92 protein-coding genes and 1 pseudogene are annotated in these 115,343 nt (G+C 71.4%); 60 read left to right on the top strand and 33 right to left on the bottom strand.

Translation table 11 applies throughout. From position 1 onward, the window contains the following. The 3 genes from AWQ70_RS39735 to AWQ70_RS01765 form a co-directional block, all read right to left on the bottom strand. A partial coding sequence (locus tag AWQ70_RS39735; protein WP_444543082.1) for a 2-oxoglutarate dehydrogenase E1 subunit family protein occupies window positions 1-212 on the bottom strand: 212 nt, incomplete at its 3' end. Between the two features lie 191 nt (window positions 213-403). Beyond that, window positions 404-1,045, bottom strand: coding sequence for a B3/B4 domain-containing protein (locus AWQ70_RS01760; RefSeq protein WP_067169185.1), 642 nt, complete (start codon window positions 1,043-1,045; stop codon window positions 404-406). A 53-nt stretch (window positions 1,046-1,098) separates the two neighbouring features. Next, window positions 1,099-1,710: a TetR/AcrR family transcriptional regulator gene (locus AWQ70_RS01765; protein ID WP_067169189.1), complete on the bottom strand. Its 612-nt coding sequence runs from the start codon at window positions 1,708-1,710 to the stop codon at window positions 1,099-1,101. Between the two features lie 77 nt (window positions 1,711-1,787). Between AWQ70_RS01765 and AWQ70_RS01770 the strand changes: the two genes are divergently transcribed. The 3 genes from AWQ70_RS01770 (at window position 1,788) to AWQ70_RS01780 (ending at window position 3,146) form a co-directional block, all read left to right on the top strand. Next, a complete protein-coding gene (locus AWQ70_RS01770; RefSeq protein ID WP_067169191.1) occupies window positions 1,788-2,546 on the top strand; it encodes an SDR family oxidoreductase in 759 nt (252 codons plus the stop codon). A 128-nt stretch (window positions 2,547-2,674) separates the two neighbouring features. After that, complete coding sequence (locus AWQ70_RS01775; protein WP_067169194.1) at window positions 2,675-2,926, top strand: AbrB/MazE/SpoVT family DNA-binding domain-containing protein; 252 nt, start codon at window positions 2,675-2,677, stop codon at window positions 2,924-2,926. 4 nt (window positions 2,927-2,930) lie between these two features. Then, complete coding sequence (locus tag AWQ70_RS01780; RefSeq protein WP_067169197.1) at window positions 2,931-3,146, top strand: hypothetical protein; 216 nt, start codon at window positions 2,931-2,933, stop codon at window positions 3,144-3,146. A 46-nt stretch (window positions 3,147-3,192) separates the two neighbouring features. On the opposite strand, the gene AWQ70_RS01785 is transcribed toward AWQ70_RS01780, so the two are convergent. Then, entirely contained in the window at window positions 3,193-5,724 is a 2,532-nt protein-coding gene (locus AWQ70_RS01785) for a glycoside hydrolase family 9 protein (RefSeq protein ID WP_157529843.1), read from the bottom strand. A gap of 193 nt (window positions 5,725-5,917) precedes the next feature. Here AWQ70_RS01785 and AWQ70_RS01790 point away from each other — a divergent pair, with 193 nt between their 5' ends. The 5 genes from AWQ70_RS01790 to AWQ70_RS01810 all read left to right on the top strand — a co-directional run bounded on the left by AWQ70_RS01790 (window position 5,918) and on the right by AWQ70_RS01810 (window position 10,219). Continuing rightward, window positions 5,918-6,487 carry a winged helix-turn-helix domain-containing protein gene (locus tag AWQ70_RS01790; protein WP_067169203.1) on the top strand — a complete coding sequence of 190 codons (570 nt, stop codon included), beginning with the start codon at window positions 5,918-5,920 and terminating at the stop codon, window positions 6,485-6,487. A gap of 4 nt (window positions 6,488-6,491) precedes the next feature. Further along, window positions 6,492-7,799, top strand: coding sequence for an MFS transporter (locus tag AWQ70_RS01795; protein ID WP_169808609.1), 1,308 nt, complete (start codon window positions 6,492-6,494; stop codon window positions 7,797-7,799). A 44-nt stretch (window positions 7,800-7,843) separates the two neighbouring features. After that, entirely contained in the window at window positions 7,844-8,908 is a 1,065-nt protein-coding gene (locus AWQ70_RS01800; RefSeq protein ID WP_245646644.1) for an MBL fold metallo-hydrolase, read from the top strand. A gap of 184 nt (window positions 8,909-9,092) precedes the next feature. Further along, window positions 9,093-9,608 carry an NADPH-dependent FMN reductase gene (locus AWQ70_RS01805; protein ID WP_067169209.1) on the top strand — a complete coding sequence of 172 codons (516 nt, stop codon included), beginning with the start codon at window positions 9,093-9,095 and terminating at the stop codon, window positions 9,606-9,608. Between the two features lie 161 nt (window positions 9,609-9,769). Then, entirely contained in the window at window positions 9,770-10,219 is a 450-nt protein-coding gene (locus AWQ70_RS01810; protein ID WP_067169690.1) for a flavin reductase family protein, read from the top strand. 43 nt (window positions 10,220-10,262) lie between these two features. Here the strand turns inward: AWQ70_RS01810 and AWQ70_RS01815 are convergent, their stop codons facing one another. Further along, window positions 10,263-11,321, bottom strand: a complete 1,059-nt coding sequence (locus AWQ70_RS01815) for an NAD(P)H-dependent amine dehydrogenase family protein (RefSeq protein ID WP_067169212.1) — start codon at window positions 11,319-11,321, stop codon at window positions 10,263-10,265. A gap of 187 nt (window positions 11,322-11,508) precedes the next feature. On the opposite strand from AWQ70_RS01815, the gene AWQ70_RS01820 reads away from it, so the two are divergent. Further along, window positions 11,509-12,405, top strand: coding sequence for an SDR family oxidoreductase (locus tag AWQ70_RS01820; protein WP_067169692.1), 897 nt, complete (start codon window positions 11,509-11,511; stop codon window positions 12,403-12,405). Between the two features lie 148 nt (window positions 12,406-12,553). Here the strand turns inward: AWQ70_RS01820 and AWQ70_RS01825 are convergent, their stop codons facing one another. Further along, a complete protein-coding gene (locus AWQ70_RS01825) occupies window positions 12,554-13,471 on the bottom strand; it encodes a CU044_5270 family protein (protein WP_067169215.1) in 918 nt (305 codons plus the stop codon). Next, a complete protein-coding gene (locus AWQ70_RS01830) occupies window positions 13,468-14,091 on the bottom strand; it encodes an RNA polymerase sigma factor (RefSeq protein ID WP_067169218.1) in 624 nt (207 codons plus the stop codon). Before AWQ70_RS01830 ends, AWQ70_RS01825 begins: the two co-directional genes overlap by 4 nt. A 293-nt stretch (window positions 14,092-14,384) precedes the next feature. On the opposite strand from AWQ70_RS01830, the gene AWQ70_RS01835 reads away from it, so the two are divergent. The 6 genes from AWQ70_RS01835 to AWQ70_RS01860 all read left to right on the top strand — a co-directional run bounded on the left by AWQ70_RS01835 (window position 14,385) and on the right by AWQ70_RS01860 (window position 21,649). Further along, a complete protein-coding gene (locus AWQ70_RS01835; protein ID WP_067169221.1) occupies window positions 14,385-15,557 on the top strand; it encodes an ROK family transcriptional regulator in 1,173 nt (390 codons plus the stop codon). Between the two features lie 106 nt (window positions 15,558-15,663). Continuing rightward, window positions 15,664-17,196, top strand: a complete 1,533-nt coding sequence (locus AWQ70_RS01840) for a sugar ABC transporter ATP-binding protein (RefSeq protein ID WP_067169224.1) — start codon at window positions 15,664-15,666, stop codon at window positions 17,194-17,196. 16 nt (window positions 17,197-17,212) lie between these two features. Further along, window positions 17,213-18,175 carry an ABC transporter permease gene (locus AWQ70_RS01845; protein WP_067169227.1) on the top strand — a complete coding sequence of 321 codons (963 nt, stop codon included), beginning with the start codon at window positions 17,213-17,215 and terminating at the stop codon, window positions 18,173-18,175. A 186-nt stretch (window positions 18,176-18,361) separates the two neighbouring features. Continuing rightward, entirely contained in the window at window positions 18,362-19,426 is a 1,065-nt protein-coding gene (locus AWQ70_RS01850) for a substrate-binding domain-containing protein (protein ID WP_067169230.1), read from the top strand. Beyond that, a complete protein-coding gene (locus tag AWQ70_RS01855; protein ID WP_245646646.1) occupies window positions 19,423-20,583 on the top strand; it encodes a Gfo/Idh/MocA family protein in 1,161 nt (386 codons plus the stop codon). The genes AWQ70_RS01850 and AWQ70_RS01855 overlap by 4 nt, the downstream gene beginning before the upstream one ends. A gap of 58 nt (window positions 20,584-20,641) precedes the next feature. Beyond that, complete coding sequence (locus AWQ70_RS01860; RefSeq protein WP_067169233.1) at window positions 20,642-21,649, top strand: sugar phosphate isomerase/epimerase family protein; 1,008 nt, start codon at window positions 20,642-20,644, stop codon at window positions 21,647-21,649. Window positions 21,650-21,771: 122 nt separating this feature from the next. On the opposite strand, the gene AWQ70_RS01865 is transcribed toward AWQ70_RS01860, so the two are convergent. The 3 genes from AWQ70_RS01865 to AWQ70_RS01875 are packed head-to-tail and all read right to left on the bottom strand — an operon-like array spanning window position 21,772 to window position 23,592. After that, window positions 21,772-22,857: an alcohol dehydrogenase catalytic domain-containing protein gene (locus AWQ70_RS01865; protein ID WP_067169236.1), complete on the bottom strand. Its 1,086-nt coding sequence runs from the start codon at window positions 22,855-22,857 to the stop codon at window positions 21,772-21,774. 16 nt (window positions 22,858-22,873) lie between these two features. Beyond that, a complete protein-coding gene (locus tag AWQ70_RS01870) occupies window positions 22,874-23,068 on the bottom strand; it encodes a ferredoxin (protein WP_067169239.1) in 195 nt (64 codons plus the stop codon). A 47-nt stretch (window positions 23,069-23,115) separates the two neighbouring features. Continuing rightward, on the bottom strand, window positions 23,116-23,592 hold the full coding sequence (locus AWQ70_RS01875; RefSeq protein WP_067169242.1) for a pyridoxamine 5'-phosphate oxidase family protein: 477 nt from the start codon (window positions 23,590-23,592) through the stop codon (window positions 23,116-23,118). 151 nt (window positions 23,593-23,743) lie between these two features. Between AWQ70_RS01875 and AWQ70_RS01880 the strand changes: the two genes are divergently transcribed. Next, window positions 23,744-24,373 (top strand): class I SAM-dependent methyltransferase, encoded by a 630-nt coding sequence (locus tag AWQ70_RS01880; protein WP_067169698.1) that lies wholly within the window; start codon window positions 23,744-23,746, stop codon window positions 24,371-24,373. A 3-nt stretch (window positions 24,374-24,376) separates the two neighbouring features. On the opposite strand, the gene AWQ70_RS01885 is transcribed toward AWQ70_RS01880, so the two are convergent. The 3 genes from AWQ70_RS01885 to AWQ70_RS01895 form a co-directional block, all read right to left on the bottom strand. After that, window positions 24,377-25,435: a glycoside hydrolase family 15 protein gene (locus AWQ70_RS01885; protein WP_067169245.1), complete on the bottom strand. Its 1,059-nt coding sequence runs from the start codon at window positions 25,433-25,435 to the stop codon at window positions 24,377-24,379. Next, complete coding sequence (locus AWQ70_RS01890; RefSeq protein WP_067169248.1) at window positions 25,432-26,145, bottom strand: class I SAM-dependent methyltransferase; 714 nt, start codon at window positions 26,143-26,145, stop codon at window positions 25,432-25,434. The genes AWQ70_RS01885 and AWQ70_RS01890 overlap by 4 nt, the downstream gene beginning before the upstream one ends. Before the next feature lie 89 nt (window positions 26,146-26,234). Then, on the bottom strand, window positions 26,235-27,479 hold the full coding sequence (locus AWQ70_RS01895) for a glycosyltransferase family 4 protein (protein ID WP_067169251.1): 1,245 nt from the start codon (window positions 27,477-27,479) through the stop codon (window positions 26,235-26,237). 300 nt (window positions 27,480-27,779) lie between these two features. Here AWQ70_RS01895 and AWQ70_RS01900 point away from each other — a divergent pair, with 300 nt between their 5' ends. Beyond that, window positions 27,780-28,805, top strand: a complete 1,026-nt coding sequence (locus AWQ70_RS01900; RefSeq protein ID WP_067169254.1) for a GDP-mannose 4,6-dehydratase — start codon at window positions 27,780-27,782, stop codon at window positions 28,803-28,805. A 58-nt stretch (window positions 28,806-28,863) separates the two neighbouring features. Here AWQ70_RS01900 and AWQ70_RS01905 read toward each other — a convergent pair whose 3' ends face one another. Both AWQ70_RS01905 and AWQ70_RS01910 read right to left on the bottom strand, forming a co-directional pair. Beyond that, the gene (locus tag AWQ70_RS01905; RefSeq protein ID WP_218004379.1) at window positions 28,864-30,069 is read right to left on the bottom strand and encodes a cytochrome P450; all 1,206 of its coding nucleotides are present in this window, start codon (window positions 30,067-30,069) and stop codon (window positions 28,864-28,866) included. A gap of 441 nt (window positions 30,070-30,510) precedes the next feature. After that, window positions 30,511-31,293 carry a GbsR/MarR family transcriptional regulator gene (locus AWQ70_RS01910; protein ID WP_067169702.1) on the bottom strand — a complete coding sequence of 261 codons (783 nt, stop codon included), beginning with the start codon at window positions 31,291-31,293 and terminating at the stop codon, window positions 30,511-30,513. A 272-nt stretch (window positions 31,294-31,565) separates the two neighbouring features. Between AWQ70_RS01910 and AWQ70_RS01915 the strand changes: the two genes are divergently transcribed. The 4 genes from AWQ70_RS01915 to AWQ70_RS38520 all read left to right on the top strand — a co-directional run bounded on the left by AWQ70_RS01915 (window position 31,566) and on the right by AWQ70_RS38520 (window position 35,796). Further along, window positions 31,566-32,228 (top strand): DUF4097 family beta strand repeat-containing protein, encoded by a 663-nt coding sequence (locus AWQ70_RS01915; RefSeq protein ID WP_067169260.1) that lies wholly within the window; start codon window positions 31,566-31,568, stop codon window positions 32,226-32,228. Window positions 32,229-32,239: 11 nt separating this feature from the next. Then, window positions 32,240-33,205, top strand: a complete 966-nt coding sequence (locus AWQ70_RS01920) for an ATP-binding cassette domain-containing protein (RefSeq protein WP_067169263.1) — start codon at window positions 32,240-32,242, stop codon at window positions 33,203-33,205. Beyond that, a complete protein-coding gene (locus tag AWQ70_RS01925) occupies window positions 33,202-33,984 on the top strand; it encodes an ABC transporter permease (protein ID WP_067169266.1) in 783 nt (260 codons plus the stop codon). The genes AWQ70_RS01920 and AWQ70_RS01925 overlap by 4 nt, the downstream gene beginning before the upstream one ends. Before the next feature lie 1,206 nt (window positions 33,985-35,190). Beyond that, a complete protein-coding gene (locus AWQ70_RS38520) occupies window positions 35,191-35,796 on the top strand; it encodes a C40 family peptidase (protein WP_067169269.1) in 606 nt (201 codons plus the stop codon). Between the two features lie 21 nt (window positions 35,797-35,817). Here AWQ70_RS38520 and AWQ70_RS01935 read toward each other — a convergent pair whose 3' ends face one another. The 3 genes from AWQ70_RS01935 to AWQ70_RS01945 form a co-directional block, all read right to left on the bottom strand. Then, the gene (locus AWQ70_RS01935; RefSeq protein WP_067169270.1) at window positions 35,818-36,489 is read right to left on the bottom strand and encodes a FadR/GntR family transcriptional regulator; all 672 of its coding nucleotides are present in this window, start codon (window positions 36,487-36,489) and stop codon (window positions 35,818-35,820) included. Window positions 36,490-37,061: 572 nt separating this feature from the next. Then, window positions 37,062-38,222, bottom strand: coding sequence for a steroid 3-ketoacyl-CoA thiolase (locus AWQ70_RS01940; RefSeq protein WP_067169273.1), 1,161 nt, complete (start codon window positions 38,220-38,222; stop codon window positions 37,062-37,064). Window positions 38,223-38,303: 81 nt separating this feature from the next. Next, the gene (locus AWQ70_RS01945) at window positions 38,304-38,963 is read right to left on the bottom strand and encodes a TetR family transcriptional regulator (RefSeq protein WP_174552357.1); all 660 of its coding nucleotides are present in this window, start codon (window positions 38,961-38,963) and stop codon (window positions 38,304-38,306) included. Between the two features lie 273 nt (window positions 38,964-39,236). Here AWQ70_RS01945 and AWQ70_RS01955 point away from each other — a divergent pair, with 273 nt between their 5' ends. Next, a complete protein-coding gene (locus AWQ70_RS01955; RefSeq protein ID WP_067169279.1) occupies window positions 39,237-40,307 on the top strand; it encodes an acyl-CoA dehydrogenase family protein in 1,071 nt (356 codons plus the stop codon). Continuing rightward, window positions 40,307-41,479 carry an acyl-CoA dehydrogenase family protein gene (locus AWQ70_RS01960; RefSeq protein ID WP_067169282.1) on the top strand — a complete coding sequence of 391 codons (1,173 nt, stop codon included), beginning with the start codon at window positions 40,307-40,309 and terminating at the stop codon, window positions 41,477-41,479. Before AWQ70_RS01955 ends, AWQ70_RS01960 begins: the two co-directional genes overlap by 1 nt. A 594-nt stretch (window positions 41,480-42,073) precedes the next feature. Here AWQ70_RS01960 and AWQ70_RS01965 read toward each other — a convergent pair. After that, complete coding sequence (locus AWQ70_RS01965) at window positions 42,074-44,302, bottom strand: hypothetical protein (protein ID WP_067169285.1); 2,229 nt, start codon at window positions 44,300-44,302, stop codon at window positions 42,074-42,076. A gap of 279 nt (window positions 44,303-44,581) precedes the next feature. Between AWQ70_RS01965 and AWQ70_RS01970 the strand changes: the two genes are divergently transcribed. The 7 genes from AWQ70_RS01970 to AWQ70_RS02000 all read left to right on the top strand — a co-directional run bounded on the left by AWQ70_RS01970 (window position 44,582) and on the right by AWQ70_RS02000 (window position 53,169). Next, entirely contained in the window at window positions 44,582-45,634 is a 1,053-nt protein-coding gene (locus AWQ70_RS01970; protein ID WP_067169287.1) for an ABC transporter ATP-binding protein, read from the top strand. After that, a complete protein-coding gene (locus tag AWQ70_RS40975) occupies window positions 45,627-46,289 on the top strand; it encodes an ABC transporter permease (RefSeq protein WP_067169289.1) in 663 nt (220 codons plus the stop codon). The genes AWQ70_RS01970 and AWQ70_RS40975 overlap by 8 nt, the downstream gene beginning before the upstream one ends. Beyond that, on the top strand, window positions 46,286-46,948 hold the full coding sequence (locus AWQ70_RS40980) for an ABC transporter permease (RefSeq protein ID WP_245646648.1): 663 nt from the start codon (window positions 46,286-46,288) through the stop codon (window positions 46,946-46,948). The genes AWQ70_RS40975 and AWQ70_RS40980 overlap by 4 nt, the downstream gene beginning before the upstream one ends. A 35-nt stretch (window positions 46,949-46,983) precedes the next feature. Beyond that, entirely contained in the window at window positions 46,984-47,892 is a 909-nt protein-coding gene (locus AWQ70_RS01985) for an ABC transporter substrate-binding protein (RefSeq protein WP_067169295.1), read from the top strand. Between the two features lie 100 nt (window positions 47,893-47,992). After that, window positions 47,993-48,472 carry a flavin reductase family protein gene (locus tag AWQ70_RS01990; RefSeq protein WP_245646650.1) on the top strand — a complete coding sequence of 160 codons (480 nt, stop codon included), beginning with the start codon at window positions 47,993-47,995 and terminating at the stop codon, window positions 48,470-48,472. Window positions 48,473-48,715: 243 nt separating this feature from the next. Then, the gene (locus AWQ70_RS41885; protein ID WP_281196817.1) at window positions 48,716-50,686 is read left to right on the top strand and encodes a serine/threonine-protein kinase; all 1,971 of its coding nucleotides are present in this window, start codon (window positions 48,716-48,718) and stop codon (window positions 50,684-50,686) included. 665 nt (window positions 50,687-51,351) lie between these two features. Further along, window positions 51,352-53,169: an asparagine synthase-related protein gene (locus AWQ70_RS02000; RefSeq protein ID WP_245646652.1), complete on the top strand. Its 1,818-nt coding sequence runs from the start codon at window positions 51,352-51,354 to the stop codon at window positions 53,167-53,169. 105 nt (window positions 53,170-53,274) lie between these two features. Here the strand turns inward: AWQ70_RS02000 and sppA are convergent, their stop codons facing one another. Beyond that, complete coding sequence (sppA, locus tag AWQ70_RS02005; protein ID WP_067169303.1) at window positions 53,275-54,963, bottom strand: signal peptide peptidase SppA; 1,689 nt, start codon at window positions 54,961-54,963, stop codon at window positions 53,275-53,277. 64 nt (window positions 54,964-55,027) lie between these two features. Beyond that, a complete protein-coding gene (gene glgB, locus AWQ70_RS02010) occupies window positions 55,028-57,175 on the bottom strand; it encodes a 1,4-alpha-glucan branching protein GlgB (RefSeq protein WP_067169306.1) in 2,148 nt (715 codons plus the stop codon). A gap of 397 nt (window positions 57,176-57,572) precedes the next feature. On the opposite strand from glgB, the gene AWQ70_RS02015 reads away from it, so the two are divergent. Continuing rightward, complete coding sequence (locus AWQ70_RS02015) at window positions 57,573-57,824, top strand: ribbon-helix-helix protein, CopG family (RefSeq protein ID WP_157529844.1); 252 nt, start codon at window positions 57,573-57,575, stop codon at window positions 57,822-57,824. Then, window positions 57,817-58,233, top strand: coding sequence for a PIN domain-containing protein (locus tag AWQ70_RS02020; protein WP_157529845.1), 417 nt, complete (start codon window positions 57,817-57,819; stop codon window positions 58,231-58,233). The genes AWQ70_RS02015 and AWQ70_RS02020 overlap by 8 nt, the downstream gene beginning before the upstream one ends. Here AWQ70_RS02020 and AWQ70_RS02025 read toward each other — a convergent pair. The 3 genes from AWQ70_RS02025 to AWQ70_RS02035 all read right to left on the bottom strand — a co-directional run bounded on the left by AWQ70_RS02025 (window position 58,217) and on the right by AWQ70_RS02035 (window position 63,445). Next, window positions 58,217-59,575, bottom strand: coding sequence for a maltokinase N-terminal cap-like domain-containing protein (locus AWQ70_RS02025; RefSeq protein WP_067169314.1), 1,359 nt, complete (start codon window positions 59,573-59,575; stop codon window positions 58,217-58,219). The genes AWQ70_RS02020 and AWQ70_RS02025 overlap by 17 nt on opposite strands. Then, on the bottom strand, window positions 59,572-61,305 hold the full coding sequence (treS, locus tag AWQ70_RS02030) for a maltose alpha-D-glucosyltransferase (protein WP_067169317.1): 1,734 nt from the start codon (window positions 61,303-61,305) through the stop codon (window positions 59,572-59,574). Before treS ends, AWQ70_RS02025 begins: the two co-directional genes overlap by 4 nt. Before the next feature lie 94 nt (window positions 61,306-61,399). Beyond that, entirely contained in the window at window positions 61,400-63,445 is a 2,046-nt protein-coding gene (locus tag AWQ70_RS02035; protein ID WP_067169711.1) for an alpha-1,4-glucan--maltose-1-phosphate maltosyltransferase, read from the bottom strand. A gap of 448 nt (window positions 63,446-63,893) precedes the next feature. Here AWQ70_RS02035 and glgP point away from each other — a divergent pair, with 448 nt between their 5' ends. From glgP to AWQ70_RS02105, 14 genes are all read left to right on the top strand, one after another. Next, complete coding sequence (glgP, locus tag AWQ70_RS02040; protein ID WP_067169320.1) at window positions 63,894-66,491, top strand: alpha-glucan family phosphorylase; 2,598 nt, start codon at window positions 63,894-63,896, stop codon at window positions 66,489-66,491. A gap of 106 nt (window positions 66,492-66,597) precedes the next feature. Then, window positions 66,598-68,721, top strand: coding sequence for an amylo-alpha-1,6-glucosidase (locus AWQ70_RS02045; RefSeq protein ID WP_067169323.1), 2,124 nt, complete (start codon window positions 66,598-66,600; stop codon window positions 68,719-68,721). A gap of 16 nt (window positions 68,722-68,737) precedes the next feature. Further along, window positions 68,738-69,826: a glycosyltransferase family 4 protein gene (locus AWQ70_RS02050; protein ID WP_067169326.1), complete on the top strand. Its 1,089-nt coding sequence runs from the start codon at window positions 68,738-68,740 to the stop codon at window positions 69,824-69,826. A gap of 57 nt (window positions 69,827-69,883) precedes the next feature. Next, window positions 69,884-70,657: an enoyl-CoA hydratase/isomerase family protein gene (locus AWQ70_RS02055; RefSeq protein ID WP_067169328.1), complete on the top strand. Its 774-nt coding sequence runs from the start codon at window positions 69,884-69,886 to the stop codon at window positions 70,655-70,657. A gap of 167 nt (window positions 70,658-70,824) precedes the next feature. Next, a complete protein-coding gene (locus AWQ70_RS02060) occupies window positions 70,825-71,205 on the top strand; it encodes a hypothetical protein (RefSeq protein WP_067169331.1) in 381 nt (126 codons plus the stop codon). 4 nt (window positions 71,206-71,209) lie between these two features. Continuing rightward, window positions 71,210-72,484: a DUF6395 domain-containing protein gene (locus tag AWQ70_RS02065; protein WP_067169334.1), complete on the top strand. Its 1,275-nt coding sequence runs from the start codon at window positions 71,210-71,212 to the stop codon at window positions 72,482-72,484. After that, window positions 72,481-73,323, top strand: coding sequence for a M55 family metallopeptidase (locus tag AWQ70_RS02070; protein WP_067169337.1), 843 nt, complete (start codon window positions 72,481-72,483; stop codon window positions 73,321-73,323). The genes AWQ70_RS02065 and AWQ70_RS02070 overlap by 4 nt, the downstream gene beginning before the upstream one ends. A 10-nt stretch (window positions 73,324-73,333) precedes the next feature. Beyond that, window positions 73,334-75,127, top strand: a complete 1,794-nt coding sequence (locus tag AWQ70_RS02075; protein WP_306303388.1) for a flavin monoamine oxidase family protein — start codon at window positions 73,334-73,336, stop codon at window positions 75,125-75,127. Continuing rightward, on the top strand, window positions 75,128-75,640 hold the full coding sequence (locus AWQ70_RS02080; protein WP_067169340.1) for a YbaK/EbsC family protein: 513 nt from the start codon (window positions 75,128-75,130) through the stop codon (window positions 75,638-75,640). 126 nt (window positions 75,641-75,766) lie between these two features. Then, window positions 75,767-77,860: a serine/threonine-protein kinase gene (locus tag AWQ70_RS02085; protein ID WP_067169342.1), complete on the top strand. Its 2,094-nt coding sequence runs from the start codon at window positions 75,767-75,769 to the stop codon at window positions 77,858-77,860. A 12-nt stretch (window positions 77,861-77,872) separates the two neighbouring features. Beyond that, complete coding sequence (locus AWQ70_RS02090) at window positions 77,873-79,864, top strand: serine/threonine-protein kinase (protein WP_067169344.1); 1,992 nt, start codon at window positions 77,873-77,875, stop codon at window positions 79,862-79,864. A gap of 70 nt (window positions 79,865-79,934) precedes the next feature. Beyond that, complete coding sequence (locus AWQ70_RS02095; protein ID WP_067169347.1) at window positions 79,935-81,335, top strand: serine/threonine-protein kinase; 1,401 nt, start codon at window positions 79,935-79,937, stop codon at window positions 81,333-81,335. A 462-nt stretch (window positions 81,336-81,797) separates the two neighbouring features. Continuing rightward, complete coding sequence (locus AWQ70_RS02100; RefSeq protein ID WP_067169350.1) at window positions 81,798-82,577, top strand: electron transfer flavoprotein subunit beta/FixA family protein; 780 nt, start codon at window positions 81,798-81,800, stop codon at window positions 82,575-82,577. Window positions 82,578-82,588: 11 nt separating this feature from the next. Then, a complete protein-coding gene (locus AWQ70_RS02105; RefSeq protein WP_067169352.1) occupies window positions 82,589-83,542 on the top strand; it encodes an electron transfer flavoprotein subunit alpha/FixB family protein in 954 nt (317 codons plus the stop codon). 130 nt (window positions 83,543-83,672) lie between these two features. On the opposite strand, the gene AWQ70_RS02110 is transcribed toward AWQ70_RS02105, so the two are convergent. The 3 genes from AWQ70_RS02110 to AWQ70_RS02120 all read right to left on the bottom strand — a co-directional run bounded on the left by AWQ70_RS02110 (window position 83,673) and on the right by AWQ70_RS02120 (window position 86,372). Further along, a complete protein-coding gene (locus AWQ70_RS02110) occupies window positions 83,673-84,329 on the bottom strand; it encodes a rhomboid family intramembrane serine protease (protein ID WP_084516434.1) in 657 nt (218 codons plus the stop codon). 72 nt (window positions 84,330-84,401) lie between these two features. Continuing rightward, window positions 84,402-85,715 carry an MFS transporter gene (locus AWQ70_RS02115; RefSeq protein WP_373282294.1) on the bottom strand — a complete coding sequence of 438 codons (1,314 nt, stop codon included), beginning with the start codon at window positions 85,713-85,715 and terminating at the stop codon, window positions 84,402-84,404. Window positions 85,716-85,880: 165 nt separating this feature from the next. Next, window positions 85,881-86,372 carry a TetR/AcrR family transcriptional regulator gene (locus AWQ70_RS02120; protein ID WP_067169361.1) on the bottom strand — a complete coding sequence of 164 codons (492 nt, stop codon included), beginning with the start codon at window positions 86,370-86,372 and terminating at the stop codon, window positions 85,881-85,883. 103 nt (window positions 86,373-86,475) lie between these two features. On the opposite strand from AWQ70_RS02120, the gene AWQ70_RS02125 reads away from it, so the two are divergent. Then, complete coding sequence (locus AWQ70_RS02125) at window positions 86,476-87,630, top strand: cysteine desulfurase family protein (protein ID WP_084516435.1); 1,155 nt, start codon at window positions 86,476-86,478, stop codon at window positions 87,628-87,630. Window positions 87,631-87,693: 63 nt separating this feature from the next. On the opposite strand, the pseudogene AWQ70_RS02130 reads toward AWQ70_RS02125, so the two are convergent. From AWQ70_RS02130 to AWQ70_RS02140, 3 genes and pseudogenes are all read right to left on the bottom strand, one after another. Beyond that, window positions 87,694-89,348, bottom strand: a pseudogene (locus AWQ70_RS02130) (TlrC/CarA/OleB/SrmB family ABC-F type ribosomal protection protein). 101 nt (window positions 89,349-89,449) lie between these two features. Next, on the bottom strand, window positions 89,450-90,271 hold the full coding sequence (locus tag AWQ70_RS02135; protein ID WP_067169363.1) for an SDR family NAD(P)-dependent oxidoreductase: 822 nt from the start codon (window positions 90,269-90,271) through the stop codon (window positions 89,450-89,452). A gap of 416 nt (window positions 90,272-90,687) precedes the next feature. Continuing rightward, window positions 90,688-91,725 (bottom strand): DUF695 domain-containing protein, encoded by a 1,038-nt coding sequence (locus tag AWQ70_RS02140; RefSeq protein WP_067169366.1) that lies wholly within the window; start codon window positions 91,723-91,725, stop codon window positions 90,688-90,690. Between the two features lie 138 nt (window positions 91,726-91,863). Between AWQ70_RS02140 and mnmA the strand changes: the two genes are divergently transcribed. After that, on the top strand, window positions 91,864-92,937 hold the full coding sequence (mnmA, locus tag AWQ70_RS02145) for a tRNA 2-thiouridine(34) synthase MnmA (protein ID WP_067169369.1): 1,074 nt from the start codon (window positions 91,864-91,866) through the stop codon (window positions 92,935-92,937). A gap of 134 nt (window positions 92,938-93,071) precedes the next feature. On the opposite strand, the gene AWQ70_RS02150 is transcribed toward mnmA, so the two are convergent. After that, complete coding sequence (locus AWQ70_RS02150) at window positions 93,072-93,704, bottom strand: MBL fold metallo-hydrolase (protein ID WP_067169372.1); 633 nt, start codon at window positions 93,702-93,704, stop codon at window positions 93,072-93,074. A gap of 18 nt (window positions 93,705-93,722) precedes the next feature. Here AWQ70_RS02150 and AWQ70_RS02155 point away from each other — a divergent pair, with 18 nt between their 5' ends. The 3 genes from AWQ70_RS02155 to ligA all read left to right on the top strand — a co-directional run bounded on the left by AWQ70_RS02155 (window position 93,723) and on the right by ligA (window position 97,713). Next, complete coding sequence (locus AWQ70_RS02155; RefSeq protein ID WP_067169375.1) at window positions 93,723-94,754, top strand: methionine synthase; 1,032 nt, start codon at window positions 93,723-93,725, stop codon at window positions 94,752-94,754. A 77-nt stretch (window positions 94,755-94,831) separates the two neighbouring features. Next, window positions 94,832-95,293, top strand: coding sequence for a hypothetical protein (locus AWQ70_RS02160; protein WP_157529846.1), 462 nt, complete (start codon window positions 94,832-94,834; stop codon window positions 95,291-95,293). 242 nt (window positions 95,294-95,535) lie between these two features. After that, window positions 95,536-97,713, top strand: a complete 2,178-nt coding sequence (gene ligA, locus AWQ70_RS02165; protein ID WP_067169380.1) for an NAD-dependent DNA ligase LigA — start codon at window positions 95,536-95,538, stop codon at window positions 97,711-97,713. A gap of 211 nt (window positions 97,714-97,924) precedes the next feature. Here ligA and AWQ70_RS02170 read toward each other — a convergent pair whose 3' ends face one another. Then, window positions 97,925-99,313, bottom strand: coding sequence for a glycoside hydrolase family 6 protein (locus AWQ70_RS02170; RefSeq protein ID WP_157529847.1), 1,389 nt, complete (start codon window positions 99,311-99,313; stop codon window positions 97,925-97,927). 410 nt (window positions 99,314-99,723) lie between these two features. On the opposite strand from AWQ70_RS02170, the gene AWQ70_RS02175 reads away from it, so the two are divergent. From AWQ70_RS02175 to AWQ70_RS02205, 7 genes are all read left to right on the top strand, one after another. After that, the gene (locus AWQ70_RS02175; protein ID WP_245646654.1) at window positions 99,724-101,805 is read left to right on the top strand and encodes a putative bifunctional diguanylate cyclase/phosphodiesterase; all 2,082 of its coding nucleotides are present in this window, start codon (window positions 99,724-99,726) and stop codon (window positions 101,803-101,805) included. 172 nt (window positions 101,806-101,977) lie between these two features. Continuing rightward, window positions 101,978-102,277, top strand: a complete 300-nt coding sequence (gatC, locus tag AWQ70_RS02180; RefSeq protein WP_067169389.1) for an Asp-tRNA(Asn)/Glu-tRNA(Gln) amidotransferase subunit GatC — start codon at window positions 101,978-101,980, stop codon at window positions 102,275-102,277. Further along, window positions 102,274-103,767 (top strand): Asp-tRNA(Asn)/Glu-tRNA(Gln) amidotransferase subunit GatA, encoded by a 1,494-nt coding sequence (gatA, locus tag AWQ70_RS02185; protein WP_067169392.1) that lies wholly within the window; start codon window positions 102,274-102,276, stop codon window positions 103,765-103,767. The genes gatC and gatA overlap by 4 nt, the downstream gene beginning before the upstream one ends. A 121-nt stretch (window positions 103,768-103,888) precedes the next feature. Further along, complete coding sequence (locus tag AWQ70_RS02190) at window positions 103,889-105,232, top strand: AAA family ATPase (RefSeq protein WP_067169395.1); 1,344 nt, start codon at window positions 103,889-103,891, stop codon at window positions 105,230-105,232. After that, window positions 105,229-105,882, top strand: a complete 654-nt coding sequence (locus tag AWQ70_RS02195; protein ID WP_067169398.1) for a DUF4276 family protein — start codon at window positions 105,229-105,231, stop codon at window positions 105,880-105,882. Before AWQ70_RS02190 ends, AWQ70_RS02195 begins: the two co-directional genes overlap by 4 nt. A 99-nt stretch (window positions 105,883-105,981) precedes the next feature. Further along, window positions 105,982-107,466 (top strand): Asp-tRNA(Asn)/Glu-tRNA(Gln) amidotransferase subunit GatB, encoded by a 1,485-nt coding sequence (gene gatB, locus AWQ70_RS02200; RefSeq protein ID WP_067169401.1) that lies wholly within the window; start codon window positions 105,982-105,984, stop codon window positions 107,464-107,466. Between the two features lie 486 nt (window positions 107,467-107,952). Continuing rightward, window positions 107,953-109,689 (top strand): VanW family protein, encoded by a 1,737-nt coding sequence (locus tag AWQ70_RS02205; RefSeq protein ID WP_157529848.1) that lies wholly within the window; start codon window positions 107,953-107,955, stop codon window positions 109,687-109,689. 101 nt (window positions 109,690-109,790) lie between these two features. Here the strand turns inward: AWQ70_RS02205 and AWQ70_RS02210 are convergent, their stop codons facing one another. After that, window positions 109,791-110,978 (bottom strand): PQQ-dependent sugar dehydrogenase, encoded by a 1,188-nt coding sequence (locus AWQ70_RS02210; RefSeq protein ID WP_067169719.1) that lies wholly within the window; start codon window positions 110,976-110,978, stop codon window positions 109,791-109,793. A 63-nt stretch (window positions 110,979-111,041) separates the two neighbouring features. Between AWQ70_RS02210 and AWQ70_RS02215 the strand changes: the two genes are divergently transcribed. Together AWQ70_RS02215 and AWQ70_RS02220 are read left to right on the top strand one after the other, a co-directional pair. Then, window positions 111,042-111,950, top strand: a complete 909-nt coding sequence (locus AWQ70_RS02215; protein ID WP_067169408.1) for a 2-hydroxyacid dehydrogenase — start codon at window positions 111,042-111,044, stop codon at window positions 111,948-111,950. Between the two features lie 181 nt (window positions 111,951-112,131). After that, a complete protein-coding gene (locus AWQ70_RS02220; RefSeq protein ID WP_067169411.1) occupies window positions 112,132-114,765 on the top strand; it encodes a putative bifunctional diguanylate cyclase/phosphodiesterase in 2,634 nt (877 codons plus the stop codon). The last annotated feature ends 578 nt before the right edge of the window (window positions 114,766-115,343 follow it).

Genomic DNA, 115,343 nt, shown 5'->3' on the forward strand with positions numbered 1-115,343 from the left:
GGGGCGGGGGGCGGGGAGGGGGGAGCGGCAACGGCGGTGGCGCCGGAGGCCGCGGAGGCCTTCCCGGTTCCGTTGTAGTCAGCGAAGAAATGCCACCATGCCTTGTCCACTGACTCGGGATCCTGCAGGTACTTCTGGTACAACTCGTCGACAAGCCATTCGTTTTGCCCAAAGCTTGCCAGCGGGTTTGTCCGCGACGACTCAGACGACACGGCGGAAATCGCCCTCTTCCGCAGATCGGCGTTGATGATAGAGAACTTGTCCAAGGCTACTCGCCTGGGACAGGGGGTGCGCCCGTCCGGCCGCAGGTCCCGGCCTATCCTCCCAGGACTGACCAAACAGGTCACGTCCGGGTAGCCCATCTGGGTGGTATGCCCATGCTTACCGCATGGTCATAAAGGCGTTACCGGATCAGGCGGGACTCGATCCGGACACCGGGAGTGATCATCCGCAGCAGCGTGGTCAGCTCGTCCCCGGCGGCCGACAGCTCGTCCGTCGAGAGCGGCTCCAGCCGTTCGAGCAGGAACAGGGCGTCCACCGTGCCCTCCGTGATGCGGGTGCGGACGCACTGCCGCCAGTTCCACCGCCGGCAGGTGACCCCGTCGTCGTCGCGCCAGATCACCTCGCCGATGCCGGGGTCGCCGAGGACCTCGTCGGACGGCTCGTCGCCCGCGGCCCTGACCAGGCGCGCCGCGCCCCGGTAGCGGGCCAGGTCCTCGCCGCCGATCGGCAGGCCGTGCCGTACGGAGACGGAGTTGTAGGCGTCGACCACGAGGTTGATCTCGGGGAGCGGCATCCGCCTGATCAGCGCGTCCACCGAGGGGCGGGTGCGCTGCGGCTTGGCGCCGAACGCGCGGTAGGCCGCCCGCCACGCCTCGATTTTCGCGTCGTCCAGAGAGGGGGCCGTCTCCGCCGCCTCGGCCAGCCAGCCGCGCGACCTGTCGTCGCTGGGCCCGTTGCCCAGGCCGTACGCGGTGACGGCCAGAACGGCGAAGTCCGGCCGCAGCTCGCGGACCGCCTCGTCCACCCGGATCGCCTCGATCATGCGCTACAGCCTAGGCCGTCGAGGCCGCTGCTCGTTCCGGCGGGCGCGCTCCCTCAGGCCGTCCGTCCGGGCGCGCCGTCGAGGAGTTCGGCCGGCCAGGCGCGCATGGCGAGGGCGGCGACGCGCTCCAGGTCGGTACGGCTCGCGCCGTCGCGCGCCTGGGTGGACATGCCCTGGATGACGGCGGCGTAGTAGGTGGCGAGCCCGGCGGTGTCGGTGTCCCCGGGGAGGCGGGCGGACCGGACGTCGTGCTCGATCCGCTCCCTGATCACCCGCTTGGCCCCTTCGCGATGCCCGCGCAGCTCGGCGATGACGCCGGGGTCGGTGGTGTTCACCCCGGCCGAGATGATCATGCATCCCGGGGGGTGCGTGGTGCTCGTGTAGACGTCGGCCGCCTCGCGGAGCAGCCGCTCGACGGCGTCCCTCGCCGTCGCCTCCTCGGTGAGGGCGCGGGTGCTGAACGCGCCGTGCGTCTCCTGGTAGCGCTCGACGGCTTCGGCGAACAGCCTCCGCTTGTCGCCGAAGGCGGCGTACAGGCTGGGCGGGTTGATGCCCATCGCGGCGGTCAGTCCGGCGATCGACGTGGCCTCGTAGCCGTGCCGCCAGAACTCCTCCAGGGCGCGTTCCAGGGCGGCGTCCCGGTCGAAGGACCGTGTTCTCCCCATGCCCGGAATTCTATAGCGAGCGCTAAAGATATGGTACGGTCGATTCTGTAGTGATCGCTAAAGAAAGGGGACGGGTCATGGCTTCTCTGGAGGGGAAGACGGCGCTGGTGACCGGCGCGAGCAGGGGGATCGGCCGGGCGGTGGCCGAGCGGCTGGCCGCGGACGGCGCGCTGGTCGCGGTCAACTACGCGCGGGACGAGGCGGCGGCCGCGGAGACGGTCGCGGCCATCACGAAGAAGGGGGGCCGGGCCTTCCCGGTGCGGGCCGAGCTGGGGGTGCCCGGCGACGTGGACGCGCTCTTCGCCGCGCTGGACCGGGAGCTGGGTTCCGACGCCCCGGTCGACGTCCTGGTGCACAACGCGGGCATCAACGTCTCCGCGGTCATCGAAGACGTGACTCCCGAGATGTACGACCGCGGGTTCGCGGTCAACACCCGCGCCGCCTTCTTCGTCACGCGGCGCGCGCTGGCCCGCATGCCGGACGGCGGGCGGATCGTCACGATCACCTCTGGTGTGACCAGGATCGCGTTTCCCGAGGGGATCGCCTACGCGATGACCAAGGGGGCGCTCGACTCCTTCACGCTCGCGCTGGCCAAGCACCTGGGCCCGCGCGGCATCACGGTGAACAACGTGGCGCCCGGGATCATCGACACCGACATCAACGCCGGCTGGCTGCGGGGGGACGCCGACGCGTGGCGGGCGTCGGCGGCTCGTGCGGCGCTGGGCCGGGTGGGCGAGCCGTCCGACGTCGCGGACGTGGTCGCCTTCCTCGCCTCCGACGACGCGCGCTGGGTGACCGGCGCCACGATCGACGCCACCGGAGGCAGCGACCTCTGACCCCGGAGGCCCGCCTCCGGCGCTCGGCCTGATTCCCGTCAGGCCACGCTTTCGATGCGCGGTGAAATCTCTTGTGCGCGAAGAGTGACTCCTCTTGGCCTTTACTCGTGACGGGTACGGTAAAGGTTATGGAGCACGAGAGACGGCCGCGGGCCAGGCGTCCGGGGCCGGCGCGGATCTCCAGCAAGAACCAGGTGACCCTGCCGGCCGCCGTGTTGCGCAGGCTCGGGCTCCACCCCGGAGATCCCGTCGACATCGAGGAAGACGACGGCCACATCGTCATCCGGCGGCACCGCAGCCGTTTCGACGGCGTCGTCGGCACGCTCCCCGGCTTCACCGAAGCCGTGGACGTCGAGGCCGAACGGGACGCCTGGAGCTGAAGCCGTGCCCCTCGTGATGCTCGACACGAGCGTCGTCTCCAGCCTTCTCGACCCCGGCGACGCCGCGGCGCGCCTCAGAGCGGGAGACCTCGCGCTGCGCATGCCGGACGCTCTCATCATCGCGACGGCGCGCGGGGCGGGGGCGAGGGCGCTGCTCAGCGCGGACCGGAAGTTCCCCGGGGCCGCTCCCGATCTGGTCGAGCCGATCGGCCGGTCCTGATCCGCCCGCCGCCCCGAGGTGCGGGCGGCGGGCGGGAGGAGCGAGGTCAGGCGCAGGCCGCGCCGTTCAGGGTGAACAGGTCGGGGACGGGGTTGGCGCCGGGGGCGCCCGTGCCGTTGAAGCCGAACGTCACCGACCGGCCGGGCCGGATCTTCTCGTTGTGGGACAGGGCGGCCGCGGTGACGGTCGCGCCCCGCTGGGAGACGGCGGAGTTCCACTCGTGGGCGACCTTCTGGCCGCCGAGGAACGACCACTTCAGCGACCAGCCGTCGATCGTCCGGGAGCCGGTGTTCCTGATCGTGACCTGGGCGGTGAAGCCCTGCGGCCACGACCCGTGGACCGTGTAGTCGACCGCGCACGTCGGCGGGCCCGGCGGGGCGCCGTCGCCCTGGTCGGCGACGAACGCCGAGATCCACGACAGCGGCGAGTTCCAGTTGATCGTCAGCTCGTTGGTGGACCACGACTCGATGTCGTCGATGTAGCAGAACTGCGGTTCGCAGCCCTTCAGCTTCGCCTGCGCGACCGGGTCCTGGATGGAGGAGTTGGGACCTCCGGACAGGGTTCCGGGCGGCGGGTTCGGCAGGTCGGTGTCGAGCGCGTGGGCGTACCACCGGCTGTGCTGGTTCTTCGACGCGACCTCGCCGTAGCCGGTGACGTACGACTGGTTCAGGGCGTTGCGGCCGAGGATGTAGTCGATGCCCCGCAGCACTCCGTCGCGGTACTTGACGTCGCCGGTGATGTCGTACGCCGTCGCGATGACGATCATGTTGTTGAGGACCAGCCCGTTGGACCCCCAGTCGTAGGTGGGCGGGTCGTAGGGCACACCGTACGGGTGCCCGGCCTGGGTCGCGAGGTACTTCTCCGCGCCGGCGACGACGGACCGGCGGACGTCGGCGCGGCCGGGCAGGGCGTTGGGCACGGTCGCGAGGTCGAGGCGGCCGAGCTGGGCGGTGTGGCCCCAGTCGAAGCCGCGCTCGCCCCAGATGTCGGCGGTGTGGTGGGGCGAGGCGAGGACGAAGTCGGCGAACTCCTTCTCGCCGGTGGTGATGTAGAGCTCGGCCGCGGCCCAGTAGAACTCGTCGCTGACATCGGGGTCGTCGTAGGTGCCGCCGCCGACGCCGTCGTCGGGGGAGGCGAGGACGCGGGGGTGGGCCTTGGCGGCGGCCCACGCCTTCTTCGCCGCGCTCAGGCTGCGCGCCGCGAACGCGGCGTCGTACGGCGCGAAGACCCGGGAGGCCTGCGCGGCGGTGGCGGCGAGGTTGAGCGTGGCCGCGGTGGACACCGGGTGGAGTTCCCGCTTCTGCGGGTCGAGGTGCGGCAGCAGCGGCAGACCGGTCCAGTTCTCGTCGTGGATCTTGTGGTGGACCATGCCGTCCTCGCGCTGCATCTTGAGCAGGAACTCCTGCTCCCAGCGGGCCTCGTCGAGGATGTCGGGCACGGCGTCGCCGCTCTCGGGGATGTCGAGGCCGCCGACGGGCTCGGCGGTGGCCGCGTTCTTCGTGCGCTCGAACTCGCTCATGAGCTGGGCGACCGAGATGCCGCCGTTCACGACGTACTTGCCGTGGTCGCCCGCGTCGTACCAGCCGCCGGAGACGTCGAGCGTGTAGTCGCAGACGCCCGGCCGGCACGGCACCGCGGTGTCGCCCCGGTTGGGGGCGGCGCCCGCGTGCCCGGCGGGCCTGCCGTACCCGGGGCGCAGCGCGTCGTCGATCGGGACGCCGCTGCGCTGGGTGTAGTAGAACTTCAGCGCGTCGCGCTTGAGGTCCCGGTACGCGCCGCCGCCGATGTCGAAGGGGCGGCTGGTCTCGCCGTCGGCGCTGAGCGTGTAACCCTCGCCCGCCGTGCGGTACGCGCCGAAGTCGATCGTGTGGACGTTCTGGCCGGAGCTGCCGTCGACGCCGCGCGGCGTGGTCACGCCCTCGGCGACGGTCGCGCCGTCCGCGTCCTCGAGCCGCCAGGGGAGCGCCTCGGTCGCCTCGGTGACGAGGGTGGCGTTCTTGGGGCCCTCGGGCAGGTAGGCGACCTGGTTGACCCGGACGCGCGGCCCGGTGTCGGGGGTGTAGACCTCGGGCTCGGCGCCGCCCCTGAGTGAGACGTCGTCGAGGCAGAACCGCCACGGCTCGGCGCTGCCGCCGATCTGGAACGCGACCTGCGCGTTCGGGAGGTCCACGGGCGAGGTGAACGTGTAGGCGTAGGCGTTGCCCGACACGCTGAGCTCGGGCGCGGCGGAAAGGTACTGCGTGTACGGGTCGACGGGGAGCTGGACCAGCGCCCTGACGACCTTGCCGGGGGTGGCCGAGGCGAAGAAGCCGAAGGCGTAGGTCTCGTCCTTGACCAGCGGGATGTCGTTGAGACCGATGATCGCGTCCCAGGGGTTGACGGTGCCGCCGGGGACGTCGGCGCAGAGCCGCCCGCCGTCCAGGTCGAACGTGAGGTTGCCGGTGTGCCACCAGGGGTCGGCGGTGGTGTCGAAGGTGCCGTTGGGGATCTGCTCGGGGCCGTCGGCCAGGGCCGGGACGCCGGTGAGGCAGGTCGCGGCCAGGGCCGCCGCGGCGAGGACGGAGAGTCGTCTGATCACAAGGGATCCTTGGGGGAGGTGTGGGAGCGCTCCCAAAGGGAGCGTCCCGATGGTCGCCCCTGGCCTCCCGCGCCGTCAACGATCCGGCTCCGGCGCGCTTCGCAGATCGCAGGGTGGGCGGCTCCGGGGCGTGAAAGTTTCAATCAGCAAAGAAAGATTTGCAAAGTTATCTTTGCAATGTTAGAACCGAGGCATGAGCGACGCCTTCCGTGTCACCGATCCCCGCACTCTCAAGGCCGTGGCCCACCCGTTGCGCGTCCGCCTCCTGGGCGCGCTGCGGATGGAAGGGCCGGCCACGGCCACGGAGCTGGCCGCCAGGTTCGGCGAGAGCTCCGGCTCGACCAGCTACCACCTCCGTCAGCTCGCCAGGTACGGCTTCGTCGAAGAGGACGCCGAGCGGCGCGACCGGCGGGAGCGCCGCTGGCGGGCGGCCCACGCGTTCACGTCGTGGAGCAACGCCGAGCTGGCCGGCACGCCCGAGGGGCGCGAGGCGGTCGCCTTCATGCGCCACCGGCAACTCGAGGTGCTCAGGTCCACCGTGGAGGCGTTCGAGCGGGACGGCGAGACCTGGAGCCCGGAATGGATCGACGTGGCCGGCACGTCCGACGACATCGTACGGCTCACGCCCGCGTCGGTCACCGCGCTCTACGAGCGCTTCTTCGCCCTGCTCAAGGAGTTCGAGGAGCGCGACAAGGACGCTCCCGACGTCGAGCGGGTGTCCGTGTTCGTCAGCGCCCACCCGGTGCGCGGCTATGTGGGGTGACCGGGTGAGCGCGACCGGGGCGCGGCGGCGGTACGCCCTGGTCCAGTTCCTCGTGTGGCTGCCGCCGGGGCTCATGATGGCGCCGATGGTGCTGCTGATGTCCGCCAGGGGCCTCGACCTGGGGCAGATCGGCCTGGTGTCGGCCGCGTACTCCGTCACCATCGTGGTGCTCGAGCTGCCGACCGGCGGGCTGGCCGACGTGGTGGGACGCCGTACGGTGCTCGCGATCGGCACCGCCTTCAGCGCGACGGGCCTCGTCGTCATGGCCCTGGCCGACACCGTCTGGCTGTTCTTCCTGGCGTCGCTGTTCAAGGGCGTCGCGCGGGCGCTGTCCAGCGGCCCGGCCCAGGCCTGGTACGTCGACGCGCTGCACGCCACCGAGGGGCCGGACGCCGATCTCAAGCCCGGCCTCGCCCTCGGGGCCGCCGCGAGCTCGACGGCCCTGCTCGGCGGAGTGCTCGCGGGCGGCCTCGTGCCGCTGGCGCTGCCCGGCGACGACGCGCAGCGGCTCGCCGTCCCGGTGTGGTGCGGCGCGGTCGCGGCGGTCGCCGCGCTCGTCGCGGTGGTCGTCGCGATGCCGGAGCCGCCGCGGTCCCGGGCGGTCTCGGCGGGCGCGTCCGCGCGCTCGCGGGCGGCCGGACGGCTCGGAGAGATCCTCAGGGACGTCCCGCTGACGATCCGCGGCGGCTTCCATATGGCGGTGCGCGACCGGGGGCTGGCGCGGCTGCTGCTGGTCTCGGCGGCCGGCGGGATGATGTTGTCCGCCATCGAGACCCTGACGCCGGTGCGGCTGGCGCAGCTCACCGGCCGGCTGGAGACGGGGAGCACGGTCTACGCGTTCGTGGCCGCGGTCGGCTTCGCCGCGAACGCGGTTGGGAGCTCCCTCGCCCCGTCGGTGGCCCGGCTCCTCCGCACGTCCATCCGCGCCGCGGTCGCCGCGACCGTCGTGACGGCCGCGTCCCTGGCCGGGCTGGCGGCGTCGGTGGCGCTGGACGGGGCGGCGGGGGTGGTCGCGGCGGGCGTCGCGTACTTCCTCGTCTTCGCGGCGCTCTCCGTCGTGGAACTGGTCCGCGGCGAGCTGGTCCACATGCGGGTGGAGTCCTCCCGGCGCGCCACGGTGATGTCCGTGGACTCCCTCCAGCTCCAGTTCGGCGGCATGCTGATCACGCTCGGACTCGGCCCGCTGACCGCCGGCCTCGGCATCGGCGGCACCTGGGGGGCGGTGGCCGTGCTGATCCTCGCCTCGTCCCTCCTGTTCGTACGGCTGCCCGCCCGCCGGACGGCGCCCCAACCGGCCCCGAGTAGAACTTGATTCGGTAGCCGGGGCAGAATCTTTGCGGCGAAAGGGGCGAGCGGATGAGCAAGCCGATGGTGACGGCGGCGAACGAGCGGCAGCGTGCGGCGTGGACCGGAGGGACGCTGCCCGAGGTGGAGCGGGTGCGGCCCGGCCTCTGGTCGATCCCGGTGCCGATCCCGATCAACCCGCTGCGATACGTCCTGGTGTACGCCATGGAGCTGCCGGACGGTGTGGCGGTCATCGACGCGGGGTGGAACACCGACGAGGCGTACGACGCGCTCTCCGCGGGACTCGGGGTCGCGGGATACACGATCGGCGACATCAAGGCGGTCCTGGTCACGCACATCCACCCCGACCACTACGGTCTCGCCGGACGGCTCAGGGAGGCGTCCGGCGCGTGGATCGGGCTGCACCCGGCGGACGCGCGGCTGGTGCGCGACCGCTACGACGAGCCGGGCATCCAGGAGCTCGCGGACCGGGGGCGGGAGCTGCTCCTCCGCTGCGGTGTGCCGGACCTGACCGCGCAGGAGCTGGCCGGCGCGTCGATGATGATGCGCAACTACGTCTCGATGGCCACGCCCGACCGGCTGATCGAGGACGGCGAGCGGCTCGACCTGCCCGGCTGGAACCTGAAGGCCGTGTGGACGCCGGGGCACTCGCCGGGCCACCTGTGCTTCGTCGAGGCCGACCGCAGGCTGCTGTTCTCCGGCGACCACGTGCTGCCGCGGATCACCCCGAACGTCGCGGTCCACCCGCAGTCGGCGGACAACCCGCTGGCCGACTACCTCGACTCGCTGCGCGACATCGGCAAGCTGGACGTGGACGAGGTGCTGCCCGCCCACGAGTACCGCTTCCTGGAGTTGTCGGAGCGCGTGGACTATGTGATCGGCCATCACGAGGAGCGGCTCGCCGAGGTGGAGGCGGTGCTGGCGGCGGCGGACGGCATGACGTGCTGGGATCTGGCCACCCGCCTCACCTGGTCGCGGCCGTGGGAGACGATCCCGTTGTTCATGCGCCGGTCGGCGACCAACGAGACCCTCGCCCACCTGGTCTGGCTGGAGGCCAGGGGACGGGCGAGGCGGGTCGCGGGCGAGCCCGACATGTGGCATTCCCTGCAAAGCTAGTAGGGAAAATTGACTTTAGGGTGAGTGGCGTTTAGCGTCACGGTCATGAGCCGGGGCCTTCATCTGACCAGGCGTGCCCACGTGGACTTCGGCCACGTGGCGAGCGCCATGTGTCGTCGCGCCTCCTGACGACCGACCGCCGGACGTCCCGTGAAGGGACGCGTGTAGAGGTAAGGAGTACGCGATGACGATCGTGACGCTGGTCGGCAACCCGAGAGCGGGGTCCCGGACGCTCGACGCGGCCGTCCGGGCCTCCGAGGCCGTGGCCGCGCGGATCGGGGCCGCCGAGCCGCCCGAGATCGTGGACCTCGCGGGCCTCGCGCCGCACCTGTTCGGTCCCCAGCCGTCGGCGTCGCTGGAGATCGCGCTCGAACTGGTCCTCGACGCCGACGTCCTCGTGGTGGCCGGGCCGACGTACAAGGGCGCCTACACCGGGCTGCTCAAGGCGTTCCTGGACCGGCTGCCGCATCGGGCGCTGGAGGGGACGTTCGCCCTGCCGCTGCTGGTGATGGGCGACCCGAAGCACTCGCTCGCCGTCGAGGTCCACCTGCGCCCGCTCCTGGTCGAGCTGGGCGCGATCGTCCCCACCCCCGGCCTCGCGCTGCTGGAGTCGCGGATCCCCGATCTCGACGAGGTCCTCGCCGCCTGGCTGGACCAGGTGGCGCCGCAGCTCGTACTCCCCCAGGAGGTGACCGCGTGACCGTCGCGCCCGAGATCCCCGGAGGGGGCGGACGCTCCCGGCTCAGGCTCGTCGAGGGCGGAGCCGACGGCGTAGGCGCCCGCCGAGCGGTCGTCCGGGACGCGGGAGGCAAGGGCGGGGAGGCCGCCGAGGGCGTCGGCGGCGACGAGTTCCGCCGGGCGCTGGCCGCGCACGCGGCCGGGGTCGTGGTGGTGACCGCGCTTCCCGAGGGGGAGCCGGTCGGGATGACCGCCACCTCGTTCTCCTCGGTGAGCCTCAGCCCGCCGCTGGTGTCGTTCTACGTCGCCCGGACGTCGACGACCTGGCCCCGGCTGCGGCTCGCCGCCGGCTTCGCGGTGAACGTGCTCGCGAGCCACCAGGCCGAGGTGGCCGCCCGCTTCGCGGCGAAGGGCGTGGACCGGTTCGCCCACCCGACACGCTGGACCGAGGGGCCGGACGGCGTGCCGCTGCTCGACGACGTCTCCGCGCACCTGGTCTGCCGCACCCACCACACCGCCGAGGTCGGCGACCACATCCTCGTGCTCGGCCTGGTCACCGCGACCTCCGTCGAGGGGGCCGGCCGGCCGCTGCTCTACCACCAGGGCAGGTTCGGCCGCTTCCTCGAGCACTGAGCCGCCTCCGGGGAGCGCGCCGGTCCGTCGCGGTCAGGCGCGGTCAGGCGAGCCGTACGGTGCCGCGCCCGACGGCCAGCGGCAGGTCGAGGACCGTGCGGACGCCGGACGGCGCGGCGCAGACGGAGGCGATGGAGTTGACGGCGTGCGCCGCCGCCCCGGCCAGGCCGTGCTCCACCTCGTCGATCGTGACGGCCATCGTGGGACGGCCCTCGATGTGGACGGCGAAGCCGGGCGGGCCCCAGCGCGACACCCGCGTGGCGTCCGCCTTGTAGACGCACTCGACCGTCATGAAGGGGCGCCCCCTGACCAGGCCGCTGAAGCGCCACCGGGACGCGCAGACCGTGCCCGGCCGGACCACCCCGGCGGCGATCTCGAACTCGTCGGCGGCCAGGTGGTACTCGTCGCTCTCCTCGACCTCGTCCAGCTCGACGCCCAGCGCGTGCGCGACGAGGTGGACACTCTCGGAGAACAACGCCCGCTGGAACGCGCGGAACGGCCGGACCGTCCCCGCGTAGTCCTTGGGCTCGCGGGTGAAGCCGATCAGGTCGGTGACGATCTGGCGGGACGGGTGGCCCCGGTAGTCGGACGACTCGCGCACGTAGATGTGGTCGAGGCGGCCGGACAGCCCGGTCAGCGCGAGCGGCAGCAGGTCGCTCATGAAGCCGGGGTTGATGCCCGTGCCGTGCAGCGACGTCCCGCCGCGCGCGCAGGCCGTCTCCAGCCGTTCCACCAGGCCCGGGCCGTACGTGCGGGGATAGACGAAGCCGGTGGTGGTGATGACGTTCTTGCCGGAGGACAGGAGGGCGCAGATGGCCTCCACGTCGGTCGCCGGGTCGCCGCCGAAGTAGGCGGCGGGGAGCGGCATGTGCAGCACGCAGTCGGCGTCGAGCGCGAGCACCCGGTCCACGTCGTCGGTGCACCTGACCCCGGTCGCGCCGAGGCCCACCAGCTCCCCGGCGTCGATCCCGACCTTGTCCGGGTCGTAGACGAGGACCCCGGCCAGCTCGAAGTCGGGCCTGCTGATCACATCGCGGAGCGCGTACCCCCCGACTGCGCCGGTGGCCCACTGGACCACGCGCAGCGGCGGAGATGAGGGCATCGGGAGCCTCCAGTCAGGTGTGCCGTCGCTTTCACCCATGCCCGTACGGGATCAAGGACTATAGCAGAAATTTACTCGTTCGATCACTATCTGCAATGACGGAATGTCGTCTCGTGTCCCGTACGTGAGGGGGAGTTATTGTTTGGGCGGGCACCAGAATGTTGTTCTCTTTCGAAGGGTGGACGAGATGTCCGATCTCAGGTTCGACGGCAAGGTCGCGATCGTCACCGGAGCGGGGCACGGGCTCGGCCGCTCGCACGCGCTCCTGCTGGCCGAACGGGGCGCGAAGGTCGTCGTGAACGACCTCGGCGGCGCGCTCGACGGCAGCGGCGCCTCCGCCGGCCCGGCCGCGGAGGTCGTCGAGCTGATCACGAAGAACGGCGGCGAGGCGATCGCGAACGCCGACAGCGTCGCCACGCCGGAGGGGGCCGACGCCGTCGTGCGGGCCGCCCTGGAGGCCTTCGGCCGGGTCGACGTCCTCGTCAACAACGCCGGCATCCTGCGCGACAAGTCCTTCGGGAAGATGACCGTCGAGGAGTTCGACGCGGTCATCGCCGTACACGTGCGCGGGGCGTTCCTGGTGACCCGGGCCGCGTTCCCCCACATGAAGGAGCAGGGGTACGGCCGCATCGTCAACACCTCGTCGCCGGCGGGCCTGTTCGGCAACTTCGGCCAGGCCAACTACTCCACCGCCAAGATGGGCCTGGTCGGCCTGACCAAGACGCTCGGCATCGAGGGCGCCCGCGCCGGCATCAGGGCCAACGCGATCGCGCCGATCGCCTGGACGCGGATGACCGAGACGCTGCTCCCGGCCGAGTTCGAGGCCAAGTTCACCCCGGAGCGGATCAGCGCCCTGGTCGCCTACCTCGCGCACGAGAGCTGCGAGACCAGCGGCGAGGTGTTCTCAGTCGGCGGCGGACGGGTCGCCCGCGTCTTCGTCGCCGAGGGGCCGGGCTGGCGGGACGACGCCATCACCGCCGAGTCCGTCCGCGACAACTGGGACGCCATCATGGCCGAGCAGCCGTACCTCCAGCCCACCACCCTCGGGCAGCAGGCCGGCGCCTCGATGCAGGCGATGCTCTGAGTCCGGCTCCCGCCGGATCTCCTGACCGGCTTCGGCGGCATGGTCGCTTTCGTCGCCGACGGCGGGGGCGGCGCGGACGGTGGGGCGGCCGCCGGCCGACCGTCCCGGCATCCGCGTCCCGCGCCGCTTCCCCGTCGATCATTCGTGTTCAGGGCACCTGGCCGGGCTTGTCGACGACGCCGGAAGCCAGCACGGACATGGCGAAGGTCTGGTCGTCGTTCACCACCTTCACGCCGAGGTAGTGGTAGTCGCCGGGATCGAGGATGTAGTAGCCCTTGCCGGCCGCTCCCAGATCGAGGACGACGCCGACGCCCTTGCGTCCGTCCCCGTCCGTGGCGTTCTCCTCGATCGTGACCTGCGGGATCCTCGCCAGGGCCCGGTACATCGCCGCGGTCTTCTCCGGAGAGATCATCGGCCCGAACTTCAGGTACCACCCGATCGTTTCAAAGGCCTTGATGTCCTTCTCGCTCTCGGCGGGGCAGGCGGGCGCGCAGATCGACAGCGACGTCCGCCCCTGCGGGAGGTCGCGGAAGTGCTCCAGCAGCGCGTCCGGATCGGTGGGGAGGCTCTCCACCTCCCGTTGGGTCCTGGCGGGGTTCGTCGGCCCCTTCTCGCCGTCGCCGATCTTCAGCGTGCCGCCGTCCGTGCGGACGGCGTCCCCGCGACCGTCCATCCGGACCCAGTGCTCGAACGCCGGCAGGTTCCCCAGATGCTGGGACTCCTTCATGTAGAACCACTGGTCCGGGCGGATCTCGACGGCCGCGCCCTTCGCGGCGACGAGCGCGGCCTTCTCCAGCACCGCCGCGGCGGTGGGCGGCCGGACCGCGGGCGGCCCGCCGCCCGGCCCGTCGGCTCCTCCGAGCCGGGTCACGGTCACGGCGGCGGCGAGAGCGACGGCTCCGGCCAGGGCGAGCCCCCAGCGCGGGCGCGGCGCGGGTCGTACCGACCGGCGTGGCGTGGAAGAGACCGCCCGGATCTCGGCGAGCAGCCGGTGCTCTTCGGCCCGCAGGTCGGGCTGGGCCGGCACCTCGTCCCGCAGCATGTTGAGGAGCTGGATCTCGTTCATCTGGGCATTCCTTCGTTCAAGGCGGTCGGATCGATGTCACCGAGAGCCCGGCGCAGCTTGCTCCGAGCCCGGTTGACCCGCGAACGCACCGTCCCCACCGGCACGCCGAGCGCCTGTGCGGCCTGCTCGTACGTGAGCTCAGCCCACGTCACCAGCAGCAGCGTGTCCCGGTGCCCCCTGGGGAGCCCCGCCAGTGCCGCGGCGAGACGCCGCCGCGCTCCGTTCGCGGCCACCCTCTGATCGATCCGATCCGTGAACGGCTCGATCACCGGGTCCACCCCCGTGCGGCTCAGTGCCCGATACAGATTGATCTCCTGGCGGCGGTGCCGTCCGATGAGGTTGGTGGCGATGCCGTACAGCCACGGCCGCGCGTCGCCGCGGCTCAGGTCGTACGTCTCCCGATGCTGAAAGGCGCGGGCGAAGGTCTCGGCGACGATGTCTTCGGCGAACTCCTGGCCCAGCCGCCGGATGACGAAGCGCTTGAGCGCCGGTGCGTGGCGGGTGAACAGTGTGGCGAATCGCTCAGGCTCGTGCCGGGATCGTTCGATCACCACGGCGTCGTCGGCCGTTTCCACGGCCACGAGCCGAGGTGGTGCGGCCGTCCGGCTCTCGTCTCGCATCTCTTGCCTCTCGGATGTTTGCTGTGACAGCGGTAATTACCGCCGAGAGGATCCGCGGTTCCCATGATTTCCGTACGAATGATGATCGGCCGGAGTCCGGGGACCGGTCTCGTACCCGGGCACGGGGGACCGTGACGCCGTGCTCTCGCGCGTTCGGGAGGATCACGCACGCCCGGAACTTTTGCGGATTTCAGCGAAAGTTAGTGCGATGACATAGAAAAGGTCTTCACAGTTCCGCAGAAGAGGGGTAAGTTCGCGCCATCTCACTCCGATGCGGAGGCTTCGTGAAGCGCATGCGGCCAGAGAACGCGCACCAGGCGATGCTGTTGCGGCTCCTGCGAGAGGGCGGCCGGTCCCGGGCCGAGCTGGGCGACGTGGTGGACCTGTCCAGGTCCAAGCTGAACGTCGAGCTCGACCGGCTGATCGAGCTGGGGCTGGCCGAGCCGGACGGGCTCGCCGAGTCACGCGGCGGCCGGCGGTCCGGCAGGGTGCGCCTGTCGCGCCAGACGCGGTTCGCCGGGATCGACATCGGCGCGACCTCCGTGGACGTCGCGGTCACCGACGGCGAGCTGGGGGTCCTCGGGCACCTGAGCGAGCCCTGCGACATCCGCGAGGGTCCCGCCGCGGTGCTCGACCGCGCCGTCACGCTCCTCGGCAAGCTCCGCGAGCAGGGCCTGTACACCCAGCTCCACGGTGCCGGCATCGGGGTCCCCGGGCCGGTGAGCTTTCCCGAGGGCGTCCCGGTCGTGCCGCCGATCATGCCGGGGTGGGACCGCTACCCGGTGAGGGAGGCGGTCAGCGAGGAACTCGGCTGCCCCGCGATGGTCGACAACGACGTCAACATCATGGCGCTCGGCGAGCTCCACGCCGGGCTGGCCAGGCAGGTCGGCGACTTCCTGCTCGTCAAGATCGGCACCGGCGTCGGCTGCGGCATCGTCGTCGACGGCAAGATCTACCGCGGCGTCTCCGGCAGCGCGGGCGACATCGGCCACATCCGGGTCGACGACGACGGCCCGATCTGCGCCTGCGGCAACTCCGGCTGCCTGGAGGCGTACTTCGGGGGCGCCGCGCTCGCCCGGCAGGCGACGGCCGTCGCGAGGTCGGGCGGCTCGCCGTACCTCGCGGAACGGCTGGCGGCGGCCGGGGAGCTGACGGCGGAGGACGTGGCCGCCGCGGCGGCGCAAGGAGACGCCGCCGCGATCCAGATCGTCCGCGACGGCGGGCGGCGGGTCGGCCAGGTGCTGGCCAGCCTGGTCAGCTTCTTCAACCCGGGGCTCGTCATCATCGCCGGAGGCGTGGCCCGGCTGGGGCACGTGCTGCTCGCGGAGATCAGGAGCGTCGTCTACCGCCGGTCGTTGCCGCTGGCGACCGGCAACCTGCCCATCGTGCTCTCGGAGCTCGGCGACGCCGCCGGGATCGTCGGCGCGACCCGGCTCATCAGCGATCACGTCTACTCGGCCGCCTAGCCGGCCACGCGACCACCCGTCACCCGCCACCCCACTCCCGACTCCCGACTCCCGACGGACGCGCATCGCGTACACGCAACGCCCCACCGCAGCAACTGGAGGCACCATGCCGGCGTCACCCCCCGACACGGCACCCCTGCTCGCCATGCGGGGAATCGTCAAACGGTTCCCCGGCGTGCGGGCCCTGGACGGCGTCGACCTGGAGGTCAGGGCGGGCGAGGTGCACTGCCTGCTCGGCCAGAACGGCGCCGGCAAGTCCACGCTCATCAAGATCCTCTCCGGCGCGCACCAGCCCGACGAGGGCGAGGTCCTGCTGGACGGCGAGCCCGTACGCCTCGCCACCCCGACGGCGGCCATGCGGCAGGGCATCGCCACCATCTACCAGGAGCTCGACCTGGTGGACGGGCTGTCGGTCGCCGAGAACATCCTGCTCGGCCACGAGCGGGCCACGTACGGGTTCACCCGGCGCGGCGAGAGCAACCGCGTCGCCGCGGACCTGCTCCGGCGGCTCGGGCACGGCGAGATCCCGCCGACCGTCGAGGTGGGCCGGCTGCCCCCCGCGGCCAAGCAGATCGTCAGCATGGCCCGCGCGCTCTCGCACGACGCCCGCCTGATCGTCATGGACGAGCCGTCGGCGGCGCTCGCGCACGACGAGGTCGCGAACCTCTTCCGGATCATCCGCGAGATCACCGCCCAGGGCGTCGCCGTGGTCTACATCTCGCACCGCCTGGAGGAGATCCGCGAGATCGGCGACCGGGTCACCGTCCTGAAGGACGGCCGCACGGTCGCGGTGGGGCTGCCCGCCACGACCCCCACCGGGCGGGTCGTCTCGCTGATGACCGGCCGCGACGTGGAGTACGTCTTCCCCCCGCGTCCGGCTCCGTCCGGCGACCGGCCCGAGGTGCTGCGGGTGGAGGGGCTGACCGTCCCCGGCGTCTTCGCCGACGTCTCCTTCTCGGTGCGCGCCGGCGAGATCGTCGGGCTGGCCGGCCTGGTCGGATCCGGGCGTTCCGAGATCCTGGAGGCGGTGTACGGCGCGCGCCGGGCGTCCGGCCGGGTCCTGCTCGACGGCCGCGCCGTACCGCCCGGGAGCACGACCAGGGCCGTACGGCTCGGCATGGGCCTCGCCCCGGAGGAGCGCAAGGCGCAGGCCCTGCTGCTGGACCAGAGCGTCACCCGCAACATCACGCTCGCCGGGCTGACCCGGTTCGCGCGCGCGGGCTGGATGGACCGGCGCGGCGAGGCGGCCGAGGCGGCCCGGCTGGTCGAGACGCTCGACATCCGGCCGCCCGACCCGCGCCGGCCGGTGAAGACGTTGTCCGGCGGCAACCAGCAGAAGGCCGTGCTGGCCCGCTGGCTCGTCGAGCGGCGCAGGCTGCTGCTGCTCGACGAGCCGACGCGCGGCGTGGACGTGGGCGCCCGCGCCGAGCTGTACGCCGTCATCCGGCGGCTGGCCGACGAGGGCGTGGCGGTCCTGCTGGTGTCCAGCGAGGTGCCCGAGGTGCTCGGGCTCGCGGACCGGGTGCTGGTCGTCCGCGAGGGCCGGATCGTGCACGAGGCCCCCGCCGTGGACCTCGACGAGCACCGCGTCCTCGACCTGGTCATGGTTTCGACGAACGAGGAGTCCCGTGTTGACTGAGGCGACCCCGACAAACGTGGCGAGGAAACCCTTCCTGGGGAGGATCGGGGAGGTGCCGCACCTCGGCCTCGTCGCCGCGCTCGTCCTCCTGGCGATCGTCGGGCTGGTGACCCGGCCGGAGAACTTCGCCACCTCCTCCAACCTGGTGAGCATCCTCGCGCTCGCCTCGACCATCGGCGTGATCACGGTCGGCATGACGTTCGTGATCATCGGGGGCGGCATCGACCTGTCGGTCGGGGCGGTCATGGCGCTGTCCTCCGTCTGGGCCACCACCCTCGCCACCCAGTCGTACGGCCCGGCGGTCATGATCCTGTGCGCGGTCCTGGTGGGTACGGGGGCCGGTCTGGTGAACGGCTTCCTCGTCTCCTACGGGCGGATGGTGCCGTTCATCGCCACCCTCGCCATGCTGGTGGCGGCCCGCGGCCTGGCGCAGCGCATGTCCGGCCAGCGGACCCAGCTGGTGCAGCAGGCCAACAGCGCGATCGTGGAGCTGTCCACCACGCGGGTGCTCGGGTTGCCGCTGCTGGTCTACGTCTTCGCCCTGGTGGTGGTGCTCGGCTGGATCCTGCTCAACCGGACCACGTTCGGCCGCAGGACGTACGCGGTGGGCGGCAACCCCGAGGCGGCCCGCCTGGCGGGCATCGACGTCCGGCGGCACACGATGCTGCTGTACGGGCTGTCCGGCCTGTGCTGCGGGATCGCGGCCGTCCTCATCATGGCGAGGACGACCACCGGCTCGTCCACGCACGGCGACCTCTACGAGCTGGACGCCATCGCCGCCGTGATCATCGGCGGCACGCTGCTCAGCGGCGGCCGGGGCACGATCATCGGCTCGATCCTCGGCCTGCTGATCTTCACCGTGATCACCAACCTGTTCATCCTGAACGGTCTCAACACCAGCGACCAGCTCATCGCGAAGGGCCTGATCATCGTCGTCGCCGTGCTGATGCAGCGGCGCGGCGCGCTCACCGGCACCTGAACCCGGGCCATCGGCCACTCCACCGCCCCTTCCACCATCCGACCCCATCGCGTACGTCGTGAGAGGGCCGGGAGCGACGGCTCCCGGCCCCGGCCCGGCACGCCCCCGACCCCTCCTCCTCACGCAGTTCCGCACCCCCCTCCCCCGGGGCCGGTCGTCCCGGGGCTCCACGAACAAGGAGATTCCATGACCAAGACCCCCAACCGCCGGGGATTCCTCCTCAGCGGCGCCGTGATCGGCGCGGGAGCGCTCGTCTCCGCCTGCACCAGCAACGAGCCGGCCGCGCAGCCCAGCGCGGCGGCCGCGGCGCCCACCGCCGCGGCCGCCGCGGGCGGCAACGACCAGCCCGGCACCCAGGTGACGATCGGGTTCTCCGCGCCCGCGGCCGACCACGGCTGGATCGCCGCCATCGCCAAGAACGCCGAGGCCGCGGCCAAGCAGTACTCCGACGTGGTGTTCAAGCCGGTGGAGCCGACCAACGACATCAACCAGCAGATCTCCGCGGTGGAGTCGCTGATCCAGGCGAAGGTCGACGTCCTGGTGCTGCTGCCGAACGACGGCCAGCAGCTCAACCAGGTCGCCAGGCAGGCGATGGACGCCGGCATCCCGGTCGTCAACCTCGACCGGGTCTTCCCCGACAAGTTGTCGTACCGGACCTGGATCGGCGGCGACAACTACGGCATGGGCGTGGCCGCCGGGCATTACATCGGCAAGGCGCTCAAGGAGAAGGGGGTGACGAATCCGGTGATCGTCGAGATCCAGGGCATCGCCACGCTGCCGCTCACGCAGGACCGCAGCAAGGGCTTCGCCGACGCGCTCAAGAGCTACGGCTTCAGCGTCACGGCCAAGCAGGACGCCCAGTTCACGGTCGAGTCCGGCACCGAGGTCACGGCGAACCTGCTGCAGGCGCACAAGAAGATCGACGCCATCTGGAACCACGACGACGACCAGGGCATCGGCGTCCTCGCCGCGATCAAGGAGGCGGGGCGCGACGAGTTCATCATGGTCGGCGGCGCGGGCTCGGCGAACGCCATGCGCGAGATCCAGTCCGGCTCAGGCGTGCTCGCGGCGACGGTGACCTACAGCCCGACGATGGCCTCGTCCGCGATCAAGCTGGCCCGGCTCATCGCCCAGGGCAAGGGCATGTCCGACCTCACCGAGAACCAGGTGCCGCAGTCGGTCACCCTCGCCTCCGAGACCATCACCAAGGACAACGTCGCGACCTACCTGCCGCTGGGGTTCGAATCGTGAAGCCGCTGATCGGGGTGGGCATGGTGGGCCACGCGTTCATGGGACGCGTGCACTCCCAGGCCTGGCGGAACGTCGCCGCTTTCTTCGACCTGCCGGTGACGCCGTCGATGGCGGCGCTCGCCGGCCGGTCGCCCGACCGTGCCGCCGCCGCCGCGGCCGAGCTCGGCTGGGCCGCCGTCGAGACGGACTGGCGGGAGCTGGTCCGGCGCGACGACGTGCAACTCGTGGACATCTGCACGCCCGGGGACCTGCACGCGGAGATCGCCGTCGCCGCGCTGGAGGCGGGCAAGCACGTGATCTGCGAGAAGCCGCTCGCCAACACCGTGGCCGAGGCCGAGGCCATGGCCGAGGCGGCGTCCCGCGCGGCGGCGCGCGGCGTGCGCAGCATGGTCGCCTTCAACTACCGGAGGGTGCCGGCCGTCGCGCTGGCCAGGAGGTACGTCGCCGAGGGGCGGCTGGGCGAGATCCGGCACGTCCGCGCCCAGTACCTCCAGGACTGGATCGTCGATCCCGAGTTCCCCCTGGTGTGGCGGCTGCGGAAGGAGCGGGCCGGCTCGGGGGCGCTCGGGGACATCGGCGCGCACATCGTGGACACCGCCCAGTTCGTCACCGGCCAGGCGCTGACCGGGGTCTCCGCCCTCACCGAGACGTTCGTCAAGGAGCGCCCGCTCGCCGAGGAGGCCGGCGGTCTCTCCGGCGGAAGCCGTACAGGCGGGCGGGGCGAGGTCACGGTCGACGACGCGGCGCTGTTCATGGGCAGGTTCGACGGCGGCGCGCTCGGGTCGTTCGAGGCGACCCGGTTCGCCACCGGGCGCAAGAACGCGCTCCGGCTGGAGGTCAACGGCTCGCTGGGCAGCCTGGCGTTCGACTTCGAGGCCATGAACGAGCTGTGGTTCCACGACGAGACCGAGGCCGACGCGGGGTTCCGGAGGATCCTCGTCACCGAGCCCGGTCATCCGTACATGGAGGCGTGGTGGCCGCCGGGGCACGGCCTGGGCTACGAGCACACGTTCACGCACGAGGTGCGCGACTTCCTCGCGGCCGTCGCCGCCGGGACCGACCCGTCGCCCTCCTTCGAGGACGGCCTGCGCGTGCAGCGTGTGCTGGCCGCGGTCGAGGAGAGCGCGGCGAACGGCTCCCGGTGGACGCCGCTGTAGCCGCCCCTCCGAATATTTCCCGACATCCCCTGAAAATCCTGTACCGGGAGGAACGAAGATGACGCGACCGATCACGTTGTTCACCGGGCAATGGGCCGACCTCCCCTTCAAGGAGGTGTGCCGGCTCGCCGCCGAATGGGGGTACGACGGCCTGGAGATCGCCTGCTGGGGCGACCACTTCGAGGTGGACAAGGCCCTTTCCGACGACACGTACGTGGACCGGAAGCGGGAGGTCCTCGCCAAGCACAACCTCGGCGTGTGGGCCGTCTCCAACCACCTCGTCGGGCAGGCCGTCTGCGACCACCCGATCGACGAGCGGCACAAGGCCATCCTGCCCGCGCGCGTGTGGGGGTCGGGCGACCCCGAGGAGGTGCGGCGGCGCGCGGCCGAGGAGATGAAGGACACGGCGCGGGCCGCGGCGAGGCTCGGCGTCTCGACCGTGGTCGGCTTCACCGGGTCGTCCATCTGGCACACCGTGGCGATGTTCCCGCCCGTCCCGCCGTCGATGATCGAGGCGGGCTACCGGGACTTCGCCGACCGGTGGAACCCGATCCTGGACGTCTTCGACGAGGTGGGCGTGCGGTTCGCGCACGAGGTGCACCCCAGCGAGATCGCGTACGACTACCACACGACCGTGCGGACCCTGGAGGCCGTGGGCCGCCGTCCGGCGTTCGGGCTGAACTGGGACCCGTCGCACATGGTGTGGCAGCAGGTCGATCCGGCCGGGTTCATCCTCGATTTCGCCGACCGGATCTATCACGTCGACTGCAAGGACACGAAGGTGCGCGTGGGCGACGGCCGCCGCGGCCGCCTGTCGTCCCACCTGCCGTGGGCCGACCTGCGGCGCGGTTGGGACTTCGTCTCGACGGGCCGGGGCGACGTGCCGTGGGAGGAGTGCTTCCGCGCGCTGAACGCCATCGGCTACGACGGCCCGATCTCGATCGAATGGGAGGACGCCGGCATGGACCGGCTCGCCGGGGCCCCCGAGTCCCTCGCGTACATCAGGAGGTTGAACGCCATCACCCCGCCCGAGGCGTCGTTCGACGCGGCCTTCTCCTCCGACTAGGTCGGCCTGGTCGTCTCACTCGGGCGGCGGGCAGGCGCGGGGGCGATCCGAGCCGGCGACACGGTGCGGCCCGTCCGAATCCCCGGGGGCTTCGGACGGGCCGTTCCGCGCGGGACCCGCGCTCAGTCCATGACCACGATCTGGCGCAGCACCTCGCCGCTCTTCAGCGCCGCGACCGCGTCGTTGAGGTCGGACAGCTTGATCCTGGCGCTGATCATGCTCTCCAGGTCGAGCTTGCCCGCCTTGTAGAGGCCGGCGAAGAACGGGAAGTCGCGGCGCACGTCCGTGCCGCCGTAGAGCGAGCTGAGGATGTTCTTGCCCTCGAAGAGCAGGTTGAACGCGGTCAGCGGCACCATGTCGTCCATGGCGCCCGCGCCGACCACGACGACGTCGCCGCCGCGCCGGGTGGCCTGCCACGCCGTCATGATCGCCGCAGACTTGCCGACCACCTCGAACCCGTAGTCGAAGCCCTGGCCGCCGGTGAGCGTGCCGATCGCGTCCATGAGCTGGTCGGGGGTGACCGCGTGCGTGGCGCCGACCTTCTTCGCCAGCTCGTGCTTGGACTCGAGGGGGTCGATCGCGAGGATCGTGGTCGCCCCCGACAGCCGGGCGCCCTGGATCACCGAGAGGCCCACGCCGCCGCAGCCGACGACCGCGACGGTGGAGCCCGGCCGCACCTTCGCCGTGTTGATCGCGGCGCCGACGCCGGTGGTGATGCCGCAGCCGATCAGCGCGGCCGCCTCGTACGGCACCTCCGGATCGACCTTGATCGCTCCCTGCCAGGGGACGACGATCTCCTCGGCCCAGGTGCCGCAGCCGGCCATGCCGAACGCCGGGGTGTCGCCGCCGTAGCGGAAGCGCGCGTCCGTGAAGCTCTTCATCACGAACGTCATGCAGAGGTGCGGCTGGCCGCCCACGCAACTGGGGCAGTCGCCGCAGGCGGGCGTCCAGTTGATGATCACGTGGTCGCCCGGCTGGACCGAGGTCACGTGGTCGCCGACCTCCACGACCTCGCCCGCGCCCTCGTGGCCGGGGATCACGGGCAGCGGCATCGGCAGCACTCCGGAGAGCACCGACAGGTCGGAGTGGCAGACGCCGGTCGCCCTGATCTTCACCCGGACATCCGTGGGGCCGACCGGGGTGAGCGTGAAGTCGTCACGGATGTCGAGCTTGTCGTCGCCGACCGCGTGCAGCAGAGCTCCGCGCATTTGACCTCCTGGGGGATTACTCGTCTTCGAGCGATAGGGCGGCTTTGGGGCAGGAACGGACCGCGTGCCGTACGCGGTCGAGCATCTCCGCGGGCGGCTCGGGCAGCACGACGCGCAGCCGGTCGTCGTCGTCGAGTTCGAAGACCTCCGGAGCCAGGCCGGTGCACACCGCGTTGGCCTCGCACACCAGCTCGTCGACTCTGACCTTCACGTTGATCTCCTTGGGTCGGGGCCGCCGTCCCGGACGGCGCGGAGGGATCAGCCGGAGCTTCGGCCGGGGGCGGCGGCGAGCTTTCGATGGTCCCAGGAGACCACGCGGGCCGGCTCGACGACGTAGCCGACGCGCTTGCGCCCGGTCTGCTCGACGTACGCCCGCAGCGGCTCGACGTCGTCCATCCGGGTCATCCGCCGGGTGACCTCCATCCCGATGCCGAGGACGCCCGCCGGGTCGTCGATCCGCTTCGCGACGCCGTACAGCATGACGCCGCGCAGCTCGGAGTAGTCGTCGCCGTCCTCGATCAGGCAGGTCACCCGCGGGTCGCGTTCGATGTTGCGGGCCTTCTGGGCCTTGCCGTACGTCCAGAACGCGATCTTCCCGTCGGTCAGGCCGTAGAACATGGTCACCATGTGCGGAGTGCCGTCGGGGTTGATGGTGCCGAGCTGGAGCTTGCGGGCGTCGGCGAGAAGCCCCGCGATCTCCTCGTCGGACATCGCGATCTGGGAGCGCTGGTTCACGCTGCAAAGTAGAACATGTTCCATCATCCCGGACAAGGGGACTCCCGAACCTTGTTCCGGTCGTTGTGGGCTAGGCTCCCTCCCTTGCAGGCGACAGCCGTACCAGAAGGACGACCATGCGGAAGGTGACCGACCGGTGAACACCGTCACGATGCCCGCGGATCTGCGATACGCGGCCGAGCGGGCCAAGGGGTTCATGCCGCCGGAGGAGGGCCTCGTCCTCTTCGAGCTCGCCCACCAGTACGGGACGCGCGGCCCCATCTGCGAGATCGGGACATATTGCGGCAAGTCGGCGGTCTATCTCGGGGCCGGTGCCCGCGCGGCCGGATCCGTCGTGTTCACCGTGGACCACCACCGCGGCTCCGAGGAGATCCAGCCCGGCTGGGCCCACCACGATCCCACGCTGATGGACCCGTGCTTCGGGAAGATGGACTCGCTGCCGTTCTTCCGCCGCACCGTCGCGTCCGCGGGCCTGGAGGACGAGGTCATCGCCGTCGTGGGCGCCTCCGAGACCGTCGCCCGGCACTGGAACACCCCGCTGGCCCTGCTCTTCATCGACGGCGGCCATTCCGAGGAGCCCGTGACCAGGGACTACGAGGGATGGGCGCCGCACGTGATCGAGGGCGGCGCGCTGGTCTTCCACGACATCTATCCCGACCCGGCGGACGGAGGGCAGGCGCCGTACCGCGTCTATCTCCGCGCCCTCGCCTCCGGGGCGTTCGCCGAGGTCCGCGCCGCGGGCTCGCTGCGCGTCCTCGAACGCGTCGCCCCGGGCGTGTGAGATTCAGGCGCGGGCGCGCTCGCAGCCGCAGTCGCCGGTGATGCGGACCTCGTGCTCGCCGGCGTCGCGGAAGATCGCCGCGCCGGGCGTGGCGCCGGACAGCGCGTCCGCCGCGAGGATCACCGCCGCCGCGGTGTAGGCGGAGCGCTCGTGCGGGAAGTGCTTCTCGTTCACGAACTGCCAGCCCGTCCAGTACGAGCCGTCCTCGTGGCGCAGGTGCTGCATGTCGGCGAAGACGCTCAGGGCCCGGTCCTGGTCGCCCGTCGCGTCCAGGGCCAGCACCAGCTCGCACGACTCGGCCCCGGTCACCCAGGGCTGGTCGGAGACGCAGCGCACGCCCAGCCCCGGAACGACGAAGGTGTCCCACTCCTCGGCGAGGCGCTTGTCGCCGGCCGCCCCGCGTACGGCTCCGCCGAGGACCGGGTAGTACCAGTCCATCGAGAAGCGGCTCTTGTCGGCGAACGCCTCCGGGTGCGCGGCGAGCACGTGTCCCAGCCGGTCGGCGGCCAACTCCCAGTCCGGCTGCGGGTCGCCGAGCCGCTCGCCCAGCAGGACGCCGCTGCGCAACCCCTGATAGATGGACGACGAGCCGGTGAGCAGCGCGTACGCCGCCGGGACACCCCGCGCGTCGCGCTCCCACACGATCTCGCCGCGCGCCGTCTGCAGCTCGACCACGTAGTCGAGGGCGCGGGTCACCATCGGCCACACCGAGGCCGCGAACGCCTCGTCGCCGGTCACGAGCAGGTCGTGCCAGACCCCCACGGCCACGTACGCGGCGTGGTTGGACTCGCCGCCCTTCTCGACCGCCTCGCCGCCCGCGACCTTCATCGGCCACGAGCCGTCCCCGCGCTGGTGCCGGGAGAGCCAGTCGTAACCGCGCCGGGCCTCCTCGCGGAGCCCGGCCACGGTCAGTGCCATCAGGCATTCGACGTGGTTCCACGCGTCGATGTGGCCCTCGGGCCACGGCACGCCGCCCTCGCCGTCCTGGACCGCCGCGATGCTGCGCGCGGTGGCCACCACCTGATCCGCCGTTATCACTCCCGGGACGGCGGGGACGCTCATACGGGCTTCCGGACGTAGACGACCACGCTCTTGCCGATCAGGGGGTTGAGCAGGGCCTCCGCGATCCGGGTGGCGGCGGGACGCTTCATGATGTCCCATACGAGAAGCTCGTGGTACGCCTTGGCGAGCGGATGGTCGTCGTTGTTCACGCCCACCGCGCACTTGATCCACCAGTACGGCGCGTGCAGGCCGTGCGCGTGGTGGTGGGAGCCGACCTCCAGTCCGGACGCCTTGAGCTTGGCCTGGAGCTCGGCCAGCGTGTAGATCCTGATGTGCCCGCCGGGCGCGGTGTGGTAGTCCTCCGACAACGCCCAGCAGATGCGTTCGGGGAGGAAGCTGGGCACCGTGATCGCGGCCCGCCCTCCCGGCTTGAGCACGCGGACGATCTCGCGCATCGCGGCCATGTCGTCGGGGATGTGCTCCAGCACCTCGGCCGCGATGACCCGGTCGAAGGACGCGTCGGGGAACGGCATGGCGAGCGCGTCGCCGACCACGGTGTCGCCGGAGGCGCCCGGAGGGATCTGCCCCTCCTTGTCCATCGCGGCGAACATCGCGGCGACGCCTTCGAGCTCGGCCGCGTCCATGTCGAACGCCACCACGTCGGCGCCCCGGCGGAGCACCTCGAAGGCGTGCCGGCCGCCGCCGGCGCCGAGGTCGAGAACACGGTCGCCTGGCCCGACGGGCAGCCGGTCGAAGTCGACGGTCAGCACTCCTGCCTACCTTTCCTGATCATGGGCATCCGGTCCGGCTACGTGACGGGCGCGCGGGGTACGGGGGGAGGGCCGTGCGCGGCGCGGTGCTACGAGGCGGCGGCCGTATGGGCCGCGATGGCCTCGCGGTAGGCGTCGACGGTGCGCTGCGCCACCACCGGCCACGCGTAGCGCTCCATCACGCGCTCGTAGCCCCTGCGGCCGACCTCCGCGCGCTCCTCCGGCGAGTCGAGCAGGCGGCGCAGTACGGCGGCCAGCTCCTCGGGGTCGCCGGGCGCGACCTGGACGGCGGCGTCCCCGACCACCTCGGGCAGGGCGCCCGTCCTGGACGCGACGAGGGGGGTGCCGCTCGCCATGTGCTCCACCGCCGGGAGCGAGAAGCCCTCGTACAGCGAGGGCACGACCGAGACCTCGGAGGTGGCGATCAGCTCGGCCAGCTCCTCGTCCGAGATGCCGTGCAGGAACCGGACCCGGTCGTGCAGGGAGAGCTCGGCGACCAGCTTCTCGGTCGGGCCGCCCGGGGTGGGCTTGCTGACCACGGTCAGGTCGACGTCGCGCTCGGTGGCGAGCTTGGCGACCGCGCGCAGCAGGGTCGAGACGCCCTTCATGGGGGAGTCCGCGCTGGCGACGGCCACGATGGAGCCGGGCCGCTTCGGCAGGTGGGGGCGCGGGTGGAAGAACCGGGTGTCCACGCCGAGCGGGATCAGCCGCATGTTGGACTGGGGCACGTTGAAGTCGCGGTGGATGTCTGCGAGGGACGACTCGCTGACGGTGAGGATCGGGCTGAGCCGCGGGGCGACGATGCTCTGCATCCGGACGAATCCGTACCAGCGGCGCATGGAGAGCTTTTTCCAGCCTTTCGCGGCCTTCAGCTCGATGCGCCGGTCCACGCTGATCGGGTGGTGGATGGTGCCGACGACGGGGAAGAGCTTCTGGATCCCCAGCAGGCCGTACCCGAGGGTCTGGTTGTCCTGGACGACGTCGAAGTCGCCCTGGCGCTTCTTGAGCTCGCGGTACACCCGCAGGCTGAAGGTGAGCGGCTCGGGGAAGCCGGCGGTCCACATCGTGGCGACCTCGAGCGCGTCGATCCAGTCGCGGTACTCGGCGAGTTTCGGCGTCCGGAACGGGTCGGCGTCGTCGTAGAGGTCGAGGCTCGGGACCTTGTTGAGGACGACGCCCTCGTCGAGCTCGGGGTACGGCTGGCCGGAGAAGACCTCGACGTGGTGCCCGAGCGCGACCAGCTCGCGGCTGATGTGGCGCAGGTACACCCCCTGGCCGCCGCAGGTGGGCTTGCTGCGATAGGACAGCAGCGCGACTCGCAGGCTCTCCGCCAAGGGGCACCCCTCTCCAAGCTGTGCCCCCCTTGGGGCGCCGTAAAGATGACCTTAACCTGCGGACGCTACCGAGGGGTATGCCGAGGTGAAATTGGTCTCTTCCCCTGCCTTCACATGGTGCGAAGTGCGGAGTTAGCTTACCCGAATGTGGTTCGGTGGAACACGTTCTAGTCTCATCGCCGTGTCGCGACTGCGCTCAGATGGGGGCAGAGGGGTACATTCGCCTCTCATAGCTGCTTTCACCGCTATCTCATGCGGACTTCGGAGAATTCGGGTGCCCCCCGATGCGAGGAGGATCCCTTGGCCAGGCGTGCGCTGATCACTGGCATCACCGGCCAGGACGGCTCGTATCTCGCCGAACACCTGCTTCGCGAGGGATACGAGGTGTGGGGGCTGGTGCGCGGCCAGGCGAATCCCCGGGTCTCGCGCGTGCGCCAACTGCTCCAGGACGTCCGGCTCGTCCGGGGCGACCTGCTGGACCAGGGGTCGCTGATCTCGGCCGTGGAGAAGGTCCAGCCCGACGAGGTGTACAACCTGGGCGCCATCTCGTTCGTCCCCATGTCGTGGGAGCAGGCGGAACTGACCGCCGAGGTCACCGGGATGGGCGTGCTCCGGATGCTGGAGGCGATCCGGGTCTGCTCCGGGATCACCGCCTCCCGCGGCGCCGGTTCCGGCCAGATCCGCTTCTATCAGGCTTCGTCCTCCGAGATGTTCGGCCAGGTGCGGGAGACCCCGCAGAACGAGCGCACCCCGTTCCACCCCAGATCCCCGTACGGCGTGGCCAAGACGTACGGGCACTTCCTCACCCAGAACTACCGCGAGTCGTACGGCATGTACGCGGTGTCGGGCATCCTCTTCAACCACGAGTCCCCGAGGCGCGGGGCCGAGTTCGTCACCCGCAAGGTCAGCCTCGGCGTCGCCCGGATCAAGCTGGGCCTGGCCGACGAGCTGCGGCTCGGCAACCTGGAGGCCCGCCGCGACTGGGGCTTCGCCGGCGACTACGCCCGCGCCATGCACATGATGCTCCAGGCCGCCGAGCCCGAGGACTATGTGATCGGCACCGGCCGGACGCAGTCCGTACGGGAGCTGGTCGAGGCGGCCTTCGGCGCGGCGGGCCTGGACTGGGAGCGGTACGTCGTGTGCGACCAGGCCCTGCACCGCCCGGCGGAGGTGGACCTGCTCTGCGCCGACCCGAAGAAGGCGAGGACGCAGCTCGGCTGGGAGCCCACGGTCACGTTCGAGGAGCTCGTCGCGATGATGGTGGAGGCCGACCTCAACCTCCTCGCCGGAGGCGGCGACCCCCACCAGGACTCCTCCTGGCCCTGAGATCCCCGGTGGGCGCTCCTCGGCCGTACCGGCTCGTGGAGCGCCCGGGTCCCGGATGTCAGCGCAGGGTGACCGGCAGTGACTTGATGCCGTTGATGAAGTTGGACCTGAGCCGGGACGCCTCACCCGCCTGGGCGATGTTCGGGAAGCGCTCGGACAGGACCTCGAAGAGCACCCGGAGCTCCAGTTTGGCCAGGTGGTTGCCGAGGCAGAAGTGCGCCCCGCCGCCGCCGAACCCGATCTGCGGGTTGGGGTCCCGGCCGATGTCGAAGACCTCGGGGTCGGCGAAGACGTCCGCGTCCCGGTTCGCCGACGCGTAGAAGATCACCACCTTGTCCCCTTCGGCGATCTTCTGGCCGCGGATCTCCGTGTCCGCCGTGGCCGTACGGCGGAACAGGTTCACGGGGGACACCCAGCGCACGATCTCGTCGGCGGCGGTCCTGGCGAGCGCGCGGTCGGCCACCAGGCGGGCCCACTGCTCCGGATGCTGGAAGAACGCGAGCATCCCGCCGGTCGCCGCGTTGCGGGTGGTCTCGTTGCCCGCGACGATCAGCAGCAGCACGAACAGGTTGAACTCGTCCTCGGTGAGCACCTCGCCGCTGTCGTTCGGCTGGATGAGCCTGGTGACGATGTCGTCGCGCGGATCCTCCCTGCGGGCCGCCGCCAGCGTCCCCGCGTACGCGTAGACCTCGGCCGCGGCCGCCTGGCCCTCCTCCGGCGTGGTCGCGTAGTCGGGGTCCTCGGCCCCGATCAGCCGGTTGGACCACTCGAAGATCTTGTCCCGGTCCTCGACCGGCGCGCCGAGGAGCTCGCAGATCACGTACAGCGGCAGCGGCGCGGAGATGTCGGTGACGAAGTCCAGGTCGGGCTTGCCCTCGGCCTCGTCGATCAGGCGGTGGCAGATGTCCCGGATGTGCTCTTCGAGCAGGGAGATCACGCGGGGCGTGAAACCGCGGTTGACGAGGGAGCGCCTGCGCGTGTGCTCCGGCGGGTCCTGGTTGAGCATCATCATCCGCTGGAGCTCCTGCTCCTCCTCCGGCAGCTCGTTGAAGAGCGACAGACGGCGCGCGGACGAGAAGAGGTCGGAGTGCCGGGAGACGTGCACGACGTCCTCGTGCTTGGTCACCGCCCAGAAGCCCGGCCAGCCGAGCTCGGCGTCGCCCTCGTGCCAGAACACCGGGGCGTTGTCCCGCAGCCACTTGAGCTGCTCGTGTGGCACACCGTGCCGCGCGTAGTAGTCCTGGTCGACGACATTGATTTGCACAGGAGTCACCTACTGGGGAGATGTGGCCTGGAGATCGGCATCGTGTCAGCGGGGGTGGGGCCGGCCGGGTGAAGCGGCTGGGGGGTGGCCGGCGAACTGGATCGAAGGGGTGGATCGGCGGGGCGGCGGTCGGCGGGGTGGATCGGGGGTGGATCGGCCGCGCGCTCCGCCGGTGTCGTTCTTCCGATCAAGCGCTTGGCAGATTTCTTTTCTGGAACGTGTTCTATTACGAGGCGCTCCGACAGTCAAGGAAGCACCGCCTCCCACGATGCCCGTACGGAGGTCCACCTGGCGACGGAGCGCCGAAGAACGTGCGTCCGCCACCGCGTCAACGGATGGCCGGGCTTGTGCCGAGCGCCTCGGCGCTTTTGCGGACGGCCGCGGCAGGGGGCGGGCGATCCACAAGGGCGGCGCAGGTGAAGACGACACGCCGGCTTCGTCTCATGCCGTGGCCGCCGGGCCGGCCGTCCGTCCCCGATCTGAACTCGGCTCGGCAGTGCCGTCCGAGGTCGTTTCGGTTTTGGTGTAGAGGACATCGCGAGCCTGCTCCGCGGCGCGGATGAGCCCTTCGCTGACGAAGTCGAGGAAGCGGGCGACGTTCTCGAGGCGGGTGGCGGCCGGGGTGCCGCGGCCGAGGATGTCGACGCCCTGCCGTGCGGTCTCGACCATCTGGGCGTTGTCCCGGGCGCTGCGGATCATCGACTGGTACCAGAGGTCGTCGTCGACGACGTAGCGCTCGCGGCGGCGTTCGTCGCGTTCCCGGCGGACGAGGTCCAGGCCTTCGAGGAACGTGATCGCTTTGGAGATGGACGCCGGGCTGACCTGGAGGCGCTGGGCGAGTTCGGAGGCGGTGAGGCTACCGGTGTCGGTGGTGTAGAGGCAGCCCAGCACCCGGGCCATCATCTTGGGCAGGCCCGAGGTCATGAAGACGGTGGTGAGGGTCTCCTGGTAGTCGCGCACGGCCTCGGCGTCGCGTCCGTGGGGCTGCGGGCGTGCCTGCGGCCCCCGGGGTGTCGCCTGCCCGCGCCGGTGCGTGCGCTGCTGGGTGGCGCGGTGGGCCAGGTCGGCGCGGTAGCCGGTGGGGCCGCCGTTCCTCGTCACCTCACGCGTGATCGTGGAGGTCGGGCGGTCGAGACGTCGGGCGATCTCGGCGTAGGCGAGGCCGTCGGCCAGTCCTGCCGCGATCTGGTGGCGCTCCTGCTGGGTGAGCCTGCCTCCCGGCATCACGACCCCCTTCATGCCCCACGGGTGCTCCATGGCGCCGCTCGGTGTTCCCTGACGCCCCAACCATAGCGTTCACCTTCACTGCATTGCAACGGCTAACCCTCTCGTCGTTGCGTTAAACGAGAGGCTGTTGCAATGATTATTGTGTTGTGAGCTGCATAAAGGCTGCCTCTACGCAAAGATTTGGTTGTCGAGATTCGGAAAGCAACGTAGCGTTTCCAATGTTCGAAACAACGGGACGCGCAAGTCGCGCAAGCCGCAAGGAGAGCACGATGCAGAAGTTCGTCACCCCCGCCCCGATCTCCGCCGTCCTGGACATCCCCGCTGGGCGCGTCCAGGTCATCGCCGCGGACCGGGCCGACACCACGGTCGAGGTCCTGCCCGCGGACGCCTCGAAGGGCCGCGACGTGAAGGCGGCGGAGCAGACCACGGTCGAATACGCCGACGGAGTTCTGCGGATCGAGACTTCGGCGAAGAACCAGTACCTCGGCCCCTCCGGATCCATCGAGGTGACGGTCCGGCTGCCCGCCGGTTCCCGGGTCGAGGCGAAGACGGCCGGCGCCGAATTCCGGGCCGTCGGACGCCTCGGCGACGTCGCCTTCGACGGCGCGTACCGCGAGATCAAGCTGGACGAGGCCGCGAGCGTCCGCCTCACCGCGCTCGACGGCGACGTCGAGGTCGGCCGGCTCAACGGCCCCGCGAAGATCAGCACTGCAAGGGGCGATATCCGGATCGCCGAGGCCGTGCGCGGCAGGGTCGTGCTCCGCACTCAGTCCGGCGACATTTCGGTCAGCGCCGCCGCCGGAGTCTCGGCCTCCCTGGATGCCGGCACCGGACACGGCCGCATCAGCAACGCACTCAAGAACGACGGCGCCGCCGAGCTCGACATCCACGCCACCACCTCCCACGGCGACATCGCCGCCCGCAGCCTCTGAGGAGCAGCACCATGACGAACCTGGCCATCGCCGCGAACGGGCTGCGCAAGTCCTACCGCGACAAGGACGGAGACAAGGTCGTGCTCGACGGCGTCGACCTGGCCGTCCCCGAAGGAACGATCTTCTCCCTGCTCGGCCCCAACGGCGCCGGAAAGACCACCACCGTGCAGATCCTGTCCACGCTGATCCGGGCGGACGGCGGCCAGGTTCAGGTCGCGGGATACGACCTGAACCGCCAGGCCGACGATGTGCGCGGCGCGATCGGGGTGACCGGGCAGTACTCGGCCGTCGACAAGCTGCTCACCGGCGAGGAGAACCTGCTCCTCATGGCCGACCTGAAGCACCTGCCGAAGCGCGAGGGCAAGCGGAGGGCCAAGGAGCTGCTTGAGAAGTTCGACCTGGTCGAGGCGGGCGGGAAGCCCGCCGCCACCTACTCGGGCGGCATGCGGCGCCGGCTCGACCTGGCGATGACCCTGGTCGGCGACCCGCGCCTGATCTTCCTGGACGAGCCCACCACCGGCCTCGACCCGCGCAGCCGACGCTCCATGTGGGGCATCGTCCGTGACCTCGTCAAGAACGGCGTCACGATCTTCCTGACCACTCAGTACCTGGAGGAGGCCGACGAGCTCGCCGACCGGATCGCCCTCCTCGACCACGGGCGGCTGATCGCCGAAGGCACCGCCGAAGAGCTCAAGCGGCTCATCCCCGGCGGCCACATCGAGCTCACCTTCGCCGACACGCACCTGCTCGAGGCGGCCCGCCACCTCGTCGGCGCGGGGACCGGCGCCGGAGCCGCCGCCCCCGAGGCGCTCACCCTGCAGGTGCCGAGCGACGGCAGCGTCGGTGCGGTCCGCGAACTGCTCGCCCTGCTGGACGAACGCTCGATCGACGTCGCCGAGATGCGCGTCCACACCCCCGACCTCGACGACGTCTTCCTCACCCTCACCGGCCGGCAGCAGAAGGAGTCCCTCCGATGAGCACCCTCACCCTCGCCGCGCGCGACTCGTCCACCATGGTCCGGCGCCAGCTCAGGCGCCTGCTCCGCTACCCCTCCATGACCGTCCAACTGGTCGTCACGCCCGTCATCCTCCTGCTCCTGTTCGTCTACGTCTTCGGCGGAACCCTCGGCGACGGCCTCGGCGGCGGACCCGGCGGCCGCGACGCCTACGTCAACTACGTCGTCCCCGGCATCCTGCTCATGGCGGCCGCCACGGCCGCGACCGGAACCGCCGTCATGGTCGCCACCGACATGACCGAGGGCATCATCGCCCGCTTCCGCACCATGCGGATCTCCCGGGCGTCGGTCCTCACCGGCCATGTCGTCGGCAGCGTCATCCAGCAGCTCCTCGGCATGGCCGTTCTCATCGGGATCGCCCTGGCGATCGGCTTCCGCCCCAACGCCACCCCCGTCGAATGGCTCGCCGCCGCCGGCCTCCTCACCTTCTTCGTCGTGGCCATCACCTGGCTCGCGGTCGCCCTCGGGCTGAAGTCCCCGACCCCCGAAGCCGCCAGCAACGCCCCGATACCCCTGGTCTTCCTGCCCTTCCTCGGCAGCGGCTTCGTCCCCACCGACTCCATGCCCACCGTCCTGCGCTGGTTCGCCGAGTACCAGCCCCTCACCCCGATCATGGAAACCGTCCGCGGCCTCCTCCTCGGCACCCCGATCGGCAACAGCGCGGCCATCGCCACCGCCTGGTGCGCCGCCATCGCCGCCGCCTCCTACCTCTGGGCCAAGAGCACCTTCAACAAGGCCTGACCATGAACCGGGCGAACAGGGCCGTCAGACCAGCGGGTCTGACGGCCCTGAGCCTTTCCACGTACCGCATCCGTACGGCGTCGAGCCGGCCGCCGGGGACGTGGTGATCAGCGAGCTCATCCACAGCCTCGGGTTTATCCCCAGAACCGTTTTCGGTCTCCTGGGGCCGGGTCGCCGGATCGGATGCTGGGCCTCGATGTCGATCGGACCCAGGAGGAGCACATGATCCCCGTCATGCTCGCCGTCAAGCTCGGCACCGCGGCCATCGCCGGCGTGACGATCACCGGCCCTGCGCCGGGAGTCCCGGAGACCTCCGTAGACGGCAGGGCGGCCCCGCGTTCCTGCCCGCCGCCTGAGCCGTCTGGCCGGCCCGCGGACGCCACGTCCTGGCCGGAAGGCTCCGCCGAGCGGTCGCCGGACGGCCGCCACCCCCGACGATTCGAGGGGGCCGCCCGCTCGCCTGGCGTACGTGGCCGGGCGGGCCGCGCAGCGGCCATACGGTCTCCGGCGACCATCCGGCGTTCACGCGGTGCCGGCCTGCTCGGCGGCCGCTCTGGACCGCCGGTCGCCGGTGCGGGTGAGGAAGGCTTCGTCCGATGGGTGGAGCGGGTGGAGCGGTGGCTGGTCGGGCCGGAGCGATGGATGCCACCAGCGGAACGGAGCGGCGCCCCGGCGGCACACGGCCGGTGGGCGAGGCCGTTACCGGTCGGCTCCTGGCTCCTGCGGCCCTATATCCGCACGGCATCTTCCCGGATCTCCGTGTCCGGCCCCTGGCACGCGCGCATACCGGCCCGCCTCGACCCCTTCGAGGTCTGCTTCCTCGCCGGGGACCACGCTTCGACCGACTGGGCCGTTGGAACGCCGACGGCTGAGTCCGGACGGCCGACCGCGACCGTTGGGTGGCAGGAGGGTCGGCTGCTGGATCCGCCCGTTCCGGATGTATGGGTGGCAGGCGAGCGCAGGCGTCTCGAGCAGATTCCGGGTGTCGTCACGCAAGCCGCGGGTGCTCTCGACCTCGGCGTGCGGATCTCGGTGGGGCAACTCGCCGAGGCGCGAGCCCGGGACACATCGATTCCAGGGGGAGAGGGGATCGGAGGTGTCCGGCGACATGACGCCGAGATCGCGAGCCCGGTAGGAACCCATGCGGCTGAGACACAGCGAGAGCCCCACCCAGGTGAGACATGGGGAGAGCCGCACGCGGGCGAGATGTGGGGAGACACCCGCGCGAACGAGACATCCGGCGAGCCGGCACCGGAGACCCCCGCCGAGCCGGCGGGCAAAACGGCGGAGACAACCGGTGAGGCAGCGGGGGCGGGGACGGCGGCGCCGGGCGAGGTCACCTCGAAACCCGGTGAGATCCCACCGAGGGGGACAGAAGCCCAGAGTGGGTCGCTGACGGAGACGCGCGGCGACGTAGCGCTCAAGGCCGCGGAAAGCTGGCTCGGCACGCCGTACACCTGGGGCGGCGGAGTGGCCGGCGGCCCGAGCAAAGGGGTCGGCAGGGGAGCGGCGCGGGTCGGGTTCGACTGCTCGGGCCTCGTGATGGCGGCATGGGGGAGGGCCGGGGTCGAGCTCGGCCACTACACCGGCACCCAGTTCCGTCAGGGGCGCAGGGTCGCCCTCAGTGATGTGCGTCCCGGAGACCTCATGTTCTTCGGCGGCGGTGCGGGTGCTCCCACACATGTAGGGATGTACGCCGGGGACCGCATGATGATCCACGCTCCGAAGACGGGTGACGTCGTCAAGAAGGTGAACGTCCTCGACTCCCGTCACTACATGACGACCTTTCGCGGAGCGGTCCGCCCCGGCTGAAGTGAATGGGAGCGAGCGATGTCAGAGCGCCTTGCGGAGCCACTCCTCCACGCCGGCCACGTGCACGGTCGCCCAGGCTCTGGCGAGCTCCGGCTGGCGGCCGGCGATCGCCTCGTAGATCGCGACGTGCTGCTCACGTGTCTTGCCGAGCGCGCCTTCCTGAGTGAGGCCGCGCCAGACCCGCGCCCGGGTGGTCGGCCCGGAGAGGCTTTCGATCAAAGAGCACAGGACGGCGTTTCCGGCGCCGGCCGCGATGTGCTGGTGAAACTCCAGGTCGTTGGCGACGAGCTGTTCGATGCTTGGATCCGCCGGAAGCGACTCGAGGATCCCGCGAAGCTCCTTGACACCGTCCTCGGACATGTTGGTGGCCGCCATGGCTGTCGCGGCCGGCTCCAGGATGCGCCGCACCTCCAGGAACTGCAGGACCGTGTCGTCTCGGTGGAAGTCCACGACGAAGGACATGGCATCGAGCAGCAGGTTCGGCTGGAGGCTGGTGACATAGGTGCCGTCCCCCTGCCGGACGTCCAGGACGTTGATGAGGGAGAGGGCGCGCACCGCCTCACGCAGGGAGTTCCGCGACAGGCCGAGCCGCTCCGCAAGGTCAGCCTCCTTGGGGAGCCGGTCACCAGGGGCGAGCTCGCCCGAGATGATCATTTCTTTGATCTTGTCAATCGCCGCGTCGGTGACCGCCACGCCACGCACCCCATCAGAGCCCCAGCTCGGGCTCCTAGACATCCGATGTCTCCAAGTGTAGGGCCGAGATCGCACAGCGGCTCCCACTGCTTCGGCCTCAGCCGGCCAGGGCGATCCGCGGCGCACGATCCTGGCCGCCGCCCTGGCCGGCGCATGGCGAAGGCCGCCGTTTCGGCAGCCGGCTCAGCCGCCGGGTCAGAACCTCTCTCAGGAGGTGCCTCCTTCCGGGATGGAGAGGCGAGGCGCAGGAGTCGTGGAGTCGGAGACGGCGGGGTTGGGAGCGCGACCGGGGCCGGGTCGGGCTGAAGTCCGGCGGAAGCCACGGGCGGAAGCTGGGAGCGCGGGAAACGGGAGCCGGGGGACAACGCGGTGAGCCGCGGGCGGATCGGGAGGTGGGGCTGGGAGTTGGGCCGGTCGGCCGGACGCTCGTGGTGCTGCGGGGGAGTGCGGGGTGGGTCTGGGGCTGGGAACGGCGGCGAGGCGGTGGAGCCGCGGGTGGGGGGCTGGGGTGCGGGGCCCTCGGGCGAGTGGGAGCGGGTCGATCTGGGCGGGGACGGAGGGTGATCAGGATGTCAGAGGCGCTCGATGATCGTTGCGGTGGCGAGCGCGCCTCCGGCGCACATCGAGATGAGTGCGGTGGACGAGTCGGATCGCTCCAGCTCGTGCAGCGCCGTAGTGATCAGGCGGGATCCGGTGGCGCCCACCGGGTGGCCCAGCGCGATGGCGCCTCCGTTGACGTTCACGCGGTCCATGTCGGGCTCGTGCACGGACGCCCACGACAGGACGACCGACGCGAACGCCTCGTTCACCTCGAAGAGGTCGATGTCGTTCGCCGTCATGCCCGTCTGCGCGAACACCTTGGCGGTCGCGTCCACGGGCCCGTCGAGGTGGTAGTACGGCTCGCTGCCGACCAGCGCCTGGGCCAGGATCCGTGCGCGCGGACGCAGGCCGTTCCGAGCGGCGGTCTCCTCGCTCATGAGCAGCACGGCAGCCGCGCCGTCGGAGATCTGCGAGGACGTGCCGGCGGTGTGCAACCCGTTCTCGCCCAGCACCGGGCGGAGCCGGGCGAGCCCTTCGACGGTCGTTTCGCGCAGCCCCTGGTCCTGGACGACGGTGCGCATCTCGCCGGTCGGCTGCCCGTCCTCCCCGAGCACGGGCGCGGTCACCGGGATGGTCTCGCGCTCGAACCGGTTGTCGGCCCATGCCTTGGCGGCGAGTCGCTGCGACCGGGCGCCGAAGGCGTCCAGCCGTTCACGGGTGAGGCCGCGCCGCTGCGCGATCCGTTCCGCCGCCGAGAACTGGTCGGGGAGGTCCAGCGACCAGTCGTCAGGCCGGGGCCGCTTGGGCTGGACGTTGCTCATCAGCGGCTGGCGGCTCATCACCTCGACGCCGCAGGCGATGCCCACGTCGATGACACCCGCCTGGATCATCGCGGCCACCAGGTGAACCGCCTGCTGGGACGACCCGCACTGTGCGTCGATCGTCGTCACTCCGGTCTGGTACGGCAGGCCGGCGTAAAGCCAGGCGTGCCGGCCGATGTGCCCGCCCTGCTCGCCCGCCTGCGTCACGCACCCGGCGAAGACCTGGCCGACGATCGTCGGATCGATGCCGGATCTCGCGACCAACCCCTTGAGCGCGGTCGCCAGGACAGCCTGCGGTTTCAGGCCGGCGAGCCAGCCGTTCCGCTTCCCGATCGGAGTGCGTACCGCCTCGACAATCACCGGCATGCCCACGGTGACCTCCTCCGTCTCAGAACCTTGTTCCAGTTTCGGACTGTAACTGGTTCCATATTTCGGTGGAAGGTCGGGGGCGGGTCAGAAGTCCATCAGCAGCCGGGCGGAGACGATCTCGAGCCGGTGCTGGATCTGGTCGTACGTCCGCAGTCCCCGGAGCATTTCGAGCAACTCGTGTACCCACACGCTGGCCAGCGAGTTCGCGAGGGTGAGCTGGTCCTCGGTGGCCAGCTCCACGGTGAGCCCTTCCCCGGCGACGCGGAGCAGGAGCTTGGCCATGCGGTCACCGAACGGCGTCTCCACCTCGGTCATGATCAGCGACCGGAGCAGCGCGTCGGCGAGCTCCGGCTCGCGCATCAGCCCTCGGGTGGCGCGCATCAGAACGTCGACGGCACGTCCGGAAGCGGTCGGCGCGCTCGGCGGGCGGCGCTGGATGCTGGACTCCAGCAGGTCGATCTCCTCGCCCACGACGGCTACGACGAGATCCATCTTGGACGGGAAGTAGCGGTAGAGCGTGCCGAGCGCGACGCCCGCCCGCTCGGCGACGGTCCGCATCTGCATGGCCTCGACGCCGCCGCGCGACGCGAGCGCGGCGGCGGCCTGCACGATGCGCTTGCGCCGCTGGAGCTGGCTTCGGGTGCGGGCGCCGGGCGCGGTCGCGGCGGTCGGCTGGTTCTCCACGCTGGCTGCCCCTTCCGGGCCCGGCGTCGCGGCCTCTATGACGGCATGCGGGATACGCATAAGAACACGTTATCTGACTTCTTCCCCAGCCGGATTGTTACTCACCAGTCACAAGGAAGCTCTGTCTTGCACGTCTTTCTTGTTCCCGTCGGATCTTCTGACCGATCGGAGAGAGCATGCACTGGACAGAGATTAGACCCTGTTCTACTTTGCGGATGGGGAGCGACCTGTGGAGGAGGTCGCCGCCGAAGAGGTCCACACACCCGCGCTCGGACAGCCCCACGATGATCCGGATCGCTGACGCGTTCGCCATCCCACGACCCTGGAGATCCGATGGACTTCAACCTGGACGAGACGCAGACAGAGTTGCGCACCCTGGCGGCGGACGTCCTCGGCCGCGCCGCCACCCCTGCCGCCATCGAGGCGCACGAGCGGTCCGGCCTGCCGTACGACTCGGGGCTCTGGAAGACGATGGCCCAGGCGGGACTGCTCGGCGCGTGCCTGCCGGAGGAGGCGGGCGGGGCCGGACTCGGCCCGATCGAGATGGCGGTGATCCTCAGGGAGGTCGGCGCCCGTGTCGCTCCGGTGCCGGTGCTGTCCAGCCTGGTCGCCGCGCTCACGATCAGCCGGTACGGCACGGCCGGCCAGAGAGAGGCCCTCGCGCCCCTGGGCGAGGGGACGGCGGTGCTGGCGGTCGCCCTCCGCGAGCCCGGGGCGGGCCTCGCCGAGCCGCCGGCGACGACGGCCAGGAACGGCCGCGTCACGGGACGCAAGAGCATGGTGTCCCATGCCGCGGTCGCGTCGCGGATCCTCGTGCCCGCCCAGGTCGAGGGGGCCGGTGTCGGGCTGTTCCTGGTCGATCCCGCCACGGTGGCCGTTCAGGACATACCGCTGTCCACCGGCGAGCCCGGCGCGGTGATCGAGATGGACGACGTGCCGGGTGAACCGGTCGGGACGGCGGACGGCCAGGCCTATCAGGCGCTGCGGCTGCACGCCCTCGCGGGGATCACGGCGGCCGCCTCAGGCGTCCTCGCGGGCGCGCTCAAACTCACCACCGACTACATCAGGACGCGCAGGCAGTTCGACCGGTTCCTGGCCGAGTTCCAGGCGGTGACCATGCAGATCGCCGATGTCTATGTCGCGGCGCGGGCGATCGACGTCGCGGTCTGGTCGGGCGCGTGGCGGCTGGCCGAAGGGCTGCCCGCGGAGGAGGACCTGGCGATCGCCGCGTACACCGCGTCGGACGCCGTGGTGAAGGCCCTCTACACCTGCCAGCACCTGCACGGGGGCATGGGCCTGGACGTGACCTATCCCCTCCATCGCTATTTCGCCTGGGGCAAGCACGCCGCCCACCTGCTCGGCGGTGCGGAGGCCCAGCTCGACCTGATCGGAGCCCTGGTCTGATGTTCATCGAACTCACGCGGGAGCAACGCCGGATCCGCGACGAGCTGCGCGAGTACTTCGCGGGCTGCATCACCGCGGAGGACCGCGAGAAGATCTCGGAGGACCCGTTCGGTCCCACGTACATGGAGCACTGCCGGCGGCTCGGCCGGGACGGCAAGCTGGGCCTCGGGTGGCCCAAGGAGTACGGCGGAGGCGGGTACGGCCCGCTGGAGCAGCAGATATTCGCGAACGAGATCGCCCGCGCCGAGGTCCCGTACCCGATCATCACGGTCGGCACGGTCGGCCCGACGCTCATGCAGTACGGCACCGCCGAGCAGAAGGAGTTCTTCCTGCCCCGCATCCTGGCGGGAGAGTGCCATTTCGCGGTCGGCTACAGCGAGCCGGAGGCGGGCACCGACCTCGCCTCCCTGCGGACCACGGCCGTCAGGGACGGCGACCACTATGTGGTCAACGGGCAGAAGGTCTTCACCTCGGGGGCGCACCACGCCCAGTACGTCTGGCTCGCCGCCCGTACCGACCCGGCCGCGAAAAAGCACCGGGGGATCACCATGATGATCGCCGACTGCGCCGATCCCGGCTTCTCGTGGACGCCGATCATCACGATGGACGGCAGGCACCACACGAACGCGACGTACTTCAGCGACGTCCGCGTCCCCGTGAACATGGTGGTCGGCGAGGAGAACAAGGGCTGGGACCTGATCGTCAACCAGCTCAACCACGAGCGGGTGACACTCGGCCCGGCGGGGAACATCGGCCGCACGTATGTCCGGTTCCTCCGCTGGGCGAAGGAGAAGCCCGGCCGCGACGGCAGGCCGCTCTACGAGAATCCGGCGGTACGGCGGGCGATCGCCCAGGTATACGCGTACTTCCGGACCAACGAGCTGCTGAACTGGCAGGTGGCCGCCAACATGGACCTCGGGTGGCTGGGCGCACCCGACGCCTCCGCCACCAAGATCTACTCCTCTGAGCGAATGCAGGACGTCGGCCGCATCGTCGGTGACACCCTGGCCCGGTACGGCGACCCGGGCGACGAGGAGACATGCGATCTGATCGCGCGGGTCGACCGCGGAGTCAAGGGGGCGCTCGTTCTCACGTTCGGCGGCGGGGTCAACGAGGTACAACGGGAGCTGATCGCCATGCTCGGTCTCCAACTCCCCAAGCCCCCCCGGTAGAGCCCCCGGCTCCCCAACCACCCGTAGGGCTCCCGAAGCCCCGTAGAGTCTCGAACTCTCCGGTCCCTCGGGTGAGGGCCGCAGGTCGCGAGCCTGTTCACCGTTCCCGGGCTCTCGGTAGGCGTCCCTAGATTCTCGGGTGCAGTCGGGTAAGGGCCCTACGTCGCGAACCTGTTTGCCGGTTCCCGAAGCCCCCGTAGAGTCCCGAACTCTCGGGGGCCCTCGGGTGAGGGCCACAGCCGCGAGCCCGTTCACCGGTTTGCGGAGCTCCCGGCAGGCGTCCCCGATTCTCGGGGTGCTCGTGTGAGGGCCCCATGCCGAGAACCTGTTCGCCGCTCGACGGCGCTGTCGTTTACCGGTGCGACGAACCTCTCGTATGTGGCGGAGCCGAAGAAGATCGGCCGGTCAGAGGCTGCTGCTCCTCATGCCACCTCGGTGTGCCCGGTCCAGGGGACCTTCCGCTGGCCGCGCACGGGAGCGGTCCCGGGGCGCCGCGTCCGGAGGTCAGCGAGTGTTCCGAGGCCAGAGAGTATCCCGATGCCAGGCGGTGTCAGTGAGCCCGCGGAGAGTCCGGAGGTCAGGCAGCGACGAAGGTCAGGGAGTGACGAAGGTCGGCATCGAGAAGAAGACGATCAGCGCGATCGCCACGCAGATCAGGAAACCGATGATCTCCCAGGCCCAGTCGTAGTGGCGGTCGCGACCCTTGCTCGGCTTCCCCCGCCTGGCGGCTCCGGTGTCGGACGAGGGCGAAGCCGCGTCCTCCGCCTTGACCGTGCCGTCCGTCCTGACCTTGGCTTCCGCCTTGGCCTTCGCCTTGTCCCTGCCCCTGCGCTTGACCTTCGACGGAGAGGTGGGCTTCGCCTCGGGAGTGTTCGGGTCCAGAGTGCTCGCGTCGACCGTGCTCTCTTCGGCCGTGGCCCCCTCGACCGTCTTCATGGCAGCCGTGTTCTCGCCGGCCTCGGGCTTGCCGGCCTTGGCATTGGCCGCTTTCCTGCCCGTGGCCGCACGCCTCTTGGCCCGCTTGCCGACCGAGGCTGTCAAGCCGTCATCGGTCGTCGTCGCGGTCGAGGTCGGTTCGGCGGGTTCGGTGAGTTGGGCCGGTGTGGGCTTCCCCTCCACGGCGCCGCCGACGATGGCAGGCATCGCCTTCGTCGCAGGAGCCGGGGAACCGCTCAGAGCCGGGAGCGCCGAGGCGGCGGTCTCGTCGGCGGGGCGGAACGCGTCGAACTGGACAGTTTCGCCCAGTATTACGGACCTCGTCGGGCCGGAAGCCGGAGGAACAGCCTCGGAGAGCACCGGCTCCTCCCGAGCCGGGAACATCGGCTCGACCTGAGCCCGGAGCCTCGACTCGTCCCGCATCGGGAACGTCGGCTCGGTCTGTGCCCGCAGCCTTGGCTCGTCCCGGCTCGGGAACATGGGCTCGGGCAGAGCGTGCAGCCCCGACCCGGGTCGTTCGGGCAGTGCGGACTCCGTGGGAGCCGGGAGTGCGGCCTGGACCGGCGCGGAGAGCGCCGATTCCGGCCCGGCGGGCGAGGCCGGGGTGGAAGCCGTCGACGGCATGACCTGCCCGTCGTGCTGGGCAGGGGCCGAAGCCGAGCCCCAGGCTGAGCCGGTGGTGCGATCTCCGGCGGGCGCCGAGCCCCAGGCTGAGCTGGTGGTGCGGTCTGCGGCGGACATCGAATCCCAGGCCGAGCCCGACACGGTGGGCGTCGAATCCCAGACCGAGCCCGTGCCGGTATCGGAGGCGCGGCCCGCGGAAAGGGACTCAGGGCTCGAACCCGGAGCGGACGCCGAACCGGAAACCGAACCCCAAGTCGGGCTCGGAGCCAGGGCGGATGCCGATCCGGAATCCGGAGTGGAGCCCGAAGCCGTGTCGGTGCCGGAGGCCCGGGAGGTGTTTGAGGCCGTGGCGGTGTTTGAGGCCGTGGCGGTGTTTGAGGCCGTGGCGGTGTCGGAGGTCGTGGCCGACGCGGCGCGGCGCCTGCGGTCGGTGAACGCCGCCAGGAGCGAGGGCCGCAGCCGGGGCATCGGCTCGGTGGTCGCCTCGTGCTTGGACCTGCGGCCGGGTTTCGGGGGGACCAGGGCCTCGGGGGGCAGTACGCAGGTGTTGGTGACCTGGTTGGGGTCGGTGAGCGGCAGCGGCCAGGCGGGGGTGGTGGGCCACAGCTTCCTCGTCGGCAGCGTCGCCGGGACGGCGGAGGTCTCGCCGACCTCCTCGACGGGCAGGGAGGAGAGGACCCGGGCGCGGACGGCGGCGGCCGGGCGGCGCCAGGGCAGCCGGGCCAGCACGTCCTCGATCGGCGATACGACGATCGCGTCGTAGACCTCGGCGACCCGCACCGGCACGTACGGCGCCGACCTGGCGGCGGTCGTCGCGGTCACGAGAGTCTGGGAGAACCGGCGGCGCGCGCTGAGCGTGAGCTCGGCCGCGGTGTCGGTGGCGACCTCGAACACCCAGGAGAGCTCGCTGGTCGTCAGCCCGCAGACGGCGGACAGGAGGAGGACTTCCCGCTGATGGGGCCGGATGTCGCGGAAGACCCGCTCGATGAGCGCGGTGGCCGGGTCGGCGACGGAGTCGACGGCCGGCAGCGCGTAGCTGACGTCCCGGCGGTAGATCTCACGCCGGGCCAGCGCGTACAGCGCGGCACGGGCGGGGGCGGGATCGGCCGGCACCGCCGTGAAGACGGACACCACCGCGTCGGCGGCGGAGCTGGTCTCGCCGAGCTGGTCGTGGCAGTAGGCGAACAGCCCGGCGGCGTGACGCTCGTAGAGCTCGGCGATCAGCTCACTGCGAGACCGCTGACCGGTGAGCGGTGTTGTCACGGCCGGTTCCCCTGAGGTTGGTGCGAGTGGAGAGAGTGTAGTCAATCATGCCAAGCGGCCATCGGCCACCGCACTATTCCAAGCGCTTTTGATAGACATTTAGTAAGCAATTTAAGAGATCATTCATCCGTTCCATTTCCTCCAGAGATGGGACACGACGGGCGAGATGGCCCGCGTAGGCTGGCTGAGGAGGATCATGTGGCTGAGCAGAGCTCAGGGGAACGGTAGGGGCCTCGGGGTTGTTGACGTGATCGCAAACTCTCGAAGGACGAGGTTCCTGTGATCACATTTGAAGGTGTCACCAAGCGCTACGACGACGGAACGGTCGCCGTGGACGACCTCAGCCTTGAGGCGCCCACAGGGGCGATCACGGTGTTCGTCGGCCCGTCCGGATGCGGCAAGACGACCTCCTTGCGGATGATCAACCGGATGATCGACGCCACGGAAGGCCGGGTCCTCCTCGACGGCCAGGATGTGCGCGAGATCGACCCGCCCACGCTGCGGCGGGGCATCGGATACGTGATCCAGCAGGCGGGGCTCTTCCCGCATCGCAAGATCGTGGACAACGTCGCGACCGTGCCGTACCTGCTCGGCTGGGACAGGAAGCGGGCCCGCGCCCGTGCGATGGAGCTGCTCGAACGGGTCGGCCTGGACGCCGGTCTGGCCCGGCGCTATCCCTTCCAGCTCTCCGGCGGCCAGCAGCAGCGGGTGGGCGTGGCGCGTGCCCTCGCCGCCGACCCGCCCGTGTTGCTCATGGACGAGCCGTTCAGCGCCGTCGATCCGATCGTGCGGGCGAGCCTGCAGGACGAGCTGCTCCGCCTGCAGTCCGACCTGCAGAAGACCATCGTGTTCGTCACGCACGACATCGACGAGGCGATCAAGCTGGGCGACACGGTCGCCGTGCTGCGGGTGGGCGGCCGTCTCGCCCAGATGGCGGGTCCCGCGACGCTGCTGACCGAGCCGGTGGACGACTTCGTCCGCGAGTTCCTCGGCCGCGACCGGGGCATCCGCAGGTTGTCGTTCATCCCGGCCAAGGACGTCAGGCTGGAGGCGGCCCCGGCCGACCTCGTGACGGACGCCGCGGGCCGCCCGCTCGGCTGGCGCGCCGACGGCGGGCTCCTGCCGTACGGGACGTTCAATCCGGAGCGGGACTCGCTGCGCGCCGCGCTGGACGCGGCCCTGCTCGCGGCGAACGGGACGGCCGTCGCTGTCGACGAGGACGGCCGGGTGATCGGCGTGGTCACGCGGGAGGCGCTGGACGAGGTGCTCGGACAGTACGCCGCCCGACATACGAGGCCGCTGCCTGCGACGGGGGAGGACCCGCGTGGGTGACGAACCGCTGGTGCGATGGGACTGGATCTGGCGCAACTGGGACACCGGGCGGCCGGACAGCATCCTCGCGCTGCTGGAGTCGCATGTCGTCATGGCGTTCCTGCCCGTGCTGTTCGGGCTGCTCCTCGCGTTGCCGCTGGGCCTGGCGAGCGCCCGCTGGAGATGGCTCTACCAGCCCACGGTGAGCGTGATGAACGTCGTCTACTCGCTGCCGTCGATCGCGGTCTTCATTGTGATGCTCGCGGTCACCGGCCTCGGGCAGGCGACGGTCATCGTGCCGCTGACGTTCTATTCGCTGGCGATCCTCATCCCGGCCGTGGTGGACGGGCTCACCTCGATCCCCGACCACGTGCGGAAGTCGGCGGTCGCCATGGGCTTCACCCCGCTGCGCCGGCTCGTGCGGGTCGAGCTGCCCCTCGCGGTGCCGGTCGTGCTGGCGGGTCTGAGGGTCGCCACCGTGTCCAGCATCAGCCTGGTGAGCGTGGGCGCGCTCATCGGACAGGGCGGGCTCGGCTACCTGTTCATCGACGGGTGGCAGCGGCAGTTCACCACCCCCATCGTGGTCGGCGTCGTGGCGACCGTCCTCCTCGCGGTGATCGCGGACGGCCTGCTCGTGCTCGCGCAGCGGCTGCTGACCCCGTGGAGGCGCGCGTGAACTGGCTGATCGACTTCTTCTCGAACCCGGCGAACTGGTCGGGCCCGGGCGGCATCCCCGTACGACTGCTGGAACACCTGGAGTTCTCCGTGGTGGCGCTGCTGATGGCGGCGGCCGTCGCGATCCCCCTCGGGCTGTGGGCCGGACACACCGGCCGGGGCTCGCTCGTCGTCGTGGTCAGCGCGAACGCCGCCAGGGCGCTGCCCACCCTCGGCATCCTCGTGCTGGTCGTGCTGATCGTGGGGGTCGGCAGCACATGGCCGGTGCTCATCCCGCTGGTCCTGCTGGCGGTGCCGCCCATCCTGGTCAACACGTACGAGGGTGTGCGGGGCGTGGACCCCGACCTGCGTGACGCGGCGTACGGCATGGGCCTGCGCGGACCGCAGGTGCTCTTCCGGGTGAAGGTCCCGGTCGCGCTGCCGCTGATGCTCCTGGGCCTGCGCCTGGCGGCGATCCAGGTCGTGGCCACGGCCACGGTCGCGGCGTACGTGGGGCTGGGCGGGCTCGGCCGCTTCATCATGGACGGCCTCGCGACCAAGAACTACACGATCACGATCGGCGGCGCCTTCCTCGTCGTCGTGCTCGCCCTGGCGGCGCAGGCCGGGTTCACGTTGCTCTCGCGGGTCGCGGTATCGCCCGGCGTACGGCGCGCCCGGTAATCTATACTTTACCCCCCAAATATGAAGGGAATATCATGAAACGCCTTGTCAGCACGTTCGCGGTCGCCGTGACCGCGGCGCTCGCCTTGACCGCCTGCGGTGGCGGAGGGTCCGACCCCCTCTCCTCCGCCACCGTGTCCGCGGCGCCCGGAGAGGCGAAGAAGGTGGTCGTGGGCTCTTTCAACTTCCCCGAGAGCGTGCTCCTCGCGTCGATCTACGCCCAGGCGCTGCAGGCCAAGGGCGTGACCGTCGAGGAGAAGCCCAACATCGGCAGCCGTGAGATCGTGTACGGCCAGATCAAGAGCGGCGGCCTGACCGTGCTGCCCGAATACGTGGGATCGCTGCTCGCGTTCGTGGACAAGAGCAGCACGGCCAAGACCGAGGACGACATCCTCGCCGGGCTCAAGACGACCCTCCCCGCGGAGCTGGAGGTGCTGCAGCCCGCCGCCGCCGAGGACAACAACTCGCTGACGGTCACCAAGGAGACCGCCGCCAAGCACAACCTGACCACGATCGAGGACCTGGCCAAGGTGTCCAAGGACTTCGTCGTGGGCGGCCCGCCGGAGTTCAAGGACCGCCAGGAGCAGAACTTCAAGGACGTTTACGGCCTGGAGTTCAAGGAGTGGAAGCCCACGGGCGAGACGACCGCCGACGCGATCAAGAGCGGCACCGTCCAGGCGGGCAACGTCTTCACCACCGACCCCAAGATCCTGCTGAACGACCTGGTCTCGCTCCAGGACACCAAGAACGCGTTCGGCGCGGACAACATCGCGCCCCTCGTGTACAAGCCGGGCGTGAACGACACGGTCACCTCCACCCTCGACGCCGTCTCCGCCAAGCTCGACACCGCCACCCTCGTGACGCTGATGAAGCGGGTCTCCGTCGACAAGGACGACCCGCCCGTGGTCGCGAAGGACTGGCTCTCCCAGAACGGCCTGGCCTGACCTGATCGCCCGGCCGATCTCCCCGGCCACCCGGCGGGGGAGATCGGCCGGAGGCATAGGCTCTGACCGCAACGAGCGGACGTGATCACAGGAGAGCGTGGTGGGCGAGTTCGTCGAGGCGATGGGGCAACTGGCCGCCGGGGTTTCGGTGGTCACCGTCCGGGAGGGCAGGGACGACGTGGGGGCCACGGTCTCCACGCTGATGTCCGTGTCGCTCGATCCGCCCCTCGTCCTGGTCAGCATCGCCGCGGCGAGCTACCTGACCGAGATGTTGCTGCGCCGGGACCGCTGGGCCGTCACGCTGCTGGCCGACGGCCAGCAGGCCATCGCGTCGCGGTTCGCCACGCCGGGCCGTCCGAGCGCGCGGCTGCTGCTCGCCGGCGCCCCGCACCATCGCGGGCCGTACAGCGAGGCGCTGGTCGTGGACGGCGGCGTGGCCGCGCTGGAGGCGGAGACCACACAGGTCGTCCCGGCCGGCGACCACACGCTGTTCATCGCGTCCGTGCTGGCGGTCGACTACATCCACACCGCGAGGAGCCCGCTCGTACGGCTGCGCGCGCGTTATCGGCCGGTGTCCTGATCCGGCGCACGCCCGTGCCGGGCCAAGGGGCGGTGTCGTGGCCGGGGCTCGCTTCCCCCGAGGGCGCCGAGGGACGGCGTGTGCACGCGGAGACGCGGCGGACGGGTGTCCCTCGCGGCGGATGTGACGCCCCGAGAGGAGGGCGCACCCGGCGTCGCCCTGACCTGCCCGTTTAGTGATGAATGCCACGTTGGTCCTGGTCGCTGTGGCATGATCGAGCGTCGATCGACGACACGCTTTTCAATGGATGGTGCCACGGTGACGACTGCCACTCCTCCGGTCATCGTTGGCCGTTATCGGCTGATCCGTCCCCTTGGTCAGGGTGGGATGGGAACGGTCTGGGAGGGGCACGACACCGTGCTCGACCGGCCGATCGCGGTCAAGGAGGTCATCCTCCCGCCCGGCGTCGGCGACGAGCAGCGGGCCGAGCTGATCGAGCGCGCCACACGCGAGGCGCGCACGGCCGCGCGCCTCAACCACCGCGGCATCATCGCCATCTACGACGCCGTCCAGCACGACGGCCGCCCGTGGATCGTCATGGAGCTCGTCCCGTCGCGGTCGCTGGACGACACCGTCACCGAGGACGGCCCCCTGCCCGCCGCCCGGGTCGCCGAGATCGGGCGCGAGGTGCTCTCCGCGCTCACCTGCGCCCACGCGGCCGGCGTCATCCACCGCGACGTCAAGCCCGCCAACATCCTGGTCGGACGGGACGGCCGGATCGTCCTCACCGACTTCGGCATCGCCACCTTCGAGGAGGACGCGTCGCTCACCCGGACCGGGATGGTCACCGGATCGCCGAGCTTCATCGCTCCGGAACGGGTCACCGGCGCGCAGGCCGGGCCCGCGTCGGACCTCTGGTCGCTCGGCGCCACGCTGTACGCGCTGCTGACCGGTAGGTCGCCCTTCCACCGGGACAGCGGGATGGCGGTGCTCGCGGCCCTCATCAGCAACGAGCAGGCCGACCTCGGCCAGGTGCCGCCCGAGATCCGCCCCGTCCTCGCCGGGCTGCTGGTCAAGGACCCGGCGCACCGCATCGGGCCGGACGAGGCGGACCGGATGCTGGCCGCGGTCGCGAACCCGGGCGCACCCGGCGCTCCCATGCCCGCCGGGCCCATGGGCGGCCCGGCGCCGGGCGCACACCCGGCCGGCGGGTTCACCCCGTACGGCGGCGGACCTGGCGACCGCCTCTCCGGCGGCTCCATGTCCGGGATGCCTCTGCCGGGTGGTCCCGTACCCGGGGGGCCGATGCCGGGCGACCGCCTTTCCGGCCGCTCCGTCTCCGGGCTGCCCATGCCGGGAGGCCCCGGCCCCGGTGGCCCCATGCCGGGCGGGTACGGAGCGCACGGCGGCGTGCCGGGCGATCGTTTCTCCGGCGGCTCGGCGCCGAGACTCCCCCTGCCGGGCGGTCCCCGGCCGGGCAACTCCGCACCGGGGCTTCCCCTGCCGGGAGGCTCCGCGCCCGGTGGTCCCGTCCCCGGTGGGGCGCCGATGGGGCGCGACGGGGGCTGGCAGGGCGCCGCACACCAGCAGCGACCGCACCCGGGACCGGGGCCGCACCCGATGGGGGGACCGGCGCGGCCGCCGTCGCACGGGGACACCTCGCCGGGCCGTACGGCGCTGCTGGTCGTGGCGATCATGCTCGTGGGCGCGGTGGTCCTGGCGGGCGGCTGGTGGCTGCTGCTGTCGGACTCGGACGACCCGGGCACGACGGCCAGGGACGGCCGTTCCAGCACGAGTACGTCGGCCAAGTCCAGGTCGCTCGCTCTCGCTTCCTTCACCGGCCCGGAGGGGTGGTCGCTGAGCGTTCCCAAAGCGTGGCAGAACGACCACACCGAGAACGTCCAGTTCTGGTCGGACGCCAAGCGGAACGTGGTCCTCAGCGTCCAGGCCGACAGCGGGGACGGGGACCCCGGGGGCATCCTCCGGAAGCTGGAGATGGCGCTGAAGGGGGAGGCCGCGAAGAAGTACCGCCGGCTCAATCTCGAGACCAGGTCACTGAAGGCCGGACAGGCCGCGGACCTGGAGTTCACCGCCTTCACGGCCACCCCTTCCGGAGAGGCCGTCGAGGTGAAGGGGGACTACCGGTCCGTGATACGGGTGATCACCACGCCCGGCGCGGTCTACCACCTCCAGTGGCAGGTACGCACGAAGTACTGGGACCACTACGAGCCCACGATGCAGGCCGTCTTCAAGTCGTTCACCGCCCCCGCCTGAGCGGGCGCGTCCCACTCGACGTCGCCCGCGGCGCCACACCCGCGTCCGCATGCCTACGTCGGCGTACTCGCGTCGGCGTGCCCGCGTCGGCGTCCGGCGGCATCGACGACGGCCCGGCAGGCGCTCGCGGGCGACCATCCGGATCGTCCTCGGGCGTGGCACCACCCCAAGGGCCCGGGACGGCGGCGCGGGGCCGGGCTGCGACCGGGTGCCTCGCCGTCCTCGGCCACGCCGACGTCCGGTGCGGGGGCCGGGTTCCGACCCGCGCGGCTGCCTCCATCCGCCGTGATCGGGCGGAGATCGCCCCTGATGCGGACGCCCGGCTTTCCCGGCGCATCCAGGGATCACCGCCGGGCGCGAAGGGATCCGGTCGGCGAAATCCGCGTACGAGCCGATCGGACGCCGCCGTCGGACGCCGCCGTCGGACGCCGCCGTCGGGCGGCGGCGTGAACGCGTAGGCGGCCCAAGGACAAGTACAGGTGTGGGATTCCGATCATGCGCCGCCGTACTGCCATGGATCCGGTGGCGGGCCGCCGTCCCGCCGCGGTCGCGTGGTGAGGGAACTCGCGTTGTGGTCCGGTCCCGGCGCGGTCCGGGCGGAGCGGTCACGACGCCGCTCCACTGCCCGCCGCGTCGCCGGCGACCGTCCGGTCTGATTCCGTGAGGTGGAAGTGCGCGTTTTCCTCGCCGTGGTGAGCAAGGTCACGGCTCCGACAGGACTCCTCGACCAGGTGATCCGCCACGCGGAGAGCCTGGTCGACCAGTTCTTCCCGGTGCCGCCGGACACCGTCGCCGCCGTGCGGCGGCGATTTCCGGGGGCCGTGTTGCTCGGTTGGGGGAACGAGGGAGAGAGCGGCACACGTCCGCCCCTGATCATGGAGACGGATGCCCGGGCGATCGGCGTCACCGGAACCCTGCTCGACTGGAGCACGGCGCGCGACCTCCTCGACGCGTCGCCGATGGGCGACGCCGCCCACCGGGCGCGAGGATGTTTCGCGGCGCTTCGGGTCGGGCCGGGGGAGATGACGGCCGTCACCGACATGACGCGGGCGTGCGGGATCTTCCATGCCGAGACCCCGGAACTGCACGTCGTGGGGACCCGAGCGCTGCTCGTCCACCTGATCGCGCGCGGCGGCCGGCCCGTCAGGTGGGATGTGCCGGCCCTCCAGTCGATGGCGCGGCAGGGCTACTTCCTGTCCGACGAGACGCCCTTCGAGGGGGTGCGCGCGCTGCCGCCGGCGACGACGCTGGAGATCCGCGACGGGATCCGGACGGTGACCTCGGCCCCGTTGCCCGGATCGGGACCTGCTCCGGCGTCCCGCCGGGCCGGTCGGGGCGCGATCGAGGAACTCGCCGAAGCGCTGCTGCAAACGGTCCGGCCGCTCACCGATCAGGTGAATCTCGCGCTCACCGGGGGACGGGACAGCCGGCTCATGGCGGCCCTGCTCCACGCGGCCGAGGTTCCGTTCAGGGTGACGACCAACGGTCTGGACGACCACCCGGATGTGGTGATCGCGCGGCAGATCGCCGCGAAACTCGGGGTCGAGCACACGGTGATCCCGCCGAAGCGCACCGAGCAACGGGACGCGGTCCTCGTGGAGCACCCGCTCCGCCGCACCTTCGAGGTACTGCGCACGTGTGAAGGCATGACCTCCGCGTACGAGAGCATCGTCGAGTACCTGCCGTACAGCTCCAGGCTGACCATGTCGGGGCAGAGCGGTGAGATCCTGCGCGGCGGGTTCCTGTACAGCCAGGGCAACCCCGACCCCAAGGCGATGCGACGCAGGGTGGACGCCTTCTTCCTGAAGGACGAGCGCCTCTTCACCGAGGAGGCCAACGCGCACGCCCGGGACCTCGCCGCGCCCTGGCAGGAGCGGGCCGCGGCCGACCCCGCGCGGGTCCTCGACCACATGTACGTCACCTACCGGGTCGGCAGGTGGCACGCGGCGGCACGCGCGGGGTCCCTGCGGAGGGGCGACGCCGTGCAGCCGTTCCTCGACAACCGGGTGGTGGCAGCAGCGCTCGCGCTCGACCCGATGTGGCGCCGCTCGGAGGAGGTCGTCCACGAGCTGATCGGCATGTTCGCCCCACGACTGCGGCGGATACCGATCGAGGGCGCCGATTGGAGGTTCAGGGCCGAGCGCGAGCCGTCACGGTGGGAGTCCCTGCGCGGCCGGCGGCGGCCGCCCGCCCCGGTGGTGGAGAAGGGCGCGGTGGCGAAGAAGGGCGCGGCCGGCTGGAACTGGCGGACCAGCCCCGGCGAGCGGCTGACGGCGGTACTGCGCGAGGGCGTGCTGGACCGCGACGTCCTCTGGGACATCGTCAGGAAGGACGCCGTCGAGGAGCTGTTCGCCGCGCCCACGGTCAAGCAGCCCGCCCTCGCCTGGAACCTCTACACGGTCGGCGCGATGTTGTCCGGGCTGTATCCCGGCAACGCACCGGACGACCTGGACCCCGTCGAGGTGCTCATTCCCCGGGGCTGAGGCCGGGAGGGATACGCCGCCGGCCCGAGCCGACGCCGTGGCCCCGGCGGCGCCGGAACCCGTACCGGCAAGCGGGCCGGGGAAACCGGCCCCGGCCCGGACACGTCAGCGGATCGACCACCAGCCGGGGAGGACGAGCGGGCCGTACGCGGGGAGCCCGAGCTCGGCGGCGACGCGGGCCAGCGGCCCCCACGCCTCCAGGCGCATCCTCGCCGGGGCGGCCGACCGGTCCTCGCTCGACTCCGGCGGGCGCAGCCGCTCAAGGGGGTGCATGCGTGGATATGTCCTGACAGGGGCGTCCACGGGGAGGCCGGCCTTCTTCCTGGCCAGGGCGAGCGCGTCCTCCAGGCCGCCCAGCTCGTCCACCAGACGGCGGTCCAGGGCGTCGGCCCCGGTCCAGACGCGGCCCTTGGCCAGCTCGTGCGCCCGGTCCCGGTCCAGCCCGCGTCCCTGCGCCACCTTGCCCACGAAGTCGTCATAGATGCGATCGAGCCAGGCGTTCACCCGGTCCCACTGGGCGCCGGAGAACTCGCGGGTGGGCGAGAACATGCCCGCGTTGGCACCTTCGGCCACCGTCTCCGTCACCACGCCGATCTTGCCGAGCAGTTCGCCGACGACCGGCTTGCCGCCGAACACGCCGATCGAGCCGGTGAGCGTTCCGGGCTGGGCCACGATCACGTCCGCGGCCATCGACACGAAGTACCCGCCGGACGCGGCGAGGTCGCCCATCGACACGATCACCGGTTTGCCCGCCTTGCGGGCCAGCACCACCTCGCGCCAGATGGCGTCGGAGGCGACGTACGACCCGCCGGGGCTGTCCACGCGGAACACGATCGCCTTGACCTTGTCGTCCTTGCGGGCCGAGCGCAGCGCGGCGCAGATCGTGTCGGAACCCATGGAGGACCCGCCGCCGAGCGGCGAGCGGCCGCTGCGGCCCAGGCGGATCGCACCGAGGCCGTGGACCAGCGCGACGACGTGCTCGCCGGGGTGCGGGAGCTTCCTGGGCAGCGGGCTGCGCGCGTACCGGGTGACGTAGAGCAGGTGGGCGTCCCCGACCGTCTCGGCGTACACCTCGTCCCGATACTTCAGGGCGTCGACGAGACCCGCTTCGAGCGCCTCGGGTCCGACGAACGGGCCCTGGTCGATCAGCTCGCGGACCCGTTCCGGGGTGAGGGAGCGCGCGTCGGCGACGCCGTTCACGATCTGCTCGGTCACCGACTCGGCGATCCGGGTCACCGACTCGCGGTGCGCGTCGGTCATGTGGTTCTGCGTGTACATGTTGGCCGCGGTCTTGTACTCGTGCCGCTGGCCGAGCTGGTACTCCACGCCGGCCTTGGCCAACGCGTCGCGGACGAACCGCTGCTCCAGCGAGATGCCGGTGAGCCCCAGGTCGCCGGACGGCTGCAGATAGACCCGCTCGCACGCGCTCGCCAGGTAGTACGGCACGGTGCCGGCGGAGAACTCCCCGAAGGTCTCGCCGAAGGCGACGGTCAGCTTGCCGGCGGCGCGGAGGTGGAGGAGGGCGGCCCGCAGCTCCTGCACCATGCCCAACCCGAGCGGCTGCCCGCCGATCTTGACGATGACCGCGTGGACCCGGGGGTCCCGCCGGGCCCGCTTGAGCCCGGAGAGCACGTCGGCGAGCCGCGCCTTCCGCATGGACAGGATCGCGCTCAGCGGATCGATCGGCGGCCCCTCCGTGAGGCCCTCCGTCAGGTCGAGCTCCAGGACCAGTGGCGCCGTGCGGCGCTGCCGCAGCCGGTCGACCGTGTCGATGATCGCTTTCGTCGCGTCCATAGTGCCACCATAAGTGACAGTTCTGGACGTCTGGCGGGATGTTGTCGCGGTCCTTCGGGTTTGCTCACCCCGCCTCCTCGGTACGGCGCAGCCAGACGGTCGCCAGCGGCGGGACGCGCAGCCGCGCCGAGCAGGGGAGCCCGTGGTGCGGCTCCTCGACCGCCTCGATCGCGCCCATGTTGCCGACGCCGCTCCCTGCGTAGTCGTACGCGTCGGTGTTGACGACCTCCTCCCACCTGCCGGGCGTGGGCAGGCCGAGGCGGTAGTCCTCGTGCGGGGCGCCGGAGAAGTTGGCGACGCAGGCCAGCGCCGAGCCCGACCCGTCGTAGCGCAGGAAGGAGAACACGTTCCCCTGGGCGTCGTCGGCGTCGATCCACCGGAACCCGTCGGGGGCGTCGTCCAGCGCGTACAGGGCGGGTGTGTCGCGATAGATCCGGTTGAGGTCGCGCACCAGCCGCCGCACCCCCTGGTGGAAGTCGAAGTCGAGCACCCACCAGTCCAGCCCCTTGGACTCCGACCACTCCGACCCCTGGCCGAACTCGCCGCCCATGAACAGGAGCTGCTTGCCCGGATGCGCCCACATGAAGCCGTACAGCGCGCGGAGGTTGGCGAAGCGCTGCCACTCGTCGCCGGGCATCTTCCCGAGCAGCGACCCCTTCAGATGGACCACCTCGTCGTGCGACAGCGGCAGCACGAAGTTCTCCGAAAACGCGTACATCAGGGAGAACGTCATCTGATGGTGGTGGTACTGCCGGAAGATCGGCTCGTGCGCGAGATAGGCGAGCGTGTCGTGCATCCAGCCCATGTTCCACTTGAAGCCGAAGCCGAGCCCGCCCAGGTGGACCGGGCGCGACACCCCCGGCCAGGCGGTCGACTCCTCGGCGATCGTCATGATGCCCGGGACCTCGCGATAGCAGACCGAGTTCATCTCCTTGAGGAACTCGATCGCGTCCAGGTTCTCGCGGCCGCCGTAGACGTTCGGCGTCCACTCGCCTTCGCGCCGTGAGTAGTCGAGATACAACATCGAGGCCACGGCGTCCACCCGCAGCCCGTCCACGTGGAACTCCTTCAGCCAGTAGACCGCGTTGGCCACCAGGAAGTTGCGCACCTCGTTCCGCCCGAAGTCGAACACGTAGGTGCCCCAGTCGGGGTGCTCGCCGCGGCGCGGGTCCGCGTGCTCGTACAGCGGGGTGCCGTCGAACCGCGCCAGCGCCCACTCGTCCGTCGGGAAGTGCGCGGGCACCCAGTCGACGATCACGCCGATGCCCGCGCGGTGCAGCTCGTCCACCAGATGACGGAAGTCGTCCGGCGTGCCGAAGCGCGACGTGGGCGCGTAATAGGAGGTGACCTGGTATCCCCACGACCCGCCGAACGGGTGCTCGGCCACCGGCATGAACTCCACGTGCGTGAAGCCCATCTCCTTGACGTACGCCACCAGCTCGGAGGCGAGGTCGCGATAGGAGAGCCCCGGCCGCCACGAGCCGAGATGCACCTCGTAGACGCTCATCGGCCCGGTCACCGCCGTCTGCCCGGCCCGCTCGGCCAGCCACGCCTCGTCACGCCACTCGTAGTCGGACCTCTCGACGATCGACGCGGTCGCCGGCGGCACCTCGGTGCGGCGGGCCATCGGGTCGGCCTTCTCCCGCCACACCCCGTCCACCCCGAGGATCGCGAACTTGTAGCGGGTGCCCGGCCCGACCTCGGGGATGAACAGCTCCCACACGCCCGACCGGCCGAGCGAGCGCATGGGGTGGCCGGCGCCGTCCCAGTGGTTGAAGTCGCCGATCACCCGGACGCCCAGCGCGTTCGGCGCCCATACGGCGAAGGCGGTCCCGTCGGTGTCCTCGTGGCGCAGCACGCGCGCCCCGAGCACCTCCCACAGCCGCTCGTGCCGTCCTTCGCCGATCAGGTGCAGGTCCACCTCGCCGAGCGTCGGCCAGTGCCGGTACGGGTCCCCCGTCTCGTACGGCGGCGCCCCCGGATAGGTGATCCGCAGCCGGTAGTCGGGGATCTTGTCCAGGCCCGGGACGGTCACCTCGAACACTCCCGAGGCGACGTGGCGCATCTCGTACGCCCGGCCGTCCACGAGGGCCTCGACCTTCTCGGCGAGAGGTCGCAGCGTCCGGATCGTGACGCCGTCACGCTCGAGATGCGCGCCGAGGATGGAGTGCGGGTCGTGATGAGCGCCGCCGGCCAACCGATCGAGATCCATTCCCTAACCCTGCCCCACACCGCGCCGAACACCCATCCCCCCGCATGAAAGATCCGTGTTCTCGGTCTCATCGTCACGTGAGCGCGGAAGACAGGACCCGGCGCATCGGCGACGCTGCGTGTTCACCCGAACGGCTCGCGTGATTGCCAATCGGATCCGCGAGCGGGATCGGTAGCCAGGTGGGGCGGTTGCGCCTTTTCCGAGTTCCTGGAATCCGGATGATCGCGTGATCCGGCCGGATAATCTGATCACCATACGTAGTCAATTGAATGTAAATCGTGGCGGAAAGGGTGTCGTTTCGCGTCCCGCCGAGGAGGGGGAGCGGCCCGTCGCCGAGGGGGTGGAGCGGGATCGGGGCGGTAGTATTTCCGGTCCCACCTCCAGTAGGGTCACTGGCGTGACGAGGAAGCTGTCCATCTCCGTGCCCGACGAGGTCGCCGAGGCGATCCAGGAGCTGGTCGACGCCAAGAAGGCCGATTCCGTGTCCGCGTTCCTCACCACGGCGGCGATCAAGGAGATCGACCGGGCGGCCATGTCCCGAGTCGTCATCGACGCCGCGCTCGAACGGGCCAGGGAGAAGGATCCGGAGAGGTTCGAACGCTCCCGGCGCAAGGTCGCCGAGTGGTTCGGGCAGGCCGAAGGTGCTTAGCGGGCTGTCCGGGCTGGTGCTCGACCACACCGCGGTGCTCGCGCTGGCCGACGACAACCCGGACATGGTTCACGTCGTCGACCAGGCGTACCGCACGTCCACGTCCCTGCTGGTGCCCACGACGTCACTGGCCACGGCCTTGCTCGACGTCCAGGAGATCCACGAGCTGAACAACATCCTCACCATGCTCGACCGGATCATGGTCCTGTACGACGAGCTCTCCACCCGCCGGGCCTACAACGTCCACGTCCGGATGTACGGCGAGGACGTGGTCAAGCCGGAGCACCGGCTCTCGCTGGGGCACGCCGCCGTATGCGCGACGGAACGGAACTGGCCCGTGCTCACCGCGGACGACACGTCCTGGGGGTTCGCCGGACGAGAGATCTCCCTGCTCATCGTGGAGATCTGAACGCGGCGAGCGGGATCGGGAGCCAGGTGGGGCGGTTGCGCGCCTCGTAGACCACCTCGTAGACCGCCTTGGACAGTTCGAGCGCGCGCAGCAGCACCGCGTCGTCGGCGTTGATCCGGCCGCCGCCCTCCGAATATCCGTCGAGGAACGCCGCCCGGTTGCGTGCCGACCACTCGTCGGCCCGGTCCGTCAGCGTCGCGGCCTCGGGGTGCCCGGCGAGCAGGTGGCGGGCCGCGTAGTCGAACGAGCGGAGCATCCCCGCCACGTCCCGCAGCGGCGAGTCCAGCCCGCGCCGCTCCTCGAGGGGCTGGCCCGGCTCGCCCTCGAAGTCGAGGACGACCCAGTCGCTCGGCGTCCGCATCACCTGGCCCAGGTGGTAGTCACCGTGGACGCGCTGCACGCTGATCGTCCGCCCCAGGTCGGCGAGCCTGTCGTAGGCGGCGTGCGCGACCGACGCGTGCGGGGCGAGCCGGGGCACCTCGGCCACCGCCTCGTCCAGCCGCCGGCGGAGCCGCTCGGCCATCCGCTTCACCTCGGGCGGCTCGATCACGCCGGTCGGGAACGCGGTCGCCAGCTCCCGGTGCACCTCCGCCGTGGCGACGCCCAGCCGGAACGCCTCGGCCGCGAAGTCGCCCCCCGCGTCCTCGGCGGGTACGTCCGGCGCGGAGCCGTACAGGTCGCGGACGCTGGTCAGGGCCATCGCCCAGCCCTCGTTCGCGTTGGCGAGGAACTCCTGCATGATCGCGAGCGTGGTCGCCCGGTCGTCCAGCTCCGTCTCGATCCACCCGTACGGCCGGGCGATGTGCGTGGAGCCGGCCGCCGCGAGCGCGCTGACCACCTCCAGCTCGGGGTTGACCCCCGAGGTGATCTGGCGGAACAGCTTGAGGATGTACCGGTCGCCGTAGACGAGCGACGTGTTCGACTGCTCCACGGTCAGCACCAGGCTCCGCAGCGACGTGTCGATCTCGACGCCGGGAGAGCGGTGGAAGGAGAGCCCCTCTTCGCAACGGGAGGACTCCATCGCCTCCAGCAGGATCCGGGTCAGCTCCGCGTCGTGCGCCGCGTCGTAGGCCGTGAACTCCCGGCCGTCCCGGTCCCACGGCCCGATCAGCACGTGTTTCAGCCGGTCGGGCAGGCTCGACCGCAGGCCGACGAGGAGCTGGTAGCGGGTCGCGCGCTCGCCCTGCCGTACGGACAGGATGAGGTGCAGCAGGCCCGGGTCGCCCGTCGCGACATCGGTGCGGTGCTCGATGGACAGGTTGTCGATCGCGCGCCCCTTGCCGGCGAACCACCGCTGTCCGGTGATCCAGCCGGCGAGGAGCTCCTGGAGCGAAGTCGTCATGCCTCCTTGGTGCCGACCGCGTCCTTCTCGGCCGCGTCGGGGGGTACGGGAAGGGTGAACCAGTAGAACCCATGCCCAGGAAGCGTCAGAAGATACGGAAGTTCGCCGACTGGTGGGAACGGGACGCCGCCCATGCACTCCACCGGCGTGGATCCCTCGAACCTGCGCAGGTCCAGCTCGACCGGCTGCGGGAACCTGGACAGGTTGTTGACGCAGAGCACCCGGTCGCCGCCCAGCTCCCTGATGAACGCGAGGACGCTCGGGTTGGACGAGTTCAGCTCGGTGAACTCGCCGAGGCCGAACACCGGGTGGCGCTTGCGGATCTCGATCATGCGCTTGGTGAAGTGCAGCAGCGAGCTCGGGCTCTTCTGCTGCGCCTCGACGTTGATCGCCTGGTAGCCGTAGATCGGGTCCATGATCAGCGGCAGGTAGAGGCGGCCGGGGTCGCAGCTGGAGAAGCCGGCGTTGCGGTCGGGCGTCCACTGCATGGGCGTGCGGACGCCGTCCCGGTCGCCCAGCCAGATGTTGTCGCCCATGCCGATCTCGTCGCCGTAGTACAGCACGGGCGAGCCGGGCAGGCTGAGCAGCAGCGCGGTGAACAGCTCGATCTGGTTCCTGTCGTTGTCGAGCAGCGGCGCGAGCCGGCGGCGGATGCCCACGTTGGCGCGCATCCGCGGGTCCTTGGCGTACTCGGAGTACATGTAGTCGCGCTCTTCGTCGGTGACCATCTCGAGCGTGAGCTCGTCGTGGTTGCGCAGGAAGATGCCCCACTGGCAGTTCTCCGGGATCTTCGGCGTCTGCGCGAGGATCTCGGAGATGGGATAGCGCGACTCCCGCCTGACCGCCATGAAGATGCGCGGCATCAGCGGGAAGTGGAACGCCATGTGGCACTCGTCGCCGCCGGTCACCGGGTCGCCGAAATACTCCACCACGTCCGCCGGCCACTGGTTCGCCTCCGCGAGCAGCACCCGGTCCGGATAGAGCCGGTCCACCTCGGCCCGGACCCGCTTGAGGTACGCGTGGGTCTGCGGCAGGTTCTCGCAGTTGGTCCCGTCCTGCTCGAAGAGGTACGGGATCGCGTCCATGCGGAAGCCGTCGATGCCGAGGTCGAGCCAGAAGCGCAGCACCTCCAGCATCGCGTCCTGCACGGCCGGGTTCTCGTAGTTGAGGTCCGGCTGGTGGTGGAAGAACCGGTGCCAGTAGTACTGCCCGCGCGCCGGGTCGTACGTCCAGTTGGACGACTCGGTGTCCACGAAGATGATCCGGGCGTCCTTGTACCGTTCGTCGCTGTCGTGCCAGACGTAGAAGTCGCCGAACGGCCCCTCGGGGTCGTGCCGCGACGCCTGGAACCACGGGTGCTGGTCGCTGGTGTGGTTCATGACCAGGTCGGCGATGACGCGGATGCCGCGCTTGTGCGCCTCGTCGACGAGCCGGATGAAGTCCCCGAGGTCGCCGAAGTCGGGGAGGATCTTCATGAAGTCGGCGATGTCGTACCCGCCGTCGCGCAGCGGCGACTCGTACAGCGGCAGCAGCCAGAGGCAGTCCACCCCGAGCCACTGCAGGTAGTCGAGCTTCTCGATCAGGCCGCGGATGTCGCCCGTGCCGTCCCCGTTGGAGTCGGCGAATCCGCGGATCAGCACCTCGTAGAACACCGCCCGCTTGTACCAGTACTGGTCGCGGGGCTTCTCGGGGGAGAAGGTGTTCGGAATCGGCTCGCCCGGGACGGGCACCGAGTCGGCGGTCTGCTCCGCCGGCTCTCCTCTTGTCGTGGGGTCGCTTCGCTCAGTCAACTGTTGACTCCCCGGATGTGCGGTGCGCGGCGCTCTACGGGCGGTGCGGGGACCCGCTGCGCAGCGTGAAGATGTGGGCAGGATGGACATGCGGATCAAGACGCACGTAGTTGGCCTGCCGCCAGCGATACGACTCGCCCGACAGTTCGTCGTCCACGACGAACTCGGCTTGCCAGTCGAGACCGAGGGCCGGCATGTCCAGATGGACCGTGGCCTCGTGCGTGTTGTGTGGATCCAGATTGACGACGGCCAGTACGACATCGCCTAGGCCGTGCCGTCGTGTGGCCGTGTCATAGGCGCCGGGCAGCCGCTTGGAGAAGCAGATCAGCTCCGGCTGGTCGACGTCGTGGAACCGTAGGTTACGCAACTCCTGGAGTGCCGGGTGGGCTCTTCTCAACAAATTGAGCTGCGTGATGAACGGCGCGAGACTGCGACCCTCTCGCTCGGCGCCCGCCCAGTCGCGAGGCTTGTACTGATATTTCTCGCTATCGAGGTATTCCTCGCTGCCCGGGCGAACCGGGACGTTCTCGGCCAGTTCGTAGCCGGCGTAAACCCCCCAGCTCGGCGACATCAGCGCCGCCAGGATCGCCCTGATCCTGAAGGCGGGAACGCCGCCGTGTTGCAGGTATTCATGCAGGATATCCGGCGTGTTGACGAACAGGTTGGGACGCAGGAAGTGCGCCGTCTCCCGGGACAGCTCGGTGAGGTACTCCTCGATCTCGGGCTTGGAGTTCCGCCAGGTGAAGTAGGTGTACGACTGGTGGAATCCGATCTTGGCCAGCGTCTGCATCATCGCCGGCCGGGTGAACGCCTCGGCGAGGAACAGCACGTCGGGATCCGTGCTCGCGATGTCGGCGAGCATGCGCTCCCAGAAGCTCACCGGCTTGGTGTGCGGATTGTCCACCCGGAAGATCCGGACGCCGTGATCCATCCAGTGCAGGATCACCCGCTTGACCTCGGCGTAGAGCCCCTCGGGGTCCTGGTCGAAGTTGAGCGGATAGATGTCCTGGTACTTCTTCGGCGGGTTCTCCGCGTACGCGATGGATCCGTCGGCCCTGATGTTGAACCACTCGGGATGCTCCTTGACCCACGGGTGGTCGGGGGAGCACTGCAGGGCCAGGTCCAGCGCGATCTCCATGCCCAGCTCGCGTGCCCTCGCGACGAAGTCGTCGAAGTCCTGCAGCGTGCCGAGGTCGGGGTGGATCGCGTCGTGCCCGCCCTCCTCCGAGCCGATCGCCCAGGGCGACCCCGGATCGTACGGCTCGGGGGTGAGGGTGTTGTTGCGGCCCTTGCGGTACTGGTGGCCGATCGGGTGGATGGGCGGCAGGTAGACGACGTCGAACCCCATCCGGGCCACGGCCGGCAGCCGGTTCCCCGCGGTCTTGAAATTTCCGGACTTGGGGGCGGCGCCCTCCTCGACGACCGCTCCCTCGGACCGGGGGAAGAACTCGTACCAGGACCCGAAGAGAGCCCTGCGCCGGTCCACGGTGACCCGGTTCCTGCCGGACCTGGTGACCAGGGTGCGCAGCGGGTGCGCCGCGATCATCGCCGCCGTCTCCGCGAGCTGGACGACCGCGAACCTGGCCCGCGGGTCCAGGTTGTCGTCCCGGAGCCGGGCCGAGATCGCGAGGAACGCCGCCCGGTGGCCGCACGTCCCGCCGTCGTCCACGCCCGGGCACTCGGCCGGCCGTACGCCGCGGGCGGCCCGGTCGAACAGCCGGGCGCCCTCCTCGCACATCAGCTCGGCGTCCATGTTGCGCGGGATCTTGATGCCGGCGTCGTGTATCCACGTGGCGATCGGGTCGCCCCACGCCTCGACGCGGAACTGCCACACGCCCTCGCTGGGGAGCTGCACCTCCACGCCCCAGCGGTCGGTGCCGGGAGCGCGCTCGCGCATCGGCAGCAGCCGGCCGGGCTTTCCGTCGGGGTCGATCAGGACGACCCCGGCGGCCACGGCGTCGTGTCCCTCGCGGAACACGGTGGCGCTGATCTCGAAGGTTTCGCCGGCGACCGCCTTCGCGGGCCAGCGCCCGCAGTCGACGACGGGGTGGATGTCCAGGATTGGGATTCGTCCGATCATCGTCATTCAAGTTAGCGACGGCACACCCGGTGCCGCCGGATTTCCGAGGCAAGCGTCGATCTCTGGTTCTTCAAGGTGCTCTGTGTCATTCGGTACAGGGCGATGGGAGGAGCCGGAGGGGACCGCTCCTACAAGGGGTGCCCCAATGGCCCGCTTTTACCCGTGGGGAGAAAAGATCGCTCCCCGGTCGCCCGCGGCCTCGCGCACGGCAGGGGGTTCCGGCCGCGCGGTCACCGGGAAGATCACGGAACAAGCCGCGCTTGGTGATGTTTGAGCCGGTTTCTTAATGGTGAGAGCGCTAGGGAGTGTCCGGCGAACGCCGCCGTATCGAGGTGCGACTCGCCGGACACGACCAGGAGTGATGGCGCCCCCCGCGCCGGGAGCGCTTTCCGTGGACACGAGTGTTTTGGTCGCGCGCCGTGGCGCTGAGTAACTAGGGTCTGGCCCCGTGAGAGCAATCCGCAGGTTCACCGTCCGCACCGTCCTTCCTCCCGAGCTCGCGCCGCTGGGCGAGCTGGTCCACAATCTGCGCTGGTCATGGCACCCGGAGACGATGGACCTGTTCGCCGAGGTGGATCCCGAGGTCTGGGAGCGGGTCGGTCACGACCCCGTCGCGCTGCTCGGCGCGGTCGAGGCCGACCGGCTGCGCGCCCTCGCCCAGGACCGGCGGTTCCTCCGCCGCCTGGCCGACGCCTCGGACGACCTCCGTGAGTACATGACCGCGCCGCGGTGGTACCAGTCGCTGGACGGCGCTCCCGCCGCCATCGGCTACTTCTCGCCCGAGTACGGGATCGCCGCCGCGCTGCCGCAGTACTCCGGCGGCCTCGGCATCCTCGCGGGCGACCATCTGAAGGCCGCGAGCGACCTCGGCGTGCCGATCCTCGGCGTCGGGCTGCTCTACCGCCACGGATACTTCTCGCAGTCGCTCTCGCCGGAGGGCTGGCAGCTCGAGCACTACCCGTCGCTCGACCCCGGCGGCCTGCCGCTCACCCTGCTCAAGAACCGGGACGGCTCGCCGGCCAGGATCAGGATCGGCCTGCCCGGCCCGCGTACCCTGCACGCCCAGATCTGGGTGGCCCAGGTCGGCCGGGTGCCGCTGCTCCTGCTCGACTCCGACGTCGCCGACAACGACACCGCGGCCAGGGACGTGACCGACCGCCTCTACGGCGGCGGGGGTGACCACCGCCTGGTGCAGGAGCTGCTCCTCGGCATCGGCGGCGTCCGCGCCATCCGCGCGTACTGCCGCATCACCGGGCACCCGGAGCCGGAGGTCTTCCACACGAACGAGGGGCACGCGGGCTTCCTCGGTCTCGAACGCATCCGCGAGCTGACCGAGGCCAGGCTGTCCTTCGACGAGGCGCTGGAGGCGGTGCGCGCGGGCACGGTGTTCACCACGCACACGCCCGTACCGGCGGGGATCGACCGGTTCCCCATGGACATGATCGCCCGGCAGTTCGGCGGGCCCAACGCGTGGCCGACGGTGAACGTCGAGCGCATCCTCGAACTGGGTGCCGAGCCCGACGCCGTGGACGGCGAGAAGGCCGTGTTCAACATGGCGGTCATGGGCATGCGGCTGGCGCAGCGGGTCAACGGCGTCTCGCTGCTGCACGGCAGGGTGAGCCGGGAGATGTTCCACGGCCTGTGGCCCGGGTTCGACCTCGACGAGATCCCGATCGGGTCGATCACCAACGGCGTGCACGCCCCCACGTGGGTCGGCCGCGAGGTGATGGAGCTGGCCGACAGGGAGCTGCCCGGCCTGGTCGAGACCGGCCAGGGCTGGGACGCGGTGCAGAAGCTCTCCGACCACGAGATCTGGGACATCCGCGGGCGGCTGCGGGCCCGGCTCGTACGGGAGGCCCGCAAGCGCATCAAGGAGTCGTGGCGCGAGCGCGGCGCCTCCGACGCCGAGCTGGGCTGGGCCGACGAGGCGCTCGATCCCGGCGCGCTGACGATGGGCTTCGCCCGCCGCGTGCCGTCCTACAAGCGCCTCACGCTCATGCTGCGCGACCCCGACCGGCTGCGCTCGCTCCTCCTCGACCCGCACAAGCCCGTGCAGATCGTGATCGCGGGCAAGGCGCACCCGGCGGACGAGGGCGGCAAGAAGCTCATCCAGCAGATCGTGAAGTTCGCCGACGAGGAGGACGTGCGGCACCGCATCGTCTTCCTGCCCGACTACGACATGGCGCTGGCCCAGCTCATGGTCACCGGCTGCGACGTGTGGATGAACAACCCGCTGCGCCCCCTGGAGGCGTGTGGCACGTCCGGCATGAAGGCGGCGCTGAACGGGGGCCTCAACCTGTCGATCCGGGACGGCTGGTGGGAGGAGTGGTACGACGGCAACAACGGCTGGGCCATCCCCACCGCCGACGGCGTCGCCGACCCCGACCGCCGGGACGAGCTGGAGGCGGCCGCGCTGTACGACCTGATCGAGCGCGAGGTGGCCGACAGGTTCTACGACCGGGCGGCCGACGGGCTGCCGCGCCGCTGGATGGAGATGGTCAAGCACACCCTGACCTCGCTCGGGCCGAAGGTCCTCGCCGGGCGGATGTTGCGCGACTACGTGGGCGATCTCTACACCCCGGCCGCCGCCTCCGCGCGGACCCTGTCGGCGGACGGCTACCGGGACGCCAAGACGTTCGCGGCCTGGAAGCTGCGGGTCACCCGCGCCTGGCCGGGCGTCCGGGTGGAGCACGTCGAGGCGTCCGGCATCGGCGACACCCCCGAGCTGGGGGCGACGCTGGAGCTGCGCGCCACGGTCGCCCTGGGCGAGCTGTCCCCGGACGACGTCGCGGTGCAGGCGGCGTACGGCCGGGTCGGGGCGCACGACGAGCTGCTCGACCCGGCGTACGTCACGCTCGCCGTGGAGTCGACGGGCGACGACGGCCGGGCGTACTACACGGGCACGCTGCCGCTCGACCGCACGGGCGCGTTCGGCTACACCGTGCGGGTGGTGCCGCACCACCCGCTCATGGCGTCTCCGGCCGAGCTGGGCCTGATCGCGGTGCCCGAGGAACCGGTGGGCATGACCAACGGCACCCTGCGCTGACCGCCTCCCCCGACCGGTGACGGCCGGCATCCGGGCACTCCTCGCGGACTCCCCCGACCGCAAGAGGCAAACTGGATGAATCGGACGAACCGGTCCTGGGGGGATCATGAACGGTTGGACGTTCGAGGGGCAGCCGACCGCGCTGGGGGGCGCGACGGTGACGGTCGTCGAAGGGAGCTCGTTCTGCGTCTCCGGCCGCAACGGCGACATCACGCCGGGCGGCGCGCAGGGGGTCTACCACGCCGACACCCGGCTGCTCTCCCGCTGGGAGCTGCGGGTGGACGAGGCCCCGATCGAGCCGTTGCAGGTGCTGCCGGCCGAGCCGTACCACTCGATATTCATGAGCCGGGCGCGGCCGCGGCCCGGCCGGGCGGAGAGCACCCTGCTGGTCTTCCGTGACCGGTACGTCGGCGGCGGGCTGCGCGAGGACATCGCGCTGCGCAACCTGTCCGACGAGCCGGCCGGGTGCGTGGTCGAGCTTCACGTCGGGTCGGACGTGGCCGACCTGTTCGAGGTCAAGACCGACCGGATCCGCCATGTCGCCGACATCGACGTCACCGCCAACCCGGACGGGCTGCGCATCTACTCCGTGAGCCGCGCCAGGGGCGTGTCCGTGGTCTCCTCCGGGGTGCTGGCCGTACCCGGGTTGCTGACCTACCGGATCGTGGTGCCCGCCCGGGGAGAGTGGCAGACGACGGTCCACGTCAACCCGGTCATCGAGGGCGAGGAGACGCTGGCGTGGTTCTCGCACCTGGACCTGGCCGAGCCCGCCGCGCGCAGGGCCGACTGGGAGCAGCAGAGCCCGATCGTGGTGACCTCGGACCCGGGCCTCACCGACGCGCTGCGCTGCTCGAAGCAGGACCTCGGATCGTTGCGGCTCTTCGAGGCCGACTATCCGGACGATCCGCCCTCGATCGCGGCCGGCGCCCCGTGGTTCATGACCCTGTTCGGCCGTGACTCGCTGCTCGCCTCATGGTTCGCGTTGACGGTCGACCGGTCGCTGGCCCTCGGCACGCTGCGCAGGCTGGCCCGGCTGCAGGGCACGCGGGTCGACCCACTGACCGAGGAGGAGCCGGGGAAGATCCTGCACGAGCTGCGGTTCGGCGTGGCCACCGCCGCCTCGCCGCTCGGCGGCAACGCCTACTACGGCTCGGTGGACGCGACCCCGCTGTTCGTGATGCTCCTCGGCGAGCTGCGCCGCTGGGGCCTGCACCGGGAGGCGGTGGACGAGCTGCTTCCGCCGGCCGACGCCGCCCTCAACTGGATCGAGGAGTACGGCGGTCCCGAAGATCTCCTCTGGTACTGCAGGAAGACCGACCAGGGGCTGATCCACCAAGGGTGGAAGGACTCCTTCGACGGGGTCAACTTCGCCGACGGCACCCTGGCCCGTCCGCCCATCGCACTGGCCGAGGTGCAGGGATACGCGTACTCGGCGTACATCGCGCGCGGCCACTTCGCGCACGAGGCCGGCGACAGGGAGACGGAGAAGCACTGCGCGGCCCGCGCCGCCCGCATCCGCAAGGCGTTCAACGAGCGGTTCTGGGTCCCCGAGCAGGAATATTTCGCGATCGGCCTGGACCGCAGCGGCTTCCAGATCGACAGCGTCGCCTCCAACATCGGCCACTGCCTGTGGACCGGCATCGTCGATCAGGACAAGGCGGAGGCAGTCGTACGACGGCTGATGTCGGAGACGATGTTCAGCGGCTTCGGGATCAGGACCCTCGCCACCGACATGGCCGCGTACAACCCGATGAGCTATCACAACGGGTCGGTCTGGCCGCACGACAACGCGATCGTGGCCGGCGGTCTGATGCGCTACGGCTTCGTCGCCGAGGCCCAACGCGTCATCACGGCCAACATGGACGCGGCGAAGGCGTTCGGCGGGCGGTTGCCCGAGCTGTTCTGCGGGTTCGAGCGCGCGGAGTTCCCGGTGCCCGTGCCGTACCCGACGTCGTGCTCGCCGCAGGCGTGGGCGGCGGCGGCGCCCATCCACATGATGCGGACCCTGCTGCGGTTCGACCCGTGGGTGCCGTACCGGAAGTTGTGGATCGACCCGGTGCTGCCGGAGGGCTTCGGAACACTGAGCATCTCCGGGCTGCGCCTCGCCGGGACCCGGGTCGGCATCGACGTCAAGGACGGCGAGACGGAGATCTCCGGGCTGCCCGACGACATCGAGATCCTGCATCGAGCGCGCCCCCCGATCAGTTCGATGGTCACGGACGGCAGGTAATGATCGGAGGTCGGGGATGGAAGCGCGCAACCCTCGCCGGAAAGGACACGGCGGGCTCCGCATCGCCATGATCGCGCCGCCGTGGTACGAGGTGCCGCCGCGCGGCTACGGCGGCATCGAGTCGATGGTCGCCGACCTGGTCGCCGGTCTCGTACGGCGCGGCCACCAGGTGACGTTGATCGGCGCGGGGCGAGGGGTGGACCTGCGCACGTACGAGCAGCCGCCGTCGCAGCGGATCGGGGACCCGATGCCCGAGGTACTGCACGCGGCCAAGGTGGAGCGGATGCTGGAGGACCTCGTCGTCGACGTGGTCCACGACCACTCGCTGGCGGGCCCGCTCGGCGCGGGGAGCCGGTCGGCGCCGACCGTGGTCACCTGCCACGGCACGGTCACCGGCGAGATGGGCGACTACTACCGGGCGCTGGACACGAGCGTGGCGCTGGTCGCGATCTCCTCCGCGCAGCGGGCCCGCGACCCCCGCCTCGACTGGGCCGGGCGCGTCCACAACGCGGTGAACGTCGCGACCTTCCCCTTCCGTGATCTGAAGGAGGACTGGGTGCTCTGGCTCGGCCGGTTCAACCCGGACAAAGGGGCGCATCTCGCGATCGAGGCCGCCCGCGCGGTCGGCCGCCGCATCGTCCTGGCGGGCAAACGCTCGGAGGAGATCGAGCACTCCTACTTCGAGGCGTACGTGAAGCCCCGGCTCGGCCAGGGCGTGCAGTACGTGGGGGAGGCGGACGCGGACCTGAAGCGCGAGCTGTTGTCGAAGGCGCGCTGCCTGCTGTTCCCGCTCCAGTGGGAGGAGCCGTTCGGCATGACGATGATCGAGGCGATGGCCTGCGGCACTCCGGTCGTCGCGCTCAGCCGGGGCTCGGTCCCGGAGATCGTGGTCGACGGGGTGACCGGGTTCGTCCGCGGCGCGCTCGCCGAGCTTCCGGCCGCGATCGAGGCGGCGGAGCGCCTGGACCCCGCGGTCTGCCGCGCCCACGTGGCCCGCCACTTCGACGTCCCGGTCATGGCGAGGGGGTACGAACGTGTGTACCACCGGGTGGTCCGGGCCCGCGGGGAGGGATCACCCCGTGATCTTCGGCTGGCGCGGTCGTAGGGTGGTCACGCCACCGGTGACGGTGTGTCTCGCGGCCAAGGGAAGGACGACGGTGTCATGGGCGAGTTCGTCAGCGTTGAGATCAGCGATCAGATCGCGACCATCCGGCTCGACCGGCCCAAGATGAACGCCCTGAACCGGCAGGTCCAGGAGGAGATCGCCGAGTGCGCGCGGATGGTGGACGCCGATCCGCTGGTGGCCGCGGTGATCGTCTACGGCGGCGAGCGCGTGTTCGCGGCGGGCGCCGACATCAAGGAGATGGCCGTCATGTCCTACGCGGAGATGGCCACGCACTCCAGGGCGTTGCAGGCGTGCTTCACCGCCGTCGCCGAGATCGGCAAGCCCGTCGTCGCGGCGATCACCGGGTACGCCCTCGGGGGCGGCTGCGAGCTGGCCCTCTGCGCCGACTTCCGGGTGGCGGGGGAGAGCGCCAAGCTGGGGCAGCCGGAGATCACGCTGGGCATCATCCCCGGCGCGGGTGGCACCCAGCGGCTGCCCCGGCTCGTCGGTCCGGCGAAGGCCAAGGACCTGATCCTCACGGGCAGGCACGTGGACGCCGCCGAGGCGCTGGCCATCGGCCTGGTGGACCGGGTGGTCCCGGACGACGAGGTCTACACGGCCGCGCTCGAACTGGCCGCGACCTTCGTGGGCGGCCCCGCCGTGGCGATCCGCGCCGCGAAGCAGGCGATCGATCAGGGCCTGGAGACCGACCTCGACACCGGTCTGGAGATCGAGCGGCTCCAGTTCTCCGGCCTGTTCGCCACCGAGGACGCCAAGGAGGGAATGGGGGCGTTCGCCGCGAAGCGCCGCCCCAAGTTCACCGGCCGCTGACCTCGGCGTACGCCCCGCCGCCGGGCGGGGCCGTACCGGCTCACCCGCGCGTAGGTGCGCCGGTGAATCACTGTGCCCAGTGTGACAATTGACGACATAAGACGGTCTGTAGGAACAAATAAATAGACGCCGAAAATAGCGGCACTTTGCCGCTATGGTGTCGGTTCATGCGGTTCGTCATACGCGCACTGATTCCGGCACGGCTGCGCCGCGCGGTGCGTTCCCGGATAGACGCGCGGTACGTCACCAAGACGGAGCATCGCAAGGACGTCAAGGACGCCCTGTGGGAGGTCCAGTTGCTCCGCAAGGAGGTCGTGGCGCTGCGCGGCGAGGTCGACCGGATGAGACAGGCGATCATCACCCCGCCCAAGGCCCCCGCGCCCGACCCCCGGGGCGCGGACGCGCACCGGCTGGCGACCGAGACCGCCGACGCCCTCGACCGCCTCCTGCAGAACGAGATGCTCGTGTGGCAGGCGATCGACGCGCTCCGGGCGGAGCTGCGGACCGAGTCGCGGGCGCGGGAGACCGTGGCCGCGGACGCGGAGTAGCGCGATGCGCGTCACCTGGACCGCCGGCGAGCCTGAGCGGGCCGACGGCGCGGGCGAGGGCGGGGCCGAGCGCGTCTGGCGGCTCGTCTTCCAGCTCGACCCCGAGGACGCCACCAGCGGCGCCTGCACCGACGGTCAGCGCATGGAGCTGCGCACCAACTCCTGCCAGGTGCGGCTCCCGCCCGCCGCCGGGGCGTACGGCGATGAGGTGCACCCGGACCTGCTCGCGGTGGCGGCCTGGACGTTGGCGGCGCCGTGGACCCGGCGACGGGTGACCTTCGACCGGCCGATCTCGGGAGAGCTCGCCGAGGCGATCCAGGACGGCTGGGGCGTCGAGGCCGGACCGGTCGGCGCGCGGCCGAGGTCGGGGACCCGGCTCGCGATCTCCTACAGCGGCGGGGCGGACTCCGTCGCGGTGGCCGCGATCCTGCCGGACGCCCCGTTGGTCCACTTCCAGCGGATCAGCCACCCCCGGGTCCCGAACCGGTGGACGCACTACCGGTCCGACGTGCTCGCCCGGCTCGCCGCGCGCACCGGACGCGAGCTGACCGTCGTACGGTCCGACCTGGAGTTCCTGCTCGCCTATCCCCGGCCCGGCTACGCTGAGCACCACGCGGTCGCGGCGGGCGCCCTCCTCCTCGCCGACGAACTGGACCTCGGCGGCATCGCCATGGGGTACGAGCTCGGGTCCCGCTGGCTCGGCGGCGACAGGTACGTGCACAGGTACACCCCCGACAACCCGATGTGGGCGCCGCACGGGAAGTGGGGCCGGCTGTTCTCGGCCGCCGGGCTGCCGGTCGTGCTGCCCGTCGGTGGCGTCAGCGAGGCCGTGACCATGCGCGTGGCGCTCGAGTCCGAGCTGCGCGACCTGGTGCGCTGGTGCCTGCGCGGCTCCGGCGACGGGCCCTGCGGCACCTGCGGCAAGTGCCTGTACAAGGAGCTGATCCAGGCCGCCGTCGAGCGCCGGCCGCTCTCGACGGCGGTCACCGCGAGCGGCGCGGTCGCCCGCAAGTGGCAGGAGCCGCCCCCGTACGGCGGGCAGGAGATGATCGAGTACGGCTGCGCGCGGGTGCCCGGGATCGAGAGCACGCCGTTCGCCCGCGCCGCCGGGCACCTCCGCCCGACCGAGGAGTCCACCCGCTGGCTGGACCACTGCTACCCGCCCGCACTCGACGAGATCCCGGAGCCGTGGCGTGGGCGGGTCGCCGCGTACATGGACGGCGTCGGCCTGATGACCCCGGACGAGAGCGCCCGGGTGGAGAACTGGGGGACCAGGTGAAGATCTATCTGTCCGTGGACATGGAAGGCGTCACCGGGCTGACGGACCCGGAGGAGATGCACGCGGGCGGACGCGGTTACGAACGCGGCTGCGAGCTGATGACGGGAGACGCCAACGCCGTCGTCGCGGGCGCCTTCGACGCGGGAGCCGAGTCCGTGCTGATCAACGACGCGCACGGCTCGACCAAGAACCTGCGGATCGACCTGATCGACCCGAGGGCGACGCTCATCCGGGGGCCGGGCAAGCCGCACCGGATGGGGCAGGGCCTCACCCCGGACTTCGCCGCCGCCTGCTTCGCCGGGTACCACGCGCGGGCGGGCGTCCAGCACGGCGTGCTCAACCACACCTGGATGGGCAAGGAGATCCAGAACGTCTACCTCAACGGCGAGATCTGCGGGGAGACCCGGCTCGTCGCCGGGTTCGCCGGGTCGATGGGCGTCCCCGTCGCGCTGGTCACCGGCGACGAGGCCGTCTGCGAGGAGGCGCGCGAGCTGCTCGGCGACGTCGAGACCGTGGCCGTCAAGAAGGGCGTGGACCGCTTCTCCGCCGAGCTGCTGCCGCCGAAGGTCGCCCAGAACCGCATCCGCGAGGCGGCCACGCGGGCGATCGGCAGGCTGGCCGACTTCCGGCCCTACGTGGTGGCCCCGCCGTACACGCTGGGGGTCGAGTGGAACTCGACCGCGATCGCGGCGGGCTGCGGCCTCGTGCCGGGAACCCGGCAGGTCGGGCCGCGGCACACCGAGTTCAGCACGGACGACTATCGCGAGATCATGGCGCTCTTCGGCATCTTCGCCATGATCGCCGGTCAGGTCGCGTGCGGCAGCGGCGTCTACGGGTGAGGCGGAGCGCGTGACGACGGCGGACGGCGGCGGTTCGGACAACGCTTCGAACGGCGGCGCGAACGACGGCTTAACCGGCTCGGACGATTCGAACGGCTCGGGCGGCTCGAACGGTTCCGGCGGTTCGGGCGGTTCGGGCGGTTCGGGCGGTTCGGGCGGTTCGGGCGGTTCGGGCGGTTCGGGCGGTTCGGGCGGTTCCGGCGGTTCGGGCGGTTCGGGCGGTTCGGGCGGTTCGAACGGCGGGTCCGCGGGCCGCGGCTCCGGAGGGGGCGGACGGCTGAACGCCCGGACGCTCACCCGGCGCGGGCTCCTCGTCGGCCTCGGCGCCGCGGGCGGAGCGGGCGCGATGTACGCCGCCATGGGGGCGCTCGGCCTCGCCCCCGACCGGCAGCCCCGGGACTACACCCCGCCCCGGGCGTCCGACTTCTCGTTGCGCGGCCGCGCCGGGGCCACGGTCGTGATCCTCGGCGCGGGCGTCGCCGGACTCGCCTGCGCGTACGAGCTGGGCAAGGCGGGATACGACTGCACGGTCCTGGAAGCGCGGGACCGGGTCGGCGGCCGCAACCTCACGCTCCGGCGCGGCGACCGGCTTCCCGAGATCTCGGGGGAGACCCAGGAGGCGACGTTCGGCGAGGGGGTCTACTTCAACGCGGGCCCCGGCCGTGTCGCCCAGTGGATGATCACCCTCGACTACTGCCGCGAGCTGGGCGTCCCGATCGAGGCGTTCGTCAACGAGAACCCCAGCGCCTACGTCTACACGAGCGGGATGACCGCCCCGCTGCGCGCCCGGACGGCCCGCGCGGACACCTACGGCTACATCAGCGAGCTGCTGGCCAAGGCGACGAACGCCGGCGCGCTCGACCGGCGGCTGACCGCGCAGGACAAGGAGCTGCTGCTCGACTTCCTCTCCGCCTTCGGCGACATCGGCGACAGGTACGCGTACACGGGGACCGAGCGCAGGGGCGAGCCCGCGGGCGCGCCGCCGTCGCTCAGCGAGGTCCTCGGCTACCGCATCGGCCGGCCGGTGAGCTTCGCCCTCGCCTACGACCAGGCCATGCCGATGTTCCAGCCGGTCGGGGGCATGGACGCGATCGTCACCGGGCTCGTCGGAGCGGTCGGCGCGGACCGGATCCGCACCTCCGCCCCGGTCACCCGGATCACGAACCGCCCCGACGGCGTCGAGGTCGCGTACAAGGGCGGGTCGATCCGGGCCGACTACTGCGTCGCCACCCTGCCGCCGCACATCCTCGCGCGGGTCCCGGGCAACCTCGACCGCCGCACCGTGGACGCGCTGTCCACGCCGAAGCCGGTGTCCACGGGCAAGATCGGGCTGGAGTACCGGACACGCTGGTGGGAGGACGAGGACCGCATCTACGGCGGCGTCACCGAGACCGACCTCGACATCCAACACATCTGGTACCCGTCGTACGGCTTCCACGGCCGGGGCGGCCTGGTCGTCGGCTACTACAACACCGGCGCGAACGCCGAGGCGTACGGGCGGCTCACCCACGAGGAACGGCGGCGGCGCGCGCTCACCCGGGGCGCGGAGATCCACGGGGAGAAGTACGGCCGCGGGGTCGCCTCCAGCGTCTCCATCGCCTGGCAGCGCCAGCCGTACATCGAGGGCGGCTGGGTCGCCTGGCCCTCCTACGAGGGCGGGTTCTCCCACCTGCAGAAGCCGGACGGACGGGTCTACTTCGCCGGGGACTGGCTCACCCAACTCATCGCGTGGCAGGCGGGATCGTTCGAGTCGGCCCGTAAGGTGGTCACCCAACTGCACGAACGTGTGTTGAAGGAGTCCTAGATGCTGGACTGGGTACCCGTCGCCGACCGGATCGACCTGCTCGCGGCCCCCGTGGCGCAGGCGGCGCCGCACGCCGGGGTGGAGCTGCGGGTCGCCGAGATCGATCCCGAGCTCTCCGACACCGCCGCCTTCTGCGAGCGGTACGGCGTGGCCCTGGAGGACTCGGCCAACTGCGTCGTCGTCGCGGGGAAGCGCGGCGGCGAGGTCAGATACGCCGCGGTCATGATCCTCGCGACCGACCGGGCGGACGTGAACGGCGTCGTGCGCAAGCACCTGGACGTCCGCAAGGTCTCCTTCGCCGCGCAGGCGGAGGCGGTCGCGCTGACCGGCATGGAGTACGGCGGCATCACCCCGATCGGGCTCCCCGCCGACTGGCCGGTGCTCGTGGACGAGAACGTGACCCGGAGGGACTTCGTCGTGATCGGCAGCGGCGTCCGGCGCTCCAAGCTGGCGCTCTCCGGCAAGGCGCTGGTCGAGGCGACCGGCGCGGAGGTGCTCTCCCTCGCCCTCTGAGCGCTCCCACGCGTCCTTTGTGGACGTGTGGGAAACCGAACGGCCTTTCCATACGTTGTCACGAGCAGGAATGTGGCGCGTTGGTTCAGTCATGGACGGTGCTTTAGTCGGTATGGTGCTTACGCCATGAATCAGGACGACCGACTGGGCCCCTACCGGCTGCTGCGGCGGCTCGGTGAAGGCGGCATGGGCGTGGTCCACCTCGCCCTGGACCCGCATGGGAGGCAGGTGGCCGTCAAGGTCCTGCGCCCTGAGGTCACCCAGGACGACCTCGCGCGCAGAAGGCTCTCCCGCGAGGTCGAGACGATGCGGCGGGTGCGCAGCGCCCACATCGCGGAGGTCCTCGACGCCGACGTGACCGGCCACCGGCCCTACATCGTGACCCGCTACGTGCCGGGCCGTCCGCTGGACGAGATCGTCAAGCAGGACGGCCCGCTCTCCGTGGACGCGCTGCTGCGGGTGGGCGCGGGCGTGGCCGAGGCGCTCGCCGCCGTCCACGCCGCCGGGGTGATCCACCGCGACCTGAAGCCCGGCAACGTCCTCATGCTGGACGGGCGGCCGGTCCTGATCGACTTCGGCATCGCCCAGGCGGTGGACGCGACCCGGCTCACCCAGACCGGCATGTTCATCGGCACGCCCGGCTACCTCGCCCCGGAGATCATCGAGGGGCACGAGGCCGGTCCCGAGGTGGACGTGCACGCGTGGGCGGGCACCCTGCTCTACGCCGCCACCGGCCTGCCGCCGTTCGGCAAGGGCACGCTGGAGATGATCTTCTACAACATCACCTCCGGCAAGGCCAACGTGAGCGCCGCCCCCGCGCTGATCCAGCCGGTGCTGCGCGCGGCGCTCCAGCGCGAGCCGTCCAAACGCCCGTCCGCCGCCGAGCTGAGCCGGCAGGTGACCCGGCTCATGGCGAGCGGCGGCCGGGTCCGTGTGCCCGACGAGATCACCACGGTGCCCAACGTCGACGAGACGACCGGCCGCCCGGTGCCGCCCACGGGCACCGCCGGCCCGCCCGCCACGCCGTCGGCGGAGGAGTTCGTGTCGCTGCTGGACGACCCGGCGTCGCCCGGCCGGCCCGGCGACCCGTTCCCCACCGTGCGCGTGACCGGCGACGACCTGCGCCGGGCGGGCCTCACCACCGGAAGCGCGGCCGCCCCGGACGACGCCCCCACGCGCTACGCGCCCCCGACCGGCCCGCGCAGCTCGACGCCCCCGCCCGCCGTCACCCCGCCGTCCGTCACCCCGGCCTCCGTGCCGCCGCGTTCCGCCGCGACGCCGAGCACGACGCCGCCGTCGGCCGCGTCCCGCGTGACGCCGTCCACCACACCGCCTCCCGTCGCGGGGAACCCGGCGAACCCGGGCGGCACGCCGTCCCCGACGCCGTGGCCCGCCGCGCCGAAGACCGGCGAGACGGACGTGCCCACCCGCCGGGTGCGGCCCGAGGAACTGCGCGGCGCCTTCGGCCAGCAGGTGTTCTTCGAGCAGGCGCCCGAGGTCTACGAGCAGACGCCGCAGGTCGGCCAGCCGCATCCGGCCCCCTTCCAGCCGACCGTGCGCGTACCGCCGCCTCCGGTGGCCGCCTCCGGCTCCGCGCCCGCCACGCCGCTCCAGCGCTCCAAGGCCTACGGCGTGGCCGCGGCGATGCTGCTGCTCCTGGTGGTCGTCCTCACGGTCATCGCGCCCCTGCTCGTCACGGTGCTCGCGCTGCCGGTCACGATCCTGCTGCGCGCCGCCGACATCGCGCAGCCCGAGCTGAACGCCCGCAGGGCGCCCGCGGCCGCGGCGACGGACGTGCTGCGCGTGCTCGGCCGGCCGGACGCGCTGCTCAAGTCGCTCGGCATCACGATCGCGCTGGTGCCGTACGCGCTGATCCTCGGTCTTCCGGTGACGCTGCTGCTCACCGTGCTCGTCACCAAGATGTCCACGCTCGACGCGCTGAGCTGGGGGATCGCGGTGGCGTTGTGGACGGTGTGCGCGGGACCGGGAGTGGAGGGTCCGAGCCGGCAGATGCGGCGCACGATCGCGTCGCTGCTGCCGACCAGGAGTGCGGCGACGGCGCTGGCCTGGGGGGCCGGGGCCGTCGCGGCGGTGGTGACGGCGATTGCGCTGACCGGGCTTATGGGTAAACAGATAGGGGGACACTTCATGGGTCCCGTCAACGTGCCCTCGGTGGTGCAGGACCTGAACCAGTTGCGTAACAAAGCAGGGAATCAGTGACGGGGGACGGACATGTCGGCGACTGAGGCTCCGGAGCGGATCGGCCCTTACCGGCTGCTCCGCCAGCTCGGCGAGGGCGGCATGGGGGTGGTCCATCTCGGCCTGGACGAGGAGGGGCGCGAGGTCGCCGTCAAGGTGCTGCACCAGCACGTGGCGTCCGACCTCAAGGCACGCGACCGGCTCACCCGAGAGGTCGAGACCATGCGGCGGGTGCGCAGCCCGCGGGTCGCCGAGGTGCTCGACGCCGATCTGATCAGCGACACGCCCTACATCGTGACGAGGTACGCCCCCGGACGGACCCTGGAGCAGACGGTCCTGGAGGACGGGCCGCTGCCGGACGAGGACGTCGTGCGCCTCGCCCGCGGCCTGTGCGAGGCGCTGGTCGCCATCCACGCCGCCGACGTCATCCACCGCGACCTCAAGCCGGCGAACGTGATGCTCGTGGACGGCGAGCCGCTGGTGATCGACTTCGGCATCGCGCACCTGGTGAACGCCACCCGGCTGACCCAGACGGGCATGTTCGTCGGCACCCCCGGCTACCTCGCCCCCGAGATCATCAGGGACACCGAGATCACCCAGGCGGCCGACGTCCACGCGCTGGCCGCCACCGTGTTCTTCGCCGTCTCCGGCAAGCCGCCGTTCGGGTCGGGCACGTTCGAGTCGGTCTGCTACAACATCCTCGAAGGCAAGGCGCAGATCGACCTCGCGCCGCCGTGGCTGCACGGCTGGATGCGGCAGGCGCTGGACACCGACGCCGGGGCGCGCCCCACGGCCGCGTCGCTCCTGCGGATGTCCCGCGCGCTCGACCCGTCCGTGACCGTCCTGCGGGAGGTCGCCCGCGACGGCGGGACCAGGATCCTCGACGCGTCCGCCCTCAACGGGCACCCGCCCGCGGACGGCACCCGCGTCCTGGACGACGCCGCCGTGCCCGCCGGGCAGGGCGGGCCCTCCGCGCCGCGAGACGACGACAGCTACTCCGACCTGCTGCCCCCGGTGAACTACGTCGAGCCGGAGCGGCCGCGCAGGGAGCCCCGCCAGGCGAGGCAGGCGCCGGCCGCCGTCGTCCCGCCGCCCCTCCCGGCGTACCAGCAGGGGCATCCGCCGCCGTACCAGCCGGGACCGGCCTACCCGCCGCCGTACCCGGACCAGAGGGTCGCGGGCTATCCGCCGCCTCCGGTGACGGGGGCGGGGCCGCAGATGGTCCCGCCCGGACACACCGTGCCGCCCGCGCACGTCGCGCCTCCGCACACCGTGCCGCCCGCCGGCCGGGCGGTGCCGCAGGCGCCGACCGGCCCCGCCGAGCAGGCCCGGCCGTACGCGCCCGAGCAGGAGCGGCCGCGCTACCGCACCCGCCACCCGATCCTGGCCGGGCTGCTGCTCACCGTCCTGGTGGCGCTGGCGTGCCTGCTGCCGGTGACCGTGAGCCTGTTCGCGATCGTGGCCGCGCTCTGCCTCCGGGTGGGGCACTACCTGCTCGGCGACCTCGCCGAGCGCCGGTCGATCCGCGGCAGCAGCGGGGCGGACCCGATCCTCGCCGTGCTCGGCACGCCGTGGGCCCTGATCAAGTCGGCGTTCGCCACACTCGTGCAGGTGCCGCTCGCGGCGATGTTCGGCATGTGCGTGTGGGGCGGTCTCGTCTACGTGGGCAAGATGAACACCGACCCGGCGGCGGCCTACGCGGCCGGCGCCTTCGTGGCCGGGCTCTTCGTGCTGCCGGGCGGCGGGGCGCCGCGCAAGGCGGTCGCCCGCACGCTGACGAGTGCGATCCGCAGCCCGGGGGCGGGCATGGTGGTCGCGCTCATCGTCGGCACGGTGGCGTTCTTCGCGGTCATGACCGCGATCTCCGCCGACCCGTCCTGGGCTCCGTGGCGGCCGCCGTCCGTGGCCATCGACGACATCGTCCGCAGTCTGAAGGCGAAGGGCGAGGACACCGTCGTCAACCTGATCGGCGGGTTGATCGGGGACATCACAAAGAGGATCGGTCAGGCAGTTCTTCCTTTCTAGACCTAACCAGTCCTTAGAACGTCCTTTGGGACCGGCGGGGCACCATGGAATGGGGGGCGAAGGGAGCGGGATGGGGTCGCCGAACGGTGGGCAGCTCGGGCCGTATCGCCTGCTTTCCCAGCTCGGGGCGGGCGGGTTCGGCGAGGTCCATCTGGCGCTCGACACCGAGGGGAGGACCGTCGCCGTCAAGGTCCTCCACCCGCACGTGGCCGCCGACTCGCTCGCACTCACCCGCCTGGCCCGAGAGGTCGAGACCATGCGCCGGGTGCGCGGTCCGCACGTCGCGGAAGTCCTGGACGCGTCGCTGAACGGGCGTTATCCGTACATCGTGACGCGGTACGTCCAGGGCCGCCCGCTCAGCTCGGTGCTCGTCTCGCAGGGGCCGATCCGGGGCGAGGACCTGCTGCGGCTCGCGCGGGGGCTCGCCGAGGCGCTGGAGTCGATCCACCGGGCGGGCGTGGTCCACCGCGACCTCAAGCCGGCCAACGTGATCGTCGCCGACCACGAGCCCTTCGTGATCGACTTCGGCATCGCCTGCGCCCAGGACGCGGCCTCGGTGACCGCCTCCGGCGCGGTGATCGGCACCCCCGGCTACCTGTCGCCCGAGGTCCTGGAGGGCGCCGAGGCGGGGCCGGAGGCGGACGTGTTCGCCTGGGCCGCGACGCTCGCCTTCGCCGCCTCGGGGCGGCAGCCGTACGGGAGCGGGCCGCCGGCGGCCGTGGCCTATCGCGTGGTGCACCACGAGCCGGACCTGTCCGGGGTGCCGGACTGGCTCGCCCCGCTGCTGCGGGAGTGCCTTCAGGAGGACCCCGGCCGCCGGCCGGTCGCCGCCGAGCTCGCGGCGCGGCTCGACTCGATCGCCCCCTCGATCGCGGACGCCGCGCCGTCCGGCCCTGCTCCGCTGCTCGCCGCTCCCGTACCGCACGGCCGGGGCCACGGCGGCGATCACGACAGGGACCGAGACAGGGACCACGACAGAGACCGGGACAGAGACCGGGACAGAGACCGGGACAGAGACCGGGACAGGGGGCGCGGCCGGGATCGTGAGGGGGACGCCGTGCCGACCGGGATGACGGGGATCTCCGGCGAGGCGACCAGGGAGTGGAAGCCGCGACGGGTGCACAACCGGCTCCGGTCGGTGGAGGAGGCCCGCGCCCGCCACCGTGAGCGGCTGCGCAGGCGCTGGGTGATCGGGTCGGGGGTCTTCGCCGGGCTGGTCGCCGCCGCCGCGAGCCAGTACCTCCCGGAGCTTTCCCTCCTGATCCTCGTCCTGTACGGCCTGGGCGTGCTGATCGACGCCGCGTTCGGGCTCCTGGCGAAGTCGCGGTCGAGAGTGCTCGTCGATCTCGCGGGTGGGGCGGGCGTGATCGCGCTGTGGGCCGTGCTGAGCAGTGTGTTCAGCACCCTCACCCTGCTGCTCGCCGTCGGAGGCGTCCTCTTCCTCCTGACGATCATCGCCCTCGCCAGCTGATTTGTGTCTGTTTGCCTCGACGACTTCAGGTGCCCCGGGCCCGCGCCATCGATCACTACGGCGGCCGGCCATCCCGCGAGGGGCGCGGCGGTGTCTGGACTGAGGAACGAGTCCCGAGTGACGAGGGAAGACATCGCCTGCAGGCGCCCCGAGCCCGCGCGAGCGAAGCGAGCGCCATAAACACAGGGCTCGCCGGACCCCGCCGAAGGGCGTGGAACAAAGTTCGGTATGGTGGGAGAGCGGGTCTTCCGGTGATGAACGACACACTGGGCGGAGCCGTACAACCTGGAGGTTTGCAGCGAAACTACCCGTGGGTAACATGTGGGAGCACCGGGCGCCCCGCTCGCGCCCGAGGCACCCGCTGTCATCCAGCTCACGGGCACGTGGCAGTCTGAGCGGGGCGCGCATACCCCATGCGCGGCCAGCGAGAGCCGTACGGAAACGGGAGGTCGGCCACCGGCCATGAACATCGTCGTCTGCGTGAAGCAGGTCCCCGACACTGCGACCGAGCGCAAGTTGAGGTCCGATGACAAGACGCTCGACCGGGACGCCGCCGACGGCGTCGTGAACGAGCTCGACGAGTACGCGGTCGAGGAGGCGCTGCGGCTCAAGGAGGCTCACGGTGGTGAGGTGACCGTCCTCACCATGGGCCCCGCCAAGGCGACCGACACCATCCGCAAGGCGCTCGCCATGGGCGCCGACAAGGCCGTCCACCTGAGCGACGACGCGCTCCACGGCTCGGACGCCCTGTCCACGTCGTACGCGATGGCGCAGGCGCTGAAGAAGATCGGGTTCGACCTGGTCATCCTCGGCTCGGAGTCCACCGACGCCCGCACCGGTGTGCTGGCGGCCATGCTCGCCGAGCGGCTCGGCGCGCCGCAGCTCACCCTGGCGCGGAAGGTCGAGGTCGACGGGTCCGCCATCGTCATCGAGCGGATCACCGACTACGGCTACGACAAGGTCGAGGCGACGCTCCCCGCCGTCGTGTCGGTCGTCGAGAAGATCAACGAGCCGCGGTACCCGTCCTTCAAGGGCATCATGGCCGCGAAGAAGAAGCCGGTCGAGACGCTCGGCATCGCCGACGCCTCCGTCGACGCCTCCGCCGTCGGCCTGGCCGCGGCCTACAGCGAGGTGGCCGAGTTCTCCGCCGCCCCGCCGCGTGCCGCGGGCACGGTTGTCAAGGACGAGGGCGACGGCGGGGCCAAGGCCGCCGACTTCCTCGCGTCGAAGAAGTTCATCTGAGGGGCCCCGAGATGAGTGAGATCCTGGTTCTCGTCGAGCACGTCGACGGTGAGGTCAAGAAGGTCACCCTCGAGCTGCTGACCCTGGCCCGCACGCTGGGCGAGCCGTCGGCGGTGTGGGCGGGTCCCGGTTACAACGACGCCGCCAAGGCCAAGCTGGCCGAGTACGGCGCCGACAAGATCTACGTTGCCGACGGCGACGAGGTCGTGAACTACGTGGTCGCCCCCAAGGCCGAGCTGCTGGCCCGGCTGGTGGCGGACAAGTCGCCCGCCGCGGTCCTCGTGGCCTCCACCAGTGAGGGCAAGGAGGTCGCCGGTCGGCTGGCGGTCAAGACGGACTCCGGCGTGATCACCGACGCCGTCGGCCTCGGCGAGGGCTTCGTTGCCGACCAGTCGATCTTCGGTGGCGGCGTCAACGTCCGCAGCCGCGTGACCAAGGGGACCCCGATCGTCGCGGTGCGTCCGAACTCCACCGCTCCCGTCGCCGCCGCCGGCGCGGGCGCCGAGGAGAAGGTCGAGCTCGCCCCGTCCGAGGCCGCCCGCGCCGCCAAGATCGTGGAGCGGATCAAGGAGGAGAAGGGCGCCCGTCCGGAGCTCACCGAGGCCGCGATCGTGGTCTCCGGTGGCCGCGGCGTCGGCTCGGCCGACGGCTTCGCCGTCATCGAGAAGCTCGCCGACTCCCTCGGCGCGGCGGTCGGCGCCTCCCGCGCCGCCACCGACGCCAAGTGGTACCCCCACCAGTTCCAGGTCGGCCAGACCGGCAAGACGGTGTCGCCGCAGCTCTACATCGCGGCGGGCATCTCCGGCGCCATCCAGCACCGGGCCGGCATGCAGACCTCCAAGACGATCATCGTCATCAACAAGGACCCCGAGGCTCCGATCTTCGAGATCGCGGACTTCGGTGTGGTGGGCGACCTGTTCCAGGTCGTGCCGCAGCTCACCGAGGAGATCGAGAAGCGCAAGTAAGCGCGTGGCCCCCCGCGCGAGCGATCGCGCGGGGGAGCCGGCAGATCTGGACGGGCTCGTTACGGGCTCGGACGGCTCGGGTGGAGTCGACGTGACGGCGCCGCACACGATGTGCGGCGCCGTCGCCGTTTCACCGGGAGCCCGCGCCCGCGAGGACGCCCGCCATGGCCGCGCCCCCGAGTACGGCCGGGCCGTGCAGGTCCGACAGCGCGGCGAGCGCGAGCCCCGCCGCCAGGACGATCGCGGGGAACACGGCGCGCGGCAGCCGGTCGCGATGGACGACCAGTTGCACTCCCGCCGCGCCGACGACCACCGTGGCGATCAGGACGCCGGTCCCGGGGAAGAGCCCGCCGACCAGGATCACGACGTAGCAGGCAGCCAGGGACGCGGCGAACCGGTCCGCCCGCCCGAGGGTGAAGGCCACGGTCAGCCCGCCGGCCAGTCCGCACACCCCGATGGAGTTGCCCGCGTCCACCAGGCCGAGCCACGTTCCCGCGACCTGCCCCGCCGCCGCACCCGCCAGATAGCAGGCGAGCCAGCGAGCGGGACCGAGGGCGCGCTCGGCGACGGCGCCGAGCACCAGGAGCGAGGCGAGGTTGAAGGCTGCGCCGACCGGGCCGCCGCCCTGGACCAGGATCGAGGTCCCGAGCCGCCACCATTCGCCGTCCGCGATCCGGGCGGGATCGCGCCGCAGGGAGGTCTCCAGCGAGGGAAGGGCGAACTGCAGCAGGCTCGGGATCGCGGTGACGACGAACACGGCCGCCGTGGCGGCGGGGGGTTTCCTCACGCGGAAAGCGTGTCAAAACCGCCGCGCCGCCGACAGGGGGAGATGTCGCGGTCTCCCCGGGACAAATGTCACTCAGGCCGCGACCGGCAGCCGCTCGGTCTCCACGCCCACCTCGGCGGGAGCCGTACGGGCCCGGGAGAGGAAGCGGGTCGCGACGGCGATGAGCACGCCGAGGACGACCGCGGTCACCATCGCGACGCGCAGGGACGTCGCGCCGGACAGGAAGCCGATCACCACGGGGCCGAGCAGCAGCCCGGCGTACCCCATGGCACCCGCCTGAGCGATCGCCGGACCCGGCGTGTCCGTGGCGGTCCCGGCCAGGGACATGGCCATCGGGGAGATCGTCGCCACCGCGAGCCCGACGAAGAGCATCGCGGCCAGGGCGACGACCGCCGACGGCGCGACCACGACGACGGCGAAGGTCGCCGCGGTGGCCAGGCCGGAGAAGCCCATCAGCCCCGCCGCGCCGAAGCGCATCCTGAGCCGGTCGCCGGAGAGGCGGCCGAGCAGCATGCCCGCCTCGAAGATCGGGTAGCCGAGCGCGGCCAGGGACTCGGGCGCCATGAGCGTGTTGCGGAGGAACAGGCCGTTCCAGTCCGCCACCACGCCCTCGACCATGAACGCGCCGAACGTGATCGCGCCGAGCAGGTAGACCACTCCGGGCAGGCGGCCGCGCGCCCCCTTCGCCTCCTCGCGCGTGACCCCGTCGGCCAGGTACGTACGGCTCAGCGCCACCGAAGCGGGCAGCGCGAGCACGGCGACGATCGCCATGTGCGCGGCCAGGGACAGGCCCGCCGCGATGGCGGCGGTGCCGAACAGCCCGGCCGAGATCGCTCCCACGCACCAGCCCGCGTGCATGCCGCTCATCAGCGGCCTGCCGTACGCGCGCTCGACCGTGGAGCCCTGGGCGTTCATGGCGACGTCCACCGCGCCGAAGGCCATGCCGAAGACGAACGCGGCGCCGACGAGCAGGGGGAAGGACGGCGCGAGCCCGACGAGCAGCAGCGTCGCCGCGCAGAGGGGAGCGGCGACGCGGAGCACGCCGCGGCTGCCCACTCTGGCCATGATCCCGCGCATGGACTGCATGGACAGCAGTGCGCCGAGCCCCCACGCGAGCAGCGCGAAGCCGACCGACGACTCGGGGATGCCGAGTTTGTCGGTCAGGGCGGGGATGCGCACGGTGAACGTTCCGCACAGCAAGCCGCCGAGCACGAAGGTGAGGATCGCCCCCCAGCGGGCCGTCCTCAAAGCGCGGGTCATCACAGGCTCCTTTCTCAGGGCGCGGAGGGTCTCCGGGAGCGGAGAGTCACGCGTGTTCCAGGTTTCGGGGGATGGGGAGGTGAGGGGTGCGGCACTCGGCCGGGTGGGCAGGCGGGCGGAGGTCACCCCGGCCCGCCTTGAAGGCGCGTCAAGTACGTTCAATCACGTTCGGGTTCGAGCGCGTTTACATGCGTTTGAGCGCGCGGTGGAATGCGGGCGAACGTCACCCTCGCCCCGGATCGGGGACCGGTCGGGTGAGCTCGCCGTGGGCGGTCAGATAAGTCGGAGAAGTCAGAGAAGGTCGAGCAGGCGGCGGCGCAGCTCGTCGTAGTCGAGCAGCTCCGGCACGTGGGTGGCGACGTCCCAGATGCCTTCGCACGCGAGCCGTACGATCCTGGAGGTCATCGGGTCGGGCTCGCTGCCGATGTCCTGGCTGTGCCATCGGGCCATCGCCTCGCGCAGCGGCACGAGGAGCGTGGGGTCGCCCGCCGCGCCGGTCACCACCGCCCAGCGTCTCAGTCGTCCGCTCTCGACGGCCTGGAACGTGGCTTTGAGATAGGCCCTGGTGTAGTCGCTCTCGCCCTGCGCCTCGACGAGCGCGTCAAACTCGGCGATCAGTCGCTCGATCAGACCTTTGACCAGGGCTTCCTTGGTGCCGAAGTGATAGAGGAGGCCGCCCTTGCTGACGCCGGCGCGCTCCGCGACCGCGGCCAGGGTGAGCGCCTGGGCCCCCTGGTCGCAGAGCAGGCTCTCCGCCGCGTCGAGCAAGTCGTCTCTTCTCACTCTGGTTACTGTACCGTCTGGACGGTTCAGTCGGCAATCCGGGGGGTGGCCCTTCCGGGGGCGCGGTTAGTCTTAGTTGGCTGAGGACAGATCGGGAGGGGTCGTGGGAACCGCCTATCTTGACCATGCCGCCACCACGCCGATGCTGCCCGAGGCAGTGGAGGCCATGACCGCGCAGCTCGGCCAGGTCGGCAACGCCTCGTCGCTGCACGCGGCCGGGCGGCGCACCCGCCGGGTGGTGGAGGAGTCGCGGGAGACCATCGCGTGCGCGGTGGGCGCCCGCCCCAGCGAGGTCGTCTTCACGTCCGGGGGCACCGAAGCGGACAACCTGGCGATCAAGGGTCTGTTCTGGGCGAGGAAACGCCGTCGCGTCCTGATCAGCGCGATCGAGCACCACGCCGCGCTCGACCCGGCCCGCTGGCTGGCCGACCGGCACGGCGCCTCCGTCGAGCTCTTGGAGGTCGACGAGCGGGGCCTGGTCCACCCCGAGACCCTGCGCGCCGCCATCGCCCGCGACCCCGGCGACGTGGCCCTGGTCAGCGTGATGTGGGCCAACAACGAGGTCGGGACGATCCAGCCGATCCAGGTCCTCTCGGCCATCGCGCACGATCACGGCATCCCGTTCCACACCGACGCCGTGCAGGCGCTCGGTCAGTTGCCCGTCTCGTTCGCCGAGTCCGGCGTGGACGCCATGACGATCTCCGGGCACAAGGTGGGCGGCCCCATGGGCGTCGGAGCGCTGCTGCTGGCCCGGGGCGTGGACCCCGAGCCCGTACTGCACGGCGGCGGCCAGGAGCGCGACGTGCGCTCGGGGACGCTCGACGCGCCCGCGATCGCCGGCTTCGCCGCGGCCGTCGAGACCGCGGTCAAGCACCGCGAGGCCGCCGCGGAGCGGCTGACCGTCCTGCGCGACGACCTGATCGAGCGGGTACGGCAGGCCGTGCCGGACGTCATCCTCAACGGCGACCCCGTGAACCGGCTCCCCGGCAACGCGCACTTCTCGTTCCCGGGGTGCGAGGGCGACGCCCTGCTCATGCTGCTGGACGCCAAGGGGGTGGAGTGCTCCACCGGCTCCGCCTGCTCCGCCGGGGTGGCCCAGCCGTCCCACGTCCTGCTCGCGATGGGGCAGGACGGCGCGCGCGCCCGCGGCTCGCTGCGCTTCTCGCTCGGACACACCTCCACGAAGGAGGACGTGGACCGCCTCGCCGAGGTGATCGGCAACGTCGTGGAGCGCGCCCGCCGGGCCGGGCTCACCTGAGCCCCGCCACAGGCGTGCCTTCAGGCCGTCCCGGTTGCCGCCCGGGTGTTCGGCGTGGGCGCGCTATGCGGCCGCGCCCCCGTCCAGCTCCAGGCGGGAGCCGGTGAACGCGGCCCGCAGGCGCCGGTCGTGCGTCACGACCACCAGCGCGCCCGGGTACGAGGCCAGCGCCTCCTCCACCTGCTCCACGAGCATCGGCGAGAGGTGGTTGGTCGGCTCGTCGAGCAGGAGCAGGTCCACGGGCTCGCTCACCAGCCGCGCCAGATCGATCCGCCGCCGCTGCCCGTAGGAGAGCTCCCTCAGGCGCAGCCCCAGGTCGGACGGCCGGAACAGCCCCAGGGCCAGGAGCGCGTCCGCGTGGTCGTCCAGGCTCCCGGGGCGCCCGTGCGCGTAGGCCCGCAGCACGGTCCGGTCCGCCTCCCCGGCCTGTCCGGCCCGCCGTAGGTCACCGGTCTCCGGCTCGTCCTGCCGGAAGAATCCGACCCGCCCGGCTCGCCGTACCTCGCCCGCGTCCGGTCGCAACTCCCGGCGAGCACCCGCATCAGCGTCGTCTTGCCCGCTCCGTTCGGGCCGGTGACGAGCAGCCGCTCACCGGCGCGGATGGTCAGGGAGTCGAGGCGGAGCCGCCCTGTCACCACCACGGTGTCGAGCGCGGCCACCTCGGCCCCGGCGGCGGCTTCCGCGGTGGCGAGCGCGGCGGTGAAGCGCAGCGGCTCGGGCGGCGGCGGCGCCGGGTGGCCGGTGAGCCACCGCAGCCGCTGCTGGGACTGCCGGATGCGTCCGGCGGCCCCGTGCGTACGCGAGCGCGCCCGCCAGGCTCCGGTGCCCATGCCCGCCTTGGGCGTCTTGCGCGGAATCCCGGCCAGCCGGCCCGCGTTGGCCGCCACCAGCGTGGCATGCCGGTTCAGCTCGGCCTTCCACTCCTCGTGGGCCCGCTCCTGGGCCGCGCGTTCGGCGGCCTTGGCCACGAGATATCCGGCGTATCCGTCGCCGTAGCGGCGCACGCGCCCGTCGGAGACCTCCACAATGGCGGTGCTCACCCGCTCCAGGAACATCCGGTCGTGCGTGATCGCCACGACCGTGCCCCGGTGGGCGCGCAGGCGTTGTTCGAGCCAGGCCACGGCCCGGTCGTCCAGGTCGTTGGTCGGCTCGTCGAGCAGCAGCAGCTCAGGGGCGGACGCCAGCGTGGCGGCCAGGGCGAGTCTGGAACGTTCTCCGCCGGAGAGCGTGCCCAGCGGACGGCTGCGGTCGAGTCCGGGCAGCCCGAGCCCGTGCAGCGCGACCTCGACACGAGTGTCGGCCTCGTAGCCGTCCCGCGCCTCGAACTCCGCCACCAGCCTCACGTAGGTGTCGAGCCCGGCGCGAGCCCCCGCGCCGGCCTCGCCGAGCGACCGTTCGGCCGCCCGCATCCGGGCTTCGACCTCTCGCAGATCGGCGAGCGCCAGGTCGATCGCATCGGCCACTGTCGCGTGCGACGGCAGCGCGAGCGACTGCGGCAGGTATCCGACGCCGCCGGGCGCCACGACCACGACCTCGCCGTTGTCGGGCCGCTCGACGTCCGCCATGAGCCGCAGCAGTGTGGACTTCCCTGACCCGTTGTCGCCGATCACCCCGATCCGCTCGCCGGGTTTGACGGTGAGCGACACCCGGTCCAGGACGACGCGGGTGCCGTAACGCTTGGTGGTCTCGGCGAGTGCCAGTTGGGCAGCGGTACGCAAAGGGCCCACCTCCTCTTCTCGGTGCGGACGGATTCCGGACGCCGCGGCTCGGCGCTCGTGTTGTGCCTCGTGGCGCGAGTACGGCGTCACTCGCGTGCGGGTCAGCCCGGCGCCTTCCGGCTCAGGTGCTCCCACGCCCGGTACTCCTCCGTACGGGCCTGGTTCATCTCCTGGACCATGTCGTACGAGGCGCTGCCGACGATCAGCCGCAGCGGCGGCTCCGCCAGACCGGCCAACTCCATGACCACCGGTGCCGCGGTGCTCGGGTCGGGACCGGCGTCCTCGCCCCACATCTCGGCCAGCCGGGCGCGCAGCGGCTTGTACTCCGGGCGCGGTTCCGTCATCGTGGTGCCCCGCGTGAACAGGTCCGTGCCGTATCCGCCCGGCTGCACGATCGTCACCTTGATCCCGAACGGCGCCACCTCCATCGCCAGCGCCTGGCTCGCCGAGTCGAGCGCGGACTTGCCCGCCGCGTAGAACCCGACGGAAGCGAACCCGCCGCCGGACCCCATCGAGGTGACCTGCAGGATGTGGCCGGATCCCTGCGCCCGCAGGTGCGGCACCACGGCCTGGGCCACCCAGACCGCGCCGAAGAAGTTGACGTCGAAGTGGGCGCGGATCTGCTCCTCGGTGGCCTCCTCGACCATGCCGAGCAGCATTGCGCCGGCGTTGTTGACCACGATGTCGAGCCGGCGGAACGCCGCCGCCGCCTGGTCCACGACCTTCCGCACGGCCGCGCGGTCGGAGACGTCCAGGGTCAGCCGCACGAGGCTGCCCGGGTGGGCGGCGGCCAGGTCCGCGAGGGGGCCAAGGTCGCGGGCGGCGGCCACGACGCGGTCTCCGGCGGCGAGCGCCGCCTCGGTGAAGGCCCTGCCCAGGCCCCTCGACGCGCCGGTGATGAACCAAACTCGCGCAGTCGTCATGCACTCTCCTCTGTTGCTCCAAGACGATACGGTCCGTCTCGTTGTCGTCTTAGTTTGTGGCTGTGCCGATCCCATGTCAAGACGAAACGTATCGTCTCGTCTCGTCTGGTGCGTGATTGTGTCCCACCCGGAGGAGCGAAGCCCACCGCCGCGGCGAACGGCCCCGACGGGCCCTCCGCGACGTCGCGTACGACCTGGTCTCCGGGCTCGGATGCGCCACGGGCTCGGTCGAGGTCATCGCGGCTCGTGTAAGCGGCGCCGGTGGCCGTTCAAGGGCGCGGTGGGTTCCCGCCTCATTCTTCGCGCGCGAGCGGGGGAGGGGTGCGGATCACCCTCCGCGCCCGAGCCCGCAGGCAGGGCGCGGACGTCTGGAGCCGCCCCGCCGCGTCAGACGCCTGACGCGGCAGGGCTCGCGCTCAGGTCAGGAAGTGCGCGACGGCGCTCCACGACGGGTCGCTCTCGGCGTCGATCCAGGCCTGGCCCTCGTCCCAGGTGGACACCAGGTTTTCGATCCGGCGTACGGCGTCGCTTCCCGGGTCGGCGTAGACGTGGAACACCCGGGTGCCCTCGGCGCTCAGATGCGCGACGAGAACGGCGCAGCCGTCCGCGCGGAGCCGGGCGGTCAGCCGCTCCTCGAAGTCGCGCAACGCGTCCAGCGAGGCGCCGGTGGGCTGGCCGTCCTCGTCCGCGTTCACATACGGCAGCGTGACGCCGACGTGCTGGTCGAAGAGCGGGTGATCCACCGGACGCAGGGGATAGAGCGCGGCGGCGGTCAGGGGACGGCCGCTGGCGGTCTGCCCCTCCAGCAGCGCCCACTGCTCGTCGCGGAAGCCGTCGGCGACGTCGGAGACGACGGCGGGAAGATGGATCGCGGGGATCGCGTCGATGGGCTCGAACTCGGCCGCCACGATGTCGCCGACCCAGCGGGCCACCTCGTCCTCGCCGAGCAGCCGGTCGAGGGCGAGGAGCGTGGCGTCCATCCGCGTCTCGTCATCCACATCCGGAAATATCGGATGAAAGGCGGAAACGTCGACGCGCGGTGTCCCCGGCGGCACCCGCAGGCCGAGCACCAGCCGGTCGATGCCGAACGGCCGGCCCGCGACCTCCGTGGTGAACTCCGCCGCGAGCGGATCGGCCTGGCGGGACGGGTGGAACTCCCACTCGGCGTCCGCCGGCGCCGCCAGCGCCCACCGATGGACGAAGGAGCGCAACTCCGGATCTCCCGCCGCGCTGACCACCAGGGCGTGCGGGGCCATGAGCCCCGAGACGATCTCCCAGGTCAGCGACGGGTTCAGGGCGGTCACAGCCTCGCCGATCAGCTCGTCGAGGCGCGCGACGTCCCCCGCTTCGACCCGCGCGTCGATCTCGGGACGGGTCTCCTGCCACCACGTCCAAAACTCGGTTATGGCCTCGGCCGGGTCCACCGGCTCGCTCTTGCGGCCGAACAGTCGCATGACCGCCGATCCTTTCAGGTCCCCCTTCCGGGTGCCAAAGCGGTGTGTGCGCGCCCCTCACGTGATGGCCGGGTGCCGTATCGAAGGGTGGCGCTCGGCCGATCGAGGGGGCGTGGGAGACGGGTAGCCTGGAGGCCTATGGCTCTTCGTGTGCTGGCCGCCATGTCCGGCGGCGTCGACTCAGCGGTGGCCGCCGCCCGCATCGCGGAGGCCGGCCACGACGTGACGGGCGTCCACCTCGCGCTTTCGTCCAACCCGCAGTCCTATCGGACCGGCGCGCGGGGCTGCTGCACGATCGAGGACTCCAGAGACGCGCGGCGCGCGGCCGACGTGATCGGCATCCCTTTCTACATCTGGGACATGGCCGAGCGGTTCCACCGCGACGTCGTCGAGGACTTCGTCAACGAGTACGCCGCGGGCCGCACGCCGAACCCCTGCCTCCGCTGCAACGAGAAGATCAAGTTCGAGGCGGTGCTCGATCGGGCGCTGGCGCTCGGGTTCGACGCGGTCGCCACCGGCCACCACGCCCGCCTGGTCGACGGAGTGCTCAGCAGGTCGGTCGATGCGGCCAAGGACCAGTCGTACGTCCTCGGCGTCCTCACCAGGGAACAGCTTTCCCACGCGATCTTCCCGCTGGGTGACTCCACCAAGGCGCAGGTCCGCGAGGAGGCCGCCCGCAGGGGCCTCACCGTGGCCGACAAGCCGGACAGTCACGACATCTGCTTCATCGCCGACGGTGACACGCGGGCGTTTCTCGCCGACCGGCTCGGCGCCTCGGAGGGGCCCATCGTGGACGCGCTCTCCGGCGAGGTCGTCGGCACCCACGCGGGTGCGTACGGCTTCACGGTGGGGCAGCGCAAGGGCCTGCGCATCGACCGGCCGGCTTCCGACGGGCGGCCCCGATACGTGCTGTCGGTCGAGCCGGTCTCCAACACGGTGACCGTCGGTCCGCGCACCGCGCTGGAGGTCACCTCGATCGTCGCCACCCGGCCGGTCTGGAACGGGCCGGTGGACGAGCCGCGAGAGCCGATCGTCTGCTCGGTGCAGCTACGCGCGCACGGCGAGGTGTACGGCTGCCGCGCCCAGCTCTCCGGCACGGACCTGCACATCCGGCTCGACACCCCGGCCGCGGGGGTGGCCGCGGGCCAGGGCGCCGTCCTGTACGTCGGCGACACCGTGATCGGCTCGGCCACCATCGCCTCGGCGTCCTGACGCCTTCGGAAGGACTCGCTCGCCGTTCGGGCCCGCGGCGCGCCGGACCCGGCCATCGCCCCCTCGCCCGCCGACGAAACGGCGGGCAAGGGGCATGACGCGGAACGCGACGTCCCGTGGAGGGGCGGGCGGACCTATCCCAGGTCGACCGAATCGCCGACGGGCACGCGGCGCATGTCCGCCTTCTGCTTCTCGGCCTCCATGCCGAGCCAGGAGTCGATCAGCTTCTGGCCGAACTCGTTCACCAGGCCGTCATGGGTCGAGTACGCGCGGGCGGGCCGTACGTCGCGCAGGTAGTCCACCATCTCGCCCAGCTTGAGCCACGGCGCGTTGGTGGGGACGAGCAGGGTCGGCACCTCCACTCCGGGCGCGGTCAGCGCGTCGCCGGGGTAGAAGACCTCCTCGTCCACGAGGAAGCCGACATTCTGCACGACGGGCACGTCCGGGTGATTGAGCGCGTGCCATTCACCGATGACCTTGACCCCGAACCCCGCGGTGGCGAACGTGTCGCCGTCCCGCACCACCTGGACCTTCGCCGGGATCTCGCCGAGCTGGTCCGCCACGGCCTGGCAGGTCCAGATCTCCAGGTCCGGGCCCGCGGCCCGCAGCAGATCCGCGTCGAGGTGATCCCAGTGTTCGTGCGTGATGAGGACGGCGTCCGCTCCGTCGAGGAGCCCTTCCCCGCTGAAGGCGCCGGGGTCGATGACCAGACGGCTGCCGTCCTTCTCCAGTCGCCAGCAGGCGTGGCCGAGTTTGGTGAGTCTCACTCTCCCTAAGCTAATGGCGTGAACGACTTCCCTTGGTCCGAGGCCACCGCCACCGGCGTCGGGTCGCACCCCGGAGACGACCACGTCGAGGCGCTCCGCGTGGTCTTCGGCGAACTGCCGATGCCGTACCTGCCCGAGCTGCCCGGCCGGGGCGTCGGCGCGGACATGATCGGCAGGACGGCGTCGCTGCTCGTGGAGCTGCCCGTCGAGGTGCAGCCGTCCGGATGGCGGTTCACCGACCGGCCGGGGCGCGACCTCAAACGCGCCCGCGACCACCTCTCACGGGACCTCGACGCCCTCGAAGAGGTCGCCCAGGGATACACGGGCCCGTTGAAGATCCAGGTCTGCGGCCCGTGGACGCTGGCGGGCGCGGTCGAGCTGCGGCACGGGGACAAGACGCTCGCCGACGCGGGAGCCGTCCGCGATCTGGTGGAGTCACTCGCCGAAGGCGTGACCGCGCACCTGGCGGAGGTCCGCAGGCGCGTGCCCGGCGCGCGGATCGTCCTCCAGCTCGACGAGCCGGGGCTGCCCGGGGTGCTCGCCGGGACGGTGCCGACGGCGTCCGGGTTCGGGCGGCTGCCCGCCGTGGAGCCGGCGCCCGCGGCCGAGCGGCTCAGGACGGTGCTCAGAGCGGCCGAGTCCGCGGGAGGCGGGGAGAACGGCTCCGCCGCCTTCCCGATCGTCCATTGCTGCGCTTCCGACGTCCCCTTCGAGGTTTTGCGTACGGCCGGGGCGCGCGGGATCTCCCTCGACGCGGCGCGGCTGCGCCGCCGGGACGAGGACCACATCGGCGAGGCGGTGGAGGCCGGCGTCGCGTTCCTGCTCGGGGTGGTCCCGGGGACGGACGCCCGGATTCCGGACATCGGCGTGGTCGCCAAACCCGCCACGGAGCTGTGGCGGCGGCTCGGGTTCGCCCCCGCGCGGCTGGCCCGGCAGGTCGTTCTCACGCCCGCGTGCGGGCTGGCGGGAGCCTCCCCGGCGTACGCGCGTGCGGCGCTCACCAGTTGTGCCAGGGCGGCCCGGGTGCTGCGCGAGGATCCGGGCGAGTAGTCGTTCGCAAGCCGAATACAAGCCCGGTCTTCTACTCCTTTATGTGCAGATCTCGCACATTCAGGAGAGAGAAAGTCATGCGCAGCGGTCTCCGCACTCTTATGGGTCTCACCATCGCGGTCACGTTGGGCGGCGGGCTCGTGGCCGCCGCCCCCCTCGCCGCGTCGGCCTCGGCGTCCGGTTCGGCGTCGCGCGCGTACGCGGCGGAAACCTGGAACTGGGGCCCGACGGCCTCGTCCGACTACAAGGGGTGGGCGACGGGCAAGGTCAGGACCGCCGGCTCCGGGCTGCGGATCTCCGGGGAACTGTACGACGCAGGCGGCGCCCGCACCTGCTCGTGGGTCAAGATCAAGTGGCTGACCGACCGCGGGAAGTACCGCACGGCCACGTTCAAGAACTGCTCGCAGTCGACGCCGCGCGCGTTCAGCGTGAACGCCGGATACATGCTCACCGCCCAGGCCAAGGTCTGCCGGGGCACGTCGACCAAGATCACCGGAAGGTGCTCCGCCTGGGAGGGCGTCTGGAGCCAGGGCGGCTGATCCGCCGGTGTTCGCCTCGATGAGCCGCGCCCCCGCCCGTCCGGCCGTGGTGGCCCGGGCGGAGCCCGCGAAGCCGTACGGGCGGACGGGACGCGCACCCGCGCTGACCGGCGAGAATGTCGGTGGCGGGTGGCATTCTGCCGGGGACGACGCACCCGCCAGAGCGCTTCCGGGAGGGCACGGACACTTCCCCGCCTCCCGTAGCGTTCTCCCAGGGCCCGGTGACGAGGGGAGTACTACGCATGGACGCCGAGGTCGAGGGCGCGCCGGCGGCGGCGCGGGAGCGGCACGCGGAGCTGGCCGAGCTGGCCGAGGAGGCCAACTGGCGTTACTACGTGCTCGACTCGCCGACCGTCAGCGACGCCAAGTACGACGCGTGGATGCGGGAGCTCAAGGAGCTCGAGCAGGAGCACCCCGATCTGCGCACGCCCGACTCGCCCACCCAGAAGGTCGGAGGGGCGATCTCCACGGAGTTCGCCGCCGTTAGGCACCTTCAGCGGATGGAGAGCCTGGACAACGCGTTCGACGACGACGAGCTCGCGGCCTGGCAGGCGCGGGCCGAGCGGCTCGCCGAGGCCGACCCGGGGCCCTACCTGTGCGAGCTCAAGATCGACGGTCTCGCGGTGGCGCTGCTGTACGAGAAGGGCCGCCTGGTCAGGGCGGCAACCCGGGGCGACGGGACCACCGGTGAGGACGTGACGCCCAACGTCCGCACCGTCAAGGGCGTGCCGCACCGGTTGACCGGGGACGACGTGCCCGACCTGGTCGAGGTGCGCGGCGAGGTGTTCCTGCCGGTCGAGGGCTTCAACTGGCTCAACGAGCGGCTGATGGACGCGGGGAAGTCCCCGTTCGCGAACCCGCGCAACTCGGCGGCGGGTTCGTTGCGGCAGAAGGACCCGCGCGTCACCGCCCGGCGCCCGCTGCGCATGATCGTCCACGGCGTCGGCAAGTGGGAGGGCGCCGAGCCGCCGGTCAGCCAGTCGCAGATGTACGACCGGCTGGGCGCCATGGGCCTCCCGGTCAGCGACCGGTACCGGGTGGTCCGGAGCCTGGACGAGATCCGCGAGTTCATCGCCTACTACCAGGAGCACCGGCACGACCCCGAGTACGAGATCGACGGCGTGGTGGTCAAGGCCGACCGGGTCGCGGTGCAGCGGCAGCTCGGCTCCACCAGCAAGTCGCCCCGGTGGGCGATCGCGTTCAAGTACCAGCCGGAGCAGGTCAACACCGAGCTGCTCGACATCCAGGTGGGCGTCGGCCGCACCGGCCGGGTGACGCCGTACGGCGTGATGGAGCCGGTGGTGGTGGCGGGGTCCACGGTCGAGCGGGCCACCCTGCACAACGCGTCCGAGGTGAAGCGGAAGGGCGTGCTCATCGGCGACACCGTCGTGCTCCGCAAGGCGGGCGACGTCATCCCGGAGATCCTGGGCCCGGTGCTCGACCTGCGCACCGGCGACGAGCGCGAGTTCGTCATGCCGACGCACTGCCCGGAGTGCGACACCGAGCTGGCGTACGAGCGGGAGGGCGACGCGGACCTGCGCTGCCCCAACGCCCGCGCCTGCCCGGCGCAGCTCCGCGAGCGGATCTTCGCCGCCGCCGGGCGCGACGCCTTCGACATCGAGGGGCTGGGCTACGTCGCGGCCACCGCGCTCACCCAGCCGCTCGACCAGGACCCGGCGGTGCGCACCGAGGCCGACCTGTTCGATCTCACGGTGGACCGCCTGCTGCCGATCAGGTCGGTCGTCCGCGACCGGGACACCGGGCTGCCCAAGACCGACCCGGAGACCGGCGAGCCCAAGGTGGTGTCCTTCTTCGCCACGGTGTCGGGAGCGCCCAGCAAGAACGCCGAGAAGATGCTGGAGGAGTTGGAGCGGGCCAAGGACCAGCCGCTGTGGCGGGTTCTGGTCGCGCTCTCCATCCGTCACGTCGGCAAGCCGACCGCCATCGCGCTCGCCGACGAGTTCCGGTCGCTCGACGCGATCGCGAAGGCGTCGGAGGAGGAGCTGGCGGCGGTCGAGGGCATCGGCCCCCGGGTCGCCGCGGTCATCAAGGAGTGGTTCGCGGTCGACTGGCACCGCGAGATCGTCGACAGGTGGAAGGCGGCCGGGGTCCGGACGGCCGACGAGTCTCCGGCGGAGGAAGGCCCGCGCCCGCTTGAGGGCCTCACGTTCGTCGTGACCGGGACGCTCGCCGGGTTCACCCGAGACGAGGCGAGCGAGGCCATCACCGGCCGGGGCGGCAAGGTCGCCGGCTCGGTCTCCAAGAAGACCAGCTTCGTGGTGGTGGGCGAGAGCCCCGGTTCCAAGTACGACAAGGCCGTGAAACTCGGTGTGCCCATCCTCGACGATCAGGGGTTCCAGGTCCTGCTGGATCAGGGACCGGAGGCGGCCGGGGCCGTCGCCGCGCGCGGCGAGGAGTGACGGTTCGCCGCGTCAACCTGCTCCTGCCCGCCGCGCCCGCCGTCCTGCCCCTGGCGATCGGGGGCGGACGACGGGCGGGTGAAGCCGTTCGCGGCCCGGCGGACGGGCGCTGCGGCGGGGCGGGGGGACCGATGGTGGCGCACCGGTGGCGCGGTCGTTCCGCCGCTCCTCGGGACGGGGGCAGCGGACCGGTGGTGGTGCGGTGGAGCCGTCAGCTCGCGGCGCAGGTGAGCGACGGGACGCCGTTGGCGCCCGACCAGTTGCCGGTGAAGCCGAAGGACGTCGCCGCGCCGGCGGCCAGGGCGCCGTTCCAGCCCAGGTTCGTCACGGTCACGGCCGCGCCGCTGTAGGACGGCGAGCCGTTCCACATCTGTGTGATCGACTGCCCGTTCGCGTACGTCCAGGCGACATTCCAGCCGTTGATCGCCGCGGTGCCGGTGTTCTTCACCGTCACCTCACCCTGGAAGCCGCCCTGCCACTGGTTGACCACGGTGTAGGAGGCCGTACACGCCTTTCCGGCGGGCTGGCCGCTCGGGCTCGTGCCCGGGCTCGGCGAGGCGCTCGGTGACGCGCTGGGGGACGCGCTCGGTGAGGTGCTGGGCGACGCGCTGGGGGAGGGGCTCGGGCCGTTCGTGGGCGGGGGCGCCGCGATGGCCAGGTCGTACGCCCGCTGCGGCACGAACTGCCCGGCGGGGGCGATGCATCCGTCCGACTCGCCGGGCGGCTTGACCCAGAGATAGGCGGCGATCGCGGAGTCGCCGGTGTCCGCGGTGCTCCATGTGCCGGTGGCCCGGCCGCCCGGGTCGCACCACTCGCTGCCGCTCGGGCCGTTGCCGTTGCGGCTGGTGTCGATGACCGCCTTCAGCCCGGAGACGCCGGTCGCGGCGATGACGCTCTTGGCGTAGCTCACCAGCCCGGGCGTCGAGCGATAGTTGGAGACGTTGAGCGCGATGCCGTCCGCGCTGCTCCCGATCTCGGCGCCGTTCAGCCGGGAGGCGAGCTCGGAGGCGGACAGCCACGCGTCGTGGCCGCCGTCGAAGTACACCTTGACCTGCGGGGACGTGGCCTTCAGCTTCTTTCCGGCGTACGCCATGGACGCCTTGACCTCGGCCTGCTGGGCGCCGTTCATGCAGTTGGACATGATCGAGAGCGCGTCGGGCTCCAGGATGACGGTCGCCGGGCGGCCGCCGAGCCCCGCCGCGATCTGGTCGATCCACGCGCGGTAGGCGGTGTGGTCGGGGGCGCCTCCCGCGCTGGCCCCGCCGCAGTCGCGGTTGGGCATCTCGTACACGACCATGATCGGGATCTTGCCGGCCGCCGCGGCGGCGCCGACGTAGGCGTCCACCTCGGCCCGCACGGTCGAGGGGTTGTACGACGCGAACCACCGGCCCTGGGGAACGGCGGCGATCCTGTCCCTGATCACGGCCGTTCGGCTGTCGCCGGGGTTGGCCGCCACCCACTTGGCCGCGTTGGTCAGCGGATCGACGTAGAACGCGGAGCTCGCGGCCTGGGCGGTGGACGAGGCGAAGAGGGCCGTCCCCATCCCGATGGTCGCGGCGGCGGCGAGGACGACCGCCGTCACGGGCCTTTTACGCGACATGACTACTCCATTCCGGGGGGCGTGGGAGCGCTCCCAAGTCGTCAGGATCGTAAGCGGGCGACGGGGAGGTCAGGGAAGACCTCGGGGACTTCCGACGGGAAAGTCGCAGGCAGCCGGGCGGCCGTTCTCAACGGGGATGTGAAACATTCACCAGCAAGTCGTACATCTCCCACTCCATGCCGCGACACGCGATGAAGCGCAAGAAATCCGTAGTAACGGAACGTGCCCAATCGGTTTCGCGAAGTGGCCCAGAGGTCGTACCCTCCCATAGTGGCCTCTTGGGGGGTTTGTTACCGATGACTGCAGCTTCCCGTAATCGCGCTCCGGCTTCCGCGACGCCGTCTTCTCGCGTCCGCGTCCCGGTCGGCATGCCGGTGCCCGCGAGCTCGACCTCGGGAGGGCACGGCTCGGTGCCCGCCACGGGTTATCCGGCGGACACCCGGGACACCGGCCCCCGCCCGGGATCCCCATTGTGGAGCTACCTCGCGGGGGTCACCGCGGTCGGCTGCACCGCCCTCGTCGTGGCCCAGATACGGCTCGGCGTGGACGAGCTGGCCCAGATCGGGCGCACCCCCCTGTTCTGGATGCTCGCCGTCCTCGTGGTGCTGGGAGAGCTGCGGCCGGTCATGGTCAGCTCGTCGGCTCTGGTCGGGGGCACCCCCACGTCCACGATGTTCACTTTCGCCGTGCTCATGCACCACGGGCTGCCGATGGCGGCGCTGCTCCAGGCCGTCGCGGTGATCGTGAGCGGCCTGGTCAACCGCCGGGCCTGGCATCGCGTGGCGTTCAACATCGCGCAGGTGACGCTCGCCTGCACGGCCGCCGCCGTGACGCTCGGCGTGTTCGGCGTGCGCCCGAGCCCTCTCGTGCCGTGGACGCCCCACGGCACGGACATCCCCGCCATCGTCGTCTCCGGGGTCGCCTACTTCTCGGTCCGCGCGTTCCTCGTCTCCGCCGCCGTCGCCCTGCACGAGCGGCGTCCGGTGCTCCGCGTGATCAAAGCCTCGGTCGGGCCGCAGGCCCTCGTCTACGGCGCGCTGCTCGGGCTGGCGCCACTCGTGGTCGTGGTCATGTCGCACTCGCCCGCGCTGGTGCCGCTGTTCGTGGCGCCCCTCGCCGCGGTCTACTTCACCGCGACCATGTCCATGCGCCGCGACCACCAGGCCATGCACGACGGCCTCACCGGGCTGCCCAACCGCAAGATGCTGATCCTGCGCACCGAAGAGGCGCTGACCGAGGCCCGCGAGCGGGAGCGGGTCGGGCTGCTGCTGCTCGACCTCGACCGGTTCAAGGAGGTCAACGACACCCTCGGGCACCCGGTGGGAGACCGCCTGCTGCAGATCGTGGCCCACCGGCTGACCCACAGCGTCCGCCCGGGTGACGTCGTCGCCCGGCTCGGCGGTGACGAGTTCGCCGTGCTGCTGCCGTCCATCCGGGACGCCCACGCGGCCAAGGAGGTCGCGTCGCGGCTGCGCGTCGCCCTCACCGAGCCCGTACGGCTCGAGGGCATGACCTTCGACCTGGACGCCTCGATCGGCATAGCGCTCTTCCCCGACGACGCGCCGGACTTCGAGCTGCTGCTCCAGCGTTCCGACGTCGCCATGTATCTCGCGAAGGAGGGGCGCACCGGCGTCGAGTTCTACCTCGCGGACAAGGACCGCAACTCCCCGGAACGGCTGAGCCTGCTCGGCGACCTGCGGCGGGCCATCGACACCGGCGGCCTGGAGCTGCACTACCAGCCGAAGGTGAGCCTCGACGACGGCCGGGTCGAGGGAGTGGAGGCGCTCCTGCGCTGGTGGCACCCCGTACGCGGCCCTATCTCTCCCGCGGAGTTCGTCCCGCTGGCCGAGCAGTCGTACCTGATGCGCGAGCTCACCAAGCACGTCATCGACCAGGCGCTCAACCAGGCGGCCGCGTGGTGGCACGCCGGCCTGGACGTCCCGATCTCGGTGAACGTCTCGGCGCGCGACCTGCTCGACTCGGGCCTTCCCGACCAGCTCGAAGCGGGGCTCGAGCGGCTGGAGCTGCCCGCCGAGGCGATCCGCCTGGAGGTCACCGAGCGCATCCTGATGACCGACCAGGCGTACACCGCCGACACCATCCGCACCCTGGCCGGGCTGGGGGTGCAGCTCGCCCTCGACGACTTCGGCACCGGCTACTCGTCGCTGGTGCGGCTCCAGCGCCTGCCGGTGTCCGAGGTCAAGATCGACGGGTCGTTCGTACGCCGGCTGGGTGAGTCGGCCGACGACGAGCGGATCGTGCGCTCGATCATCGATCTGGTGCGCTCGCTCGGGCTCAGGTCGGTCGCCGAGGGCGTCGAGTCGGGCGACATCGCGGCCCGGCTGCGCGACATGGGATGCCACGCAGGCCAGGGCTGGTGGCTCGCCGAGCCCATGCCCGCCGGCGAGGCCACGGTCTGGCTGCGCACCCGGCTCAGCCCCGCCTTCACCGCCCGCCCCAAGGACGTCGTACGGCTCGCGCCCGGCGGCTGACCGCCCCGGCGCGCCGCCGACGGCGCGGGGAACCGGCGACCGGGGGCGGCGAAGGGGCCGACGGGCTCGGCGGCACGGCCCGCGACGGGCTGTGGACAGAGTCGGGCAGGCTTGGTGGCGAGCCCTAGGATGGCAGTGTCCACTCTCCATCCAGAAACGGGTTCGACGACTCATGTCCGCCATAACCCGCGACGAGGTCGCTCACCTCGCACGGCTGTCCAGGCTGGCGCTGGCCGACGAGGAGCTCGACCACTTCGCCGCCCAACTCGACCAGATCGTCGGCGCGGTGGCCCGCGTCGCCGAGGTCGCAGCCGACGACATTCCGCCGTCCTCGCACGCGCTTCCGCTGACCAACGTCTTCCGTCCGGACGAGGTCCGGCGCGGCCTGACGCCCGATCAGGCGCTCTCCGGCGCGCCCGCCGTGGAGGACGACCGCTTCCGCGTTCCCCGGATCCTCGGGGAGGAGGCATGACAGAGCTGCTCCGCAAGACGGCCGCAGAGCTGGGCCGGCTGATCGGCTCGCGCGAGGTCTCCGCCGTCGAGGTCGCCCAGGCCCACCTGGACCGCATCGCCGAGGTCGAGCCCAAGGTCAACGCGTTCCTGCACGTGGATCCCGACGTCACGCTCGCCCAGGCGCGCGCGGTGGACGATCGGATCGGCGCCGGTGAGAGGCTCGGCCCGCTCGCGGGCGTCCCGGTCGCGCACAAGGACGTCTTCACCACCACCGACATGCCCACCACCGCCGGCTCGAAGATCCTCGAAGGCTGGCGCCCGCCGTACGACGCGACGGTGACGGGCCGTCTGCGCGAGGCGGGGCTGGTCATCCTGGGCAAGACCAACCTGGACGAGTTCGCCATGGGCTCCTCCACGGAGAACTCGGCGTACGGTCCGACTCGCAACCCGTGGGACCTCTCGCGGATCCCCGGCGGCTCGTCGGGCGGTTCGTCCGCCTCGGTCGCCGCGTACGAGGCGCCGCTGTCCACCGGGACGGACACCGGTGGCTCGATCCGCCAGCCGGCGGCGGTCACCGGCATCGTGGGCATGAAGCCGACCTACGGCGGCTCGTCCCGGTACGGCCTGATCGCGTTCGCGTCGTCGCTGGACACGCCCGGCCCCTTCGCGCGCAACGTCCTGGACGCCGCGCTGCTGCACGAGGCGTTCTCGGGCCACGACGTGATGGACTCGACGTCGATCCACGCGGAGGTGCCGCCGGTCGTCGAGGCCGCCCGCCAGGCCGACATCGCCGGCCTTCGGGTCGGCGTGGTCAAGGAGTTCGGCGGCGAGGGGTACCAGCCCGGCGTGCTCGCCCGGTTCCACGAGGCCGTCGAGCTGCTGGAGTCCCTCGGCGCCAAGGTCGTCGAGGTCTCCTGCCCGTCGTTCGGTTACGCCCTCCCGGCGTACTACCTGATCGCCCCCTCCGAGTGCTCGTCCAACCTGGCCCGGTTCGACGCCATGCGGTACGGCCTGCGCATCGGCGACGACGGCACCCGCAGCGCCGAGGAGGTCATGGCGCTGACCCGGGCGGCCGGTTTCGGGCCCGAGGTCAAGCGGCGCATCATGCTGGGCACCTACGCCCTGTCGTCGGGCTACTACGACGCCTACTACGGCCAGGCGCAGAAGGTCCGCACCCTGATCTCGCGCGACTTCGACGCGGCCTTCCACCAGGTGGACGTGCTGGTGTCGCCGACGACGCCGACCACGGCGTTCCCGATCGGCGAGCGGGCCGACGACCCGATGGCGATGTACCTCGCCGACCTCTGCACGATCCCGACGAACCTCGCCGGAAACGCGGCGATCTCGGTGCCGTGCGGGCTGGCCGACGAGGACGGCCTGCCGGTCGGCCTGCAGATCATGGCTCCGGTGCTCGGCGACGACCGTTGCTACCGGGTCGGCGCCGCGGTCGAGAGGGCGCTGGAGGACCGCTGGGGCGGCCCGCTCCTGGCGAAGGCGCCCGCGCTCTAGGGAGTGTCCGACAAAGGCTGCCCCGCGCGCGGCGGGGCAGCATTCGCCGGATACAACCCAGGGAGTACGTGAGGGCACGGCGACGGCGATGTGCCCAGGCTCGGAGAGGAGGAACGGCGGCGTGATAACCCGCATCGAGATCGACGGCTTCAAGTCCTTCGCGGACTTCGCCCTCGACGTGCCGCCGTTCCTCGTTCTCATCGGCACCAACGCCAGTGGCAAGTCCAACCTCCTCGACGCGCTCCGCTTCGTCGCGGCCCACGCCCGCGGCGACGTGTACGACGCGGTGGACGCGGTACGCGGCGACGCGGTGGGGCTCTTCCGCCAGCGGGGGGACGGCTCACGAGCGGACGAGATGACGTTCGCGCTCGAACTGGTCCTCGATCCGGACCGCGTATGGGACATGCCCGACCAACCGCTGCGCAGAGCGCTCGGGTCCCGGTGGCGGTACGAACTGCGGGTGTCCATGGGCGACAACGGGCCGCGCTCCATGGAGACGTTCCTGCCGATGTCGAGGGCGGATGACCGGTGGCCGGAGCAGGCGCACGCCGACCCGCGGTGGGTGGCCGGGCGCATCGGCTACCTCGACCACGGTGACGATTTGATCCGCGCCATGCTGGGGGAGTCGCGCAGCCTGCGCATCGTCAGCAGCCTGGCGCGCTACTCGTTGAGCGACCCCACACGGTCGGATTCCGACCGCGGCGCGGAGGCGGTGTTGCGCAATGCCGTGGTCCAGGCCGTGTGGAGAACACTCGGCGAGATCTCCGCGTTCCAGATCGAGGACCATGCGCTGCGGAAGGTGAGCCCGCTTCCCGGGCGGCCGTTCCTGCAGCCCAACGGCGAGGGTTTGCCCGCCTACCTGCTCCATCTGCGCCGGGAGACCGCGCGCGAGGACGACCCGGACGGAGTGCTCGCGGAGATCCGGGCGGACCTGGTACGGATCGTCCGGGAGGTGACGTCGTTCGACGTCGTGGAGGACCACGAACGCCGCGACGTCCGCGTCGTGTTCACCGGGCGCTACGTGCCGAGGTTCGGCGCGGATGTGGCCTCGGACGGCACGCTGCGGATCCTGGCGCTGCTAGCGCTGCTCAACGATCCGGCGCGGTCCGGGCTGGTGGCCATCGAGGAGCCGGAGAACGGCGCCTTCCCCGAGCGGTTGCGCGAGTTGCTGACCACCATGCGCTCGTTGGCCACGGACCCGTCCCGCGACGACCCGGAGTGGCCGCTGAAGCAGGTTCTGGTCACGAGTCACTCTCCGGTCGTCCTCGACGTCGTTCCGCGCTCGAACGTCGTGTTCCTGGAGAACGTGACCCGGATCCAGGACGGGGTCACGTCCCGGGTCACCGTGGCCCGCCGTCTCGCCGAGCCCGGCGGCGCCCCGGTACGCGCGGACGACGGGCCGCCGCCGGTAACCGAGAGCGAGATCGAGCGGTTTCGCGCGGGCCGGGAGCCGATCACCTCATGAGGAGCCTGAACTCGGTGCTCGTCTGCGAGGGCCCCTCGGATGAGTGGTTCCTTCCCGTGCTGCTGCAACGGGCGACGCACCAGCTCTGCCTGGAGCACTTCCCCGGAGGCGTGGACGTCGGGGACGTGCGCGTCCTCGCGGTCGATCATCAGCGACCCGACGACATCGCCAGGGCCGTCGCGCGGGAATCCGGCGCGTACGACGTGCTGCTCTACCATCACGACGGCTTTCCGCAGCGTACCGCCGCGGCGAAGGTCGACGAGGTGCGCCGGGCGATCGTGGAAGCCGGCAGCACCGAGTTGTTCGTGCCGGTGGTTCCGGTCGTGGAGACTGAGGCGTGGGTCCTGGCGGACCCCGACGCGCTGGCCCGGGTGCTCTCGGTGCCGGTCGCCAGGGTCCGCGAGCTGCTGCCCAGGCAGCCGAAGCAGGTGGAGCAGCAGGCCGACCCGAAAGAGCTGCTTCGGCTGGTGATGCGCTCACTGGTGCGCAGGCACCGGAGGGCCAGGCCGGACGGTGACAGCATGGAACGCTACTTCAGCGAGCTTGCGGAGATCATCGATCTCGACCGGTTGCGAGACGTGCCCGCGTTCGCGGACTGGTGGAAGTCGATGGCCGAGGCGCTGATCCGGTTGGGATTCCGCTATGGCTGAGGCCGCGGACAACGTGATCACGACGGGTGTGCATCCCGTTCTGCTGACATTCGTGGATACAGGAAAAGTGGTGAGACACCTGTGAGCACTGAGACGCTCATGCCGTACGACGAGGCGCTGGAGCGCTTCGAGCCGGTGCTGGGGCTGGAGACGCACGTCGAGCTCGGCACCGCGTCGAAGATGTTCTGCGGCTGCCCGACCGAGTTCGGCGCGCCGCCGAACACGCAGGTCTGCCCCGTCTGTCTGGCGCTGCCGGGCTCGCTGCCGGTCGCGAACGCCGAGGCGATCGAGTCGACCATCCGGATCGGTCTCGCGCTGAACTGCACGATTGCCGAGTGGTGCAGGTTCGCCCGGAAGAACTACTTCTATCCGGACATGCCGAAGAACTACCAGATCAGCCAGTACGACGAGCCGCTGTGCACCGACGGGTACCTCGACGTCGTGGTCGACGGGCGGACCGTGCGGGTCGAGATCGAGCGGGTTCACCTGGAGGAGGACACCGGCAAGTCGACGCACGTCGGCGGCGCCACGGGCCGCATCCACGGCGCCGACTACTCCATCGTTGACTACAACCGGGCCGGCATCCCGCTGGTGGAGATCGTCACCAAGCCGATCGCCGGCGCGGACCGGCTCGCCCCGGACGTCGCCCGCGCGTACGTGACCGAGCTGCGGGAGCTCATGCGCGCGCTCGGCGTGTCGGACGTGCGCATGGAGGAGGGCTCCCTGCGCTGCGACGTCAACGTCTCGCTCATGCCGCGCGGCTCTTCCGAGTGGGGCACCCGGTCCGAGACCAAGAACGTCAACTCGCTGCGCAGCGTCGAGCGTGCGGTCCGCGGTGAGATCGAGCGCCAGGCGGCCATCCTCGCCGACGGCGGCCGGATCATCCAGGAGACCCGGCACTTCCACGAGGACACCGGCCGGACCACCTCGGGGCGCTCGAAGGAGGAGGCGCAGGACTACCGCTACTTCCCCGAGCCCGACCTGCTGCCCATGGCGCCCGACCGCGACTGGGTCGCCTCGCTCAAGGCCGCCCTCCCCGAGCTGCCGTCCGTACGGCGCGCCCGCCTCCAGGCGGAGTGGGGAGTGTCCGACCTCGACATGGCGGCGATGCACAACGCCGACGCCATCGGCCTGGTCGAGGCGACCGTGGCCGCCGGGGCTCCCGCCGCCGACGCGCGGAAGTGGTGGATGGGCGAGCTGGCCCGCCGGGCCAACGAGGCCGGCAAGCCGCTCGCCGAGCTGTCCATCACCCCCGCGGACGTCGCCCGGGTGACGGAGCTGGTGGCCTCGGGCGCGCTCAACGACAAGCTGGCCCGGCAGGTGCTCGAAGGCGTGCTCGCCGGCGAGGGCGGGCCGGACGACGTCGTCGCCAAGCGCGGTCTTCAGATCGTCAGCGACGAGGGCGAGCTGCTGGCGATCATCGACAAGGTCCTCGCGGACAACGCCGACGCGGCGGACAAGGTCCGTTCCGGCAAGGTGGCCGCCGTGGGCGCCCTGGTCGGCGGCGTCATGAAGGCCAGCCGGGGCAAGGCCGACGCCGGCCGGGCCCGCGAGCTCATCCTGGAGAAGCTCGGCGTCTCCTGATCTCATTTCAGACTGGACGTTTCTGACCGGAGACGACCTTCATCCGATTTCGGATGAGGGTCGTCTCGCTGGTCTCTCGACGCAGAAGGGTTCCTCCGCCGCCTCCTGTCGCGGGTGAGCCTCGGGTGATCGATTGTGGTCTGATTTCCGGCATATCCAGGAGGGGGTGCTTTAGGGTTAACTGAGCGGAGATGCCCCTGAGCCGGAGGAGTCTTGGGCGTGCGGAACGCGGAAGCCTCCATCGACCCGCCGACGGATTCGTTCGCGGCGGTGCCTCCGCCTGACTCGCCGAGAAGACATCCGGTACGGCCCGCTTCCGAAGGTCTGCCCCCGGGTGTGTCGGCCGACATCTTCGGTGGAGCGCCCGCGTCACCCGCCGCGCCGTCCGCATCGAAGGGGCGCAATCCCCTCCCCTCGACTCCGCCGTCCCCGGTGTCGTCCACCGGGCCGTCCGGCGTGCCTCCGGTGGCCCAACCGTGGCCGGTCGTGGACCGGAAGGCCCCTGAGGCGGCCCCACCCCGTACCGATCCGACGCCCGAGCCGGAGCGGGGCGCGCGCGGACGCCTGCTCAAGTTCGGCGTGCCGGCGGTGCTCCTGCTCGCGGTGCTCGCCTACGTGGTTCCCGCCGCGCTCATGGCCGGCAAGGTGCTGCCCGGCACCACCGTCCTGGGCGTCGACATCGGCGGCCAGACGGAGGCGGAGGCCGTACGGATCCTGAACAAGCGGCTCTCCGGCCTGGCCCGCACCCCGGTGATCGTGAAACGGGGCCTGGAGCGCGCCTCGGTGAATCCGGAGCAGGCCGGGCTCTCCCTGGACGCGGAGGCGACGGTGCGGCAGGCGTCTGAGGGGTTCCCGAGCCCCGTGGAGGTCTGGAACGCTCTGACGACCGGTCGTGAGATCCCACCGAAGACCACGGTCGACATGTCGCGGCTGGAGATCGCGGTGGCCAGGGACGTCGCGGCCGTCTTCGCCGGTCCGGCTCAGGAGGGCGACGTCGAGTTCAGGGGGCTGACCCCGGTCCCGATCTATCCGCGGGCCGGGCGGTCGATCGACCACGCCAAGGTCGCGGCCGACATCCAGCGGGCGTACCTCAATCCGGACGCGATGGTCGAGCTGGAGGTGCGGGCCGACGAGCCCAAGGTGACACGGGCGGAGGTGCGCCGCGCGCTCGGCTGGGCGCGGCGGGCGGTCTCGGGCCCGGTCACGGTGACGAGCGACCGGGGGTCGGTACAGATCACGCCGGAGGTCGTCGCGGCGAACCTCACGTTCCGCGTGGACCGGCGGAACGAACTGCGGCCCGTCTTCGACGCGGCCGACGCGCTGGCCGGCCTGGAGGACCGCCTCATCGACCCGGGGCGGCTGCCCCGCGACGCCACGTTCACGATCACCGGCGGCAAGCCCGTCCTGGTGCGGGCGAAGGCGGGCCAGACCCTCGACACGGCCCGCCTGTCCTCGGACGTCGTCACGTCGATCACCTCGGGAAGCCGTACGGCACGGGCCTTCGTGACGGCGGGACGGCCCGCCGTGACCGACGAGGAGGCGCGGCAGATGGGGATCAGCGAGCGGGTCGGCCACCACACGACGACCTTCGCGTGCTGCCTGCCGCGGGTCACCAACATCAAGACCGCGGCGCGGGCCCTCGACGGCCACCTGATCGCGCCGGGGGAGACGTTCTCGCTCAACCGGTTCCTCGGAAAGAGGGAGCCGGCCGCGGGGTACGTCGGCGGCCCGGCGCCCACGCGCATCCGCGGGAAGGCCGGGGCGGACGTGGCGGGCATCTCGCAGTTCGCGACCACGATGTTCAACGCGGCCATGCGCGCCGGCATGGAGGACGTGGAACACACGCCGCACGATCACCACATCGGGAACTATCCGCCGGGACTGGACGCGGCGGTCTCCTATCCCGGCCCCGACCTGCAGTGGAAGAACGACTCGCCCTACGGGGTGCTGGTGCGGGCGAGCGCCACCGGCACCACGGTGACCGTCGAGCTCTGGAGCACCAGGCGGTTCGAGGTCGAGATCTCCGATCCGGTCCGGTCCCGCCAGGTCAACCCCGAGGCACGTACGGTGAGCGGCCCCGGATGCGTGCCGTCGACCGGTCAGGCGGGCTTCACGGCCGAGGTCACCCGCACACTCCGGCAGGACGGGAAGGTGACCAGCCGCCAGACGTTCACGGCCACGTACGAGCCGGAGGCGACGGTCGTCTGCGCGCCCGCGGATTGAGGGGGACCCCCAGGGGCCCCAGCCGACCGTGCCCCCTCAGCCCGAGGTCTCCTCGATCGGCCGAACCTCGTTCAACGTGCCCCTGAGCCGACCGTGTCCCCTCATCCGACGGGGATCACGAGGATGCGGTCGTCTCCCGAGCGGGGGGAGCCGCGGCCGTCCTTGTTGCTGGTGGTCACCCACAACGTCCCGTCGGGAGCCCTGGTGACCGCGCGCAGCCTGCCGAACTCCCCGGTGAAGCGGGCGACCGGCCGTCCGAGGCGGCCGTGCGCGCGGACGGGGATCTGCCAGAGCCGCTCGCCGCGCAGCGCCGCCGCCCACAGCGAGCCGCCGGCGTACGCGAGGCCGGACGGCGACGCCTGGTCGGTGCGCCAGGTCAGCAGCGGGTCGGTGAACCGGCTCCCGCCGCCGGGACCCTCGACCTCGGGCCATCCGTAGTTGTGGCCCTTCTCGATCAGGTTGATCTCGTCGTAGGTGTTCTGGCCGAACTCGGTGGCGAACATGTGCCCCTCCGGGCCCCACGTCATGCCCTGGACGTTGCGGTGCCCGTACGTCCACACGAGGGTGCCGAACGGATTGCCCGGTGCGGGCCTGCCGTCGGCGGTCATGCGGAGGATCTTGCCGCCGAGGGAGTTCCGGTCCTGCGCGAGCCCGCCCTCCCCGGTCTCGCCCGTGGAGGCGTACAGGTAGCCGTCGGGACCGAACTCCAGCCGTCCGCCGTTGTGGATGCCGCCCTTCGGGATGCCGGTCACGATCGGCGTGGCGTCGGAGAGACCGCCGTCGTAGCGGTATCGCACCACCCGATTGTCATCATTTGTCGTGAAATAGAGGAAGACGAGGTGATCGTCGGAATATCTCGGGGAGACCGCCACACCGAGCAGGCCGCCCTCGCCCCGGGCGGACACCCCGCCGATCACGCCCACCTCCGTGACGCCTCCGTTGGGCGTGACGCGGAGCAGCCGGGCCGAGTCCCGCTCCGTGACCAGCGCGTTCCCGTCGGGCAGGAACGCGATCGCCCACGGCACCGCGAGGCCCCCGACCAGCGTTCGCGGCGTGCCGGGCGGACGCACCCGCTCGTTGCCCGCGGGAGGGTTCGTGGCCGTCCCGCCTCCCGGACCGCCGGTGGGAGCGGCGCCGGGATCACCCGGCGAGGCGTCGGCCGGCGGAGCGTTCCCCGTCGCGGCTCCGCCCCGCGCGTCGCCTCCCGCGCCCGTGGCCGGAGCGCATCCCAACATGGCGGCCACCAGCACCGCGCCCGCCACCGACCTGGACCATCCGGTACGTCCCATCGTCGCGACCTCCTCCGTCCCCATACTGGTGCCCGGATTGGCGGGTTCCCTTAGGTTGGTCCCGTGAAGATCTGGGTCGCTTCGGAGGACATCGCCGACGGGCTGGCAGGCCTGCCGGGACTGGACATCGCGGTTTACGACGGCAGGGGACCGGTCCCCGCCGGGATCGGCGAGGTGGAGGTGTGGGTGCCGCCGCTCGTGCCGGTGCGGGACGTCCCCGGATTACTCGCCGGGATGACCGGCCTTCGCCTGCTCCAGACCGTGACCGCCGGCGTCGACCCGTACCTGCCGCATCTGCCCGGCCACGTCACCCTGTGCAACGCCCGGGGCGTCCACGACGCGGGGACCGCCGAGTGGGCCGTCGGCGCGATGATCGCGGTGCTGCGGGACTTCCCCGAGTTCGGCGCCGCCCAGCAGCGCGGCGCCTGGTCCTGGCACTACACGGGAGTGCTCGCCGACTCGACCGTCCTCATCGTCGGGTACGGCTCGATCGGCGAGGCGCTGGAGCGCCGCCTCTCCGGGTTCGAGGTGGAGATCGTCCGGGTGGCCAGGAACGCCCGTCCGGGCGTGCACGGGCAGGACGAGCTTCCGGACCTGCTGCCCACGGCGGACGTCGTCGTGCTGCTGGTCCCCGCCACCGCCGACACCGCGGGCATGGTCGACGCGGGCTTCCTCGCCCGCATGAAGGACGGCGCCGTGCTGGTGAACGCCGCCCGCGGCTCGGTGCTCGACACCGACGCGCTGCTCGCCGAGCTGCAGAAGGAACGGCTGCGCGCGGCCCTCGACGTCACCGCCCCGGAGCCGCTGCCGCCGGACCACCCGCTGTGGACCGCTCCCGGCGTTTTCATCACGCCGCACGTGGCGGGCAGCACCCCCGCCTCCATCCGCCGGACCCGCACGCTCGTCTGCGAGCAGATCGCGCGGTACATCTCCGGCGAACCCCTTGAAAACATCATCACGGGGCACTACTGACCCGCGAAGGATTCCGGAAAGTGGCTGCCCCGTGACCTGCGGTCCGTACGGTGATGACATCGCGCAGCCGGTTATCGGATCGGTGACGACTCCGCCGTTGTCGTCGCTCAGGTCGGCGGCCGCGCGCAAACTGGCGACGTGACAGGGAGAGTAAAGCCGAGTCGATGGCGGGAGGGACTGCGTGAATCGCAGGCGTGACCCCAGGGTCCCGCTCACCGCCGTGTCGGGTCTCGGTGCGGCGGCGGTCGCGGCCGTCCTGATCGCCGGAGTCGGAGCATCGGTCGTGGTGGCCGTGGCGGGCGCCGTCACCGGCCTGCTCGCCGTGGTCTCCCTGGTGCTGGCCTCCTCACGGGTCGCGCCGGGGCAGCGGCGGCGGGCCGCGGCATGGCGCTGGCTGGAGGCCGGCTCGGTGACCTGGCTCGCCGGCATCGGACTGAGACCGGTCGCCGACGGCACGCCGTTCGTACTGACCTTCGCCGACCTGCTGCTCCTCTTCAGCTCGTTACTCCTGATGATCGGCTGCGCCTTCACGGCGAAGCCCCCTCCGTACAGCAGGGGCGTGGTCAGGCAGGTCACGGACGCCTTCCTGACCGCGGCCTCGATCTTCGCCGTGGCCTGGGTGTGGTTCCTCGCCCCGATCTTCCACGGGGTGGACGACGCCACCACGATCTTCTCCACGCTGGCGTTGCCGGTGGTGTGCCTGCTGGCCGCCTGCGCGGTGGCGCCGGCCCTCATCGGCTCACGGGCCGCCGACCGCTCGATCGGCCTGGCCGGGGTCGGCGTGCTCGGCGCGATCACGGTCGCCGAGTTCGCGACGGCCGCCGCGAGGCTGGACGGCGACCCGCCGCCGCTGGTCGCGACCCTGGTGGCCCCGGCCGCGTTCCTGCTCCTCGCCGCCGTCCCGTGGATCCAGGGGCGCACCCGCCGCCGGCCGCTGCCCGCCGCGATGACGGCCGTCATCCCGCTGTCCCTCGTCGCGGTCGCCACGCTGGCCGTCGCGTTCCACGCGTTCACCGGCGGCCGGGACCGCTTCCTGCCCGGCCTCGGCGCCGCGATCGTCCTCGTGCTCATCGGCCGGCTGATCCTGCTGGTGATCGAGACGGCCGGGATGCGGCGCCTGGTGGACGTCGGAGAGCGCCAGCTCCGCCGGCTCGCCGAGAACACCGGGGACGTCGTGCTGATGTGCGACCACGAAGGCGTGATCCGCGAGATCGGCTCCAGCGTGCGGAAGACGTACGGCTACCGCCCCGCCGACCTCGTCGGGCGCCCACTGGTCGACTACATCCACCCCGAGGACGTGCCCGGCGTCCAGGCCCTGCTCCGGCGGCTCGACAACGACGGCGAGGTCCTGGAACGCCACGAGAGCTGCCGGATCGCCTGCCGCGTCCGCGCCTCGGACGGCACCTGGCGGCCGACGGAGTCGGTCGCCACCCGCCACGTCCGCACGGAGGACCTGGTCCTGGTCACGGTCCGCGACGTCAGCGACCAGGTCGCGCTGCGCAACCAGGTGACCCATCTCACCTTCCACGACGGGGTCACCGGGCTGCCCAACCGGGCGTACTTCGAGGAGCGGGCCCGCGAGGTCCTCGCCCGGCCCGGCGGCGGGCGCGCCGCCGTGATCTTCCTGGATCTGGACGGGTTCACCGGCGTGAACGACTCCGTCGGCCACGCCAGCGGCGACTATCTGCTCGGCCAGGCCGCACGCCGGCTGCGCGCCGCCGTACGCGCCGACGACACGCTCGCCCGGTGGGGCGGCGACGAGTTCGCCGTGCTGCTCGAAGGCGGCGCCTCCAGCGGAGCCGACGCCCAGACCGCGATCGACCTGGCCGACCGGCTCGTCCGCGCCGTCTCGTCCGAGCCGTTCCGCGTCGCCGACCGCGACATGCCGCTGACCGCGAGCGTGGGCGTGGCCTTCGCCGAGGACGGCATGCCCGCCGGCGACCTCCTGCGCAACGCCGACGTCGCCATGTCCCGCGCCAAGGAACTGGGCGGACGACGGGTCGAGGTGTTCGCCGCGCACATGCACGCCGACGTCGTACGCCGCCTCGAACTCGCCGCGGACCTGCAGCGGGCCCTCCACGAGAAGCAGTTCGCGGTCGAGTACCAGCCGGTCGTCGATCTCGCCACGTCGCGGGTCACCGCGGTCGAGGCGCTCGTACGGTGGTGGCGCGGCGGCGCGTTCGTGCCGCCCGAGCAGTTCCTCGGCCCCGCCGAGGACACCGGGCTGATCGTGCCGCTCAGCGAGTGGATACTCAAGGAAGCCTGCCGCGAGGTGGCCGGCTGGCGCGAGTCCTCCTGGGACATCGGCCTGTCGCTCAACCTGTCGGCGCGGCAGATCACCGCTCCCCGGTTTGTGGAGACGGTCTCCGAGGCGCTGGCCGACAGCGGTCTGCCCGCCAGCGCGCTCACCCTCGAAGTCATCGAGGAGATGCTCGTCGAGGACGCCGAGGACACCGTGGCCAAGCTGTCGGAGCTGCGCGCCCTCGGCGTGAGACTCGCGATAGACGACTTCGGCACCGGGTACGCCTCGCTGGCCTTCCTCCGCCAGCTCCCGGTGGACATGATCAAGATCGATCCGTCGTTCGTCTCGGGGCTCGGACGTGACGAGACTCTCACCCTCCTCACCCGTACGATCGTGCGGCTCGGCCACGACCTCGGCCTGATCGTCGTCGCCGAGGGCATCGAACGCCCCGAGCAGCTCGAACTCCTCAGGGAGATGGGCTGCACGCGCGGCCAGGGCTACCTGGTCGCCCGACCGATGGCCGCCCGCGGCGTCGACCACCTCATGCACACCACCCTGCAGAACACGGCCTGAGGCCGTGTTTGATGGCCTCGCTGTGTTTATGGCGCTCGCTTCGCTCGCGCGGGCTCGGGGCGCCTACAGTCGGTGTCTTCCCTCGTCACTCGGAGTCGCTCGTTCCTCGCTCCCCGCTCGCTTCTCAGTCCAGACACCGCCGCGCCCCTCGCGTGATGGGTTGGCCACCGTAATGATCGAAGGCGCTCGCGCGGGCTCGGGGCGCCTACAGTCGGTGTCTTCCCTCGTCGCTCGGAGTCGCTCGTTCCTCGCTCCCCGCTCGCTTCTCAGTCCAGACACCGCCGCGCCCCTCGCGTGATGGTCGGCCGCCGTAGTGATCGATGGCGCTCGCGCGGGCTCGGGGCGCCTACAGTCGGTGTCTTCCCTCGTCACTCGGGACTCGTTCCTCGCCCGCTCGTTCGTGTTGTCGGGTTTGCCTTCGTCACGCTCCTCGCTCCTTCGTCGCTGCGGGCGTTCCTCGGTCCAGACACCGCCGCGCCCCTCGTGATCACCGATGGCGCTCGGCGGGGCGGGGCTGGTCAGATGGGTGGAGGGGCGAAGTTGATCTCATATAGTGAGACCGGTGTCCGAGATAATTT

The organism is Microtetraspora niveoalba, assembly GCF_001570405.1.
GTDB lineage: Bacteria > Actinomycetota > Actinomycetes > Streptosporangiales > Streptosporangiaceae > Microtetraspora > Microtetraspora niveoalba.

Bases quoted from the DNA above. Each gene is read 5' to 3' on its own strand.
- AWQ70_RS02065 (WP_067169334.1), top strand. From the start codon at position 71,210: ATGCGCGTCACCTGGACCGCCGGCGAGCCTGAGCGGGCCGACGGCGCG.
- AWQ70_RS01765 (WP_067169189.1), bottom strand. From the start codon at position 1,710: ATGGGGAGAACACGGTCCTTCGACCGGGACGCCGCCCTGGAACGCGCC.
- AWQ70_RS01955 (WP_067169279.1), top strand. From the start codon at position 39,237: ATGGACTTCAACCTGGACGAGACGCAGACAGAGTTGCGCACCCTGGCG.
- AWQ70_RS02025 (WP_067169314.1), bottom strand. From the start codon at position 59,575: ATGACGACTTCGCTCCAGGAGCTCCTCGCCGGCTGGATCACCGGACAG.
- AWQ70_RS02100 (WP_067169350.1), top strand. From the start codon at position 81,798: ATGAACATCGTCGTCTGCGTGAAGCAGGTCCCCGACACTGCGACCGAG.
- AWQ70_RS01805 (WP_067169209.1), top strand. From the start codon at position 9,093: ATGACGATCGTGACGCTGGTCGGCAACCCGAGAGCGGGGTCCCGGACG.
- AWQ70_RS01860 (WP_067169233.1), top strand. From the start codon at position 20,642: ATGACGCGACCGATCACGTTGTTCACCGGGCAATGGGCCGACCTCCCC.
- AWQ70_RS01915 (WP_067169260.1), top strand. From the start codon at position 31,566: ATGCAGAAGTTCGTCACCCCCGCCCCGATCTCCGCCGTCCTGGACATC.
- AWQ70_RS01850 (WP_067169230.1), top strand. From the start codon at position 18,362: ATGACCAAGACCCCCAACCGCCGGGGATTCCTCCTCAGCGGCGCCGTG.
- AWQ70_RS01920 (WP_067169263.1), top strand. From the start codon at position 32,240: ATGACGAACCTGGCCATCGCCGCGAACGGGCTGCGCAAGTCCTACCGC.
- AWQ70_RS01880 (WP_067169698.1), top strand. From the start codon at position 23,744: ATGCCCGCGGATCTGCGATACGCGGCCGAGCGGGCCAAGGGGTTCATG.
- AWQ70_RS01945 (WP_174552357.1), bottom strand. From the start codon at position 38,963: ATGCGTATCCCGCATGCCGTCATAGAGGCCGCGACGCCGGGCCCGGAA.
- AWQ70_RS02135 (WP_067169363.1), bottom strand. From the start codon at position 90,271: ATGACGACTGCGCGAGTTTGGTTCATCACCGGCGCGTCGAGGGGCCTG.
- AWQ70_RS01830 (WP_067169218.1), bottom strand. From the start codon at position 14,091: ATGCGAGACGAGAGCCGGACGGCCGCACCACCTCGGCTCGTGGCCGTG.
- AWQ70_RS02035 (WP_067169711.1), bottom strand. From the start codon at position 63,445: ATGATCGGACGAATCCCAATCCTGGACATCCACCCCGTCGTCGACTGC.
- AWQ70_RS02140 (WP_067169366.1), bottom strand. From the start codon at position 91,725: ATGCGACTGTTCGGCCGCAAGAGCGAGCCGGTGGACCCGGCCGAGGCC.
- AWQ70_RS41885 (WP_281196817.1), top strand. From the start codon at position 48,716: ATGGATGGTGCCACGGTGACGACTGCCACTCCTCCGGTCATCGTTGGC.
- AWQ70_RS01960 (WP_067169282.1), top strand. From the start codon at position 40,307: ATGTTCATCGAACTCACGCGGGAGCAACGCCGGATCCGCGACGAGCTG.
- AWQ70_RS02090 (WP_067169344.1), top strand. From the start codon at position 77,873: ATGTCGGCGACTGAGGCTCCGGAGCGGATCGGCCCTTACCGGCTGCTC.
- AWQ70_RS02085 (WP_067169342.1), top strand. From the start codon at position 75,767: ATGAATCAGGACGACCGACTGGGCCCCTACCGGCTGCTGCGGCGGCTC.
- AWQ70_RS02095 (WP_067169347.1), top strand. From the start codon at position 79,935: ATGGGGTCGCCGAACGGTGGGCAGCTCGGGCCGTATCGCCTGCTTTCC.
- AWQ70_RS02105 (WP_067169352.1), top strand. From the start codon at position 82,589: ATGAGTGAGATCCTGGTTCTCGTCGAGCACGTCGACGGTGAGGTCAAG.
- gatC (WP_067169389.1), top strand. From the start codon at position 101,978: ATGTCCGCCATAACCCGCGACGAGGTCGCTCACCTCGCACGGCTGTCC.
- AWQ70_RS02195 (WP_067169398.1), top strand. From the start codon at position 105,229: ATGAGGAGCCTGAACTCGGTGCTCGTCTGCGAGGGCCCCTCGGATGAG.
- AWQ70_RS01865 (WP_067169236.1), bottom strand. From the start codon at position 22,857: ATGCGCGGAGCTCTGCTGCACGCGGTCGGCGACGACAAGCTCGACATC.
- AWQ70_RS01820 (WP_067169692.1), top strand. From the start codon at position 11,509: ATGTCCGATCTCAGGTTCGACGGCAAGGTCGCGATCGTCACCGGAGCG.
- AWQ70_RS02170 (WP_157529847.1), bottom strand. From the start codon at position 99,313: ATGTCGCGTAAAAGGCCCGTGACGGCGGTCGTCCTCGCCGCCGCCGCG.
- ligA (WP_067169380.1), top strand. From the start codon at position 95,536: ATGGACGCCGAGGTCGAGGGCGCGCCGGCGGCGGCGCGGGAGCGGCAC.
- glgB (WP_067169306.1), bottom strand. From the start codon at position 57,175: ATGGATCTCGATCGGTTGGCCGGCGGCGCTCATCACGACCCGCACTCC.
- AWQ70_RS01910 (WP_067169702.1), bottom strand. From the start codon at position 31,293: ATGCCGGGAGGCAGGCTCACCCAGCAGGAGCGCCACCAGATCGCGGCA.
- mnmA (WP_067169369.1), top strand. From the start codon at position 91,864: ATGGCTCTTCGTGTGCTGGCCGCCATGTCCGGCGGCGTCGACTCAGCG.
- AWQ70_RS01800 (WP_245646644.1), top strand. From the start codon at position 7,844: ATGAGCAAGCCGATGGTGACGGCGGCGAACGAGCGGCAGCGTGCGGCG.
- AWQ70_RS01775 (WP_067169194.1), top strand. From the start codon at position 2,675: ATGGAGCACGAGAGACGGCCGCGGGCCAGGCGTCCGGGGCCGGCGCGG.
- gatB (WP_067169401.1), top strand. From the start codon at position 105,982: ATGCCGTACGACGAGGCGCTGGAGCGCTTCGAGCCGGTGCTGGGGCTG.
- AWQ70_RS02055 (WP_067169328.1), top strand. From the start codon at position 69,884: ATGGGCGAGTTCGTCAGCGTTGAGATCAGCGATCAGATCGCGACCATC.
- AWQ70_RS02045 (WP_067169323.1), top strand. From the start codon at position 66,598: ATGAACGGTTGGACGTTCGAGGGGCAGCCGACCGCGCTGGGGGGCGCG.
- AWQ70_RS02080 (WP_067169340.1), top strand. From the start codon at position 75,128: ATGCTGGACTGGGTACCCGTCGCCGACCGGATCGACCTGCTCGCGGCC.
- AWQ70_RS01840 (WP_067169224.1), top strand. From the start codon at position 15,664: ATGCCGGCGTCACCCCCCGACACGGCACCCCTGCTCGCCATGCGGGGA.
- AWQ70_RS01790 (WP_067169203.1), top strand. From the start codon at position 5,918: ATGAGCGACGCCTTCCGTGTCACCGATCCCCGCACTCTCAAGGCCGTG.
- AWQ70_RS01770 (WP_067169191.1), top strand. From the start codon at position 1,788: ATGGCTTCTCTGGAGGGGAAGACGGCGCTGGTGACCGGCGCGAGCAGG.
- AWQ70_RS01925 (WP_067169266.1), top strand. From the start codon at position 33,202: ATGAGCACCCTCACCCTCGCCGCGCGCGACTCGTCCACCATGGTCCGG.
- AWQ70_RS02210 (WP_067169719.1), bottom strand. From the start codon at position 110,978: ATGGGACGTACCGGATGGTCCAGGTCGGTGGCGGGCGCGGTGCTGGTG.
- AWQ70_RS01760 (WP_067169185.1), bottom strand. From the start codon at position 1,045: ATGATCGAGGCGATCCGGGTGGACGAGGCGGTCCGCGAGCTGCGGCCG.
- AWQ70_RS02050 (WP_067169326.1), top strand. From the start codon at position 68,738: ATGGAAGCGCGCAACCCTCGCCGGAAAGGACACGGCGGGCTCCGCATC.
- AWQ70_RS01885 (WP_067169245.1), bottom strand. From the start codon at position 25,435: ATGAGCGTCCCCGCCGTCCCGGGAGTGATAACGGCGGATCAGGTGGTG.
- AWQ70_RS01985 (WP_067169295.1), top strand. From the start codon at position 46,984: ATGAAACGCCTTGTCAGCACGTTCGCGGTCGCCGTGACCGCGGCGCTC.
- AWQ70_RS01835 (WP_067169221.1), top strand. From the start codon at position 14,385: ATGCGGCCAGAGAACGCGCACCAGGCGATGCTGTTGCGGCTCCTGCGA.
- AWQ70_RS02060 (WP_067169331.1), top strand. From the start codon at position 70,825: ATGCGGTTCGTCATACGCGCACTGATTCCGGCACGGCTGCGCCGCGCG.
- sppA (WP_067169303.1), bottom strand. From the start codon at position 54,963: ATGGACGCGACGAAAGCGATCATCGACACGGTCGACCGGCTGCGGCAG.
- AWQ70_RS01825 (WP_067169215.1), bottom strand. From the start codon at position 13,471: ATGAACGAGATCCAGCTCCTCAACATGCTGCGGGACGAGGTGCCGGCC.
- AWQ70_RS38520 (WP_067169269.1), top strand. From the start codon at position 35,191: ATGTGGGGAGACACCCGCGCGAACGAGACATCCGGCGAGCCGGCACCG.
- AWQ70_RS01815 (WP_067169212.1), bottom strand. From the start codon at position 11,321: ATGCCCTCATCTCCGCCGCTGCGCGTGGTCCAGTGGGCCACCGGCGCA.
- AWQ70_RS02160 (WP_157529846.1), top strand. From the start codon at position 94,832: ATGCGCAGCGGTCTCCGCACTCTTATGGGTCTCACCATCGCGGTCACG.
- gatA (WP_067169392.1), top strand. From the start codon at position 102,274: ATGACAGAGCTGCTCCGCAAGACGGCCGCAGAGCTGGGCCGGCTGATC.